Source organism: Pseudomonas sp. BNK-45 (assembly GCF_047456255.1).
Taxonomy (GTDB): domain Bacteria; phylum Pseudomonadota; class Gammaproteobacteria; order Pseudomonadales; family Pseudomonadaceae; genus Aquipseudomonas.
Genome location: NZ_CP179909.1, coordinates 4,496,308 through 4,611,650, shown reverse-complemented (window position 1 = coordinate 4,611,650; position 115,343 = coordinate 4,496,308). Strand labels below are relative to the sequence as shown.

General features: G+C 63.8%; 87 protein-coding genes (2 of these 87 only partly in view). 49 read left to right on the top strand and 38 right to left on the bottom strand.

The features are described 5' to 3' along the window. A protein-coding gene (gene pepN / locus ACMGG8_RS20610; protein WP_414158301.1) for an aminopeptidase N crosses the window boundary here: on the top strand, positions 1–1,673 show its 3' portion. Its footprint begins 985 nt before the window's first position; 1,673 of the gene's 2,658 nt are visible here — the last part of the coding sequence; its start codon lies beyond the left edge, outside the window; the stop codon is at positions 1,671–1,673. A gap of 162 nt (positions 1,674–1,835) precedes the next feature. Here the strand turns inward: pepN and ACMGG8_RS20605 are convergent, their stop codons facing one another. Beyond that, positions 1,836–3,467 (bottom strand): SulP family inorganic anion transporter, encoded by a 1,632-nt coding sequence (locus ACMGG8_RS20605; RefSeq protein WP_414158300.1) that lies wholly within the window; start codon positions 3,465–3,467, stop codon positions 1,836–1,838. Positions 3,468–3,890: 423 nt separating this feature from the next. On the opposite strand from ACMGG8_RS20605, the gene ACMGG8_RS20600 reads away from it, so the two are divergent. From ACMGG8_RS20600 to ACMGG8_RS20580, 5 genes are all read left to right on the top strand, one after another. Continuing rightward, positions 3,891–4,940 (top strand): WD40/YVTN/BNR-like repeat-containing protein, encoded by a 1,050-nt coding sequence (locus ACMGG8_RS20600; RefSeq protein WP_108543439.1) that lies wholly within the window; start codon positions 3,891–3,893, stop codon positions 4,938–4,940. Positions 4,941–4,972: 32 nt separating this feature from the next. Beyond that, positions 4,973–7,348: an efflux RND transporter permease subunit gene (locus ACMGG8_RS20595; protein ID WP_060839076.1), complete on the top strand. Its 2,376-nt coding sequence runs from the start codon at positions 4,973–4,975 to the stop codon at positions 7,346–7,348. A 215-nt stretch (positions 7,349–7,563) separates the two neighbouring features. After that, positions 7,564–7,857, top strand: coding sequence for a DUF5629 family protein (locus tag ACMGG8_RS20590; RefSeq protein ID WP_060839077.1), 294 nt, complete (start codon positions 7,564–7,566; stop codon positions 7,855–7,857). Then, on the top strand, positions 7,844–9,019 hold the full coding sequence (locus tag ACMGG8_RS20585; protein ID WP_060839078.1) for a lactonase family protein: 1,176 nt from the start codon (positions 7,844–7,846) through the stop codon (positions 9,017–9,019). The genes ACMGG8_RS20590 and ACMGG8_RS20585 overlap by 14 nt, the downstream gene beginning before the upstream one ends. Positions 9,020–9,174: 155 nt before the next feature. Further along, positions 9,175–9,354, top strand: a complete 180-nt coding sequence (locus ACMGG8_RS20580) for a hypothetical protein (protein WP_060839079.1) — start codon at positions 9,175–9,177, stop codon at positions 9,352–9,354. Positions 9,355–9,542: 188 nt separating this feature from the next. Here the strand turns inward: ACMGG8_RS20580 and ACMGG8_RS20575 are convergent, their stop codons facing one another. Together ACMGG8_RS20575 and ACMGG8_RS20570 are read right to left on the bottom strand one after the other, a co-directional pair. Then, positions 9,543–10,082, bottom strand: a complete 540-nt coding sequence (locus tag ACMGG8_RS20575; protein WP_414158299.1) for an AAA family ATPase — start codon at positions 10,080–10,082, stop codon at positions 9,543–9,545. 114 nt (positions 10,083–10,196) lie between these two features. After that, a complete protein-coding gene (locus ACMGG8_RS20570; RefSeq protein WP_060843455.1) occupies positions 10,197–11,105 on the bottom strand; it encodes a LysR family transcriptional regulator in 909 nt (302 codons plus the stop codon). A 124-nt stretch (positions 11,106–11,229) separates the two neighbouring features. Here ACMGG8_RS20570 and ACMGG8_RS20565 point away from each other — a divergent pair, with 124 nt between their 5' ends. Then, the gene (locus ACMGG8_RS20565) at positions 11,230–11,691 is read left to right on the top strand and encodes a DUF6196 family protein (RefSeq protein WP_414158298.1); all 462 of its coding nucleotides are present in this window, start codon (positions 11,230–11,232) and stop codon (positions 11,689–11,691) included. 258 nt (positions 11,692–11,949) lie between these two features. Then, entirely contained in the window at positions 11,950–12,075 is a 126-nt protein-coding gene (locus ACMGG8_RS20560) for a hypothetical protein (RefSeq protein ID WP_258230278.1), read from the top strand. A gap of 68 nt (positions 12,076–12,143) precedes the next feature. Here the strand turns inward: ACMGG8_RS20560 and ACMGG8_RS20555 are convergent, their stop codons facing one another. Together ACMGG8_RS20555 and ACMGG8_RS20550 are read right to left on the bottom strand one after the other, a co-directional pair. Further along, the gene (locus ACMGG8_RS20555) at positions 12,144–15,242 is read right to left on the bottom strand and encodes a multidrug efflux RND transporter permease subunit (protein WP_414158297.1); all 3,099 of its coding nucleotides are present in this window, start codon (positions 15,240–15,242) and stop codon (positions 12,144–12,146) included. A 10-nt stretch (positions 15,243–15,252) separates the two neighbouring features. After that, complete coding sequence (locus tag ACMGG8_RS20550; RefSeq protein WP_060839084.1) at positions 15,253–16,407, bottom strand: efflux RND transporter periplasmic adaptor subunit; 1,155 nt, start codon at positions 16,405–16,407, stop codon at positions 15,253–15,255. A 202-nt stretch (positions 16,408–16,609) separates the two neighbouring features. Here ACMGG8_RS20550 and ACMGG8_RS20545 point away from each other — a divergent pair, with 202 nt between their 5' ends. The 4 genes from ACMGG8_RS20545 (at position 16,610) to nudC (ending at position 20,543) form a co-directional block, all read left to right on the top strand. Continuing rightward, a complete protein-coding gene (locus ACMGG8_RS20545; RefSeq protein ID WP_060839085.1) occupies positions 16,610–17,311 on the top strand; it encodes a response regulator transcription factor in 702 nt (233 codons plus the stop codon). A gap of 4 nt (positions 17,312–17,315) precedes the next feature. After that, a complete protein-coding gene (locus tag ACMGG8_RS20540) occupies positions 17,316–18,620 on the top strand; it encodes an ATP-binding protein (protein ID WP_060843457.1) in 1,305 nt (434 codons plus the stop codon). A 273-nt stretch (positions 18,621–18,893) separates the two neighbouring features. Next, a complete protein-coding gene (locus ACMGG8_RS20535) occupies positions 18,894–19,706 on the top strand; it encodes a crotonase/enoyl-CoA hydratase family protein (protein WP_060839087.1) in 813 nt (270 codons plus the stop codon). Between the two features lie 6 nt (positions 19,707–19,712). Continuing rightward, entirely contained in the window at positions 19,713–20,543 is an 831-nt protein-coding gene (nudC, locus tag ACMGG8_RS20530; RefSeq protein WP_060843459.1) for an NAD(+) diphosphatase, read from the top strand. On the opposite strand, the gene ACMGG8_RS20525 is transcribed toward nudC, so the two are convergent. Next, positions 20,511–21,290 carry a TSUP family transporter gene (locus ACMGG8_RS20525; protein ID WP_060839089.1) on the bottom strand — a complete coding sequence of 260 codons (780 nt, stop codon included), beginning with the start codon at positions 21,288–21,290 and terminating at the stop codon, positions 20,511–20,513. The genes nudC and ACMGG8_RS20525 overlap by 33 nt on opposite strands. 529 nt (positions 21,291–21,819) lie before the next feature. Further along, positions 21,820–23,055, bottom strand: coding sequence for an acyl-CoA dehydrogenase family protein (locus tag ACMGG8_RS20520; RefSeq protein ID WP_235758331.1), 1,236 nt, complete (start codon positions 23,053–23,055; stop codon positions 21,820–21,822). 379 nt (positions 23,056–23,434) lie between these two features. Between ACMGG8_RS20520 and sfnG the strand changes: the two genes are divergently transcribed. Beyond that, entirely contained in the window at positions 23,435–24,529 is a 1,095-nt protein-coding gene (gene sfnG / locus ACMGG8_RS20515; protein ID WP_060839091.1) for a dimethylsulfone monooxygenase SfnG, read from the top strand. Between the two features lie 330 nt (positions 24,530–24,859). On the opposite strand, the gene ACMGG8_RS20510 is transcribed toward sfnG, so the two are convergent. Further along, complete coding sequence (locus ACMGG8_RS20510) at positions 24,860–25,339, bottom strand: DUF1348 family protein (protein ID WP_060839092.1); 480 nt, start codon at positions 25,337–25,339, stop codon at positions 24,860–24,862. Positions 25,340–25,397: 58 nt separating this feature from the next. After that, entirely contained in the window at positions 25,398–25,961 is a 564-nt protein-coding gene (locus tag ACMGG8_RS20505; protein WP_060839093.1) for a TetR/AcrR family transcriptional regulator, read from the bottom strand. Between the two features lie 322 nt (positions 25,962–26,283). Between ACMGG8_RS20505 and pssA the strand changes: the two genes are divergently transcribed. Beyond that, positions 26,284–27,627 carry a CDP-diacylglycerol--serine O-phosphatidyltransferase gene (gene pssA / locus ACMGG8_RS20500; protein WP_060843463.1) on the top strand — a complete coding sequence of 448 codons (1,344 nt, stop codon included), beginning with the start codon at positions 26,284–26,286 and terminating at the stop codon, positions 27,625–27,627. 120 nt (positions 27,628–27,747) lie between these two features. Here pssA and ACMGG8_RS20495 read toward each other — a convergent pair whose 3' ends face one another. The 8 genes from ACMGG8_RS20495 to ACMGG8_RS20460 form a co-directional block, all read right to left on the bottom strand. After that, on the bottom strand, positions 27,748–28,947 hold the full coding sequence (locus ACMGG8_RS20495) for an MFS transporter (protein ID WP_060839095.1): 1,200 nt from the start codon (positions 28,945–28,947) through the stop codon (positions 27,748–27,750). A gap of 214 nt (positions 28,948–29,161) precedes the next feature. After that, positions 29,162–29,986 carry an iron uptake system protein EfeO gene (gene efeO, locus ACMGG8_RS20490; RefSeq protein ID WP_060839096.1) on the bottom strand — a complete coding sequence of 275 codons (825 nt, stop codon included), beginning with the start codon at positions 29,984–29,986 and terminating at the stop codon, positions 29,162–29,164. A 34-nt stretch (positions 29,987–30,020) separates the two neighbouring features. Further along, positions 30,021–31,331 (bottom strand): iron uptake transporter deferrochelatase/peroxidase subunit, encoded by a 1,311-nt coding sequence (gene efeB, locus ACMGG8_RS20485; protein ID WP_414158296.1) that lies wholly within the window; start codon positions 31,329–31,331, stop codon positions 30,021–30,023. A 15-nt stretch (positions 31,332–31,346) separates the two neighbouring features. Beyond that, the gene (gene efeO / locus ACMGG8_RS20480; RefSeq protein WP_414158295.1) at positions 31,347–32,546 is read right to left on the bottom strand and encodes an iron uptake system protein EfeO; all 1,200 of its coding nucleotides are present in this window, start codon (positions 32,544–32,546) and stop codon (positions 31,347–31,349) included. A gap of 9 nt (positions 32,547–32,555) precedes the next feature. After that, positions 32,556–33,404, bottom strand: a complete 849-nt coding sequence (gene efeU / locus ACMGG8_RS20475) for an iron uptake transporter permease EfeU (protein WP_414158294.1) — start codon at positions 33,402–33,404, stop codon at positions 32,556–32,558. A 273-nt stretch (positions 33,405–33,677) separates the two neighbouring features. Then, positions 33,678–34,583 carry an AraC family transcriptional regulator gene (locus ACMGG8_RS20470; RefSeq protein ID WP_060841937.1) on the bottom strand — a complete coding sequence of 302 codons (906 nt, stop codon included), beginning with the start codon at positions 34,581–34,583 and terminating at the stop codon, positions 33,678–33,680. 165 nt (positions 34,584–34,748) lie between these two features. Beyond that, the gene (locus tag ACMGG8_RS20465) at positions 34,749–36,047 is read right to left on the bottom strand and encodes a glycosyltransferase (RefSeq protein WP_108543462.1); all 1,299 of its coding nucleotides are present in this window, start codon (positions 36,045–36,047) and stop codon (positions 34,749–34,751) included. A gap of 68 nt (positions 36,048–36,115) precedes the next feature. Beyond that, a complete protein-coding gene (locus ACMGG8_RS20460) occupies positions 36,116–36,475 on the bottom strand; it encodes a response regulator (RefSeq protein WP_060839101.1) in 360 nt (119 codons plus the stop codon). Between the two features lie 254 nt (positions 36,476–36,729). Here ACMGG8_RS20460 and ACMGG8_RS20455 point away from each other — a divergent pair, with 254 nt between their 5' ends. The 5 genes from ACMGG8_RS20455 to ACMGG8_RS20435 all read left to right on the top strand — a co-directional run bounded on the left by ACMGG8_RS20455 (position 36,730) and on the right by ACMGG8_RS20435 (position 43,438). Then, positions 36,730–40,224 carry a response regulator gene (locus tag ACMGG8_RS20455; RefSeq protein ID WP_060839102.1) on the top strand — a complete coding sequence of 1,165 codons (3,495 nt, stop codon included), beginning with the start codon at positions 36,730–36,732 and terminating at the stop codon, positions 40,222–40,224. Further along, entirely contained in the window at positions 40,224–41,039 is an 816-nt protein-coding gene (locus ACMGG8_RS20450; protein ID WP_016964143.1) for a CheR family methyltransferase, read from the top strand. The genes ACMGG8_RS20455 and ACMGG8_RS20450 overlap by 1 nt, the downstream gene beginning before the upstream one ends. Then, positions 41,036–41,641, top strand: a complete 606-nt coding sequence (locus ACMGG8_RS20445; protein ID WP_060839103.1) for a chemotaxis protein CheB — start codon at positions 41,036–41,038, stop codon at positions 41,639–41,641. Before ACMGG8_RS20450 ends, ACMGG8_RS20445 begins: the two co-directional genes overlap by 4 nt. Then, positions 41,635–42,816: a hybrid sensor histidine kinase/response regulator gene (locus ACMGG8_RS20440; RefSeq protein WP_060839104.1), complete on the top strand. Its 1,182-nt coding sequence runs from the start codon at positions 41,635–41,637 to the stop codon at positions 42,814–42,816. Before ACMGG8_RS20445 ends, ACMGG8_RS20440 begins: the two co-directional genes overlap by 7 nt. Positions 42,817–43,060: 244 nt before the next feature. Continuing rightward, on the top strand, positions 43,061–43,438 hold the full coding sequence (locus ACMGG8_RS20435; protein ID WP_060839105.1) for a response regulator: 378 nt from the start codon (positions 43,061–43,063) through the stop codon (positions 43,436–43,438). Between the two features lie 8 nt (positions 43,439–43,446). Here ACMGG8_RS20435 and ACMGG8_RS20430 read toward each other — a convergent pair whose 3' ends face one another. From ACMGG8_RS20430 to mexE, 7 genes are all read right to left on the bottom strand, one after another. Continuing rightward, complete coding sequence (locus ACMGG8_RS20430; RefSeq protein WP_414158293.1) at positions 43,447–45,117, bottom strand: ATP-binding protein; 1,671 nt, start codon at positions 45,115–45,117, stop codon at positions 43,447–43,449. Beyond that, positions 45,114–46,616, bottom strand: a complete 1,503-nt coding sequence (locus ACMGG8_RS20425; RefSeq protein WP_108543468.1) for an ATPase domain-containing protein — start codon at positions 46,614–46,616, stop codon at positions 45,114–45,116. Before ACMGG8_RS20425 ends, ACMGG8_RS20430 begins: the two co-directional genes overlap by 4 nt. A 253-nt stretch (positions 46,617–46,869) precedes the next feature. Further along, positions 46,870–47,925, bottom strand: a complete 1,056-nt coding sequence (locus ACMGG8_RS20420) for a HEAT repeat domain-containing protein (protein ID WP_060839108.1) — start codon at positions 47,923–47,925, stop codon at positions 46,870–46,872. A 74-nt stretch (positions 47,926–47,999) separates the two neighbouring features. Then, the gene (locus ACMGG8_RS20415; RefSeq protein ID WP_414159961.1) at positions 48,000–48,899 is read right to left on the bottom strand and encodes a bestrophin family protein; all 900 of its coding nucleotides are present in this window, start codon (positions 48,897–48,899) and stop codon (positions 48,000–48,002) included. A gap of 696 nt (positions 48,900–49,595) precedes the next feature. Continuing rightward, entirely contained in the window at positions 49,596–51,017 is a 1,422-nt protein-coding gene (locus ACMGG8_RS20410) for an efflux transporter outer membrane subunit (RefSeq protein WP_108543470.1), read from the bottom strand. Beyond that, positions 51,014–54,193, bottom strand: a complete 3,180-nt coding sequence (locus ACMGG8_RS20405; RefSeq protein ID WP_060839111.1) for an efflux RND transporter permease subunit — start codon at positions 54,191–54,193, stop codon at positions 51,014–51,016. Before ACMGG8_RS20405 ends, ACMGG8_RS20410 begins: the two co-directional genes overlap by 4 nt. A gap of 15 nt (positions 54,194–54,208) precedes the next feature. Beyond that, the gene (gene mexE / locus ACMGG8_RS20400; protein WP_060839112.1) at positions 54,209–55,456 is read right to left on the bottom strand and encodes a multidrug efflux RND transporter periplasmic adaptor subunit MexE; all 1,248 of its coding nucleotides are present in this window, start codon (positions 55,454–55,456) and stop codon (positions 54,209–54,211) included. Between the two features lie 377 nt (positions 55,457–55,833). Between mexE and ACMGG8_RS20395 the strand changes: the two genes are divergently transcribed. The 5 genes from ACMGG8_RS20395 to ACMGG8_RS20375 all read left to right on the top strand — a co-directional run bounded on the left by ACMGG8_RS20395 (position 55,834) and on the right by ACMGG8_RS20375 (position 61,182). Beyond that, positions 55,834–57,123 carry an MFS transporter gene (locus ACMGG8_RS20395; RefSeq protein WP_129406001.1) on the top strand — a complete coding sequence of 430 codons (1,290 nt, stop codon included), beginning with the start codon at positions 55,834–55,836 and terminating at the stop codon, positions 57,121–57,123. Between the two features lie 13 nt (positions 57,124–57,136). After that, on the top strand, positions 57,137–58,612 hold the full coding sequence (locus ACMGG8_RS20390) for a glycoside hydrolase family 32 protein (protein WP_060843472.1): 1,476 nt from the start codon (positions 57,137–57,139) through the stop codon (positions 58,610–58,612). Positions 58,613–58,713: 101 nt separating this feature from the next. Continuing rightward, complete coding sequence (locus tag ACMGG8_RS20385; RefSeq protein WP_060839115.1) at positions 58,714–59,712, top strand: LacI family DNA-binding transcriptional regulator; 999 nt, start codon at positions 58,714–58,716, stop codon at positions 59,710–59,712. A 209-nt stretch (positions 59,713–59,921) separates the two neighbouring features. After that, positions 59,922–60,293 carry a DUF4156 domain-containing protein gene (locus ACMGG8_RS20380; RefSeq protein ID WP_108543474.1) on the top strand — a complete coding sequence of 124 codons (372 nt, stop codon included), beginning with the start codon at positions 59,922–59,924 and terminating at the stop codon, positions 60,291–60,293. A 232-nt stretch (positions 60,294–60,525) separates the two neighbouring features. Further along, the gene (locus ACMGG8_RS20375) at positions 60,526–61,182 is read left to right on the top strand and encodes a VOC family protein (protein ID WP_414158292.1); all 657 of its coding nucleotides are present in this window, start codon (positions 60,526–60,528) and stop codon (positions 61,180–61,182) included. Between the two features lie 60 nt (positions 61,183–61,242). On the opposite strand, the gene ACMGG8_RS20370 is transcribed toward ACMGG8_RS20375, so the two are convergent. Then, positions 61,243–62,136 carry a LysR substrate-binding domain-containing protein gene (locus ACMGG8_RS20370; RefSeq protein WP_060839118.1) on the bottom strand — a complete coding sequence of 298 codons (894 nt, stop codon included), beginning with the start codon at positions 62,134–62,136 and terminating at the stop codon, positions 61,243–61,245. 159 nt (positions 62,137–62,295) lie between these two features. Here ACMGG8_RS20370 and ACMGG8_RS20365 point away from each other — a divergent pair, with 159 nt between their 5' ends. Next, positions 62,296–65,361, top strand: a complete 3,066-nt coding sequence (locus ACMGG8_RS20365; RefSeq protein WP_414158291.1) for an FAD-binding and (Fe-S)-binding domain-containing protein — start codon at positions 62,296–62,298, stop codon at positions 65,359–65,361. 90 nt (positions 65,362–65,451) lie between these two features. On the opposite strand, the gene ACMGG8_RS20360 is transcribed toward ACMGG8_RS20365, so the two are convergent. From ACMGG8_RS20360 to ACMGG8_RS20350, 3 genes are all read right to left on the bottom strand, one after another. Continuing rightward, positions 65,452–67,062 carry an amidohydrolase family protein gene (locus tag ACMGG8_RS20360; protein WP_414158290.1) on the bottom strand — a complete coding sequence of 537 codons (1,611 nt, stop codon included), beginning with the start codon at positions 67,060–67,062 and terminating at the stop codon, positions 65,452–65,454. A gap of 98 nt (positions 67,063–67,160) precedes the next feature. Then, complete coding sequence (locus tag ACMGG8_RS20355; RefSeq protein WP_060839121.1) at positions 67,161–68,390, bottom strand: MFS transporter; 1,230 nt, start codon at positions 68,388–68,390, stop codon at positions 67,161–67,163. 47 nt (positions 68,391–68,437) lie between these two features. Then, positions 68,438–69,328: an amidohydrolase family protein gene (locus ACMGG8_RS20350; RefSeq protein ID WP_414158289.1), complete on the bottom strand. Its 891-nt coding sequence runs from the start codon at positions 69,326–69,328 to the stop codon at positions 68,438–68,440. Positions 69,329–69,605: 277 nt separating this feature from the next. Here ACMGG8_RS20350 and ACMGG8_RS20345 point away from each other — a divergent pair, with 277 nt between their 5' ends. Continuing rightward, a complete protein-coding gene (locus ACMGG8_RS20345) occupies positions 69,606–71,732 on the top strand; it encodes a TonB-dependent siderophore receptor (RefSeq protein ID WP_414158288.1) in 2,127 nt (708 codons plus the stop codon). A 397-nt stretch (positions 71,733–72,129) separates the two neighbouring features. Here ACMGG8_RS20345 and ACMGG8_RS20340 read toward each other — a convergent pair whose 3' ends face one another. Beyond that, positions 72,130–73,044, bottom strand: a complete 915-nt coding sequence (locus ACMGG8_RS20340; RefSeq protein ID WP_060839124.1) for a LysR family transcriptional regulator — start codon at positions 73,042–73,044, stop codon at positions 72,130–72,132. Between the two features lie 270 nt (positions 73,045–73,314). Between ACMGG8_RS20340 and ACMGG8_RS20335 the strand changes: the two genes are divergently transcribed. Beyond that, positions 73,315–74,337, top strand: coding sequence for a zinc-dependent alcohol dehydrogenase family protein (locus ACMGG8_RS20335; RefSeq protein ID WP_060839125.1), 1,023 nt, complete (start codon positions 73,315–73,317; stop codon positions 74,335–74,337). A gap of 228 nt (positions 74,338–74,565) precedes the next feature. Continuing rightward, the gene (gene pgm / locus ACMGG8_RS20330; protein WP_129406002.1) at positions 74,566–76,212 is read left to right on the top strand and encodes a phosphoglucomutase (alpha-D-glucose-1,6-bisphosphate-dependent); all 1,647 of its coding nucleotides are present in this window, start codon (positions 74,566–74,568) and stop codon (positions 76,210–76,212) included. Positions 76,213–76,306: 94 nt separating this feature from the next. On the opposite strand, the gene ACMGG8_RS20325 is transcribed toward pgm, so the two are convergent. Next, the gene (locus tag ACMGG8_RS20325; RefSeq protein ID WP_060843481.1) at positions 76,307–77,002 is read right to left on the bottom strand and encodes a pirin family protein; all 696 of its coding nucleotides are present in this window, start codon (positions 77,000–77,002) and stop codon (positions 76,307–76,309) included. Between the two features lie 274 nt (positions 77,003–77,276). Here ACMGG8_RS20325 and ACMGG8_RS20320 point away from each other — a divergent pair, with 274 nt between their 5' ends. Beyond that, the gene (locus ACMGG8_RS20320) at positions 77,277–79,742 is read left to right on the top strand and encodes a UvrD-helicase domain-containing protein (RefSeq protein WP_414158287.1); all 2,466 of its coding nucleotides are present in this window, start codon (positions 77,277–77,279) and stop codon (positions 79,740–79,742) included. Positions 79,743–79,786: 44 nt separating this feature from the next. On the opposite strand, the gene ACMGG8_RS20315 is transcribed toward ACMGG8_RS20320, so the two are convergent. Next, positions 79,787–80,056 carry a DUF1652 domain-containing protein gene (locus tag ACMGG8_RS20315; protein WP_042941150.1) on the bottom strand — a complete coding sequence of 90 codons (270 nt, stop codon included), beginning with the start codon at positions 80,054–80,056 and terminating at the stop codon, positions 79,787–79,789. Between the two features lie 278 nt (positions 80,057–80,334). Between ACMGG8_RS20315 and ACMGG8_RS20310 the strand changes: the two genes are divergently transcribed. The 4 genes from ACMGG8_RS20310 to ACMGG8_RS20295 are packed head-to-tail and all read left to right on the top strand — an operon-like array spanning position 80,335 to position 84,149. Beyond that, the gene (locus ACMGG8_RS20310) at positions 80,335–81,150 is read left to right on the top strand and encodes a helix-turn-helix transcriptional regulator (RefSeq protein ID WP_060845123.1); all 816 of its coding nucleotides are present in this window, start codon (positions 80,335–80,337) and stop codon (positions 81,148–81,150) included. Between the two features lie 51 nt (positions 81,151–81,201). Further along, entirely contained in the window at positions 81,202–82,608 is a 1,407-nt protein-coding gene (locus tag ACMGG8_RS20305) for an NAD(P)/FAD-dependent oxidoreductase (RefSeq protein ID WP_414158286.1), read from the top strand. 56 nt (positions 82,609–82,664) lie between these two features. Further along, positions 82,665–83,006: a cupin domain-containing protein gene (locus ACMGG8_RS20300; RefSeq protein WP_129406006.1), complete on the top strand. Its 342-nt coding sequence runs from the start codon at positions 82,665–82,667 to the stop codon at positions 83,004–83,006. Positions 83,007–83,054: 48 nt separating this feature from the next. Beyond that, on the top strand, positions 83,055–84,149 hold the full coding sequence (locus ACMGG8_RS20295) for a polyamine ABC transporter substrate-binding protein (protein WP_414158285.1): 1,095 nt from the start codon (positions 83,055–83,057) through the stop codon (positions 84,147–84,149). Between the two features lie 708 nt (positions 84,150–84,857). On the opposite strand, the gene ACMGG8_RS20290 is transcribed toward ACMGG8_RS20295, so the two are convergent. From ACMGG8_RS20290 to ACMGG8_RS20270, 5 genes are all read right to left on the bottom strand, one after another. Then, a complete protein-coding gene (locus ACMGG8_RS20290) occupies positions 84,858–85,619 on the bottom strand; it encodes an SDR family oxidoreductase (RefSeq protein WP_060843485.1) in 762 nt (253 codons plus the stop codon). Further along, entirely contained in the window at positions 85,616–86,998 is a 1,383-nt protein-coding gene (locus ACMGG8_RS20285) for an aspartate aminotransferase family protein (protein WP_060839133.1), read from the bottom strand. Before ACMGG8_RS20285 ends, ACMGG8_RS20290 begins: the two co-directional genes overlap by 4 nt. A 75-nt stretch (positions 86,999–87,073) precedes the next feature. Next, a complete protein-coding gene (locus ACMGG8_RS20280; protein WP_414158284.1) occupies positions 87,074–87,889 on the bottom strand; it encodes a molybdenum cofactor biosynthesis F family protein in 816 nt (271 codons plus the stop codon). Positions 87,890–87,976: 87 nt separating this feature from the next. Continuing rightward, positions 87,977–88,651: a helix-turn-helix transcriptional regulator gene (locus ACMGG8_RS20275; RefSeq protein WP_414158283.1), complete on the bottom strand. Its 675-nt coding sequence runs from the start codon at positions 88,649–88,651 to the stop codon at positions 87,977–87,979. A gap of 168 nt (positions 88,652–88,819) precedes the next feature. After that, positions 88,820–90,154: an aspartate aminotransferase family protein gene (locus ACMGG8_RS20270; RefSeq protein ID WP_129406010.1), complete on the bottom strand. Its 1,335-nt coding sequence runs from the start codon at positions 90,152–90,154 to the stop codon at positions 88,820–88,822. A 225-nt stretch (positions 90,155–90,379) separates the two neighbouring features. Here ACMGG8_RS20270 and ACMGG8_RS20265 point away from each other — a divergent pair, with 225 nt between their 5' ends. The 4 genes from ACMGG8_RS20265 to feaR all read left to right on the top strand — a co-directional run bounded on the left by ACMGG8_RS20265 (position 90,380) and on the right by feaR (position 95,246). After that, positions 90,380–91,867, top strand: a complete 1,488-nt coding sequence (locus tag ACMGG8_RS20265; protein WP_108543499.1) for an aldehyde dehydrogenase family protein — start codon at positions 90,380–90,382, stop codon at positions 91,865–91,867. A 210-nt stretch (positions 91,868–92,077) separates the two neighbouring features. Further along, positions 92,078–93,598, top strand: coding sequence for an APC family permease (locus ACMGG8_RS20260; protein ID WP_060843491.1), 1,521 nt, complete (start codon positions 92,078–92,080; stop codon positions 93,596–93,598). Then, positions 93,564–94,157, top strand: coding sequence for a DUF3156 family protein (locus ACMGG8_RS20255; protein WP_414158282.1), 594 nt, complete (start codon positions 93,564–93,566; stop codon positions 94,155–94,157). The genes ACMGG8_RS20260 and ACMGG8_RS20255 overlap by 35 nt, the downstream gene beginning before the upstream one ends. Before the next feature lie 150 nt (positions 94,158–94,307). After that, positions 94,308–95,246 carry a transcriptional regulator FeaR gene (feaR, locus tag ACMGG8_RS20250; protein ID WP_060839140.1) on the top strand — a complete coding sequence of 313 codons (939 nt, stop codon included), beginning with the start codon at positions 94,308–94,310 and terminating at the stop codon, positions 95,244–95,246. Between the two features lie 179 nt (positions 95,247–95,425). Here feaR and ACMGG8_RS20245 read toward each other — a convergent pair whose 3' ends face one another. Further along, positions 95,426–96,229 (bottom strand): helix-turn-helix transcriptional regulator, encoded by an 804-nt coding sequence (locus ACMGG8_RS20245; protein ID WP_060839141.1) that lies wholly within the window; start codon positions 96,227–96,229, stop codon positions 95,426–95,428. A 205-nt stretch (positions 96,230–96,434) separates the two neighbouring features. Here ACMGG8_RS20245 and ACMGG8_RS20240 point away from each other — a divergent pair, with 205 nt between their 5' ends. The 11 genes from ACMGG8_RS20240 (at position 96,435) to ACMGG8_RS20190 (ending at position 113,680) form a co-directional block, all read left to right on the top strand. Then, positions 96,435–97,799: an APC family permease gene (locus ACMGG8_RS20240; RefSeq protein ID WP_060839142.1), complete on the top strand. Its 1,365-nt coding sequence runs from the start codon at positions 96,435–96,437 to the stop codon at positions 97,797–97,799. Between the two features lie 9 nt (positions 97,800–97,808). Further along, positions 97,809–98,909, top strand: a complete 1,101-nt coding sequence (locus ACMGG8_RS20235) for a P1 family peptidase (RefSeq protein ID WP_414158281.1) — start codon at positions 97,809–97,811, stop codon at positions 98,907–98,909. Between the two features lie 299 nt (positions 98,910–99,208). Then, positions 99,209–100,657 (top strand): serralysin family metalloprotease, encoded by a 1,449-nt coding sequence (locus ACMGG8_RS20230; protein ID WP_060839144.1) that lies wholly within the window; start codon positions 99,209–99,211, stop codon positions 100,655–100,657. Positions 100,658–100,751: 94 nt separating this feature from the next. Beyond that, complete coding sequence (locus ACMGG8_RS20225; RefSeq protein ID WP_060843493.1) at positions 100,752–101,135, top strand: AprI/Inh family metalloprotease inhibitor; 384 nt, start codon at positions 100,752–100,754, stop codon at positions 101,133–101,135. Between the two features lie 209 nt (positions 101,136–101,344). Further along, on the top strand, positions 101,345–103,126 hold the full coding sequence (locus ACMGG8_RS20220; protein ID WP_108543503.1) for a type I secretion system permease/ATPase: 1,782 nt from the start codon (positions 101,345–101,347) through the stop codon (positions 103,124–103,126). Between the two features lie 14 nt (positions 103,127–103,140). Then, positions 103,141–104,457, top strand: a complete 1,317-nt coding sequence (locus ACMGG8_RS20215) for an HlyD family type I secretion periplasmic adaptor subunit (RefSeq protein ID WP_375136244.1) — start codon at positions 103,141–103,143, stop codon at positions 104,455–104,457. Positions 104,458–104,459: 2 nt separating this feature from the next. Then, positions 104,460–105,821, top strand: coding sequence for a TolC family outer membrane protein (locus tag ACMGG8_RS20210; protein WP_060839148.1), 1,362 nt, complete (start codon positions 104,460–104,462; stop codon positions 105,819–105,821). Positions 105,822–105,851: 30 nt separating this feature from the next. Continuing rightward, positions 105,852–107,534 carry a polyurethanase gene (locus ACMGG8_RS20205; RefSeq protein ID WP_414158280.1) on the top strand — a complete coding sequence of 561 codons (1,683 nt, stop codon included), beginning with the start codon at positions 105,852–105,854 and terminating at the stop codon, positions 107,532–107,534. Positions 107,535–108,055: 521 nt separating this feature from the next. Beyond that, a complete protein-coding gene (locus ACMGG8_RS20200) occupies positions 108,056–111,148 on the top strand; it encodes an autotransporter domain-containing protein (RefSeq protein WP_414158279.1) in 3,093 nt (1,030 codons plus the stop codon). 108 nt (positions 111,149–111,256) lie between these two features. Next, positions 111,257–113,110: a polyurethanase gene (locus tag ACMGG8_RS20195; protein ID WP_060839150.1), complete on the top strand. Its 1,854-nt coding sequence runs from the start codon at positions 111,257–111,259 to the stop codon at positions 113,108–113,110. A gap of 186 nt (positions 113,111–113,296) precedes the next feature. Beyond that, positions 113,297–113,680 carry a hypothetical protein gene (locus tag ACMGG8_RS20190; protein WP_414158278.1) on the top strand — a complete coding sequence of 128 codons (384 nt, stop codon included), beginning with the start codon at positions 113,297–113,299 and terminating at the stop codon, positions 113,678–113,680. 15 nt (positions 113,681–113,695) lie between these two features. Here ACMGG8_RS20190 and ACMGG8_RS20185 read toward each other — a convergent pair whose 3' ends face one another. Beyond that, positions 113,696–113,920 carry a YgdI/YgdR family lipoprotein gene (locus ACMGG8_RS20185; RefSeq protein ID WP_060839152.1) on the bottom strand — a complete coding sequence of 75 codons (225 nt, stop codon included), beginning with the start codon at positions 113,918–113,920 and terminating at the stop codon, positions 113,696–113,698. Positions 113,921–114,122: 202 nt separating this feature from the next. Between ACMGG8_RS20185 and ACMGG8_RS20180 the strand changes: the two genes are divergently transcribed. Further along, on the top strand, positions 114,123–115,343 hold the 5' portion of the coding sequence (locus ACMGG8_RS20180) for a VRR-NUC domain-containing protein (RefSeq protein WP_414158277.1). Its footprint extends 432 nt past the window's final position; 1,221 of the gene's 1,653 nt are visible here — the first part of the coding sequence; the start codon lies at positions 114,123–114,125; the stop codon falls past the right edge of the window.

Here is a 115,343-nt window from a genome sequence, read left to right as displayed (position 1 = left end):
CCGTGTTCCGCGATGCCGGTTTCTCCGCCGACATGAACTCGCGCACCGTCAAGCGCATCCAGGACGTGGCCTACCTGCGTACTCACCAGTTCGCCGAAGACGCCGGCCCCATGGCCCATGCCGTGCGCCCGGAAAGCTTTATCGAGATTTCCAACTTCTACACCCTGACTGTGTACGAAAAGGGTTCGGAAGTGGTGGGCATGATCCACACCTTGCTCGGCGCCGAAGGCTTCCGTAAGGGCAGCGACCTGTACTTCGAGCGTCATGATGGCCAGGCGGTGACCTGCGACGACTTCGTCAAGGCCATGGAAGACGCCAACGGCGTCGACCTGAGCCAGTTCAAGCGCTGGTACAGCCAGGCCGGTACGCCACGGCTGGCGGTCAGCGAGGCCTACGACGCGGCGGCGAAAACCTACAGCCTGACCTTCCGCCAGAGCTGCCCGCAGACCCCGGACAAGGTAGAAAAACTGCCGTTCGTGATCCCGGTGGAGCTGGGCCTGCTGGATTCCAAAGGGGCGGGCATGGCCTTGCGCCTGTCCGGCGAAAGCGCGGCCCAGGGCACGTCCCGGGTGATTTCGGTGACCGAGGCCGAGCAGACCTTCACCTTCGTCGACATCACCGAACAGCCGCTGCCTTCGTTGCTGCGTGGCTTCTCGGCGCCAGTGAAGCTGAGCTTCCCCTACAACCGCGACCAGTTGATGTTCCTCATGCAGCACGACAGCGACGGTTTCAACCGTTGGGACGCCGGCCAGCAGTTGGCCGTGCAAGTGCTGCAAGAACTGATTGCCCAGCATCAGCAGGGCCAGGCGCTGGTGATGGACGAGCGTCTGGTGACCGCCCTGGGCACCGTGCTGGCGGATGACAGCCTGGACCAGGCCATGGTCGCGGAAATGCTGTCCCTGCCGGGCGAGGCCTACCTCACCGAAATCAGCGAAGTGGCGGATGTCGAGGCGATCCATGCGGCGCGCGAGTTTGCTCGCCAGCAACTGGCTGACAGCCTGTTCGATGCGCTGTGGAAGCGTTATCAGGCCAACCGGGCAGTGTCCAAGGCCACGGCCTACGTGGCCGAGTCCGAGCATTTCGCCCGTCGCGCGCTGCAGAACATTGCCCTGTCGTACCTGATGCTCACCCACAAGCCCGAAGTGCTGGCGGCGGCCATCGAACAGTTCGACAGCGCCGACAACATGACCGAGCGCCTGACCGCCCTGGCGGTGCTGGTCAACTCGCCATTCGAGGCCGAGAAGGCCAAGGCCCTGGCGGTGTTTGCCGAGCACTTCAAGGACAACGCCCTGGTCATGGACCAGTGGTTCAGCGTGCAGGCCGGCAGCCCGTTGCCGGGCGGCCTGGAGCGGGTCAAGGCGCTGATGCAGCACCCGGCGTTCAATCTCAAGAACCCGAACAAGGTGCGGGCGTTGGTGGGTGCCTTTGCCGGGCAGAACCTGATCAACTTCCACGCGGCCGACGGTTCCGGCTATCGCTTCCTCGCGGATCTGGTGATCCAGCTCAACGGCTTCAACCCGCAGATCGCCTCGCGGCAACTGGCGCCGCTGACCCGCTGGCGCAAGTACGACAGCGCCCGCCAGGCGCTGATGAAAGGCGAACTGGAGCGCATCCGCGCCTCCGGCGAGCTGTCCAGCGACGTGTTCGAAGTGGTCAGCAAAAGCCTCGCCTGACGGCGGCAGCGGCTACACCTGTAGCCGCTGCTGAGCCTGCGAAGCTGCGCAAAGGTCCGCAGGACCTTGCTTGGCGATCGCTGTCACACCTCTGTCGGTCTTGAGATCGATGCGTCCCTGCGACGCAGAGCCGTCCAGACCGTTCGCAGCCTGCGGCAGCGGCTACAGGGGGGGCAGTGCGCTGCTCAAGTCGCGGTGATAGTTCTGCGCGCCAATGGCGTGCAGGATGCCCACTCGCTCAAGCTTGGCATGCACCTTCAGGTTGGCTTCGCACAGTTTCACCACGATCCCGCGCTTGTGCAACTGACCTATCACTTCCTCCAGGGTCTGCAGCCCGGTGATATCCATGAACGGCACATGCTTGAGGCGGATGATCAGCAGCCTGGGATCGCTGTGGGTCTGGGCCAGGGCCCGTTCAAAGGTTTCGGCAGCGCCAAAGAACAGGGGGCCTTCGATGGTATAGATCAGCACCCCGGCAGGCAGCTGCCCGCGTCCTTTGCCGCGCAATTCGTTCTCCAGATCCTCTCCCACGACCTGCTGCACCTCCACCGAGGAGGCCATGCGCCGCAGGAAATGCAGCATCGCCAGGATCACCCCGATATTCACCGCGATCACCAGGTCGCTGAACACCGTGAGCACAAAGGTGCACAGCAGGATCGCCACGTCCGCTCGCGGCGCGCGTTGCAGCATGCGCTTGAAGTGGTGCAGTTCGCTCATGTTGTAGGCCACCACGAACAGGATGGCGGCCAGGGCGCACAGCGGGATATTGGCCGCCAGCGGGGCGAGAAACAGGATGATCAGCGTCAGCACCCCGGCATGGACGATACCGGCCAGGGGGCTGGTCGCACCGTTGCGGATGTTGGTGGCGGTGCGGGCGATGGCACCGGTGGCAGCAAAACCGCCAAACAACGGCGTGGCCAGGTTGGCAATGCCCTGGCCGATCAGTTCCTGGTTGGAATCGTGCCGGGTGCCGGCCATGCCGTCGGCCACCACCGCCGACAGCAGCGATTCGATGGCCCCGAGCATGGCGATGGCGAAAGCCGGGCCAATCAGGTCCAGCACCCGCGGCAGGCTGATCTGTGGCAGTTGCAGGCTCGGCAAGCCCTGGGGAATGCCGCCAAAGGCGCTGCCGATGGTGGCCACGCCGTCGAACTGGAACAGCGACTGCAGGGCGGTGGCCAGGGTCATGGCCACCAGCGGCGCGGGCAGGCGCTTGAGCCCGGGGATCTTCGGTACCCACAGCAACAGCCCGAGGCTGAGCAGGGCCAGCAGGGTGGTGGCCGGGTGCAGCCCGGGCAGGGACTGCAACAGGTGCCAGAGCTTTTGGTGAAAATGCTCGCCCTGGGCCGCGGGCAAGCCGAAGAAGTCCTTCCACTGGCTGACCCAGATGATCACCCCGATGCCGGCGGTGAAACCGAGAATCACCGGGTCGGGGATGAATTTGATCAGGGCGCCGAGGCGGCTGATGCCCAGCAGGAACAGGATGATGCCGGCCATCATGGTCGCCAGTTGCAGGCCGTCGACCCCGTACTGGGCGGTGACCCCGGCGAGAATCACGATAAAGGCCCCGGTGGGACCGGCGATCTGCAAGCGGCTGCCACCGAACAGCGACACCAGCAGGCCGCCGACGATGGCGGTGTAGATCCCCTGTTCGGGCTTGACCCCGGAGGCGATGGCGAAGGCCATGGCCAGGGGCAGGGCCACCACGCCGACAATCACCCCGGACACCAGGTTGCGGGCCCAGTGGGCGCGGCCCAGCAGCCCGGCTTTCCACGCCTCGCGTATGGCAATCATGCTGCACTCCTCAAGCTCGTCCGGCTGGCGCCCCATGCCGCTCATCATAGTCAACGGCGGGGGCGGGGGATGCATGTGCTGGATCAGTCTTTGGTCGAGTGACGGCAGGCCCGGGCCAAACCGTCAGTCGCAGCAGCGAAAGCTTCGTCGCGGTCCGTGGCCTCGATCCGTGGCCCCCAGCGGCATCGATCAGCCCAGCGAATGCCCGAGTATTCAGGGGCCTGACCAGGCGCGTTGATTAACAAAAGATAACGTGGCGTTGATTGTCAGACCTTTCCAAAGCCCGATAGGATAGCTCGCAGCCAAAGGGGCTCTAGATTGCAGGTTTCAGGACGATCGTCAGGGTCGATCCAGGCCAGGCAAACCCCGGAAGGCGCCCTGAGAGGTCAAGTGACCTGACAATAATAAATGGGGGAATGGTCTATGAGTGAGCCTGTCATGGGCGTGGTTGTTGGCCGCCCGCCGGCGCTGCGCACGTTCGCACTGCTGGCTACAGCGCTCTCGCTGTTGGGTGTCGTGACGCTGTCGACACCGGTCCTGGCCGCTGCCTCCGCAGCGGATACGGTCTTTTCCATCGAATCGCCCAAAGCGGCGAAAAGCCTGATGCTCGATGTGGTCCACGCCGGCAAGCGCCTGGTGGCCGTGGGGGATCGCGGGCACATTCTCTATTCCGACGATCAGGGGGCGTCCTGGGTCCAGGCCAAGGTGCCAACCCGGCAGTTGCTGACGGCGGTGTACTTCGTCGACGACCAGCATGGTTGGGCGGTGGGCCACGATGCCCAGGTCCTGGCCAGCACCGACGGCGGTGTCACCTGGACCCAGCAGTTCCAGGACCTCAAGCGTGAAGCGCCGTTGCTCGATGTCTGGTTCAAGGACACCCGCAACGGCTTTGCCGTGGGGGCCTACGGCGCCTTGCTGGAAACCACCGACGGCGGCCAGCACTGGGAGGACGCCAGCGATCGCCTGGACAACGAAGATCAGTACCACCTCAACGCCATCGCCGAGGTCAAGGACGCCGGCCTGTTCATCGTCGGCGAGCAGGGCAGCATGTTCCGCTCGGCCGATGGCGGGCAGACCTGGGAACGCCTCGAAGGCCCCTATGAAGGCTCGCTGTTCGGCGTGATCGGCACCGGCCAGCCGGCGACGCTGCTGGTCTATGGCCTGCGCGGCAATCTCTATCGCTCCACGGATTTCGGCGGCACCTGGGAGCAGGTGGAGCTGAAGGCGGCCCGTGGCGCCCTGGAGTTCGGTCTCTCGGGCGCCACCTTGCTGGACGACGGCTCGCTGGTGATCGTCGGCAACGGCGGCAGCGTGATCCGCAGCACCGATCACGGCCAGACGTTCAGCGTGTTCAACCGCCAGGACCGCCTCTCGTTGTCGGCGGTGACCGCCGCGGGCAATGGCAACCTGATCCTGGCCGGGCAGGGCGGGGTGCGGGTTTCTGCGGCAAGCGGCGCTGAACTCGGCAAGTAGGCCGGGCACATAATAAGAAGGTGGGGAATTCCATGAGCAGTCATCACCAGGACAAGGCGAACTTTCTCGAACGCCTGATTTTCAACAACCGCCCGGCAGTGATCTTTATCTGCCTCTTGGTCAGCGCTTTCCTGTTCTGGCAGGCGACCCTGATCCGCCCGTCCACCAGTTTCGAAAAGATGATCCCGCTCAAGCACCCGTTCATCGAACGGATGATGGAGCACCGCAACGACCTGGCCAACCTGGGCAACACCGTGCGCATCTCGGTGGAAGCCCGCGACGGCGACATCTTCACCAAGGACTACATGGAGACGCTGAGGCAGATCAACGACGAGGTGTTCTACATCTCCGGCGTCGACCGCTCCGGGCTCAAGTCGCTGTGGAGCCCCAGCGTGCGCTGGACCGAGGTGACCGAAGAGGGCTTTGCCGGCGGCGAGGTGATCCCCCAGAGCTACAACGGCTCGGCCGAGAGCCTCGACAAATTGCGCAACAACGTCCTCAAGTCCGGCCAGGTCGGGCGTTTGGTGGCCAACGATTTCAAATCCAGCATCGTCGACATCCCGTTGCTGGAGTCCTACCCGGACCCACAGGACCAGGGCAAGCTGCTGGCCCTGGACTATCAGAAGTTCTCCCACCAGCTGGAAGAAAAGATCCGCGACAAGTTCGAGGCGCAGAACCCCAATGTGAAGATCCACATTGTCGGCTTCGCCAAGAAGGTCGGCGACCTGATCGATGGCCTGATCATGGTGGTGATGTTCTTCGGCGTGGCCTTCATCATCACCCTGGTGCTGCTGTACTGGTTCACCTGGTGCATCCGCAGCACCATCGCGGTGTTGATCACCACCCTGGTGGCGGTGGTCTGGCAACTGGGGCTGATGCACGCCTTCGGCTTCGGTCTGGACCCTTACTCGATGCTGGTGCCGTTCCTGATCTTCGCCATCGGCATTTCCCACGGGGTGCAGAAGATCAACGGCATCGCCCTGCAGTCCAGTGATGCCGACAACGCCCTGACCGCGGCTCGGCGGACCTTCCGCCAACTGTTCCTGCCGGGGATGATCGCGATCCTCGCCGATGCCGTGGGCTTCATCACCCTGCTGATCATCGACATCGGGGTGATCCGCGAGCTGGCCATCGGTGCCTCCATCGGTGTGGCGGTGATCGTGTTCACCAACCTGATCCTGCTGCCAGTGGCGATTTCCTACGTCGGCATCAGCAAGCGCGCCATCGAGCGCAGCAAGAAGGACGCTTCTCGCGAGCATCCGTTCTGGCGCCTGCTGTCGAACTTCGCCAGCCCCAAGGTTGCGCCGATCTCCGTGGCCCTGGCCCTGGTGGCCTTTGGCGGCGGCCTCTGGTACAGCCAGAACCTGAAGATCGGCGACCTCGACCAAGGCGCTCCGGAGCTGCGTCCCGACTCGCGCTACAACAAGGACAACAACTTCATCATCAGCAACTACTCCACCAGTTCCGACGTGTTGGTGGTGATGGTCAAGACCGCGGCCGAAGGCTGTTCGCGCTATGAGGCCATGGCGCCGATCGACGAGCTGATGTGGAAGATGCAGAACACCGAGGGCGTGCAGTCGGCGATCTCCCTGGTGACCGTGTCCAAGCAGATGATCAAGGGCATGAACGAGGGCAACCTGAAATGGGAAACCCTGTCGCGCAACCCTGACGTGCTGAACAACTCCATTGCCCGGGCCGACGGCCTGTACAACAACAACTGTTCCCTGGCGCCGGTGCTGGTGTTCCTCAACGACCACAAGGCCGCGACCCTGGATCGCGCGGTGCATGCCGTGCAGGAGTTCGCCGCGCAGCACAACAGGGACGGCCTGGAGTTCATCCTCGCCGCCGGCAACGCCGGGATCGAGGCGGCCACCAACGAGGTGATCAAGGAGTCCGAGCTGACCATCCTGATCCTGGTGTACATCTGCGTGGCCGGCATGTGCATGATCACTTTCCGCTCCTGGGCGGCGACCCTGTGCATCGTCTTGCCGCTGGTGCTGACCTCGGTGCTGGGCAATGCGCTGATGGCCTTCATGGGCATCGGGGTCAAGGTGGCGACCTTGCCGGTGGTGGCGCTGGGGGTGGGCATCGGTGTCGACTACGGCATCTATATCTACAGTCGCCTGGAAAGCTTCCTGCGCGCCGGCCTGCCGTTGCAGGAGGCCTACTACCAGACCCTGCGCTCCACCGGCAAGGCGGTGCTGTTCACCGGTCTGTGCCTGGCCATAGGCGTGTGCACCTGGATCTTCTCGGCCATCAAGTTCCAGGCCGACATGGGCCTGATGCTGACCTTCATGCTGCTGTGGAACATGTTCGGTGCCCTGTGGCTGCTGCCGGCCCTGGCGCGGTTCCTGATCAAGCCGGAAAAGCTCGCCGGGCAGAAGGGCAACTCACTGTTCGCTCACTGATCCAGGCGTTTTGAACACCAAGCCGCGCCCTCGGGTGCGGCTTTTTCATGCCCGCTCCAGGGCATCGACAGGCTGGCGCCGCACAGCATTTTCAAGTCCTTGCGCCAGCGCCCGCTTGCCGCACCGACGGCAAGCGATGATTGCGCGCAATACGGGCCCGATCCCAGGGCGCCGATCAGCTATGATTGCGCCTTTCCAATTGATGATTGATCGCTATGACCGCTGCTACCGACACCTTGCTCACCGCCCTTGAAGCCTGCGACATGCTGGAAATCGACGGCCTGCACGCCTTCGACTTCACCCTCGACGAGCAGCGCCTGCTGATCGAGTGCATGGATGGTCGCGCCGCCAAGCGCTGGAGCTTCACCCTGGCCCAGGTGCAGGCCGCGACCTTCGACCAGGAACTGCAGAGCTGGACCCTGGCCGACGATGCCGGCGAGCACCGCCTGGTGTGCATGAGTGCGTTCAGTGCCCGCGACGAAGAGGAGGGTGAACATGAAGATGCGTAATTTCTGGCCGCTGCTGATGGCCGGCAGTGTTGGCGCCATGGCGGTCCAGGCGGCTCCCGCGGACAGCCAGGAGTTGCTCGTGGGCTCCTACACCCAGGGCCAGAGCCAGGGCCTGTATCGCCTGCATTTCAACGAGCGCACCGGGCAGATCGATGCCAAGCCGCTGCAAGTGGTGAAGAGCTCCAACCCGTCCTGGCTGACCCTGTCCAAGGACCTGAAATTCGTCTTCGCGGTGAATGAAAACAGCCCGGGACAGACCGACCCCATCGGCCGTGTCAGCAGCTACAGCCTGGCGCCCAAGACCCATCAACTGAGCCTGATCAACCAGGTGCAGAGCCAGGGCAACGAGCCTACGCACTCCAGCCTGAGCGCTGACGGCAACTACCTGTTCGTCAGCAACTACTCGGTGGACGTGGACCCGGGCGGCAGCCTGGCGGTGGTGCCGGTCAGTGCCGACGGTCATCTGTCGCCGGTGGTGCAACTCACCAGCCATCCGGCCAGCCGGGTCGACCCCGAACGCCAGCAGTCGGCCCACGTGCATTCCTCGGTGTCATCCCCGGATGGCCGGTTTGTGTTCGCCAACGACCTGGGCGCGGACAGGATCTTCGTCTACCGCTATGACCCCAAGGCCAACCCGGAACATCCGCTGACGCCCGCCGAACCGGCCTTTGTCCAGCTGCCCCCGGGCAGCGGCCCGCGCCATCTGCTGTTCAGTGCCGATGGCAAGCGTGCCTACCTGACCCTGGAGATGAGCGCCCAGGTGGCGGTCTTCGACTATCAGGACGGCAAGCTGACCCAGCGTCAGCTGGTCGACCTGGCGGCCAGTGGCAACAAGGAGAAAAAGTCCGCGGCGGCCTTGCACGCTTCCAAGGACGGTCAGTACCTCTATGTCAGCAACCGTGGCACCGCCAACCAGTTGCTGGTGTTCGCCATCGATCAGAGCAATGGCCAGCTCAAGGAGATCCAGCGCCGCTCCGTGGAAGGCGATCACCCACGTGAGTTCAGCCTCGATCCGAGCAACCGCTACGTGCTGATCGGCAACCAGAAGAGCAACGAAATCGTGGTGATCGAACGTGACGCCAAGACCGGTTTCCTCGGCAAGACCGTGCAGAAACTGCCTTTCGAAGCCCCCAGCGACATCAAGTTCCTGGTGCGTCAATAAGCCGCAGGCCCCGTGTTCCGGGGCCTGACTGCTTCTATCAATGACGCTGATAATCGCTACTGCTGCAAAGCATTTTTTCCCGCCAACCCTCGGGAGTAAGTTTGCTCCACGGCCCACCAGGGCCAGTCAGCCAACTGAATCCGAGGGTTAAACCGATGAACTTCAATCTCTTCTCCGTGATCGCCGCCTCCGCCATTTCCGCCAGCGTGGCCCTGCCAGCCAGCGCCAACGTGGAAATCAGCCAGAAGAAATCCGGCACCAACACCTACACCCAGAAGTACCTGCAACAAAGCGCCCACTTCTACGCCGCCCTGGACCACAAGAGCCACGGCTGATCGGGTCGCTTCACGCCTATGCGGGCGAGCCGGCTGGCAGGTCCAGCGTGCCCCGTAGCCACTGAGTTCCTCATAGCCTTTGCGCCCAAGCCTGACTGGTTGGCCGACCTTATGAGTGACAGGGTCTGCTCCAGGTCATAGGGGAGGGCGCAAGGGGAAAGGTTGGTCCGGTGTTGGTCAGCCGTCGATCAATCTTGCGGAGCCTGGACAGTCGAACGTCCAGTACGGGCGAGAAAAATGCCGATATCCCGATTGGACCGCAGACAAACCACGCGGCAAGCCGATGGCGCTGTTGCCACAAGTTGCTGCATTTTTTCTCGCGCCGATTTTTTCGTCTGCCACATGAATCTAAAAAACGCCGGCAGGTTCGCCAGCAGTTCGGGGCAGTTTTCTGGTAGGTCGGGCCGAGACTGACCGCGTTGCAGCAGCGTTCTGCGCAGTACGCGCAAGAATCGAAGCGTCGCCGAACGATCAATCCATATCAAAAGATCTGCACGGGCCACCCGGTTGTGCCAGGTGACCGAATGGCCACCTTCGAAAATCCAGCGATCTTGAGCCTCTACATCCAGACAAAGCCGCGTCTTTTCGTCCGGGCTGCGTTCGATCCACCCTGGCTGCCAGTGGATGGTGTCGATGTGCACGACCGGCAAGCCCGTGCGCCGACCCAGCTCTCGCGCCAAGGTGCTTTTGCCTGACCCAGGTTGACCAATAATCATCACCCGTTGCATCGAAGCTCCTTCTCGCTATGCACGCTGTTTTTGGGGCGGGCGATTCTACGTCAATGCTGACCTCGGTCAACCACGGACGGCCAGCACGACCGGCCGCAAGCGGCCCTTGCTCTATCAGGCCTGCGGTGCACCCAAGGCTTCGACGACTTCGTCTATGAAGTGCCTGAGCTTGGCGCAGGGGCGACGGTCGAAGGGGTAGATCAGATTGACGGGATACGTGGGCCCTTCGAACTCCTCGAAGAGTACGACCAGTTCACCCCGTTGCACGTAGGGCATCAGGACATCCTCGACGCAGAGCGTGATGCCGAAATCCGACAGTGCGGCGTTCACCTTGGCCTGGGTGTTATTGACCTTCAGTCGACTCGTGATGGGGATGGTGAACGTCTGCCTGTTTTTGGTGAATCGCCAGAGTTTGTCCGTCATTCGATCGGAGAAGAGATAGCCCAGGCAATCATGGTCCACGAGTTGTTCGGGATGGAGCGGGGTCCCTTTGCGCGACAGATAAGCGGGGGATGCGCAAGCAAACATCCTGAAAGGTCTCAAGCCGCGTTGAACCAAGGTCGCGCTGTCGGCCAGCTGGGGTTTGCCCAGCCGGAACACGACTTCGTATCCCTCTTCCACGATGTTCACGAACCTGTCCGTCAACTCCAGCTCGATTTCCGTTTCCGGGTAACGCGTCAGGTATTGGGTCAGGAACGGGATGAGTCTGTGGGAACCATAATTGTAGGGCGCGCTGATTCTGATTTTGCCGCGGGGAGTCGAGTTTGCTGACTGCGCCAGTTCATCGGCGTCTTCAACGTCACTGAGGATAGCCTTGCAGCGCGAGTAATATTCCCTGCCCACGGCGGTCAAGCTTTGGCGGCGGGTGGTTCGGGTGATCAGCTTGATTCCTAGCTGAGATTCCAGATTGCCGACCTGCTTGGCTATCAGCTGTGGCGTCACGCCTAACACCGCGGCCGCTGCGGAGAAGGAGTCTGCCTCCGCTGCTGCAACGAACGCCGCCATGCTTTTCAGCTTATCCATATCTACAACCTTTGGTTGTCAATGTTATTTGATATTGAACATTTATCTTCAAGATCTTCATGCTTAGCATTTCGTGGGTCAATAAAAAGAAGCGCAGAGCGCTTTACGCAATGGAGGGTATGCAATGGTGAACATTTCCCACGAAACGGCAGAGGATACGCAGCGCAGACTGTTGCACGTAATGACCGAGGCGCGTGTCCGGTTCTTCCCCGGCACTTACGCGTTTCTGGAGTTTCCTTTGTCGTCGTTTCCTGGTGCCGCACGCCCTGATGCACTGGCGCTCGTAAGAGATGACAAGGTATGGAGTCAGCTAGTCCCCTGTGCGGACGTCGAGCAAGAGCTGTTCGCGGTCTTCCGGTTCCATTTTCCCGACGGCGCCGACAACAGCGGGTTCGTTGGCTGGTTGGCAATGCGCCTGAAGCAGAGGTTTGGGACCGGTGTTTTTGTGACCTGTGGCCAGCATCGAGAGGAGGGCGGGATCTTTGATTATTGGGGCGTCCCGGCGAGCCTGGGGTCAGATGTCTTCGCAGAGATCCAGGCCTTGGTGGATGGCCAAGTGGACGGTGAGGAGGGCGTTTCCCTGTAGCGGCTCCGTTCGTCAGAGCCAGAGCCGGGGTCGACGACCTTCCGCTCGGGGCCTTCTCCCTTAGGGGGCTTGTTGGGCGGTGTTCCACTTGCCGGCAAACAGGCCCCCAAGGCATGTGCCGCCAGTGATGACGCAAATGGGTGGTGCGTTTGCGACGCAATCCGCATGCGTGGCAAATTTTGCTTGGTAGTATCACATAGCCATATGTTTAAATTTGACGCTGAATTATTGACTCTTTCCCGAGCAAGGATCGATAGCATGGTAATGCGTCTGGCTGTGGTGCTGCTGTTGCTCTATTCCACTCCCATCCTGTCTTCTGCGCAGCCTGTCGAAGGTGAGCCGGAAACTTCCCGCGAGCGCCTGGCCAGCCTGTTGCAGGACTGAAGCGCTTTTTAGCAGGGGCTCTCAGGGTAGAAGGTGCGGGCCCCGTCATGGGGCCCGCCGTGAGGGCTTCAGCCCTTGGTCGAGCCGCGCTTGACCAGCTTCATCACCACCACGAAGAACACCGGGACGAAGATCACCGCCAGGGTCGCGGTGATCATGCCGCCGATCACCCCGGTGCCGATGGCTTGCTGGCTGGCGGAACTGGCGCCGGTGGCGATGGCCAGGGGCACCACGCCGAGGATGAAGGCCAGGGAGGTCATGACGATCGGCCGCAGGCGTAGGCGCGCGGCCTGCACCGTGGCGTCGATCAGGTCGTGGCCTTCGTCGTACAGGCTCTTGGCGAACTCGATGATCAGGATCGCGTTCTTCGCCGACAGGCCGATGATGGTGATCAGGCCGACCTTGAAGAACACGTCGTTGGGCATCCCGCGCACGCTCACCGCCAGCACCGCGCCCAGCACCCCCAGGGGCACCACCAGCAGCACCGAGGTCGGAATCGACCAGCTTTCATACAGCGCCGCCAGGCACAGGAACACGATCAGCAGCGACAGCCCCAGCAACAGCGGCGCCTGGCTGCCCGAGAGGCGTTCCTGCAGCGACAGGCCGGTCCACTCCAGGCCCAGGCCGGCGGGCAACTGGCTCACCAGCCGCTCGATTTCCTGCATGGCTTCACCGGTGCTGTGGTCCGGAGCCGGCTCGCCGGAGATGGCGATGGCCGGGTAGCCGTTGTAGCGGGTCAGCTGGGCCGGACCCAGGGTCCAGCTGGCGCGGACGAAGGCTGACAGCGGCACCATCTTGCCGGCGCTGTTGCGCACCTGCATCCGCAGCAGGTCCTCGACCTGACTGCGCTGGTCGCCTTCGGCCTGGACCACCACCCGCTGCATCCGTCCCTGGTTGGGGAAGTCGTTGATGTAGGCCGAGCCCAAGGCGGTGGACAGCAGGTTGCCGATATCGGCGAAGGACACGCCCAGGGCATTGGCCTGCTTGCGGTCCACTTCCAGTTGCACCTGGGGCGCTTCGGACAGGGCGCTTTCGCGGACGTTGGCCAGGATCGGGCTCTTTTCCGTGGCCGCCAGAAGCTCGGTCCGGGCCTGCATCAGCGCGGCATGGCCGACGCCACCCCGATCCTGCAGACGGAACTCGAAGCCGCTGGAGGTGCCCAGGCCGTCGATCGGTGGCGGCAGCACGGCGTAGACCACGGCGTCCTTGATTGCGCTCAGCGCCGCGTTGGCCCGGTCGGCGATGGCCATGGCCGAGTCGTCGCTGCCCCGTTGCGACCAGTCCTTGAGGGTGGTGAAGGCCAACGCCGCGTTCTGTCCGCTACCGGAGAAGCTGAAGCCGAGGATAACGGTGCTGTCGCCCACGCCCGGCTCGCCGGCGTTGTGCGTTTCGATCTGCTCCACCACCTTGACCGTGCGGTTCTGGCTGGCGCCGGGCGGCAGCTGGATGTCGGTGATGGTGTAGCCCTGATCCTCCACCGGCAGGAAGGAGGAGGGCAGGCGACTGAACAGCAGCGCCATGATCGCCAGCAGCGCGACGTAGATCAGCAGGTAGCGGCCAGTGCGCTTGAGGGCGTAGCTCACGCCGCCCTCGTAGCTGTTGCTCAGGCGTTCGAAGCGCCGGTTGAACCAGCCGAAGAAGCCCTTGCGCTCATGGTGCTCGCCGGCGGCGATGGGCTTGAGCAGGGTGGCGCACAGGGCCGGAGTCAGGGTCAGGGCGAGGAACGCCGAGAACAGGATCGAGGTGGCCATGGACAGGGAGAACTGCTGATAGATCACCCCCACCGAGCCCGGCATGAAGGCCATGGGAATGAACACCGCCACCAGCACCAGGGTGATGCCGATGATGGCTCCGGTGATCTGCTTCATCGCCTTGCGCGTGGCGTCCTTGGGCGACAGGCCCTCGGTGGCCATGATCCGCTCGACGTTCTCCACCACCACGATGGCGTCGTCCACCAGGATGCCGATGGCCAGCACCATGCCGAACATGGTCAGCACGTTGATGGAGAACCCCAGGGCCAGCATGGTGGCGAAGGTGCCCATCAGCGCCACCGGCACCACCAGGGTCGGGATCAGGGTGTAGCGGATGTTCTGCAGGAACAGGAACATCACCAGGAACACCAGGGCCATGGCTTCGAGCAGGGTGTAGATCACCTTGGTGATCGAAACCTTGACGAACGGCGAGGTGTCGTAGGGGATCTTGTATTCCACTCCCGCCGGGAAGTAGCGCGACAGCTCGTCCATCTTGGCGCGGATCAGGGTCGCGGTGCTCAGGGCGTTGGCCCCGGGCGACAGCTGCACACCGACCGCGGTGGACGGCTTGCCGTTCAGGCGCGTGCCGAACTGGTATTCCTGGCTACCCACTTCCACCCGCGCCACATCGCCGATGCGCACCGTGGAACCGTCCGGGTTGGCCCGCAGCACGATGTCGGCGAACTCTTCGGGGGTGGTCAGCTGGCCCTTGACCAGAATGGTCGCGGTGATTTCCTGGCTGGACGGGTTGGGCAGGTCGCCGATGCTGCCGGCCGGGACCTGGGCGTTCTGCGCCGCGACCGCGGCATTGACGTCCGCCGGGGTGAGGTTGAAACCGACCAGTTTCTGCGGGTCGACCCAGATGCGCATGGCCCGTTCGGCGCCGTACAGCTGGGCCTTGCCGACGCCGTCCACGCGACGAATCTCGTTCATCACGTTGCGCGCCAGGTAGTCGCTGAGGCCGACGTTGCTCAGGCGCCCGTCGTTGGAGGTCAGGGTGATCAGCAGCAGGAAGCCGGCGGACACCTTCTCCACCTGCAGGCCTTGCTGGGTCACGGCCTGGGGCAGACGTGGCTCCACCGCCTTGAGGCGGTTCTGCACATCGACCTGGGCCAGCTCCGGATTGGTGCCGGGCTGGAAGGTCGCGGTGATGGTGGCGCTGCCCAGGCTGCTCTGGGAGGAGAAGTACAGCAGGTGATCGGCGCCGTTGAGCTCCTGCTCGATCAGGCTGACCACCGATTCGTCCAGGGTCTGCGCCGAGGCGCCGGGATAGACGGCGTAGATCTCGATCTGCGGCGGAGCCACGTTGGGGTACTGCGCCACCGGCAACTGGGGAATTGCTAGGGCGCCACCCAGGAGGATGAAAAAGGCGACCACCCAGGCAAAGACCGGGCGGTCAATAAAGAATTGCGGCATGTCGTACTACCTACTGGCCAGCGGGCTGGGCGAGTGCAAGGGGAGTGGTGTCGATCTGCACCGGCTCGCCGGGACGGGCGTGCTGCAAGCCTTCGACAATGACTCGGTCACCGGGCTTGAGGCCCTCGGTGACGATCCAGCGGTCTTTCTGCACCCCGCCCAGTTGCACCGGGTGCTGCACCACGCGGTTCTCGGCATCTACCAGCAGCACCTGGGCGATACCGGCACTGTCACGCTGGATGGCCCGTTGCGGCACGCTGATGCCTTGCTGGTTGACGGCCTGTTCCAGGCGCACGCGCACGAAGCTGCCCGGCAGCAGGTCGAGGTCCGGATTGGGGAACTCGCTGCGCAGGATGATCTGCCCGGTGCCCGGGTCGACGCTGATATCGGCGAACAGCAGCTTGCCCGGCAACGGGTAGAGGCTGCCGTCGTCCTGGATCAGGGTGGCCTTGGCCTGGTCCTTGCCAACCTGCTGCAACTGCCCGGCGCGCAAGGCCCGGCGCAGCTCGTTGAGCTCGCGGGTGGATTGGGTCAGGTCGGCGTGGATCGGGTTCAACTGCTGGATCAGCGCCATGGGGGTGGATTCGTTCTGGCCCACCAGGGCGCCCTCGGTGACCAGGGCCCGGCCGACCCGTCCGGAAATCGGTGCGGTGACGGTGGCGAAGTCCAGGTTGAGCTTGGCGCGCTTGACCGCGGCCTGATTGGCCGCCACTTCGGCGTCGGCCTGGCGCCGGGTCGCCCGGGCGTTGTCGTATTCCTGGCCGCTGATGGCCTGGTCGGCGATCAGCTTGGCAAAGCGCTGTTCCTGCAGGCGCGCCTGGAAGGCACTGGCCTCGGCCTTGCGCAGGTTGGCCCGGGCGCTGTCCAGGTCGGCCTGGAAGGGCGCCGGATCGATGCGGAACAGCACATCGCCCTGCTTGACGTCCGAGCCCTCGCGGAAGGTCTGCTGCAACACCACGCCGGCCACCCGGGCGCGCACTTCGGCGCTGCGCGGCGCAGCGATGCGTCCGCTCAGTTCGCTGGTGATGGACAGGGCCTGGCTCTGCACCGTCTCGATCCGCACGGTGGCGGTTGGCGGTGCCTGTTCGCCTTCGGTCTTGCTGCAGGCGCTCAACGCCGTCGCCAGAACCAGCAGGCAGAGTGGCGCGAGGAGTTTATTCGACATGCTGATACCCCAATAATGACCTCGGCATGCTAAGGGCATGGGTCAAGGCCCGCTGTGAAGCTGTGTAGGTGCTGTGTGAAAAAGTGTGAAGCGGGCGCGCTTGCGCGATGAGTGTTGTATATCCTTGGCGCCTTGCTGCGGTGGCCCGGTGCTCTATAAGGAACACCGCTACTCTGTATTTCTTCAATAAAGACCTCTTGTCATGCCCAATATTCTTCTTGTCGAAGACGACACCGCGCTCTCGGAGCTGATTGCCAGCTACCTGGAGCGCAATGGCTATCAGGTCAGTGTGATCAGTCGCGGCGATCAGGTGCGCGAACGGGCCAAGGCCAGCCCGCCGGATCTGGTGATCCTCGACCTGATGCTGCCGGGCCTGGATGGCCTGCAGGTCTGTCGCTTGTTGCGTGCCGACTCGGCCACCTTGCCGATCCTGATGCTGACCGCCCGCGATGATAGCCATGATCAGGTGTTGGGTCTGGAAATGGGCGCCGACGACTATGTGACAAAACCTTGCGAACCGCGAGTGCTTCTGGCCCGGGTGCGCACCTTGCTGCGCCGCAGCAGCCTCGGCGAGCCGCAGGCGGCCAGCGACCAGATCCTCATGGGCAACCTGTGCATCGACCTGTGCGAGCGCACCGTGACCTGGCGCGAGCAGTTGGTGGAGCTGTCCAGTGGCGAGTACAACCTGCTGGTGGTGCTGGCCCGGCATGCCGGCGAAGTGCTGAGCCGCGACCAGATCCTCCAGCGGCTGCGGGGCATCGAGTTCAACGGCACCGACCGCTCGGTGGACGTGGCCATTTCCAAGCTGCGGCGCAAGTTCGACGACCACGCCGGCGAAGCGCGCAAGATCAAGACCGTGTGGGGCAAGGGCTACCTGTTCAGCCGTTCCGAGTGGGAATGCTGATTCCATGCTGCGCATCCTGGTCCGGCTGTACCTGATTACCATCGTCGCCTTCAGCGCGGCGATCTACCTGATTCCGGACCTGGTGATCAAGGTCTTCCACGAGCGCTTCGTGGATTACAACCTGGAACAGTCCCGAGGCCTGCAAGGCCTGATCGTCAAGCAGTTCCGCGCGGTTCCCGCCGCGCAGTGGCCGGATCTGGTCAAGGAAATGGACCAGGAATTCCATCCGCTGCAAGTGGCCCTGGTGCGCATCGACGACCCGGACTTCAGCCTGTATGAGCGCGAACGCCTGGCCCGCGGTGAAAAGGTGGTCCGCCTGGGGGACTGGGGCTGGCGCACCCTGGCGGTGTCGCCGCTGGACGAGCAACTGGCGGTCAAGCTGGTGGTGCCGCCGGATCCGCTGGACGTCAACCTGCTGTACTGGAGCATCAACGTACTGATCGTCGCGGTGCTGCTGGCTTGCCTGCTGCTCTGGGTCAGGCCGCACTGGCGCGACCTGGAGCGCCTGAAACGCACCGCCGAGCGTTTCGGCAAGGGGCACCTGAGCGAGCGCACGCAGCTGCCCGGCAGTTCCAACATCGGCAGCCTGGCCCATGTCTTCGACACCATGGCCGGGGACATCGAGCAGTTGCTCAATCAGCAGCGGGACCTGCTCAACGCTGTGTCCCATGAGCTGCGCACCCCCTTGACCCGACTGGATTTCGGCCTGGCCCTGGTGCTCTCCGACGATCTGCCCGCGGCCAGCCGCGAGCGCCTGCAGGGGCTGGTGGCGCATATTCGCGAGCTGGATGAACTGGTGCTGGAACTGCTGTCCTACAGCCGCCTGCAGAACCCGGCCTGCCTGCCGGAGCAGGTCGAGGTGTCCCTGGACGAGTTCATTGACAGCATCCTCGGCAGCGTCGATGACGAGCTGGAGTCGGAGCTGGTCATCGATGTGCTGCTGCACGGCACCCTGGAGCGCTTCACCCTGGACCCGCGGCTCACCGCCCGGGCCCTGCAGAACCTGCTGCGCAACGCCACCCGCTACTGTGAAAAACGCATCCAGGTCGGGGTGCTGGTGAGCGACGAGCGCTGCGAAATCTGGGTCGACGATGACGGCATTGGCATTCCCGACGATGAGCGCGAACGAGTGTTCGAGCCGTTCTATCGCCTGGATCGCAGCCGCGACCGCTCCACCGGCGGTTTTGGCCTGGGGCTGGCCATCAGCCGCCGCGCCCTGGAAGCCCAGGACGGCACCCTGACCGTCGAGGCCTCGCCCCTGGGGGGCGCGCGTTTTCGCCTGAGCCTGCCGCCCCCGACCACTCGCTGAACGGCGCCCACCGCCTTGTAGCCGCTGCCGAACCTGCGCGGCTGCGATCGCCGACGCAGTCGGCGCAAAGCTGCAACAACGCGGCGTCTGCTCCAGCGTGCCCTTAGGGCCCGTTCGCAGCCTGCGGCAGCGGCTACACAAACCGGTGTGCCTTCAAGGGCGCGCGCCAGCCTGCGGCCAGTCCCGCTTTTGGCCAATGCGCTGCCTTACGGCTCGTCACCGTCGCTTGCTATAGTTCGGGCCTCATTTTCCGCCCAGTAAAGGATCACTGCCATGTCCGAATACCAAGCCTTTCGCGTCGAACTCGCTGACAACATCGCCCATGTGCAGATCAATCGCCCGGAGAAGATCAACGCGATGAACGCCGCGTTCTGGAGCGAAATCGTCGAGATCTTCCGCTGGATCGACGACACCGACGCGGTGCGGGTGGTGGTGCTCAGCGGCGCCGGCAAGCATTTTTCCTCGGGCATCGATCTGATGATGCTGGCCGGGGTGGCCAACGAACTGGGCAAGGACGTGGGCCGCAATGCGCGCCTGCTGCGGCGCAAGATTCTCCAGCTGCAATCCTCCTTCAATGCCGTGGACAACTGCCGCAAGCCGGTGCTGGCAGCGATCCAGGGCTACTGCCTGGGCGGCGCCATCGACCTGATCAGCGCCTGCGACATGCGGTATGCCGCCGATGACGCGCAGTTCTCGATCAAGGAAATCGACATCGGCATGGCGGCGGATGTCGGCACACTGCAACGTTTGCCGCGTATCATCGGCGACGGCATGCTGCGCGAGCTGGCCTACACTGGGCGCACCTTCGGTGCCGAGGAGGCGCGCCGCATCGGCCTGGTCAATCGCACCTACAGCGATGCCTCAAGCCTGCTGGACGGGGTCATGGAGATTGCCCGGGAGATTGCCGCCAAGTCGCCGATCGCCGTCAGCGGCACCAAGGAAATGCTCAGCTACATGCGTGACCACCGGATCGACGACGGCCTGGAATATGTCGCCACCTGGAACGCCGCCATGTTGCAATCCACCGACTTGCGTGTGGCCATTGCCGCCCACATGAGCAAACAGAAACCCGAATTTCTGGATTGATAGACGATGATTGAACGCTGGACCACCGCAGTACTGGATACCGAACTTCCCGGCGGCTGGGCCGTGGCCCGTGGCCCGGACGGCTTTCTCTATGACGACAACGGCGCGCTGTTTCCCCGGCACTGGCTCAAGGGCCAGGACCTGCCGCTGCTGGCCGAGCACGGCATCGGCCACCTCGATGGCGAGCCGGTGTACCTGCTGGAGCTCAGTGGACGCGCCGAGGTGCCCGGCTGCGGCTGGAAAGGCCTACGGGCCTTCATGCTGGAGGGCGATCACACCCTGTACAAGGTCCTGGGCTACGCCGCCCAGATTGGCACCTGGGCCCGGGAACATCGTTTCTGCGGCAGTTGCGGCCGGCCCAATGTGCAGGTGCCCGGGGAGCGGGCGATGTACTGCGAGTCCTGCGATCTGCGGGCCTACCCGCGCATTTCACCGAGCATGATCGTGCTGGTCACCCGTGGCGATGAAGTGCTGCTGGCCCGTTCGCCGCGTTTCGTTACCGGGGTCTACAGCACCCTGGCCGGCTTTGCCGAGCCCGGCGAGTCGGCGGAGGACTGCCTGATTCGCGAGGTGCGCGAGGAGGTGAGCATCGAGGTCAAGAACATCCAGTACGTGGGCAGCCAGTGCTGGCCGTTCCCGCACTCGATGATGCTGGGCTTCCATGCCGAATACGCCGGCGGCGAGATCGTGCCCCAGGAAGACGAGATCGAGGACGCCCAGTGGTTCAACGTCCATGCGCTACCGCCGTTGCCGGCCTCGCGCTCGATTGCCCGCTACCTGATCGATCTCTACGTGGCGCGTCGCCTAGGCCACGCTGAACCAGTGCTGCCAGGCTAGGCGCACGGTCAACCCGAGAACCACGGTGATGAACACCGGGCGAATGAACTTGGCACCACCGCTGATCGCGGTGCGTGCCCCGAAGAAGGCCCCGACCATCACCGACAGGCCCATGCACAGGCCGATGATCCAGTCCACCTGCCCGGAGAACACGAACACCGACAGCGCCGCGATGTTGCTGACGAAGTTCATGCTGCGGGCCACACCGCTGGCCTTGACCAGATCGATGGGGTAGAGCAGCAGGCTGCTCACGGTCCAGAACGCCCCGGTGCCGGGTCCGGCCACGCCGTCATAGAAGCCCAGGCTGAAGCCCTGGCTCGACTGCCACTTCTTCTTGATCGGTGCATCGCTGTCCAGCGGCGCCTTGGGCGTGCCGCCGAACAGCAGGTACAGGCCACAGGCGAAGACGATCACCGGCAGCATCTTGTTCAGCCACTCGGCCGGCAGGTAATGGGCGACGATGGCTCCGGTCAGCGCCCCCACCAGGGTGCCGATGATGGCGTGCATCCACTGCCGCGGGTGGAACAGCTTGCGCCGATAGAAGGTGAAACTGGCGGTGGCCGAGCCGAAGGTCGAGCTGAGCTTGTTGGTGCCCAGTACCAGATGCGGCGGCAAGCCCGCGGTCAGCAGGGCGGGCGTGGTCAGCAGGCCACCACCGCCGGCAATGGCGTCGATGAAACCGGCGATGAAGGCCACGAGGGCAAGGATGGCGAGGGTGGTCAGGTCTACGCTGAGTTCGAAGGGCATGGATTCGGCTTATTGTTCGGCGGGAAGCGCAAAGGGGGCTGCGCGAAAGATCGCCATCTTACCTGCAACCCCGCCCGCTGCGCGACCGCCTCGACCTTGGTCTGGTACCCCTATCGTAGGAGCCGGCTTGCCGGCGAATGGGTCCTTGAGCCTTGCGCACGATCGGAGGACGCCCTCACTGGCAAGCCAGCTCCTACGGACGGCGCAGGGCCCGGAAAGCGTAGGAGCCGGCTTGCCGGCGAATGGGCCTTTGAGCCTTGCGCACGATCGGAGGACGCCCTCGCTGGCAAGCCAGCTCCTACGGACGGCGCAGGCCCGGAAAGCGTAGGAGCCGGCTTGCCGGCGAATGGGCCTTTGAGCCTTGCGCACGATCGGAGGACGCCCTCGCTGGCAAGCCAGCTCCTAAGGACGGCGCAGGGCCCGGAAAGCGTAGGAGCCGGCTTGCCGGCGAATGGGCCTTTGAGCCTTGCGCATGATCAGAGGACGCCCTCGCTGGCAAGCCAGCTCCTACGGACGGTGCAGGGAAGGGTCAGCGTTGCGGGCCGTTGCCGATCTGCCAGACAAAGGGCGGCTCGGTGCCGTTGATCTGCCAGTCACCGATAATCCGCGCCTTGTAGATCACCGGGTTGTGCGAAGACACGGTCCGCGCGTTGCGCCAGTGCCGGTCCAGGGCCTTGCCCTGGCGAATGTCCGAGGCCCCGAGGGCGTTGAACAGTTCGCTGGTGGCGCGCTGGATCAGTTCGGTGACCACCACCTGGGCCGTGGCCGATTCGATTTCCGCCGCCACATTGGCCGCTCGTTCCTTCACCTCATCCCCGGCAAAGCGCGCCAGGTAGGCCTGCTGGGCCGGTGCCGCCGCGCGGACCGCCGCGGCCTCGGCCGCATACACCAGGGCGGCAATCTCGCCCACCACTTGCTGCACCTGGGCGTCGGCGCTGACCTGAGGCGCGTTACCGTGGCTGTAGATGCGCTTGCGCACCCGCACTTCGTGGGCCACATCGCGCAGCGCGGCGCGGCCGATCCCGGCCAGGGTCGCCAGCAGCACCAGTTGGTAGAAGGCCGTCTGGTATTTGAAGCGGGTGGCGAAGTCGATGATGTTCTCGGCCTCGACTTCGGCGTCGTTGAAGCGCGAGGTGCCACTGCCGGTGGTGCGCTGGCCGAAACCGTCCCAGTCATCGCTCTGCTGGATGCCCGGCTGGCGGGTGCGCACCGCCGCGATCACATCGCCGCCGGTGTCGCTGCGCTGGGCATAGACGTCGATCCAGTCGGAGAAAATGCTTCCGGTGCTGTAGAACTTCTCGCCGTTGAGGCGCCATTTTTCGCCGTCCGGCGTCACCTTGGTTATCACCTGGCCAATCTCCACCGCGCCGATTTCGGTCCAGGCGCAGCCGACGATATCGCCCTCGACAAAGCGCTTGAACCACAGGTCCCGACCCGGCCCGGGCGGAGCATTGAGGCGGTCCTCGGCAAAGGCGAAGTGGCCGCGCAGGGCCTGGGGCACATTGGCGTCGGCTTCGGCCAGCTCGATCAGCAGCTGGAACAGCTGGGGCAGGGAGGCACCGCCGCCGCCATATTCCACGGGCACTCGCAGGGCACCGAAGCCGGCCTCCTTGAGCCATTGGATGGGTTCATAAGGCAAGGTGCGACTGTGCTCGCGCTCCACGGCTCCGGCGGCGATGCGCTGGAAGATCGGTCGGAAGCGCTCGGCCAGAGGCTCGTAATCGACCCCCAAGGACAATGGATTGATTACCTGGTGTTCAGTCATGGCGTAGCTCCTGGGTTCGGCAGAAAAAACAATGGGTGTCTGGGCGGGTCTTTGCACACAGCATGCCGACATCCCGCAGCCCGGTCTGCCTGGGGATGGGCCCAGGGGAGGGTCAGTCAACTGTTGCCGGGACAACACTTGATCAACAAATCGTCTGTTTGCGCGGTGTTTCGACGGCCCGCTCGCCGCGGGCAGGGGCTTTGGCCGACCCGCTGCAGCCAGGGCGCCGGCGTCGCCTGCCAGGGGACCGGAGCCCGGCCCGGCGCGCTTTGGTCGGGGGCCGCGAAGCGTCTTGGGCCGGTCGAGCCTGGGCCCCGACGGTGACTGGCACGCTTGCTGCTCTGGTCCTTGCACCTTTACCTGTCCCGAGGACCGAGCCATGAGTCAGCAAGCCGTCAAATTTGCCTATTGGGTGCCCAACGTCAGCGGTGGTCTGGTGGTGAGCAAGATCGAGCAGCGCACCCACTGGGGCATCGACTACAACCGCAAACTGGCACAGATCGCCGAGGAGGCCGGCTTCGAATACGCCCTGACCCAGATCCGCTTCACTGCCGGGTACGGCGCCGAGTACCAGCACGAGTCGGTGGCCTTCAGCCACGCGCTGCTGGCCGCCACCAGCAAGCTCAAGGTGATCGCGGCGATTCTGCCCGGGCCCTGGCAACCGGCGCTGGCGGCCAAGCAGCTGGCCACCATCGATCAACTGACCAACGGCCGGATCGCGGTGAACATCGTCAGCGGCTGGTTCAAGGGCGAGTTCCAGGCCATCGGCGAACACTGGCTGGAGCACGACGAGCGCTATCGCCGGTCCGAGGAATTCATCCGTTCCCTGCGGGGCATCTGGAGCCAGGACCACTTCACCTTCAAAGGCGACTTCTATCGCTTTGACAACTACAGCCTCAAGCCCAAGCCCCTGGGCCGGCCGGAGATCTTCCAGGGCGGCAGCTCGCGGGCGGCGCGGGACATGGCGGCCAGGGTGTCGGACTGGTACTTCACCAATGGCAACAGCGTTGAAGGCATCAAGGCCCAGGTGGACGACATCCGCAGCAAGGCGGCGGCCAACCAGCACTCGGTGAAAGTCGGGGTGAATGCCTTTGTGATCGCCCGGGACACCGAGGAAGAAGCCCGGGCGGTGCTGGCGGAGATTATCGACAAGGCCGATCCGGAGGCGGTGAACGCCTTTGGTGACGCCGCCAGGCAGGCCGGCAAGGCCTCGCCCGAAGGCGAGGGTAACTGGGCCAAGTCCAGTTTCGAGGACCTGGTGCAATACAACGACGGCTTCAAGACCAACCTGATCGGCACCCCGCAACAGATTGCCCAGCGCATCGTCGACCTGAAGGCGGTGGGGGTGGACCTGGTGCTGGCGGGTTTCCTGCATTTCCAGGAAGAGGTCGAATACTTCGGCAAGCGGGTATTGCCCCTGGTGCGGGAGCTGGAAGCCCAGGCCCGGCTCAAGGAACAAGAAGCGGCGGCGTGAACGGTGCCTTGCTTGCCGGCGAAGCGGTTCACCAGCCTGATGCAAGGCTTGCGGACGCTTTCGCTGGCAAGCCAGCTCCTACGGGAAGGTGTTGTGCGAGGTTGCTGTGTAGGAGCCGGCTTGCCGGCGAAAGGGCCTCTGGGTCTGGTGCAAGGCTTGAGGACGCCTTCGCTGGCAAGCCAGCTCCTACGGGAAGGTGTTGCGCGAGGTTGCTGTGTAGGAGCCGGCTTGCCGGCGAAAGGGCCTTTGGCCTCGGTGCAGGGCTTGAGGATGCCTTCGCTGGCAAGCCAGCTCCTACGGGTGCGCTAGGTAAAAGAACCTTGGGCCGGGTTACAGGCCCAGGTCGCTAAGGCCTGGATGGTCATCCGGGCGCCGGCCCAGGGGCCAGTGGAACTTACGCTCGGTTGACTTGATCGGCAGGTCGTTGACGCAGGCGAAACGCCGGGCCATCAGGCCTTGTTCGTCGAACTCCCAGTTCTCGTTGCCGTAGGAGCGGAACCAGTTGCCGGAATCGTCGTGCCATTCATAGGCGTAACGCACGGCGATGCGGTTGTCGGTAAAGGCCCAGAGTTCCTTGATCAGACGGTAATCCAGCTCCTTGGCCCATTTGCGGGTGAGGAAGGCCTTGGCCTCTTCGCGGTTGTGGGCGAACTCGGCGCGGTTGCGCCATTGGGTATCCAGGGTGTAGGCCAGGGATACCCGCTCCGGGTCCCGGGAGTTCCAGCCATCTTCGGCCAGACGGACCTTTTCAATCGCCGACTCGCGAGTGAAAGGCGGAAGGGGCGGGCGCACTTGAGCGTTAGACGACATGATCTGTCTCCAATGAAAGTTGCTGTTCAAACAAAGAAGTTGCTCTTGTTTAAAACAATCAGAGGTCCAATAACTTTCGCGCCATGCATTGCGCATTATCAGCAGCACTGTGATCGCCCATGACAAGGGCAACGGTAATGGCGCCATCGATCAGGATCAGCAGTTGCGCTGCCAGTCCCTCGGGATGTTGCACGCCATGTTCCTGGCAAAGCTCGGTCACGTAATCGAGCAGTTTCTGTTTATGTTGTTTCGCCACCTGGCGCACCGGGTCTTGTGGATCGCCAGTCTCACCGCTGGTGTTGATAAAGGCGCAGCCGCGAAAACCTTCGGATTCGAACCAGCCCTTGAGCACGCTGAACAGCGCCAGCAGCCGCTGCGCAGAGCCTTCGGCCCGGTTCACTTCGGTCCTGTACCAGTGCATCCAGCGCTGGTCGCGACGCTCCAGGGCGGCCACCACCAGTTCGTCCTTGTTGCTGAAATAGCGATAGACGCTCTTTCTCGACACCCCGGCGGTCTTCACCAACAGATCCATGCCAGTGGCGGCAATGCCGCTCTTGTAGATCAGCTTCTCGGTGACGTCGAGGATAATGTCGCGTGTTTCAGAGGGAGTGATTTCGTTCATGGAGCAAAGAGTAGAACGATCGTTCTCCTTGGTCAAATAATTATTTCGTTGGCCATCAAAGTTCCCCTGCCATGTAGGAGCTGGCTTGCCAGCGAAGGCGTCATCGGGTCTTGCGCAGCATCCGCAGGCCTCTTCGCCGGCAAGCCGGCTCCTACCGAATCAGGGGCTGCGGTTGCCTATGCAGGCGCTGGCTGCCAGTGAAGGCTGCGCAGTATCTCGCCGTTCAGGGCGGGGAATGGTCTTGTACAGGTCGGGCAGGGGACTCAGCCTGTTCCATGGTGTAAGCTCTTGCGCTCTTTGGATTTGAGCCACTGCGAGCCCTATGCCGTCGCTTTTCAAACGTTCCCTGCTGCCCAAGCTGCGCAGCTTTCCGCTGGCTGCCGAGGCCTTCACCACGCTGACCGGTGCTGCACAATTTCGCCGCACGCTGCTGGAGCAAATCGCCCAGGCCACCCGGCGTATCTACATCGTTGCCCTGTACCTGCAACAGGACGAAGCCGGCCAGGAGATCCTTGATGCCCTGCACGCCGCCAAGGCCGCCCGCCCGGAGCTGGACGTGGTGGTCGTGGTCGACTGGTTGCGCGCTCAGCGCGGCCTGATCGGTGCCGGCAAGCAGCCGGGCAATTCGGCCTGGTACCAGCACATGACCCGCACCCACGCTAGCGAAGTGCCGATCTACGGCGTGCCGGTGCAGACCCGGGAGCTGTTCGGGGTGCTGCACCTCAAGGGGTTCGTCATCGACGACTGCGTGCTCTACAGCGGCGCCAGCCTGAATAACGTCTACCTGCACAAGTTCGACAAATACCGCTTCGACCGTTACCACCTGCTGCACAACCAGGCCCTGGCCGATTCCATGCAGCACCTGGTGCAGCACGGCCTGGTGGCCTCGCGGGCGGTGCATCGCCTGGACCTGCCGAACCTGCCCAGCACCCGCAGCTTGCGCAACGACATCGGCGATCTGCGCAGCCGTCTCAAGCACGCCACCTACGACACCACCGCCGGCAGCCTGGACAAGAGCGAGCTCTCGGTCAGTCCATTGCTCGGGGTCGGCAAGGGCAACCCGCTGAACCGGGTGATCTGCGAGCTGATCGCCGGCGCCCAGCGCCAGCTGACCATCTGCACCCCGTATTTCAACCTGCCGCTGCCGGTGACCCGGGAAATCAACCGGGCCCTGGAGCGTGGGGTGAAGATCGACATCATCGTCGGCGACAAGACCGCCAACGACTTCTATATCCCCCCCAGCGAGCCATTCAAGGTGATCGCGGCGCTGCCGTACCTGTACGAGATCAGCCTGCGGCGCTTCGCCAAGCGGCATCAGAAGGTGATCGACAGCGGCCAGTTGAACCTGCACCTGTGGCGTGACGGCGACAACACCTATCACCTCAAGGGCATGTGGGTCGATGAGCGCTACACCTTGCTCACCGGCAACAACCTCAACCCCCGGGCGTTTCGCCTGGACCTGGAAAACGCCCTGTTGCTGGACGACCCCAAGGGCCAGTTGCTGCCAGCGCGCAGCGCCGAGCAGGCGTTGATCTATCGCCACACCCGGCGCATCGAGCACTTCCAGTATCTGGAAAGCCTGGTGGACTACCCCGAGGCCGTGAGCAAGTTCCTGCGTCGGGTCAGTCGCGTGCGTATCGAGCGTCTGCTTTACCGCATGCTGTAACTCGGCGTCGCTGCCGAGCCTGCGGGGCTGCGCAAGGGCCCGCAGGACCTGCAGCGATCAGAGGGGCGCCATTGCCTGCGTTGGCATGCCGCCCAAGCCGTTCGCAGCCTGCGGCCGCGGTTACAGGGATCGGGGCTGTGGCCAGATGGCGATCAGTACCAGCAGGATCGCTGCCAGCAGGTAGGGCAGGCGCGGTTCGATGGCGTAGATCAGGCTGGCGGCCATGGGGCCGATGACCACGCCCAGGCCCTGAGCGGCGCCGATGCTGCCGGCGGCCGCGCCTTGTTCCGAGGCTTCCACGGCATTCGCCGCCAGGGCCGAGAACGACGGAAACACCCCGCCCATGCCCGCCGCCGAAACAAAGAACGCCAGCCACAGGCCCCAGGCGCTGTCCACCAGCATGCTGCCGGCATACCCCAGGGCCGAGAGCAGCGCGCCGTAGCGGATCATCCGCAAGGGCGGCCATTCCAGCTTGCGCACCAGCAGTTGGGCGCAGATCAACGCCACGCCGACCATGGCCAGGGCCACCCCGGCGGTCTGTGCCGCGGCGGCCGGGTCCAGTTGCAGGCGATCCAGGGCATAAAAGCTGACGGTGATCTGGGCGATGGACACACACAGCATGGCGACAAAGGCCACCGTCATCGCGCGCACCAACCGTGGGTCGTTCAAGCGGACCTGGCTGGGGGTGTGCCTGAGGTGCAGTTCCTGGCGCGGCAGCTTGTAGCGCAGCACCAGGAGCGCCAGCAACGGCAGCACCGCCATGGCGTAGAACGGCAGGCTCAGGCTGTAGCGGGCCAGCAGCGCGGCAATCGCCGGACCGACCACCAGGCCCACGGCGTTGGCCGCGCCGAGGGTGGCCATGGCCCGGGCGCGATGCTCGGGTTCGACGTTGTCGGCGATCAGGGCGAAGCCGCCCACCGGAATCGCCGCATAAAAGGCACCGATCAGGCCGCGGCCGAGCATCAGGCCGAAAAAGGCCATGGCAACGCTGGGCACGCTTTGCAGCGACAGATCGATGAACAGGCACAGGGCCCAGTAGGCGAGGGTGAAGCCGGCGGTGCCCAGCAGCAGTACCCGGCGCCGGCCGAAGCGGTCGCTGGCCTGGCCCCAGGGGCGCGCCAGGAGCATCCAGATCACGCCGGAAACGGTCACCGCGGCGCCGGCGTGCCAGGTCTCCAGGCCCAGCGCCCGGGTGATTGGACCGATCAGCGAGACGAACGCCATCATCGCCATGGTGCAGGCCATGTAGGCGGCCATCAGCGGCAGCAGCGAGAAGGGCGTGGCAGTCAGCGGCGCGCCGGCAGCTAAGGGGCGAGACATGCGGGGTCTTCCATGAAAGCGATTGGGCCGTGAACGTTAGCGGGATAACGCGTCACAGCCCAGCCTTATCTGCACAGCGATGCTGTGGTTGGCCCGGGATCGGCTGGCGAAGAGGGCCTTGAGACGGGGGTTGGACTCAAGGTCGCTTTCGCCGGCAAGCCCACTGCTACGAGTGTTGCGATGAGCCACCGGTGTTGGCGCCTGGGCGTCGAGCTCAGTTCAGGCCCAGTTTGCCGCGCAGGGTCGAGAGGTCTTCGGCCAGGGTGTTGACCGGGCCCACCAGGGCCTTGCGGTCGCTTTCCTTGACCTTGTCGTAGGTCATGAAGCCGCCGTCGGCGGTTTTGTACTTGGCCAGGATGCTGTTCACCGTGGCGAAGTTCTTGTCCACCTTGGCGACAAAGGCCTGGTCCTGCCTGGCGATCTGGCCGCGGAACAGATCGACGATTTTCTTCGCGCCGTCGATGTTGCCCTGGAAGTCGTAGAGGTCGGTGTGGCTGTAGCGGTCTTCCTCGCCGGAGATCTTGGTCGCGGCCACTTCTTCCAGCAGCGCGGCGGCGCCTCCCACGACCTTTTCCGGCGGGAAGGTCAGGCCGGCGACGCGGGTCTGCAGGTCCTTGACGTCCTTGTTCAGGCGCTCGGCCAGCGCGCCCAGGCCGGCGGTGCTGTTTTCCGCGAACAGCGAGTATTCCAGGCGGTGGAAGCCGGTGAAGTCTTCGGCCTTGACGCCTTGCTCGTGGTCGTCGACCCGGGAGTCGATGGCGGCGTCGAGGTCACTGAAGAGTTCGGCGATCGGTTCGATCGATTCGTAGTAGACCCGGGTCGGCGCGTAGAGCTTGCGGGCGGTGGCCAGGTCGCCCTGTTTCACCGCGTCGGTGAACTGCTGAGTATGGCTGGCCAGCTCGTCGAGCTGTGCGGTGACGTAGATCTTGTAGTCGGAGATTGGCCCCACCAGTTCCAGGGGCGCGGTGGCGGCGAACGCCGACAGGGGAGCGTGGAGCAAGCCAAGGGTCAGCAACACAGCGAGAGGCGACTTTTTCATGGGACGTTTCCGTGGGGGTGGTGGTGTTGGGGTGTCAGGCCGTGGCTGTCGTTCGGGTGGCATCGAGCAGCGAGCGGCCGATGAAATCCTCGGCGCCGGTGACCCCCGGCAGGGTGAAGAAGTAACCGCCGCCGGTGGGCTTGAGGTACTCCTCCAGAGGTTCGCCGTTGAGGCGGGTCTGTACCGCGATGAAGCCTTTCTCCAGGTCGGCCTGGTAGCAGATGAACAGCAGGCCCATGTCCAGCTGACCGTTCTTGTTGACGCCGTTGGAGTAGTTGAACGGCCGGCGCAGGATCAGGTTCTGCCGGGTCTGCGCGGTACGCGGGTTGGCCAGGCGGATGTGGGCGTCGAGCTTGGTGAGCTTGCCGTGGGGATCCTTGTCGTAGTCAGGCACCTGGCTTTCCTTCTGGCCGTCCATGGGCGCGCCCGTGGTCTTGACCCGGCCGATGATGCTTTGCTGCTCTTGCAGCGGGGTGCGGTCCCAGCGCTCGACGAAGTTGCGGATGATCCGCACCGCCTGGTAGCTGCCATGGGCCGCCCAGGCCGGTTCGTCGCTGCCGGGCTGAACCCAGACGATCTGCTGCATGGCCTGTGGGTCATTGGAATCGGGGTTGGCCGAACCATCGCGAAAGCCCAGGAAATTGCGCGCGCTCTGCGCCGGCTCGCCGGGTTTGGCCGGGGCCTGGGGCGGCACGCTGCCTTCCTGTTTCCAGCGCACCAGCAGCAGGTCGGGCAGGTTCTTCACGATGTCGCGCAGGGCGTGGATGTTGGTGTCGGCGGTGTTGGCGCAGAACTGCAGGCTCAGGTCGCCGTGGCAGCAGGCCGGCTCCAGGGCGTCGTTGGGGAATCCCGCCATGCGTATCAGGCGCTTGGGCTTGGCGGCGGCCAGGCCGAAGCGCTCGTCGAACAGCGAGGCACCCACCGAGACGGTGATGGTCAGGTTGTCCGGGGTCACCACCGGGCCGAGGATGCCGGAGTCCAGGGGCGGCAGTTTCGGGTCGACCTGGGTCACCGGGCCGCCGCTCATGAGAAAGGCGATGCGCTCATTGAGGGTGCGGAACAGCCGCTCCAGCTCGTCGCGGTCGCGGGCCAGGACATCGAAGGACACCAGCATGCCGGCTGCCGGACGTGGGGTGACGATGCCGCTCTGGTGCCGGCCGTGGAAATCGTGACGGTCCAGGGTCCGGTCGCTGCTCGGGGCTTCGGCGACCTGGGCCGGCGCGGCGGCCATGGCCGGGCAGCTCAGGCTGCTGCCGGCCAGGGCCACGCCGGCGGCGCCCATGCCCAGCAGTACGCGCCGGCGTTGGGGACTGAAGGAGGGGGTGGCTTGATCTGAATCGTTCATGGAAGGCTCGTCTGGTTACAGGCCGGAAAGGCCGAGTGCGGGGTCGATGGCGTCGAGGGCGTCGGCCAGGGCCTTGGCCTTGTCGGCGATCTCTTGGCGTTGTGCAGCGCTGACCTGGTCGTAGTCCACATAGCCAAACCCTTGGCGCAGGCTGTCGAGGCGGGCCGCCAGGGCCTGGGTGGCGCCGTCCACCTGGTTCAACAAGGGGGCGGCCGACTTGCTCAGCAAGGGGCGCAGCAGGTCGACGACCTTGCGCGTGGTGTCCAGGTTGGCGGCAAAACCGTTGAGGTCGCTGTGGCTGTAGCGCTCCTCTTCACCGCTGCCGGCTCGCTGCGCGGCCAGGCTGCGGATGTTGCGCGCCACCACGCCGACCAGCTGTTGCGGCGCCAGGGTCTGGGCCAGCAACTGTTCCTTGAGACGGGCCACATCGCTGGACAGGCCTTGCGCCACCGGGGCCAGGCCGGCCAGGTCGCGTTGCTCGAACAGGCCGTATTCCAGGCGATGGAAGCCGCGAAAGCCCGGGTCCTGTTCGCGCTGCTCGAAGTAGTCGGCGCGGGCATTGATGGCGTTGTCCAGCTCGGCCAGGCGCTGGGCCGCCGGCGCCAGACGCTGATAGGCGGCACGGGCCGGCAGGTACAGGGCCTGGGCCTGCTTCAGGTCGCCGGCGTCGATGGCTTGCTGCAAGGCGCTCACCGCCTTGACCAGGGCGCTGCCGGAAACACTGAGGTAGACCCGGAACTCCGACAGCGGCCCGACAAAGGCCAGCAGCGAGGGGCCGGCCTTGGCCTGGGCGTCGGACTCGGCGGTGGCCGTCACGTGCAAGGTGCCCCGCGGGTTGCTCAACAGTCCGCAGGTCATGGCGTAGTCACCCGGTTGCAGGTTGGCGTTGATCACCTGGCTCAGGCCCGGAGCGATGTTCTCCCGCTCCTCGACCACCAGCACGCCGTCGAGGATTTCCCATTCCACGGCGCGCTCGGAGCGGTTGACGATGCGAAAGCTGGCACGCCCGGCCGCAACGGTCAGGGCGTTGGGCTCACAGCCCTTGGGGTGGATGGTCAGGGTGATTTCGCCCTGGTGCGCCTGACGCTTGTCGGCGGCCAGTTGCGCGGCGTAATAGAACAGCCCGCCGGCGGCGATCATCACGATCACCGAGCCGGCAACCGCCCAGCGCAAGGCGCGGGGGGGCGAGGCCTGGGGAGAGGCTTGCTGGGTCATGGGGGAGCCTTACTGACGGGAAACGGAAGAGGTCGGGGCGGGTGCCTTGGCCGCGCTGCCGGCGGGCAGGAAGAACAGCACCAGGGTCACCGCCAGGTACAGCCCATAGGCGCCGAGGGTGCTGAGGGTGGGCGCGTCCTGGTAGCCGAACATGCCGGCCAGCACCGAGCCCAGCGGGCTGTCCATGGGCAGGCTGGCGCTGAAGTCGAAGAGCACGGTCTGCCAGTGGTTCCAGATTCCGGCTTCGTGCAGGGCCTGTACCGAGTTGGCGAGGATGCCGGCGGCCACCACCAGGATGAACAGCCCGGTCCAGCGGAAGAACGCCCCGAGGTTCAGGCGCATGCTGCCGGTGTAGATCAGCCAACCGACGATGATTGCCCCGATCAGGCCCAGCAGGGCGCCGGTGGGCGCGCCGGGTCCTTCGCTCTGCTGGAACACCGCCAGTAGGAAGAACACGGTTTCCAGGCCTTCCCGGGCAACGGCGAAGAACACCATGGCGATCAGGGCCATGACCTGATGCCGGGAGCCGGCCAGGGCCTGGTCCAGGGACGCCTGCAGGGAGTGCTTGATGGAGCGGGCCACCTTGCGCATCCAGAACACCATGGAGCTGAGGATGCCCACGGCCACCAGGCCGACGATGCCTTCGAACAGTTCCTGCTGTTTCTGCGGGAACTCGGCGCTCATCAGCTCCAGGCCGCCGCCCACCAGCAGGGCCAGGGCCGCGGCGAGAAACACCCCGATCCATACCGCGGGCATCCACTGACCGCGGCCGGTCTGTTTCAGGTAACTGGCGATGATGCCAACGATAAGCGCGGCTTCAATCCCTTCGCGCAGCATGATCAGAAATGGAACGAGCATTCAGCACCGGCGGGGCAATGGGTAGGGAGCTAATTTGTAACATAATGATACTCATTGCTAAATGAAGATGATTGGCATCCGCTGAACCTGAGCTGAACGAGATTTGTTTACTTCTACGGCGGGGTTTGGCGCCCATCCCCCACCCGGCATGGGCCGGCTGGCCGGCGCAGAGAGGCGCGAGAGAGGCGCGAGAGAGAGGTTGAAGGGGCTGGCGCAGTCGCTGGTCAGCCCGCGCCTACGGGGGAGGGAGATGCAGGTTTTGGCGCGGGCGGTTCAGCCGCGGTTCTGTTCGGTCAGGCGTTGCACCGCCAGGCGCCGGTAATGGGAAGGGGTCATGCCCTTGAGCTGCTGGAAGCGTCGGTTGAAGTTGGAGATGTTGTTGAAGCCCGATTCGAAGCACACGTCGGTCACCGGTTTGTCGCCAGCGGCCAGCAGTTCGCAGGACTTGCTGATGCGCAGGCGATTGACGAACTCGATGAAGCAGCGGCCGGTGGCTTGCTTGAACACTCGGGAGAAGTAGCTGGCTTTCATCCCCAGGTACTCGGCGACTTCCTCCAGGGGCAGTTCCCGGGCGTAGTGGGCAAAGATGTAGTCCACCGCGCGGTTGGTGCGGTCGACGCTGTGTTCATCCGCCAGTTGCCCGCGGGTGGCGCTGGACAGTAACTGGTAGTCGTCGCAGGCCGCCAGCAGTTCCATGAGGATGAAGAAGTGGCCGAGCCGGGTGATGCCGCTGGAGTCGGCGATACGCTGCATCAGCGGCATGGCCTGGGCGATGGTCTGCGGGCAGCGGAACTCGATGCCGTACTGGGCCCGCTCCAGCAGGGGACTGAGGTTCTTCAGTTCGCTGAAGATCTGGCTGCCGCTGTCGAAGAGTTCGTCGGTGAAGTTCACCAGCATGTCGCGCTTGGGCACCACTTCGTCCTCGGCCACCTGGCTGATCCAGTTGTGGGGCAGGTTGGGGCCGGTGAGGAACAGGGTGTGCGGATAGAAGTTGCCGATGTAGTCACCGATGAACACCTTGCCGGCGCTGGCGACGATCAGGTGCAGCTCGTACTCCTTGTGGAAATGCCAGCGCACCAGTGGGCTGGGGAAGCCGTGCTGGCGATAGATGATCGACAGGCCGTTGTGGTCGTCCATCAATTCATAGGAAGGGTCGGTGATCTTGCCGGGTCGGCTCATGGTGGGAGACAGTTCTTGTTGTTGGCCCGCCCGATAATGCCTCGCGGCCTTCCCGTGCACCAGCAGGAACTGGCTGGCCAGCGAAGGCGCCCACCCATTCAACGCCTTTGCGACCCTATTCGCCGGCCCCTGCAACCACCCGCGGCTCCTGCGAGGGCGCCGGGGTCAGGAGGCGGGGCGGTTCTTCGCCTCGATCCACTGCGCCATGTATTGGGTGCTCTTGTGATGATGGTGGCGCAGCATGGCGCCGGTGAAGTTGTCGCGGCGCAGCTGTTCCAGGTGCTGGCGGCACTGCTGCAGGCGCTGGATCAGCGCCGGGCCGTGAATCTGCCGGCGGTAGCGCGCCTCCAGCAGGCGCGCGCCCGCGGCCTGGGCCTGGTTCCACAAGGCCTGATCCTGATACAGGCGCACCGCCGCCGAGGCCAGGGCGCTGGCGGATTCGGCCACCGCCCCGGGCCACGGCAGGTCGTCCTGGGACATGGATTCGCTGCCCACCGGGGTGGTCACGCTGGGGGTGCCGCAGAGCATGGCGTCCAGCAGCTTGCCCTTGATCCCGGCGCCGAAACGCAGGGGCGCCAGGCAGATCCGCGCCGCGCTCATCACCTGCAGCGCGTCTTCGGCCCAGTTCATGATGTGAAAGCCCTGGGCCGGGTTGTGCAGAGCCGCGGCCTTGGGCGGGGTGTAGGCGCCATACAGGTGCAGTTGCGCGCCGGGCAGTTGCTGGCGGATCAGCGGCCACACGCGGTTCTTCATCCACAGCACGGCGTCCCAGTTCGGCGCGTGACGGAAATTGCCGATGCTGAGGAAGTGCGCCCGCTGTTCAAAGGGCGGGAACTGGTCCGGCAACCGGTCCAGCATCAGTGGGCACCAGTGCAGCAAGGCCGGGGGCAGGCGGAACTGCTGCACCAGCAGGTCGATCTCCACTTCGGAGATCATCAGGCTCAGGTCGCAGCGGTAGATGGCGGCGATCTCGCGCTTGGCCAGGTCGGTGTCGGCCATGTGGCGGAATTCTTCCAGCGGCGCCCGGCGGAACAGGGCGCTGAAGTCATCCTCGTCGGCGCCGGCCTTGAGCTGATCCTTGAGTCGCTGGTGGCGGGCGTGGCGCAGGCATTGCAGGTCCGAGGTTTCCAGGACCCGCAGGGCATTCGGGCAGTGCTGCTCGACGCGCCAGCCGAACTGCTCTTCCATCATGAACTGGTCGAACAGCACGATATCCGGCGCCAGTTCGGCGACGAAACGGTCGAAACTGCTGTTGTTGAGTTCGATCGGGCACTCGCGGATGCCCAGCGCCGCCAGGTCCTCCTTGTGCTCGCCCTCGTTGGCCGGGCTGCTGAAGGTCAGCTCCCAACCCTGATCGAGAAAGCTCTGGAGGATCTGCATCATGTGCCCGCCGGCAGCGGAGGAGCGGGGTTCTGGCCAGACGTAACCAATGATCAGGACTTTGGTTGCGGCGGTGGGACTCATGAGCGGGCATTCCTGGCAGGCGGGGGCAAAAAAAGGTCGCCATTAAACCACAGCCGGCCGCCACCGGATCAGCCGAGGATGCTGCGCACCTTGTCCCGCAACTGATCGATGGAGAAGGGCTTGCCGATCACCGCCATGCCGGCCGGCACCTCGATGGATTCGGCGTAACCGCTGGCGAACAGTACCGGCAATTGCGGGCGCAACTGCCGGGCTCGCTCGGCCAGTTCGCGGCCGTTCATGCCAGGCAGGCCGACATCGGTCATCAGCAGGTCGATGCCTTGCCCCGTCTCTTCCAGCAGGTGCAGCGCGGCGTCGCTGCCATCGGCTTCCAGGACATTGAATTCGAGCTCTTCGAGAACATCGACAATCAACATGCGCACGATGGCATCGTCTTCGACGACTAGGATGGTGGTAGCGCTGGCGGGCATAGGGACACTCTCAAGAAATGAATTCGGTGGGGCGGCGTGACAGGCGGCCCTGTGCATCAGTAAGTGGCAGCTGGCCACAAGTTCCCGAAGCTGTACAAAAAAATGCTCTTGTACAAGCGTCGGCAAGAATAACCGCTTCCTTTGTCCCAGCGCAGCTTCAATTGCAGTTGTGAACCCACAGGTTATAAAAAATAGCTGCAATGGCCGAATGTGGGGCAAACTTCGTTTTTTTTACCGGCGTCCAGGTCCATCAAATGATTCGTCCGACTTCGATTGATGAACAGAGTTTTCGCAAGCTGCTGACCCGCAACATCAGCCTGCCCCTGGGTGTGGGCGTGCTCAGCGCGGTTTTTTTCGTGTCCCTGATCACCTACCTGCTCTCGGTGATCCAGTGGGTGCAGCACACTGACCGGGTGATCAATAACATCAACGAGGCGGCGCGCCTGACCATAGACCTGGAAACCGGCATGCGCGGTTTTCTGATCACCGGCGACGAGCACTTTCTCGATCCCTATGAAGTGGCCAAGCCGCGCATCGTCAGCGAGCTGCGCAGCCTCCAGGAACTGGTGAAGGACAACCCGCAGCAGGTGGATCGGCTCAAGCGCCTGGAAGCCCTGCAGACCGAGTGGAACAACTTCGCCCAGGGCATGATCGAGCTGCGTCGGCAGAACGGCGACTACCGTGGCGCGGTACAGGCCGGCCGCGGCAAGCGCCTGACCGACGAGATCCGCAAGGAATACGACGACGCGGTGACCATGGAGCAGCAACTGCGCCTGGAGCGCAATGAAGACGTCAGTCGCACGACCATTTTCAGCGTGATCCTGTACCTGCTGTTCGTGGTGGGCATCAGTGGCCTGCTGGCCTACATCGGCCGCCGCGACCTGCTGGCGCTGTCGAAAAGCTACAGCGACAACCTCGAGGCCCAGGACCAGAGCGCGCGTCGCCTGGAGCAGCAAGCCTGGCTGCGCAACGGCCAGACCGAGCTGGCCGAACAGATGCTCGGGCAACTGAGCCTGAACCTGTTGGGGCGCAACATCCTGCACTTCTGTGCCCAGTACCTGGGGACGCCGGTGGCGGCGCTGTATGTGCGCGAAGACCACGGCGGCCTCAAGCGCGTGGCGTCCTACGGCTTCTCCCGGGAGCAGGAGCAGCAGGAGCAGTCGCTGTATGGCGATGAAGGCCTGGTGGGGCAGGCCGCGCAGCACAAGCGCCTGATCCGCCTGGACAACGTGCCGGCGGATTATTTCAAGGTCAGTTCCGGCCTGGGCGAAGGCGCGCCGCACAGCGTGCTGGTGGTGCCGACCCGGGATGACGATCGGGTCAACGGGGTGATCGAGCTGGGCTTCCTGCGGGCCTTGAGCGAACGCGATGTCGAGTTGCTGGAGCTGATTGCCGGCAATATCGGCACTTCCATCGAGGCCGCGCGCTATCGCCAGCGCCTGCAGGAAGTGCTGGCCGAAACCCAGCAGCTCAACGAAGAGCTGCAGGTACAGCAGGAAGAGTTGAAGACCGCCAACGAAGAGCTGGAGGAGCAGTCGCGGATTCTCAAGGAATCCCAGGTGCACCTGGAAACCCAGCAGGTGGAGCTGGAGCAGACCAACGAACGCCTGGCCGAACAGGCGCAGATCCTCGCCGAGCAGCGCGACGCCATGGACCGCAAGAACAACGAGTTGAACGAGGCGCAGACCCAGCTCGAAGAGCGCGCCGAGGAGTTGCAGCGTTCCAGCCGCTACAAGTCCGAATTCCTCGCCAACATGTCCCACGAGTTGCGCACGCCCCTCAACAGCTCGTTGATCCTGGCCAAGCTGCTGGCGGAAAACCCCCAGGAGAACCTCAGTGCCGAGCAGGTCAAGTTCGCCGAATCGATCTACTCCGCCGGCAATGACCTGCTGAACCTGATCAACGACATCCTCGACATTTCCAAGGTCGAGGCCGGTAAGCTGGAAGTGCGTCCGGAAAACGCCAGCGTGCCGCGCCTGGTGGACGGTTTGCGCAACCTGTTCCAGCCGTTGACCGTGGACAAGGGCCTGGAATTCCGGGTGCAACTGCAGCCCGGGGTGCCGCAGATGCTGTTCACCGACCGCCAGCGGGTCGAGCAGATTCTCAAGAACCTGCTGTCCAATGCGATCAAGTTCACCGAGCAGGGCCAGGTCAGCCTGAGCGTTTACGCACAGCCCGGCACGGGCATCGCCTTTGCCGTGCAGGATTCCGGCATCGGCATTGCCCGGGACCAGCAGGAGAGCATCTTCGAAGCCTTCCGCCAGGCCGACGGCACCACTAGCCGGCGCTATGGCGGCACCGGCCTGGGGCTGTCGATCTCCCGGGATCTGGCCACCTTGCTGGGCGGCTCCATCAGCGTCAGCAGCGAGCCGGGGCGTGGCAGCATCTTCACCCTGGTGCTGCCGGAGCACTACAACGAGGCGGCGCAGCCGTTGATCGTGGCTCCACCGGCGCTGTTGCCGGCCGCACCGGTGCAGCCGGCGAGCATGGCGCCGACGCCGGTAGAGGCACCGGCGGCCGAGATCCCGCGGTTCGCCGATGATCGGGACAAGGCACCGTTCAGCGGCCGCTGCATCCTGGTGGTGGAGGACGAGCTCGAATTCGCGCACATCCTCTTCGATCTGGCTCACGAGCTGGGGTATCACTGCCTGGTGGCCCACGGCGCCGACGAAGGCTTCAGCCTGGCGGAGCAGTTCGTCCCCGATGCGATCCTGCTGGACATGCGCCTGCCCGACCATTCCGGGCTCACGGTGCTGCAGCGGCTCAAGGAGCACCCCCAGACCCGGCACATCCCGGTGCACGTGATTTCGGTGGAAGACCGGGTGGAAGCGGCCATGCACATGGGCGCCGTGGGCTACGCGGTGAAACCCACCACCCGCGAGGAGCTCAAGGACGTGTTCGCCCGCCTCGAAGCCAAGCTGACCCAGAAGGTCAAGCGCGTGCTGCTGGTGGAGGACGACGATCTGCAGCGCGACAGCATTGCCCGCCTGATCGGTGACGACGACATCGAGATCACCGCCGTGGGCCTGGCCCAGGATGCCCTGGACCTGCTGCGCGAGAACGTCTACGACTGCATGGTCATCGACCTCAAGTTGCCGGACATGCTCGGCAACGACCTGCTCAAGCGCATGTCCACCGAGGACATCTGCTCCTTCCCGCCGGTGATCGTCTATACCGGGCGCAACCTGACCCGGGACGAAGAGGCCGAGCTGCGCAAGTATTCGCGCTCGATCATCATCAAGGGCGCCCGCTCGCCGGAGCGCCTGCTGGATGAAGTGACGCTTTTTCTGCACAAAGTCGAATCCCAGTTGTCCCATGAGCGGCAAAAGATGCTCAAGACCGCCCGCAGCCGCGACAAGGTGTTCGAGGGGCGCAAGATTCTTCTGGTGGACGATGACGTGCGCAACATCTTCGCCCTGACCAGCGCCCTGGAACACAAGGGCGCGGTGGTGGTGATTGGGCGCAACGGCCATGAAGCCATTGCCCGCCTCAACGAGGTGGAGGATATCGACCTGGTGCTGATGGACGTGATGATGCCGGAGATGGACGGTTTTGAAGCCACGGTGCAGATCCGCAAGGACCCGCGCTGGCGCAAGCTGCCGATCATCGCCGTGACCGCCAAGGCCATGAAGGACGACCAGGAGCGCTGCCTGCAGGCCGGTTCCAACGATTACCTGGCCAAGCCCATCGACCTTGACCGGCTGTTTTCCCTTATCCGCGTGTGGCTACCGAAGATGGAAAGAATTTAGTGGAGCGTAATACCGAGATCGAACTGCGTTTGCTGATCGAAGCTATCTACCTGAAATACAGCTACGACTTCCGCGACTATTCCGGCGCTTCGATCAAGCGCCGGGTCAACCATGCCCTGCGTCAGTTCGAGTGCAAGACCATTTCCGCGTTGCAGGAACGGGTGCTGCACGACCCGACGGCGTTCATGCAACTGCTGCAGTTCCTGACCATTCCGGTGAGCGAGATGTTTCGCGATCCGTCGCACTTCCTGGCGATCCGCCAGGAGGTGGTGCCGCTGCTCAAGACCTACCCGTCGATCAAGATCTGGATCGCTGGCTGCAGCACCGGGGAAGAGGTCTACTCCATGGCCATCCTGCTGCGCGAAGAGGGGCTGTTGGAACGCACCATCATCTACGCCACCGACATCAACCCCAGCTCCCTGGAGAAGGCCAAGCAGGGCATCTTCTCCCTGGAGAACGTGCGGGCCTACACCCACAACTACCAGCAGGCCGGTGGCCAGCGCTCCTTTGCCGACTACTACACCGCCGCCTACGACTACGCGATCTTCGACAAGACCCTGCGCGAGAACGTGACCTTTGCCGATCACAGCCTGGCGACCGACAGCGTCTTCTCCGAAACTCAATTGATTTCGTGTCGTAACGTATTGATTTATTTCAATAAAAAGTTGCAGGATCGGGCCTTTGGGCTGTTCCATGAGTCGCTCTGCCACCGTGGTTTCCTGGTGCTGGGCAGCAAGGAAACCCTGGAATTTTCCGCCTATGGCAAGCATTTCGAACCCTTGGTCAAACAAGAACGGATCTACCGCAAGACATGAGCCAGGAAAGTGTCGCGCCGCATCGCCGGCCTCGGATCGAGGCTGTCGTGGTAGGCGCCTCCGCGGGGGGCGTCGAGGCCTTGTTGAGCCTGTTCAATGAGTTCAGCGCCAGCTTCAGCCTGCCGGTGATCGTGGTCCTGCACCTGCCCGACGAGCGTCGCAGCCAATTGGCCGACGTCTTCGACCGGCGCCTGGCGCTGAGGGTGAAGGAGGCCGACGACAAGGAAGCGATCGTTGCGGGCACCCTGTACTTCGCCGCCCCCGGTTATCACCTGTCGGTGGAGCAGGACCGCACCCTGTCCCTGAGCCAGGAGGAGCGCCTGCATCACTCGCGGCCGGCCATCGATTACCTGTTCGAGTCCGCCGCCGACGCCTACGGCGAGCACCTCGTGGCGGTGCTGCTGACCGGGGCCAACCAGGACGGCGCCCAGGGCCTGGTCGAGGTCAAGCGCCAGGGCGGGCTGACCATCGTCCAGGACCCCGGCGAAGCCCGTGTCCCCACCATGCCGGAAGCAGCCCTGGCCCTGCAGCAACCGGACCACATCCTCCCTTTGCGCGGCATCAGCCATCTGCTCGCCGAGCTGGAACGAATCGCATGTTAAGTAATATTCAAGCCAAGCTGCTGATCGTCGACGATCTGCCGGAGAACCTGCTGGCCCTGGAAGCGCTGATCAAGCGCGAGGACCGCACGGTGTACAAGGCGCTGTCGGCCGACGAAGCCTTGTCATTGCTGCTCCAGCACGAATTCGCCATGGCCATTCTCGATGTGCAGATGCCCGGCATGAATGGCTTCGAGCTGGCCGAACTGATGCGCGGCACCGAGAAGACCAAGAACATTCCCATCGTTTTCGTCAGCGCCGCCGGGCGTGAACTCAACTATGCGTTCAAGGGGTACGAGAGCGGGGCGGTGGACTTCCTGCACAAGCCCCTGGACATCCATGCGGTCAAGAGCAAGGTCAATGTCTTCGTCGACCTGTACCGCCAGAGCAAGGCCATGAAGCAGCAGGTCGAGGCCCTGGAGCAGAGCCGGCGCGAACAGGAGGCGCTGCTCAACAAGCTCCAGGCCACCCAGAACGAGCTGGAGCAAGCGGTGCGCATGCGCGATGACTTCATGTCCATCGTCGCCCACGAGGTGCGCACGCCCCTCAATGGCCTGATCCTGGAAACCCAGCTGCGCAAGATGCACCTGGCCCGGGAGAACGCCGCGGCCTTCAGCCTGGACAAGATGCACGCCATGGTCGATCGCGACGAGCGGCAGATCAAAAGCCTGATCCGCCTGATCGAGGACATGCTGGACATTTCGCGGATTCGTACCGGCAAGCTGTCGATCCGGCCATCCCGGTTCGACCTGGCGCAACTGGTGCGCGGGCTGGTGGAGAATTTCGCGCCTCAGGTGGAAGCGGCGCAGTCGTCCCTGACGCTGCAGGCCGAGCAGCCCCTGGAAGGCCAATGGGACGAGTTCCGTATCGAGCAGGTGATCTCCAACCTGCTGACCAACGCCCTGCGTTACGGGGCCAAGAGCCCCATCGAAGTCAGGGTCTATGCCGAGGACGGCGAGGCCCGGGTCGAGGTGCGGGACCATGGCATCGGCATCAGCGAGGACAACCAGAAACGCATTTTTCAGCAGTTCGAGCGGGTCAGCGCCAGCCATGTGGCGGCGGGCCTCGGGCTTGGGCTGTTTATTTCCGAACAGATCGTCACCGCCCACGGCGGCACCATCACGGTCGAGAGTCGCTTGGGCCAGGGCGCGCGGTTTCGCGTCAGCCTGCCCTTGTAGACGGTCGGACGAGCGGCGAGTGACTAAAAGCGTAATGCTTACGCAACCTCTGTGTGACCCAATGGTCGAAGGGGCTGCTGACGTTTGGTGACCTGCCACGACGGTGACCCACTGAGCACAGGGCAGGGCGCGAGGAGCGCGGTTTGGTTGTTCCAGATACGCTCCGAGAAACGCGGCCCGGCAACGCAGTCGGTCACCAAACATCAACAGCCCCTTGCAGCAATTGACCCAGCAAAGGTTTTCCATGAGTGAAGATGCACAAGACGTCGTACTGATCGTCGAAGATGAACCGGTGATCCTGATGCTTCTGGCCGACTACCTGTCGGGCCTGGGCTACCGGGTTCTGCAGGCCGAGAATGGCGAGCAGGCGTTCGAGATCCTCGCCAGCAAGCCGCACCTGGACGTGATGATCACCGATTACCGTCTGCCGGGCGGGATTACCGGGGTGATGATCGCCGAGCCGGCGGTGAAGCTGCGCCCGGACCTCAAGGTGATTTTCATCAGCGGCTACCCCAACGAAATCCTTGAATGCGCCAGCCCCATCACCCGCAAGGCGCCGATTCTGGCCAAGCCGTTCGACCTCAACAGCCTGCAGGAACAGATCCAGCAACTGCTGGCCTGAACCGGGCCTCAGTCGCCGATCATTTCCCGCACCTTGGCGGTCAGCAGGTCGAAGGTGAATGGCTTGGTGATCAGTTGCATGCCGGGATCGAGGAAGCCGCCACGGGCGGCGGCGTGCTCGGCGTAGCCGGTGATGAACAGCACCTTCAATTGCGGGCGGATCTGCCGCCCGATCTCCGCCAGTTGCCGGCCGTTCATGCCCGGCAGGCCCACGTCGCTGATCAGCAGGTCGATACGTTGCGCCGAATCGAGAATCGGCATGGCGCTGCGGGCATCGCCGGCTTCGAGATAGGCGTAGCCCAGTTCGCCAAGCACCGCGCTGACCAGCACGCGCACCGCCGGATCATCCTCGACGATGAGCACCGTCTCGCCCTGTTGCGCGCTCGCCGATTGTTGCGCCGGCAGCGGTTCGTCCTGCGCCAGGCCGCCCCGAAAGCGCGGCAGGTAAAGGCTGACCTCGGTGCCGCGGCCCAGGGTGCTGTTGAGGGTGACGTGGCCGCCTGACTGCTTGCTGAAGCCATAGATCATCGACAGCCCGAGCCCGGTGCCCTGGCCGATGGGCTTGGTGGTGAAGAAGGGGTCGAACACCCGGTTGATGATGGCCTCGGGCATGCCACAGCCATTGTCACTGACCCGCAGCAGCACATATTCCCCGGGCGCCAGGTTGTCGTGGGCCTGGGTAAAGTCCGCTTCCAGGCGCTGGTTGAGGGTTTCCACCAGCAGCCGGCCGCCGTTGGGCATGGCGTCCCGGGCATTGAGCACCAGGTTGAGCAGGGCGCTTTCCAGTTGATTGGGGTCGGCTTCGGCCACCCACAGCTGCGGGTCCAGGCGCATGTCCAGCTGGATGCTTTCGCTCAGGCTGCGTTGCAGCAGTTCGCCCATGGAGGTCACCAGGGCGTTCATCTCCACCGGCTTGGAATCCAGCGACTGGCGCCGGGAAAAGGCCAGTAGGCGATGGGTCAGGCCGGCAGCGCGGTTGGCCGAAGTCACCCCGAGGTCGATCAGGCTGTCCAGGTCCTCGGTGCGACCCCGGGCCAGGCGCCGGCGCAGCAGCTCCAGGCTGCCGATGATGCCGGTGAGCATGTTGTTGAAGTCATGGGCGATGCCGCCGGTGAGCTGGCCCACGGCTTCCATTTTCTGCGACTGACGCAGGGCCTCTTCGTTGTGCCGCAGTTGCGCGGTGCGTTCTTGCACCTGCTGCTCCAGGGTTTCCAGGGTGCGCTGCAGGCGCAGTTCGCTCTGGCTCAGGTCGATCAGACGGTCCCGGGCTTCGTATTGCCGGCGGCGTCCGCGCAGGGCGGCGCTGACCAGGCTGATCAGGGTCGCCGGATGGAAGGGCCGTTCGAGAAAGCTGACATTGCCCAGGGGCGCGCCCAGGCGCGAGGCCGGGTTCTGCTCCGGGCCACCGTGCTGGGTCAGCAGCACGATGGGCAGGTCGGACCAGGCCGGTTGCTGCTCCAGATAACGCAGCAAGGGCTGCAGATCGGCCCCGCGCAAGGCTTCGGCGGCGATGATCGCCAGCCCGGCACCCTGATCCAGCTCGTCGCACAGGGCCGCCAGGTGCGGGGTGATCAGGCTGCTGAATCCGGCTTCGTTGAGCATCATCTGCGCCAGCTGGCCGTCGCGGCCGTAGGGCGTCAGCACCAGGGCGCGCTCGGAAAATGCCGGAGGCCGGCTCATGTGTCCTCATCCTGCAGCAGCGGTGCGCTCTCGCCCTGATAGCTGGGCACGCCGCGCAACACGCCCTGGAAGGCTTCCAGAGGGGCGCCGATGGTCAGGCCACGCTCGCCGATGCGGTATTCGCGGATGGTCGACTCGTGGCGGCCGGTGCGTTTCTTGATGATGGAAATGGCCCGGCGCACCTTGCCCAAGGCCTCGAAGTAGCGCAGCAGGACCACGGTATCGGCCAGGTAGGTGATGTCCACCGGGGTCTGCATGTCGCCCACCAGGCCATGCTGGGCCACGGTCATGAAGGTCGCCGCTCCCTGGCGGTTGAGGTACAGCAGCAACTCGTGCATGTGCAGCACCAGGGCGTTTTCCTCGGGCATTGCCGCCTGATAGCCGTTGATGCTGTCGATCACCACGGTCTTGATCCGTTGCTGATCCACGCAGCGCCGGACCCGGTGGGACAGCTCGCCCGGCGACAGTTCGGCGGCGTCCACCTGTTCGATCACCAGATCGCCTCCGGCCTGCAGGGCCTGCAGGTCGATGCCCATGTTGCGCATGCGCTCAAACAGCAGCCCCAGCTCTTCGTCGAAGATGAACAGCGCGGCCTTTTCCCCCCGGGCCACCGCGGCGGCGGCGAAGATCAGCGAGATCAGCGATTTGCCGGTGCCGGCCGGACCGAGGATCAGGGTGCTGGAGCCGGTTTCGATGCCGCCCCCCAGCAGCGCGTCCATCTCGTCGATGCCGCTGGACAGGGTCTGGCGCGGGTAGCGGGCGCGGTGCTCGGCGGCCACCAGGCGCGGGAACACATGCACGCCGTCGCCCATGATGGTGAAGTCGTGGAAGCCGCCGCGGTACTTCTGGCCGCGGTACTTCACCACCCGGATGCGCCGGCGTTCGGCGCCGTAGCTGGGGGTCAGTTCCTCCAGGCGGACCACCCCGTGGGCCACGCTGTGCACGGTCTTGTCCAGGGCTTCGGTGGTCAGGTCGTCCAGGAGCAGCACGGTGGCGTCATAGCGGACGAAGTAGTGCTTGATCGCCAGGATCTGCCGCCGGTAGCGCAGCGAGCTCTGGGCCAGCAGGCGGATTTCCGAGAGGCTGTCGAGCACCACTCGGGTCGGCTTGACCCGTTCCACCACTTCGAAGATCTGCCGGGTGGCTTCCCCCAGCTCCAGGTCCGAGGCGTACAGCAGGCTTTGCTGGTGCTCGGCATTGAGCAGGCTTTCCGGCGGGATCAGCTCGAAGATGTGAATGTGCTCGTCGAGCTGCCAGCCATGGGAGGCTGCGCCCTGGCGCAATTCACGTTCGGTTTCCGAGAGGGTGATGTAGAGGCAGCGCTCACCGGCTGCGGCGCCGGCGCGCAGGAAATGCAAGGCCACGGTGGTCTTGCCGGTGCCGGGTTGGCCTTCCAGGAGAAACACATGGCCGCGTGACAATCCGCCGTTGAGGATGTCATCCAGGCCTTCGATGCCGGTGGCGGCTTTTTCGCTGAGCAACGCACATGAGGTCGACAAACAATGCCCTCGCACAATGGGTCCAGGTGATCGGCGATGGCGTCGAACGCCTTGATATCGCCGATAAATCACTTGACCGCCTGCCGTCGGCACGGTTCAACCTTTTGTTGTGTAGCCGCTGCCGCAGGCTGCGAACGGCTTGGGCGGCATTCCGACGCAGCAGACGCTGGGGGCTCAAGGGCGGCAAAGGTTCGGCTGGGGATCGCCAGAAGGCCCTGCGGGGCTTTTCGCAGCCTCGCAGGCTCGGCAGCGGCTACAGGCCCTGTTGCAGGGCCGGGTCGTCGGGGTTCTGCTGCTCCAGCTGGGCCAGCAGCACCTGGACGTTCTGCAACTGGCCGCTTTCTTTCCAGTAGTTGATCAGGAGCACCCGCGCCTTGCGGTTGTAAGGCTGGCGCTGGACGATTTCTTCCAGCTGCTTTTGCGCCGCCTCCTGCTCCTGCTGGCCGTGCAGGGTGGTGGCCAGGTCGTAGCGATAGGCGGCGTTGTTGGGCTCCAGTTCCACGGCCCGGGACAGGCCCAGCAGGGCGAATTCGCCTTGGCCATGGTGCAGCAGCCAGAGGCCCAGGGCGTGTTGCAGGTAGGCCGAGTCCTGCTGGGCCTGCAATTGCTTGGCCAGCAACTGGCGGGCGGCGTCGCTCTGGCCCTGCTTGTCCAGCACCTCGATCTGCAGCACCACCGCCTGCAGGTTGTCCGGCGCCAGGCGCAGGGCCTGTTCCAGGGTCTGCTGGGCCTTGACCAGATCGGCGTTGTGCAGGTACAGGCGCGCCAGCTGGTACTGGGCTTCGACATTGTCCCCCTGGGTCTTGAGCACCTGGGTGTATTCGTCGATCACCTGCTGCAGCGGGCCGAAGTACAGGCCCTGATCATCCGGGGACAGGCCCAGCAGAGCGTCCACCGCGGCAAAGCGCACGCTTTGCTCGTGATCATCCAGCAGCGGCCCCAGCAACAGGCTGCGCTGGCCACTGGGCACCAGGCCCAGCACGCTGTTGATCGCGGCCTTGCGCACGGGCGGCGAGGGGTGGTGCAGATCGGCGTCCGCCAGTTTCAGGGCTTGCGGGCTGGGGTAGTTGGGCAGCACCGCCAGCAGACGGATGCGCTGCGAGTCGCTGAGGTCGGGGCGCGCCAATTGCTGGTACAGCACCCGGGCCGCGCCGGGCTGGCCGTTGCGGGCTTTTTCCAGGGCCGGGCCATAGCCGTGCTTGATGGCCTCGGGGATCACCGGCGGACTGCTACGCAGGAAGTTCCAGGCCAGGGCCAGGGCAATGACGAGCGACAGGCTGATCAGCAGGTAGCGACGGGGCAGTGACATGGGGGAATCCGGAAGCTGGCGACTTTTGCAAGGCGCAAGCTTCGGTCAGGAGTCGGCCCGAGTCAAACCCGCAATCAGCTGAGCACGTATTCCACCGGTTCCATCGGCGGTGGCAGTTCGCGCTGCCCCAGGGCTGCCAGGACTTCGCGCTCCAGGCCGCGCAATAGAGCGTTGCAGGGCAAATCGTTGTCGTCGTAGCCGAAGGGGTCTTCCAGGTCGTTGCCGATCTCGTCGAGGCCCAGGAAGGTGTAGCTGACGATGGCGGTGAAGATCGGCGTCAGCCAGCCCAGGGGCTCGGCCATGGCGAACGGCAGGAGGATGCAGAACAGGTAGATGGTGCGGTGCAGCAGCAAGGTGTAGGGGAAGGGCAGTGGGGTGTTCTGGATCCGCTCGCAGGCGGCCTGGACCAGGCTCAGGCTGACCAGCCGGGTTTCCATCTGGGTGTAGCGCCATTCGCTGATCAGTCCCTGCTGCGCCCACTGCGAGCAGCGCTGGCCGATGCGTTGCAACTGCGCATCGGTGAGGTTCGGGTGCTGCGGGTCGAGGCCGGCCTGGGCCCAGGGTTGCAGGGCGCGGGCTTCGTCTTCATGGCGCAGGCGGGCAATCAGGCTGTGGGCGAAGCCGCACAGGTCGCGCAGCAGGCCCTCGCGTTCGGGGTGGCCGTCGATGACCAGGCTTTCACGGATCAGCGAGCGCACCTCGATGATCAGTTGGCCCAACTGCTTGCGGCCTTCCCACCAGCGGTCGTAGCAGGCGTTGTTGCGAAAGCTCATGAAGATCGACAGCGACAGCCCCAGCAGGGTGAAGGGCGTGGCGTTGACCTTGGAAAAATATGTGGGTTGCAGGGTTTCCACCAGCACGATGACCGAGGCCAGCAGGGTGATCAGCACGCAGCGCAAGGCAATGCGCTTGGCGATCGAGCCCTTGAGGGCGAAGAGGATGCTGATCAGGTTCGGCTTGGGGCGGACGATCATGAGGGCTGAGGCCAGGGCGATTACGCGGCGAGTCAAGAGTAGGAGCGCGCCGTAGGGCTGTCCAATCGCAACGATCGACCGAATGATCGACTGCCTCTATCGACCAACGACCCTGTAGCCGCTGTCGAGCCTGCGGCGAGGCTGCGCGAAGGTCCGCAGGACCTTGCCTGACGATTGCCGTCTGAACCTTCAGTGGCCTTCCGATCCTGGCGTCCCTTCGGGCCGTTCGCAGCCTGCGGCAGCGGCTACAGGGAGTTGTGTAGCCGCTGTCGAGCCTGCGGCGAGGCTGCGAAAAGGTCCGCAGGACCTTGCCTGACGATTGCCGTCCGAACCTTCAGTGGCCTTCCGATCCTGGCGTCCCTGCGGGCCGTTCGCAGCCTGCGGCAGCGGCTACAGGGTGTTGTGTAGCCGCTGTCGAGCCTGCGGCGAGGCTGCGCGAAGGTCCGCAGGACCTTGCCTGATGATTGCCGTCCGAACCTTCAGTGGCCTTCCGATCCTGGCGTCCCTGCGGGCCGTTCGCAGCCTGCGGCAGCGGCTACAGGGCTGTAGCCGCTGTCGAGCCTGCGGCGAGGCTGCGAAAAGGTCCGCAGGACCTTGCTTGCCGATGTCGTGGCAAAAAAAAGCCCCGCGACCGAATGCGTCGCGGGGCCAAACATTGGTTGGTTGCGGCCAACCAAAGGAGCTCGTTGCTATGCCTTAGCGGCTGGCCACCGTCGCTGGCTGCCAGCCACCGCCCAGGGCCTTGTAGATGGCGACGATGCCGCGGTACAGGTCGACTTCGGCCTGGGCCTGGGCGTCTTCGGCCGCCAGGCGTTCACGCTGGGCGTCCAGCAGCACCAGGAAGTCCACGGTGCCTTCGCGGTAGCGGATCTCGGCCAGGTCTGCCGCGGCGCGGCTGGACTCGCTCTGGCGAATCAGCGAGATCAGCCGTTGCTGGCGCTTGCCGTAGTCGCTGAAGGCGTTTTCCGACTCTTCCAGGGCCAGCAGCACCTGCTGCTCATAGTTGGCCAGGGCGCCGTCGGCGTTGGCGTCGGCGCCGCGCAGGCGGGCCCGCACGCTGCCCAGGTCAAAGGCCGCCCAGGTGATGCTCGGGCCCAGGGCCCAGGCATTGGCCGCCGAGGAGCCGATCTGCGAGCCGCGCCCGGCGGTGAAGCCAAGGAAGCCGCTGAGGCTGACCCGCGGGAACAGGTCGGCCTTGGCCACGCCGATGCGCGCGGTGGCGGCGGCCAGTTTGCGCTCGGCGCTGAGAATGTCCGGACGGCGCTGCAGCAGCTCGCCCGGGTCGCCGATCGGCAGGGCCTTGGCAATCGCTGGCAGTTGCGCCGGGGACAGGTCGACGCTGAGCTTGTCCGGCCGTTCCCCCAGCAGGGTGGCGATGCGGTTGCGCTGGCGGGTCTGCTCGGCCTGCAGCTGCGGCACGCTGGCTTCCACCGAAGCCAGGCGGGCGTCGGCACGCACCACGTCGAGCTGGTCGCCGACCCCGGCATCGCGCAGGCTTTCGGTGATCTTGCGCGAGGCCTGCTGGTTGTCCAGGTTGGCCAGGGCGATCTTTTCCCGCAGTTGCGCGCCGCGCAGCTGGCCGTAGGCGTCCACCAGCTCGGCGATCATGGTCACCTGCAGTTGGTAGAGGTCGGCCTCGGCGGCCTGCTGGTCGGCGTCGGTGGCTTCCAGGTTGCGCTGGATGCGCCCGAACAAGTCCAGTTCCCAGGCCATGTCCAGGCCCAGGTCGTAGCGCTCGCTGTTGACCCGTTTGCTGGTCTGGCCGGGGATCTGGCCCTTGGCCAGGTCGCTGCTGGCGCGGCTGGTGATGGTGGGCATGGCGTCATTGCTGGCGTCATCGCGAATTGCCCGGGCGGCCCGCAGGCGGGCGAAGGCCACCCGCAGTTCGCGGTTGCCCTGCAAGGACTGGCTCACCAGCTGGTTGAGGGTCGGGTCATCGAATTGCTGCCACCAGATGCCTTCGAAACGCGCGCGGTCGAAGTTCTTCTGGCCTGCGGCGCCGTCGGTGGCGGCGCTGATGTGCGCCGCCTCGGTGGTCGGGGCCTGGTAGTCCGGGCCGACGGCGCAGGCGCCGAGGGCCAGTACCAGCAGGCTGGGCAGGAAGACTTTGGCACTCATTGTTGCGCCTCCAGTTGCAGGGCGCGGGCGGCCTTGCGGGCCTCGCTGCGCTCCACGTAATTGCGGATCAGGACATAGAACACCGGGGTCAGCAGCAGGCCGAAGAAGGTCACCCCGAGCATCCCGGAGAACACCGCGACGCCCATGGCATGACGCATTTCCGCGCCGGCACCGCTGGAGATCACCAGGGGCACCACCCCCATGATGAAGGCGAAGGAGGTCATCAGGATCGGCCGCAGACGCAGGCGGCAGGCTTCCAGCACCGCAGCCAGCGGATCGAGGCCTTCCTCTTGCTTGTCCTTGGCGAACTCGACGATCAGGATCGCGTTCTTGCAGGCCAGGCCCACCAGTACGATCAGGCCGATCTGGGTGAAGATGTTGTTGTCGCCACCGGAAACGATCACCCCGGTAATCGCCGACAGCAGGGTCATCGGCACGATCAGGATCACCGCCAGGGGCAGGCTCCAGCTCTCGTATTGCGCGGCCAGTACCAGGAAGGCCAGCAGCACGCAGAGCGGGAAGACGAACAGGGCGGTGTTACCGGCCAGGATCTGCTGGTAGGTCAACTCGGTCCATTCGTAGGTCATGCCGTTGGGCAGTTCTTCCTTGAGCAGTTTCTCGATCGCCGCTTCTGCCTGCCCGGAGCTGTAGCCCGGGGCCGCCGCGCCGTTGATTTCCGCGGTGACGAAGCCGTTGTAGTGCATCACGCGGTCGGGACCGGCGGTGTCGCTGACCTTGATGAAGGTCGCCAGGGGGATCATCTCGCCCTTGTTGTTGCGCACTTTCAGCTGGCCGATCTGCTCGGGTTCGAGACGGAACTGCTGCTCGGCCTGGACGTTGACCTGGTAGGTGCGGCCAAAGCGGTTGAAGTCGTTGGCATACAGCGAGCCCAGGTAGACCTGCAGGGTGTCGAAGATGTCGGAGATCGCCACGCCGTGGGTCTTGGCCTTTTCCCGGTCGATGGCGGCATCGACCTGGGGCACGTTGACCTGGTAGCTGGTGAACAGCCCGGCCAGTTCCGGCACGCTGCGGCTCTTGGTGATGACGTTCTGCACTTCTTTATACAGCTCGTCGTAACCCAGACCGCTGCGGTCCTCCACTTGCAGGCGGAAGCCGCCAATGGTCCCCAGGCCCTGTACCGGCGGCGGTGGGAAGATCGCCATGTAGGCGTCCTGGATGTCCGCGTACTTGCCGTTCAGGGCACCGGCGATGGCGCCGGCGGACATGCTCGGGTCCTTGCGCTCATCGAAGGGCTTCAAGGTGACGAAGACGATGCCGTTGTTCGGGCTGTTGGTGAAGCCGTTGATCGACAGGCCTGGGAAGGCCACCGCGCTTTCCACGCCGGGTTGCTTGAGGGCGATGTCGGACATGCGCTTGATCACGTCTTCGGTGCGGTCCAGGCTGGCAGCGTCCGGCAGTTGGGCGAAGGCCACCAGGTATTGCTTGTCCTGGGCCGGCACGAAACCGGTCGGGGTGTGGGCGAAGCCGAACCAGGTCAGCACCATCAGCCCGGCATAGAGGAACAGGGCGATGCCGCTGCCGCGGATGACCCGGCGCACGGTGCCGACGTAGCCATGGCTGGCCCGGTCGAAGAAGCGGTTGAACGGCTTGAACAGCCAGCCCCCCAGCAGCGTGTCGAGGATCTTCGAGAAGCGGTCCTTGGGCGCATGGTGTTCCTTGAGCAGTACCGCGGCCAGGGCCGGCGACAGGGTCAGGGAGTTGAAGGCCGAGATCACCGTGGAGATGGCGATGGTCAGGGCGAACTGCTTGTAGAACTGCCCGGTCAGGCCGCTGATGAAGGCTGCCGGTACGAACACCGCGCACAGCACCAGGGCGGTGGCGATGATCGGGCCGGTCACTTCACGCATGGCGCGTTTGGTGGCCTCTACCGGGTTGAGGCCCAGGCCGATGTTCCGTTCGACGTTCTCCACCACCACGATGGCGTCGTCCACCACGATGCCGATGGCCAGCACCAGGCCGAACAGCGACAGGGCATTGAGGGAGAAACCGAACAGGTGCATGACCGCGAAGGTACCGATCAGCGACACCGGTACGGCCACCAGCGGGATGATCGAGGCGCGCCAGGTCTGCAGGAACAGGATCACCACCAGTACCACCAGGATCAGCGCTTCGAACAGGGTGTGCACCACCGCTTCGATGGAGCCGCGGACGAAGATGGTCGGGTCGTAGACGATGCTGAAGTCCATGCCCTGCGGGAAGCTCTGCTTGAGTTCGGCCATCTTGGCCCGCACTTCGTTGGAGATCTCGATGGCGTTGGAGCCCGGGCGCTGGAAGATCGGGATCGCCACCGCCGGCTGGTTGTTGAGCAGCGAACGCAGGGCGTACTGGCTCGATCCCAGCTCGATGCGGGCGATGTCTTTCAGGCGAGTGATCTCACCGTCTTCGCCTGAGCGAATGATGATGTTCTCGAACTCTTCCTCGGTGACCAGGCGGCCCTGGGTGTTGACCGACAGCTGGAAGCTGGTGGCGCTGGGCGCAGGCGGCGCGCCCAGGGCACCGGCGGCGACCTGACGGTTCTGTTCGCGGATGGCGGTGACCACGTCGGTGGCGGTCAGGTTGCGCGAGGCGGTCTTGTTCGGATCGAGCCAGACCCGCAGTGAGTAGTCGCCCATGCCGAACAGCTGCACATCCCCCACGCCGCCCAGGCGCGCCAGCTCATCCTTGATGTTGAGCAGGGCGTAGTTGGACAGGTAGAGCATGTCGTAGCGTTTGTCCGGCGAGGTCAGGTGGACCACCATGGTCAGGTCCGGAGAGGCCTTGTCCACGGTGATGCCGATGCGCGTCACTTCTTCCGGCAGCTTGGGCTGGGTGCGGGTCACGCGGTTCTGCACCTGCACCTGGGCGTTGTCCAGGTCGGTGCCCAGGGCGAAGGTGATGGTCAGGGTGATCTTGCCGTCGGCGGTGGATTGCGAGGACATGTAGAGCATGTTCTCGACCCCGGTGATCGCCTGTTCCAGGGGCGCGGCCACGGTTTCACCGATGACCTTCGGGTTGGCCCCGGGGAAGTTGGCGCGTACCACCACGGTGGGCGGCACCACTTCCGGGTATTCGCTGATGGGCAGCTGGAACAGCGAGATGGCGCCGGCGATCAGGATCAGCAGCGACAGCACCGCGGCGAAGATCGGCCTTGAAATGAAGAACTGGGAAAAATTCATCTTGAGAGTCGTCCCTTAACCGCGCGGAGTCGCAGCGGCGAGTTTCACAGCCGGAGCCGCCTTGGCAGGGGTGACCTGCGGCAGGTTGCTGGCTTCCAGTGCTTGGCGTTGTTGGGCCAGGGCGGCGAGGGTTTCCTGGCTGGCCATGGGGATCACCTCAGGCGTCACCGGGGCGCCGGGACGTGCCCGTTGCAGACCCTTGACGATGATGGTGTCGTCCTTGCTCAGGCCGCTGCGCACGATGCGCAGGCCTTCGATCTTCGGCCCCAGTTCCACGGCGCGGTAGGCCGGCTTGTTGTCGGCGTCCATCACCAGCACGAACTTCTTGCCCAGGTCGGTGCCCACGGCCTCGTCGTTGATCAGCATCGCCGAGTAGGTGCCGCTGCCCACCAGTTTCAGGCGCGCATACAGGCCCGGGGTGTAGCTGCCGTCACGGTTGTCGAACACCGCACGGCCGCGGATGGTGCCGGTCTTGGGGTTGACCTGGTTGTCGACGAAGTTCATCTGGCCCAGGTGCGGGTGGCCTTCTTCATTGGACAGGCCCAGGTACACCGGGGTGGTCTGGCCGCGCTGGCCCTGGCGGGCGAGCTGGGTGTACTTGAGGTACACGCGCTCGTCGGCGTCGAAGTAGGCGTAGACCTTGTCGGTGGACACCAGGCTGGTGAGCGGGGTGACATCGGCGGTCACCAGGTTGCCGGCAGTGATCTGCGCACGGCTGACGCGACCGCTGATGGGCGCCACCACCCGGGTGAAGCTCAGGTTGAGCTTGGCCAGGTCGAGCTGGGCCTGGATCGCATCGACCCCGGCCCGGGCTTCCTGGGCGGCGCTGCTGCGGGTGTCGGCCAACTCGGCGGAAATCGCGTTGCTGGTCAGCAGGCGCTGGCCGCGCTGGGCTTCGTTGGCGCTGCGGGTGGCGGTGGCCCGGGCTTGCTGCAGTTGGGCTTCGAGACGGCGGACTTCAGCCTGGAACGGGCGCGGGTCGATCTGGAACAGCAGGTCGCCTTTCTTCACCAGGGCGCCTTCGGTGAAGGCCACCTGATCGATCTGGCCCGATACCCGTGGACGGACTTCCACGGTTTCCGGGGCTTCCAGGCGCCCGGTGAACTCGTCCCATTCGTTGACCGGCTGCTCCAGTACCTTGGCCACGCTGACTTTGGCGGCGGGCGGAGCGGAGGCGGTTTCCGGGGCCTTGCCGCAGGCACTCATGACCAGAACGGCGAGGGCGGCTAAGGGGTAACGCAAGAATTTGACTGACTGGTCCATGGTTCATCCGCCAAGGTAATTTGAGATGGGCGGATGATGCTCGGCAGGTCTGTATCTCACGAATCGAATGAAGCGAAGGTAACTATCATTCGGAATGATATAAGCCCCGAGCGAGCCCTCTAGCCTGCGCCTGTCGTTAGGCTGCTATCAATCCCCTCGCGCGCAATTCATTGTTGCTCGCCACGCAACATTGGTCGGCGTAGGTCGCCATCGGCAGCGAGGTAGTTGAACTGCGCTCGGGGAGGAACCTTGAGCGGGCCAGGCAGGGCGCTTCGGAGACTTTTTGCAGCGGCTCCCACTTGACAGCAAAGCCTTTGAAGACGCGTAATGCGTTGCTATGTTAACGTTAACCTAAATAAGAACAAAAGGATCGTCACATGCAGCTTGCCGCCAAACGCGAGTACTGGCTTATCAGTGGTCTGTTGTTTTTCTTCTTCTTTTCGTGGTCGTCCAGCTATTCGCTGTTCTCTATCTGGCTGCATCGAGTCATCGGCCTGAATGGCACGGAAACCGGCTTCATCTTTGCCGCCAACGCCATTGCGGCGTTGCTGGTCCAGCCATTTTATGGCGCGCTCCAGGACCGCCTCGGGCTGTCCAAAAAGCTCCTGGTGTGGATTGGCATCCTGCTGTGTGCCGCCGCGCCCTTTGCGATTCATGTCTATGCCGGCCTGTTGGCGCAGAACGTGGTGCTCGGGGCGCTGGTCGGTGCCGCGTTCCTGGCACTGGCGATGCTGGCCGGCGTGGGGGTGATCGAGTCGTACACCGAGCGCCTGTCGCGGCATGCCGGTTTCGAGTTTGGAACCACCCGGATGTGGGGATCGCTGGGCTGGGCCAGTGCAACGGGCGCGGTCGGCGTGGTGTTCAACATCGATCCGGACATCACGTTCTACATGAGCAGCGCCGCTGGCATCGTGTTCCTGCTGATCCTGTCGCGCCTGGACCTGAGCCGCTTGAACCAACCGGCGGCGCAGGCGGGCATGGCGGCCCGGCCGGTGCAGTTGAACGATCTCGGGAAGTTGCTGGTCCTCCCGCGATTCTGGGCCTTCAGCCTTTACCTGACGGGGGTGTGCGGGATCTACATGATCTACGAGCAACAGTTCCCGGTGTATTTCTCCTCGTTTTTCCCGACCCCGGAGGAGGGCACCCGCGCCTATGGCTACCTGAACTCGTCCCAGGTGCTGGTCGAGGCGGTCTTGATGCTGTTTGCCCCCTGGGTGGTCAGCCGCACAGGCGCCAAATACGGGCTGATCCTGGCGGGCGGCATCATGTTCGTGCGCATCCTCGGTTCCGGGCTGGCAACGCAGGCCTGGACCATCGCCACCTGCAAGATGTTGCACGCCCTGGAAGTGCCCCTCTTGCTGGTCTCGATATTCAAATACATTTCCCTCAATTTCGACTCCCGGCTGTCTGCCTCGATCTACCTGGTGGGCTTTCAGTTCGCCCAGCAATTGACCGCCATGCTGCTGTCGCCGCTGGTGGGCTACGGCTACGACCGCTTCGGCTTCGCCAACGTCTACGTGCTCATGGCAGCCCTGGTCGGCGCTTGCCTGCTGCTGTCATGGACCTTGTTGCGCAAGGACCCCGCGCGCGGCACCTCCCAAGACGGGCCCGGCGATTCGCCGGAGCTGCCCGCCATCTCTCAATCCGCCCTTCGTTATGAACCCTAGACAGGAACCAGCCATGCACGCGGCACTGTTGGACCAAGCGCACCGCGCTATCGAAAAAACCTTGGCGGAGCGGGGCAACGACTTTCGCCCCGCCTATCATCTTGCGCCGCCGGCGGGATGGATGAACGACCCCAACGGCCTGGTGTTTTTTCGCGGTGAATATCACGTGTTCTACCAGCATCATCCCTATTCGGCGCAATGGGGGCCGATGCACTGGGGACATGCCAGGAGCCGTGACCTGGTGCATTGGGAGCATCTGCCCATCGCGCTGGCGCCTGGCGCTGCCTATGACCGCGACGGCTGCTTCTCGGGGTCTGCAGTGGTCGCGGACGACAGGCTGTACCTGATCTACACCGGGCATGTGTGGCTGGGCGCGCCGGGCGACGACCAGAACATCCGTCAGGTGCAGTGCCTGGCCAGCAGCACCGATGGCGTGTCGTTTCACAAGCACGGGGTGGTGATCGAGACGGCGCCGGAGCCGGGCATCATGCATTTTCGCGATCCCAAGGTGTGGCGACGGGCAGGGCAGTGGTGGATGGCCCTTGGCGCGCGTTGCGGCGACGACCCGCAGCTGCTGCTCTATCGTTCGCACGATCTTCAGCACTGGGAGTACCTGAGCTGTGCCCTGCAAGGGCAGCGTCAGCCGGACGGCTACATGTGGGAGTGTCCGGACCTGTTCGAGCTCGATGGCTGCGACGTGTTTCTCTATTCGCCCCAGGGCCTGAAACCCAGCGGCTATGACAACTGGAACAAGTTCCAGAACAGTTACCGAATGGGCCTGCTGGACGACCGGGGTTTTTTCAGCGAGTGCGGCACGCTGCGCGAGCTGGATCACGGTCATGACTTTTATGCTGCGCAGACCCTGCTGGCGCCGGACGGGCGCCGCCTGCTGTGGGCCTGGATGGACATGTGGGACAGTCCGATGCCGAGTCAGGCGCATCACTGGTGTGGAGCGCTGTCGCTGCCTCGGGAGTTGAGCCGCGACGGCGAGCGGCTGCGCATGCGGCCGGCCCGCGAGTTGACGGCCTTGCGCCGGTCGCTGCGGACCTTGCCGATTGGCGCGGTGGAATCCGCCGATTGCCTGCTCGATGAGCGAGGCACGCTGCTGGAGTTCGAACTGACCCTGGACCTGGCTGGCAGTACCGCCGAGCGCTTCGGTCTGGCCCTGCGTTGCAGCGAGGACCGGCAGGAGCGGACCCTGGTGTATTTCGATGCCATGGCGCGCCGTCTGGTGCTTGACCGGCAGCATTCGGGCGCCGGTGTGAGCGGGGTACGCAGCGTGCCGATTGCCTGGGGGCAAACCCGGATCGCCCTGCGGATTTTTCTGGATCGTTCCTCTATCGAGGTGTTTGTCGACGATGGCGCCTACAGCTTGAGCAGCCGTATCTATCCTGGTCCCGACAGCCAGGCGGTCACGGCGTTTGCCATCAATGGGCGCGGTGCTTTCGGCGACGTTTCGCTCTGGCACCTGGCCGATCTGCGCCTCTGAGGCGCGGGCGGGACGCGCCTGGCACGACTTGCGGCGGCGTGTTGTCATGCTTTTGCCAGGCATGACATGATGCCCGGCCCTATCAGCATTGGCACCTGCGAATGGCTTCAGTTAAAGATGTCGCGCGCCTGGCAGGGGTTTCCTTCATGACGGTGTCCAGGGCGCTCAATACCCCGGAAAAGGTCAATCAGGAAACCCTGGCGAAAGTTCTGCAAGCGGTGGAGACCCTGGGGTATGTCCCCAGCCTTTCTGCGCGAAAGATCCGCGGCGGCTCCTCGGGTGGCAAGACGATCGGCGTCTTCGCCCTGGATACCGCCACCACGCCCTTCGCTGTGGAAATGCTCCTGTCCATGGAGCGCACCGCCCGCGAAAGCGGCTGGAACCTGTTCATCGTCAACGTCTTTGAAGTGCCGCCGAACCAGCAGACCATCGATCTGATGCTGTCCCATCAGCCTGATGGGATCATCTTCAGCGCTATGCAGCTGCGCACCGTCGAGATCCCCCCGGTACTGCGCAGCCTGCCGCTGGTACTGAGCAATTGCGTGAGCCTGGAGCCCGGCGTGGCCTGCTACGTGCCGGATGACGCAGACGGTCAGTATCAGGCAGTGCGCTACGCCCTCAAGCGGGGCTACCGCAGTCCGCTGTGCATCAACCTGCCGCAGAGCAGCCTGGCCTGGGAGCAGCGACAGCTGGGATTGGCTCGCGCTTTCGCCGAAGCCGGGATAGCGGTAGCCGATGTGCCTCAATACCACCTGTCCCAGGACGACGCCTATCAGGAAACCATTGCCGTGCTGGAGAGCCGGTTGCGCGAGCTGCAAGGCCGGCCGGCGTTCGATCTCCTGGTGTGCGGTAACGATCGGATCGCTTTGGTCGCCTACCAGTACTTGCTCAGTCGCGGCCTGCGCATTCCGGATCAGGTGGCGGTCCTGGGGTACGACAACATGATCGGTGTTGCCGAGCTGTTCTATCCGCCGCTCAGTACCGTGCAATTGCCGTATTACGAGATGGGGCGGCGGGCTGCTCAATACCTCATTGAACGCAGGGAACAGCCGATGATTCACCGGGTGGCATGCCCGCTGGTGGAACGCGAGTCCTGCTGAACGCCATGGCTGGCGGGACAATGCGCCAGCCAGCGGGCGCCCATGATCCTGGGGCTGGTCAATCGTCGGCCAGCCTTTACATTTTTTGACTGTAAATTCACTGATTAATACAACTCCGGCTTTGGCAAAGTTCGATACTGCGCGCTCTACCGCCCTGGAGGATTTTCCGCTCGGGGTATCGCTCCAAATGCACGAAAGGAATCATCCGGATGTATCTCTCTCATAGGCTCACGGGGATCGGTCTGTGTGCCGCGTTGTTTGTCCTGGCAGGTTGCGCGCCCACTTCAATCGCCGGACCCGGGGCCAACAATGTGCGCATCACCCACAATGAACCGGGACGTGAATGCAAGTTTCTTGGCGATGTCACCGGCAGCCAGGGTGACTTTCTATTGGGCAGTATCACGGGCAACGCCAACCTCGAAACCGGCGCCCGCAACGACCTGAAAAACAAGGCCGCGGCGATGGGGGGCAACCGGGTTTATCTGCTCACTCAGCGCGCCGGACAGACCGGTTCGGACAATCGCTTGGAGCAAACCAACGTGACGCTTTCGGGCAATGTCTATCATTGCCCTGAGCCCTGAACCGACGCCCTCCCTTTGATCGCGGAAGATCTTTCCCCCGCCAAGAGCTGACCTGTCGGCGCTATCGAAGTCGGCCTCGGTTGGGGGCATCTGCGTGCCACGGATCGCTGGCCAACGTGCGTTCGAGCATGGCTGGTGGATGGCCGCAAGGGGCCATGTCAGACTGCTTGCCGGCTTTTTTGCCCGAGGCAAAAGGGCCGCTACTGGCGATTGGGATCAAAGGGAATTGACGATGCAAACAGACCACATCTTTATTGGCGTGAATGATCACCGGCAAGGCGCTGAGGCATTGAAAGCCCTCGGATTGGTTGAAGGGACGCCGAACACCCACCCGGGCCAAGGCACTGCCAACAGACGGTTCTTCTTGCGCAATGCGTTCATCGAGCTTTTGTATCTCACCGATGAGGCCGAGGCGCAAAGTCAGTTGACCGCGCCGACACGACTCTATGACCGCCTCAAGGGTGATGATGCACACGCCGCGCCCTTTGGCGTTTGCTTCAGGCCCTCCAGCGAGGGCGAGGCGCCGCTGTTTCCGGTCTGGGAATATCGCCCCCAGTATTTGCCCGCGGCCCTGAAAGTCGACGTGGGGCATGCGCCGGTCAGCGAGCCGATGTGGTTTTTTCTGGCGTTTGCCAACAGACCCGATGAGGCGCCGATTGAGCGCGCCCAGCCGTTTGAACATCCCAATGGTTTTCGCGAGATGACCGCGGTGCGCATCACCACGCCCGCCCGCGACGCTTTTTCAGCTGCTGCCCACTGCGCAAACCAGCTGCAGGGCTTTGCGATGGTCCAGGGCGATGAGCACCTGATCGAAGTGGAAATCGATCATGGAGCCAGCGGCCAGCGCCGGGATTTTCGTCCGCTGCTGCCGATGATCATGCGCTGGTGATGCGTTGCGCCGATCGCTCGGTCATTGCTGCCGCTGAGCCCGCTGCTTGCGGCGGGCGCTTCAGGAGGGCAGGGACAGCAGCCAGGCGCTGAATGTCTTGAATGCCGGAAAATGCTGATAGCGTGCGGCGCAGGTCAGGTAATAGTTGCGGCCGCTTTCCATGGGGCCGAACAGCTTGACCACGGCCCCAGACTCGATTTCATCCTGCACCAGAATATCCGGAACCAGCCCGATACCTATGCCTGCGGCCACCGCCTGGATCAGGTGGGCGGTGAGCTCGAAGCTGGGGCCCGTGCGCATCTTCTGGTGATCCAGGTTGTTGCAGTCGAACCAGTCAGACCAGCCGTTGGGCCGCGAAACCACATTGAGCAGCAAATGATGGGTGATGTCGTCGAGGGACAGCTCGGGGGTGTCTGCCAGGGCTTTGGGGCTGGCGATCACGATCAGCTTTTCTCGCAGCAACAGGTGCGACACGTAGCCCGGCCAATCCCCTTTCCCCGCGCAGATGATGGCTTGCATGTCGCCCACGCTGGAGGGGTTGTCGGCATGAATGATCCTTGAGTGGATATGCACCAGGTTCCTGGGATGACGGGCATAAAACTCATGCATTTTCGGCAGCAGCCATTTTGAGCCGAACGTTGGAAGCACCGCCAGGTTCAACGGGCCATCGTCTTCCTTGAAGGCGATGGTCTGCAGGGTGGCGCTGCGAATGCGGCCCAATGCGGCTGTGAGCTCATGCTGGTAAAGGGCGCCGGCGGCGGTGAGCTCGATTTTTCTTCCCTCGCGCTTGAACAGCGAGATCTCCAGTTGCGACTCCAGGGCCTGCACTTGCCGGCTGACTGCGCTTTGCGTCAGGGCAAGTTCGTCCGCGGCTTTGGTGAAGCTGCAATGGCGGGCGGCGGCCTCGAAAGCGACCAGCAGGGACATCGAGGGGGTCAGTCGGCGTGGGTTCATTCATAAAGCTCATGCAAATGCTGCAGGTTTTACGTTTGTGTGAAACGTCTTGGCCCCACAGAATCTGGGGTGTGCCCCTCGCCATGAAGCAGCTGTCGGGGGGTAAGCATACATAACGAGAATGCTCAGATTAGCGGTATCGCCAGTAGGAATTCCAGCATGATTGCCCGGTTGTCTCCCCATGAAGTCAAAAACCCAGCCTGTGAGTTGTTCCTGGCTCGCCTGGAACAGGAGGGTTTCCAGGGCGAAATCGCTCGCGATCATGGACTCAGGACCGTGCTGGCAACCGACAACTCGATCTATCAGCGCCTGCCGCAAGCCGCGGTGTTTCCGCGCAATGTGCAGGATGTCGAGCTGTTGGCCCGTCTCGTGGCGCTGGCGCCATTCAGCTCGGTGGTGCTCACGCCGCGGGGCGGCGGAACAGGCACCAATGGTCAATCGTTGACCAGTGGGGTTGTGGTCGACCTGTCACGGCATATGAACGGCATCCTCGAGATCAACGTCGAGGAACGCTGGGTGCGGGTGCAAAGCGGTGTGGTCAAAGACCAGCTCAACGCGGCGTTGAAAGCCCACGGGCTGTTTTTCGCGCCCGAGCTGTCGACCTCGAATCGGGCCACCATCGGCGGCATGATCAACACCGACGCAAGCGGTCAGGGAAGCTGCACCTATGGGAAAACCCGTGATCATGTCCTGGCGCTGTCCACCATTCTCATCGGTGGCGAGCGGCTCGACAGTGCGCCCCTGGAGCCTGAACAGTGGCAGGCGCAGGCCCGTCGCGAAGACAGGGTTGGCGCGGTCTATCGATGCGCGTCGCAGATCGTGCAGCAGTATGCCGAGCTCATCGAACACACGTTTCCCAAGCTGAACCGGTGCCTCACGGGGTACGACCTGGCGCATCTGCAGGAGCCCGATGAGCGCCTCAATCTGAGCAGCGTCCTGTGCGGCTCCGAAGGCTCGCTGGGTTTCATTGTCGAAGCCACGCTGAATGTGCTGCCCATTCCCCAGTATTCGATCCTGGTCAATGTGCGTTATGCCGGCTTCATGGACGCACTGCGTGACGCCAAGGCGTTGATGGAGCTCAAGCCCCTGTCCATCGAGACGGTGGACTCCAAGGTCCTCGGACTGGCCATGAACGACATCGTCTGGCACGGCGTCGCCGAATACTTTCCCCAAGACCTCGATGTGCCGACCCTGGGCATCAACCTGATTGAATTCAGTGGCGACGACGAGGCGGCCCTGCTGCAACGGGTGCATGAATTTGTCCTGCACCTGCAGCGTGACACCCGCGTGGTGCGATTGGGGCACACCCTGGCCGTCGGCGCCGAGGCAGTGAAGCGGGTCTACGCGATGCGCAAGCGGGCGGTGGGGCTGCTGGGCAACGTCAAGGGTTCCGCCAGGCCCCAGCCGTTCGTTGAAGATACCGCTGTTCCTCCCGAGCACCTGGCCGATTTCATCGGGCAATTTCGCGAGCTGCTCGATAGCCATGGCCTGGAATATGGCATGTTCGGCCACGTGGACGCCGGGGTCCTGCATGTGCGGCCGATCCTGGACATGAAAGACCCGGCTCAGGCGGCGCTGATCCGGCCCATTTCGGACGCCGTCGCCGAGCTGACGCAACGGCACGGCGGCTTGCTCTGGGGCGAGCACGGCAAAGGACTGCGCTCGCAATACGTGCCCGACTACTTCGGCGAACTCTATCCGGCCCTGCAGGAACTCAAGGCGGCTTTTGACCCGAACAACCAGCTCAACCCGGGCAAGATCGCCACGCCAAAGACGCTGCCCGGCGCCCGGTTGACCCGGGTGGATGAAGTCCGGTTGCGGGGCGAGCTGGATCGCACCATTGATGAGCGGGTCTGGTCGCACTATGACGCCGCCGTGCATTGCAATGGCAACGGCGCCTGCTACAACTTCGATCCCGATGACGCCATGTGTCCTTCCTGGAAAGGCACCCGCAACCGAGTGCACTCGCCCAAGGGGCGGGCTTCCCTGGTGCGTGAATGGCTGCGCTTGCAGGGGCAGCAAGGTGTCGATGTGCTGGCTTGCCAAGGGGATCTCTCGTCCGGGGCCGCGCTTCTCGGCCTGCCGCGACGTGCGGTCAATACGCTTGCGCAGAAGATGGGCCAGAAAGACTTTTCCCATGAGGTCTACGATGCAATGGCCGGGTGCCTGGCCTGCAAGTCCTGTGCGGGGCAGTGCCCGGTGAAAGTCAATGTGCCGGACTTTCGTTCGCGATTCCTGGAGCTGTACCACAGCCGCTATCTGCGCCCGCTGAAGGATTACCTCATCGGCTCCCTGGAGTACACGATTCCCTACTTCGCCCGCGTGCCGCGCTTGTACAACGGCATCCTCGGCTCGCGGATGGTGGGGGCGTTGCTGCGGCGGGTGGCCGGGATGATCGACAGTCCGCTGCTGAGCTTGCTGAATTTCGATGAGGTTTGCCGCCGGTGGAACGTGCGCGTGGCGTCGCCCGCACGGCTTGAGGGGCTGGACGAGGCGCAACGTGCTCGCAGCGTGATTCTCGTGCAGGACGCCTTTACCCGTTACTTCGAAACACCGCTGCTGGCTGACTGGATCGAATTGATTTCCAGGCTGGGGTTCGAGGTGTACATCGCGCCGTTCGCGGCCAACGGCAAGCCGCTGCAGGTCCAGGGATTCTTGAAAGCCTTCGAAAAGGCCGCGCATTTCAACGGCCGGTCCCTTCGCCAGCTGCACCGATATCAGATTCCCCTGGTGGGGCTGGATCCGGCGATGACCCTGGTGTATCGGCAGGAGTACGCCAAGACCCTGGGGCAGGATCAAGCGCCGACGGTGCTGCTGCCGCAGGAGTGGCTGGCGCAGGTACTGGCGCCATCGGCGCTGGGCGCCGATCAGGGGACTTACTACTTTCTGCCGCACTGCACCGAAAAAACCAACGAACCGGGCAGCGTGGCCCTGTGGCAGACGATCTTCGCGCGAGTCGGCCTGACGTTGCAGGTGCAAGCCAGCGGCTGCTGCGGGATGTCCGGAACCTACGGCCACGAAGCCCGGAACGCCGAGACTTCCGACGTCATTTACAGTCAGTCCTGGGGGCCGCTGGTGGCCCGTCTCAATGGGGCAGGGCGCCTGCTGGCGGATGGCTATTCGTGTCGAAGCCAGGTCAAGCGCAAGGACGGACAGACGGTTGAGCATCCGCTGCAGGCGTTGCTGAAGCTGATGCGCGGCGCCGCCCAATCTTCAGGAGCTTGAGTGGCACGGGCCCGAGGCGCTGTGACGGCCTCGGGTGTCTGTCGCTGTGGACTGGCGTGTATCGGTGGGTGGCCGGCGCGTCAGGGGGCATCAGAAGCCGTAGAGCTGTGCCGGGTTATCCACCAGGATCTGCTTGATCAGCGCGTCATCGTTTTCAACCCAGTCGAACAGCATCTCCAGCAGGCTGGCGTCGTTGGGCATCGGCACCGGTATGCACGGATGTGGCCAATCGCTTGCCCATAGCAGGCGGTTCGGGTTGGCCTCGATCAGCGCCCGGGCGTAGGGCGTTACGTCGTCGTAAGGGAAGTCCTTCGACGCGGTAAAGCGATAGGCGCCGGAAAGCTTGACCCATGCACGACCTTCTTTCAGCAGCCGCAGCAGGTCGATGAAGCCCGGGTGGTTCAGTCCGCAACTGGTGGGCATGTGCCCCATATGGTCGATGACGACCGGCACGGGCAGGCTGGCCACGGTTTCATACAAGTCGGCGAATTCGGTGATATCGATCAGCAACTGAAGGTGCCAGCCAAGGGGGGCGACTTTGTCCGCCAGGGCCGCAACATCCGATACCTCGACGCCACTTTTGAAGATCAGGTTGACGCGCACGCCGCGGACCCCGAGGCGATGCATCGCCGACAGGGTGTGTGGATCGGTGTCGGTATCGATCACCACCACGCCGCGCAATGCACTGCCCCCTTCTTTCAGCGCCGCCAGGGTGGTGCTGTTATCGGCCCCATAGACACTGGGTTGGACGATGACTGCGCGACTCAACCCGAGGGTTTTCTGGACACGCTGAAAGGCCTCCAGGGGAGCGGGTGGCGGCGTGTAGGAGCGGTGAGGGGAGAACGGTTGCCCATGCTCGTCACCAAAGACGTGGAAGTGGCAGTCGCATGCGCCCTCCGGCAAGGTGCGTTGCAGTTGGCGAGGCTCGGGATCCGGGCCTGCGCATTGCGGCGCATAGGTTTCGCCCAGCGAACTCATCCGCGTGATTTCCCAGCCTTGCAATCCGCGCAATCCATTGCGCTCGGCGGAGTTGATGATTTGTTGCCAGGTGGCGCGTCTGGCGAGGTCGGGGTCGCCGAGTTTGATGGCGTCAAAGATCGCCTGGTGTTCGGCCAGCAGCGTTTCGCCGAGGTCGCTCGAACGAACCAGGCGGTTCTCCAGCAAGGCCGCTTCGTAGACGTGGCTGCAGAGAAAGATGATGAAGTTGCGAAAGTAGTCATTGCCTGTGGCGTCGGCAATTGCCCGCTTGAACTGCAGGCTGTGCTCCAGCATGTCCTGACGGTTTTGTAGGCCGGTGCGCAGGGTGTCCAGGGCCGCTGCGATCTTGTTCAACTGATTGCGCGAGCGGCGTCGGGCGGCCATGGCGGCGGCGGCGACTTCGAGGTCCAGGCGCAGTTCGTACAGCTGACGCAGCTTGTTGCTGTCGGTCAGTTCCTCTTGAGTGATGCGGAAGCTGCTCTGATTGGCTTCGGTGGCAACAAACACCCCAAGCCCTTGGCGACTGATGACGAGACCGGCCGAATTGAGCCGGGCCACGGCTTCACGCACTACATTTCGGCTGACAGCGAAGGCTTCGGCCAAGCGACTTTCGGTGGGGATGCGATCACCGGGACGGAGTCGGCCTTCACGTATTTCACTTTCCAGATAACGAAAGATTTCAACCGAGAAGTGATCACGTCGGCCAATTGCTTTTATAGTCATTTTACTCAGTCATCGAATGTCAGTTTCAAAAGCTTGAAACGTAGAACGCCCGCGTAACGAACGATACGCGGGCGTTACTCTAACAAATGATGGCTCGCTCAGTGCAATTGCTTGCCCTTGGTTTCCGGGAGGAAGCAGGTCACCACCAGGACAAGGCAGTAGGCACCTCCGGCGAACATCGCGATCGCGGTGCCCAGGCTGTATTGGGCACTTATGAAACCGACGAGCCCTGGAAACAGAGCACCCACCGCCCGCCCGAAGTTATAGGAGAACGCCTGGCCGTTGGCCCTCACTGCCGAAGGGTAGAGCTCTGTCAGAAAGGCCCCCATGCCGCTGTAGATACCGGAAGCGGCGAAACCCAAGGGAAAGCCGAGAATCAGCATCTGGGTATTGGTCAGGTTCAGTTGCATGTAGCAGATCACGCTGACGGCCGACAGAACGGCGAAGATGATGAAGTTGGCGCGGCGTCCCAGCCGGTCGGACAGGAAGGCGCCGCAGACGTAACCGAAGAACGACCCCATGATGACGACCAGCAGATAGCTCCCGGTGCCGAAGACCGACAGGCCCTTCTCCAGCTTCAGATAGGCCGGCAGCCATGTGGTGATCGCGTAGTAGCCACCTTGCACACCCATGCACAGCAGAGCCGACAACAGGGTGGTGCGCAGCAGCGAAGGGGAGAAAATGTGCCAGAAAGCCACCGTGTCGCCTGTTTCGCTCTGGTGCTTTTTGGTCTGCAGGAAGACCTCGGGCTCTGGCACGTATTTACGAATGTAGAGGACCAGGAGTGCAGGTGCGATGCCGATCCAAAATAGCGAGCGCCAGGCAAGGTCTTCCGGAAGGTAGCTGAAGGCCACTGTGTAAAGCAGCGCGGCCGCGCCCCAGCCGACCGCCCATCCACTCTGCACGATGCCCACAGCCTTGCCGCGATGCTCCGCTCGGACCATTTCGCCGATCAACACCGAGCCCACGGCCCACTCGCCTCCAAACCCGAGGCCCTGCAGCGCGCGAAGAACAAACAGCTGTTCGAAGTTTTGCGCGAAGCCGATCAGCACCGTGCAGATCGAGAACCACAGAATGCTGATCTGCAGCAGCCGCACCCGACCGTAGCGGTCCGCCAGAATCCCCGCTCCCCATCCGCCAATGGACGAAAAAAGCAGTGTCACGGTGCTCAGCAGTCCCACTGATCCCTTATCGATGTGCCAGAGGGTCATCAGCGAGGCGATGACAAAGGTGAACACCATGAAGTCCAGGGCGTCCAAAGCCCAACCGCCAAATGCCGAATAGAAGGTGCGTTTTTCAACGGTATTAAGTTCGCTAAACCAACTCATTATTGTTCTCCGTGCAGCACCTCGGTGCTGCTGGGTTATTGTTTTTGTTATTTGAAGTCGTACAGAACGGCTGGGTTATCGACCAGGATGCTCTGTCGTTGGCGTTCACCGGGCGCCCATGAGTGCAAGCGATTCAGTAATGAACCGGTGTCGGGCGTGCTTTGGAGGGCGACGTGAGGCCAGTCGCTGCCCCAAACCATGCGTTCGGGTGCGGCGCCCAGCAAGGCATGGGCCAGGGCATCCGTATCGGCATAGTCCGGAGGCTGCTCACTCAGGCGATAAGCGCCCGACAATTTGACCCACCAACCCTGTTCCGCCACGTTTCTCAGCAGCAGCTCGAAGCCCGGCTCCTTGACGCCCAGGTGGGCCGGGAAGTGCCCGAAGTGATCGATCACTACAGGGCAGGGCAGCTTGGCTATCCGCGCCTGCAGCTCGCTTAAAAGCCGGACATCAATCAAAAACTGCATGTGCCAGCCAAGGTCGGCAACTCGATGGGCCAGACGCTCCATCAAGTCCAGATTCACTCCGCCGCGAAACAGAACGTTGATGCGCACTCCACGCACACCCAAGGCGTGCATGTGCGCCAGTTCGTCATCGCAGATTCGTTCGTCGACGACCGCGACCCCCCTCAGTTGATCGGGATGGCGTTGCAACACCTCGAGCATGTAGCGGTTGTCGGTGCCATAGACGCTGGGCTGCACCAACACCCCTCGCTGCATTCCCGTCGCCCGCAACATGTCCAGATACAACGCCTCAGGTGCGGGAGGCGGGGTGTAACTGCGGTCGGATACCAGGGGATAGCGCGCGAAATCGGCGCAGATCACATGCGCATGGGTGTCGCACGCACCTGCCGGCAGCACGAAGCTGGGCGCTCGGATCTTTTCTCTCGGGGCGGCACAGGAGGGCGGCCATGCTGTGGCGGATTTGGGGTGAGACATGGATTTCATCTCCTCGACAGCTCTTCGCACGCCTTGGCGGCTGAAAAGCGGTACTTGTTGGTTGTTGGTTGTAGGTTGTCCAACAAGTGCTGGCATGTTGAATTTTTGCCATGGCCTTGTCAATGCGCGCAGGTGCGGATTTCGCACGGCGGAGAAATGGCGATTTGTGAGCTAATGGGAATTTGTATTAATTGCGAATAGTTTTGTATAGCATTCGCGGGCGTTTTTTGGCGGTTTCACCGCTTGTATTGGCCTATTCGTAAAGGTTTTCCTCTCCATGCGTCGAACCCTGCTTTCCATTTGTGTGCTGCAAGCGTTGTCGTCTACTTCATGGGCTGAACAAGCGCAGGTAAAACCTTCAAGCCTTGAGTTGGACACGGCCGATGTCATCGGCACCGCGACTTATGAACGGGCGGACGGCCCGGTGCAGGGTTACCGCGCGACGCGCTCGGCCAGCGCCACGCGTACCGATACCTCGATCCATGAAACCCCGCAGTCGATCAGCGTGGTCGCGAAGGATGCGGTCGAGGATCTCGGAGCCACTCGTTTGCAGGACGCGCTGGACTACGCCGGGGGCGTGGGGCGGGCGAACAACTTTGGCGGACAGGGGCTGACCACCTTTACCGTTCGTGGCTTCACCACGGGCGAGTTTTACCGCAACGGTTTTCCGATCAACCGCGGCTATCCGAACATGCCGGATGCCAACACCATTGAGCGCCTTGAAGTGCTGCGCGGCCCGGCAACCATGCTTTACGGCCGGGGTGATCCTGGCGGTACTTTCAACGTGGTTTCCAAACAGCCGTTGCCCGAGCGCACGGTCACCCTGGGCAGTCAATTCAACGACCAGGGCATGAAGCGCGGCACGCTGGATGCTTCCGGGCCGCTCGACGAAGAAGGGCGCCTGGCCTATCGACTGAACGTGGTGGGCGAGGGCGGCGACACCTTCCGCGATCATGTCGACACCGAGCGCTACGGCATTGCGCCGGTGCTCACCTGGCAGGTCAGCGATGCGACCCGGCTGATGTTCGAAGGTGATTTCATGCGTAACAACGCGCCTCTGGATCGAGGCATGACCCGTTACGCGAAGCAGGTTGGCAGCGCATCTCGTGACAGTTTTTTCGGTGAAAAAGACGTGGGCAAGTTGCACAACGACAACAACATGGCGCAACTGCGTTTCGACCACCTGCTCAACGACGACTGGACCCTGGGCGGTGGCGTGCAGTGGCTTGATGGTTCGCTCAAGGGCAACGCGGTCGAGGCCAACGGTATTGCCGCCGACGGCCGCACCTTGGGGCGCAATTTCAACTATCGCAAGCTGGAGTGGACCGACCAGGATGTTCAGCTCAACCTGACCGGCCGTTTCGATACCGCCGGTGTGCAGCACACGTTGCTGACCGGCATCGAGTACGAAGACTACGACTACCAGTCGATCATTCACCGCTCCAGCGGCGCTGTCGGTGCGTACCCCATCGACCTCTTCGATCCGGTGTACGGCCAGCCGCGTCCGGCCCTGACCCGCACGCCGACTCATGACCAGGAAAACCTCAAGACTTATGCCGCGTTCGTGCAGGATCAAGTGGCACTGACCGACAAACTGAAAGTGCTGGCCGGGGCGCGTTTCGAACGCTTCGAACATGACTACGAAACCTATGTACCCGGCGGCAGGAGTTGGCAGGCCAGTGACAATGCCGTCACACCGCGCATGGGGGTGAGCTACGACTTGACCGAAACCTTTGCGATCTACGCCGACACCGCTCGCTCGTTCAAGCCCAACACCGGCGCCAGCCGCCTCGGCGGCGGGTTTGCGCCGGAGAAGGGCAAGTCTTATGAAATGGGTATCAAGTGGGAAGCACTGGACCAGCAGTTGAGTGTCGACGCCGCGATCTATCAGATCGAAAAGCGCAACGTCTTGACCACCGACCCAGTTGATTCGACCTTCAGCGTTGCGGCCGGTGAAGTGCGAAGTCGTGGTTTCGATGTCAACGTTGCCGGCAACCTCAGTCCCGAATGGCGCGTGATCGGCGGCTACGCCTATGTCGATGCCGAGGTCACCAAGGACAACGTGCTGCGCTCTGGCACACGGCTGTTGAACATCCCGAAAAACAGCTTCAGCCTGCTGAACATGTACGAGTTCCAGGACGGCATCCTCAAGGACCTGGGCCTGGGTGGCGGACTCAAGTACGTCGACGAGCGCGCCGGGCAAACCGCCAACACCGGGTTTTCGATGGGCAGCTACACCGTTGTCGACTTGCTCAGTTTCTACAAGGTCAATGACAAGGTGCGGCTCAATCTTGACCTGAAAAACCTGTTTGATCGTGAATATGAAGAGGGCGCGTTCGGCAACGTTTACGCCTACCCAGGGGCCCCGCGGACGCTGCAATTGGGCATTGCCTACACCTTGTAGCGAGTGTGTTTTGCCGGCGGGGGCCGAGCTTGGCCTGATGTTACGGCGACCTGCACAGCCACCTCGAAAAAACCAGGGATAGGGCGCTGACCCGGCGCCCGCTCGCTGACGGCGCGTGGGCCTGGCAGTCGAACACCAGGGCACCGGGCAGGCGGTGGCAGATACCCGCGCAATACATAGCGACACTGCTTGGCATGGGCCTGTCAGCGGGACTTGCCGGGTTGCTCGCGGACTCTGACGCCGCAGCCAAAGGTGATCTGCTGGATGATTCGCGCCAACTGAGTCGGTTGCCGGGGCGTCCGACGGCGCCGATTGCTCAATCCGTCGGCGCGGCGCTCAGGCACCCATATCGCCTTGGCCCGCCATAGCGTTGCTTGATGCGCTCAAGCCGCTTCGATCAAAGACTGTCCGGATCGCCAAAGAACATCTGAATCCGCGAACGCAACCAGCGCTCCCCTGGATCGTTATCCTGTGAACCGCGCCAGGCCATGTGCAGTTCAAAACTGCGCACCGGCAGGGGCGGATCTTCAGCACGTACTCCGCCGGCGGCGGTCAGGGCTTCGGCGGTGTAGTCCGGAACGGTGGCGAGGATGTCGGTGCCGGCCAGCAGGGTGCTCAGGCCGTTGAACTGCGGCACGGCGAGCACCACGTGGCGCTTGCGTCCGAGTTTCTCCAGTTCTTCATCGATAAAGCCGCTCAGGTCCCCGGCGAACGACACCAGGGCGTGGGGGCGGGCGCAGAAATCGTCCAGGCTGAGGGCGCCGGGCACGGTGTCGGCCCGCAGCAGTTTGGGCAGGCTGCGGCGCAAGACCTTGCGCTTGGCGTTGGCCGGCAGGTCGGCGGTGTAGCTGACGCCGATGGAGATTTCGCCGGAGGCCAGCAGCGACGGCATCAGCAGGTAGTTGGCCCGACGCACCACCAGGACGATGCCCGGGGCTTCGGCGCGCAAGCGCTTGAGCAGCATCGGCAGCAGGGCAAATTCCACGTCGTCGGAAAGACCGATGCGAAATACGGTGGTGCTGGTGGCGGGATCGAACTCGGCGGCGCGGCTGACGGCGGTGGAAATCGAATCCAGGGCCGGCGAGAGCAGGGCGAAGATTTCCACTGCCCGGGCCGAAGGCTCCATGCTGCGGCCAGTGCGCACGAACAGGGGGTCGTCGAACAGATTGCGCAGGCGCGACAAGGCGGCGCTGATGGCCGGCTGGCCAAGAAACAGCTTCTCGGCGGCGCGGGTCACGCTGCGTTCGTGCATCAGGGTTTCGAACACGATCAACAGGTTCAGGTCGACACGACGCAGGTCATTACGATTCATCTGGAGTCCTGGCAGAGTCAGCGAACTTGACGGAAGCGACCCTCGGGGTAAAAAGGTCGGCGTGAATCTTACGGGTAAAGGCTGGTACTCTGCACCGGCTAAATGTTGTTTGTTTGTAGTCAGGCCGCGCACGGGAAGCGCTGTCCGCCCCGCTTATCAAGGGCACGGAATCAATGACAGACATGTCGACTATTAATAGGCACTGATAGTCTTGCTTTCAAAGCCCGGATAAAGTTCGCGGCATTAGAGGTTAATTTGACGAGGTTTGCGATGTCCCGCACGATTCGTTTTCACAAGTTTGGACCGGCCGAGGTGCTCAAATGCGAAGAGCATGCGGCCTCGTTGCCTGCGCCAGGCGAAGTGCAGGTACGAGTCGAAGCCATTGGTATCAGTTGGTACGACGTGCTCTGGCGGCAGAACCTGGCGTCGTCCCATGCCCGCCTGCCATCGGGCCTGGGGCATGAAATGGCCGGCGTGGTCACCGCAGTGGGCGAGGGCGTCGACGACCTCGCGGTCGGTGACAAGGTTGCCAGCTTTCCTGCCGAAAGTCCCAATGATTATCCGGTCTACGGCGAGCTGATCGTCCTGCCGCGCTCGGCCCTGACCCGCTACCCGGATGTGCTGAGCCCCATCGAGGCGGCCGTGCATTACACGCCGCTGTTGATCGCCTATTTCGCCTACGTTGATCTAGCGCGGGTCAAGCCCGGGCAGTTTGCCCTGGTGACCGACGCCAGTCACTGCGCCGGTCCGTCCTTCGTTCAGTTGGGCAAGGCCCTGGGTGTGCGGGTGATTGCCGCCACCAAGACCGCAGAAGAGCGTGAGTACCTGTTGTCCCTGGGAGCCGAAAAAGTCATCGTCACCGAGGAGCAGGACCTGCTGATGCAGATCAACAAGCTCACCGACAACCGTGGGGTCGACGTGGTGTTCGATGGTCTGGGCGGTCCACAGATGTCGATGCTTGGTGACGTCCTGGCGCCCCGAGGCAGCCTGGTGCTGTACGGCTTGCAAGGCGGCAACCAGACGCCGTTCCCGGCCTGTGCGGCGTTCCAGAAGAACATTCAGTTCTTCGTCCACTGCATCGGCAACTTCACCGGCAAGCCGGAGCTGGGGATCATTCAGGATCAGGTGGCGTTGCAGCGTGCGCTGCGCGACATCAACCAGTTGACCGCGGACCGGGTGCTGTTGCCCTTGAAGACCCGGGTCTTTCCTTTCAGCGAGTTTGTCGAAGCGCACCGTTACATGGACGAGTGTCCATGCCGCGAACGGGTGGCGCTTCAGGTCGAACCGGCCTGATGACTCCAACGCCAGGCCTAGCCTGGCGTTTTTGTTTCTCTGCGCCCTGGGCTCGCGGCCGGTTGGCGAAGACCCTCTGGAAAACTGCACGGGGCTCACGGCCCCTTTTGCCAGCCAGCCGACACTTGCAGAAAAGCGCGGCGCTGCGGGATAGATTCCGTCGCGCTGCGGTCAAACTGCCAGTAAACTGCGCTCCATTCCCGAACCATCCTTTTCCAGAGGTTTTGCATGACTCTCAGTCCTTTTGCGGGTAAACCGGCACCGGTTGAATTGCTGGTCGACATCCCGCGACTGGTTACGGCGTATTACACCGGTCAACCCGATGCCTCGGTGCCTACCCAGCGCGTGGCTTTCGGCACCTCCGGGCATCGCGGCAGTTCGTTCGATCTGAGTTTCAATGAATGGCACGTCCTGGCCATCAGTCAGGCCATTTGCCTGTACCGTGAATCCCAGGGCATCAATGGCCCGTTGTTCGTGGGCATCGACACCCACGCCCTGTCGACCCCGGCCGGGGCCAGCGCTCTGGAAGTCCTGGCGGCCAACGGCGTGACCGTGATGATCGCTGCCGGTGACGAGTACACCCCGACCCCGGCGGTGTCCCATGCCATTCTCTGCTACAACCGCGGCCGGACCTCGGGCCTGGCGGACGGGATCGTCATCACGCCTTCCCACAACCCGCCACAAAGCGGTGGCTACAAGTACAACCCCACCAATGGCGGCCCGGCCGACACCCATATCACCAAGTGGATCGAGGCCAAGGCCAACGAACTGCTGGCGGCCAAGCTCGCCGGAGTCAAGCGCATCAGCTACGAGCAAGCGCTGAAGGCTGATACCACACATCGCCATGACTACCTCAATACCTACGTCGCCGACCTGATCAACGTCATCGACTTCGACGCCATCCGCAACGCCAAGCTGCGCCTGGGCGTGGATCCGCTGGGTGGAGCAGGGGTGCGCTACTGGTCGGCCATCGCCGAGCACTACCGTCTTGATCTGGACGTGGTGAACCAGCAAGTGGATGCCACCTTCCGCTTCATGTCGGTGGACTGGGACGGACAGATCCGCATGGACCCATCCTCCAGCTACGCCATGCAAGGATTGATCGGCCTGAAAGAGCGCTTCGACGTGGCTTTTGCCTGTGACCCCGATCACGACCGCCACGGCATCGTCACCCCTAGCGGCGGCCTGCTGGCACCGAACAACTACCTGGCGGTGTCCATCGATTACCTGTTCCAGAACCGTCCGCAATGGCGCGCCGACGCCGCCGTGGGCAAGACCGTGGTCAGCAGTGGCCTGATCGATCGGGTGGCGGCGCGTCTGGGCCGTCGCCTGTACGAAGTGCCCGTGGGCTTCAAGTGGTTTGCCGACGGCCTGTTCGACGGCTCCCTGGGCTTTGGCGGGGAAGAAAGTGCCGGTGCCTCGTTCCTGCGCAAGGACGGTGGCGTCTGGTGCACCGACAAGGACGGCCTGATCCCGTCGCTGCTGGCCGCTGAAATGACCGCTCGTACCGGTCGTGATCCGAGTCAGGCCTACCGCGCCCTGTGCGACGAGCTGGGCGAACCTTTCTCGGTACGGGTCGATGCCAAGGCCAACCCGCAGCAAAAGGCCTTGCTCAGCAAGCTTTCGCCGCAACAGGTGACCTCGACCCAGCTCGCCGGCGAACCGATCCAGCAGATCCTCAGTCAGGCCCCGGGCAACGATCAGGCCATTGGTGGCCTGAAAGTCATGACCGAGAACGGCTGGTTCGCCGCCCGGCCATCGGGCACCGAGGACATCTACAAGATCTACGCCGAGAGCTTCATCGGTGACGATCACCTCAAGCAGCTGGTGCAGGAAGCCCAGGCCCTGGTGGACGCCGCCATCAGCGGCAACTGATTCACGCCAAAGCCGGCTCGCCGGCCAATAAAAAGGGGCGACCTTCATGGTCGCCCCTTTTTTTTGCCACAGCGCTTTTATTGGTCGCAGCGCTTCACGCCAGATCCACCAGCACGATCTCACTGTCCTGCAGCGCGCTCACTCGCAGCACTCGTTCGTCCTCGACCGCAACCCCATCTCGAGCTTCGGCGCGCAAGCCGTTGATCTCGATCGCTCCGGTAGCCGGCACCAGGTAGGCCCGGCGTCCAGCGTCCAGATGGTACTCGGCGGTTTCCCCAGCCTTCAGGTTGGCCGCCACCAGCCGTGCGTCGGCTCGAATGCGCAAGCTTTCCTCGTCGCCGTCCTTGCCGCTGGCCAGGGTCACAAAACCCTCGCGCAGCCCCTTGGGAAAAGGCTTGGCGCCCCAGGACGGCGCAGAACCGGCCTGGTTGGGAACGATCCAGATCTGGAAGATCTTGGTCGGCGTGGCTTCCAGGTTGTATTCGCTGTGGGCGATCCCGGTCCCGGCGCTCATGACCTGCACATCGCCGGCCTCGGTGCGGCCCTTGTTGCCCAGGTTGTCCTGATGGCTGATGGCGCCTTCGCGGACGTAGGTAATGATTTCCATGTCCCGGTGCGGGTGCTGGGGAAAACCGGTGCCGGGAGCGATCACGTCATCGTTCCAGACCCGCAGGTTGCCCCAGTGCATGCGCTTGGGGTCGTAGTACTCGGCGAAGGAAAAGTGGTGATGAGCATCCAGCCAGCCGTGGTGTGCGCCGCCCAGGGAGCTGAAGGGTCTGAGTTCAAGCATGATCGTCTCCTCATGAGGCTTCGCCATGGCGCCTTGTACCCGGGCCAAAAACGATAACCGTTGGTTGATGGCGTGCATCTTCTATCAGTCATAGATCGATAAAAAGCGCAAAAAATGCCGTAATCCAATCGTAAAATTAGATGATTATTTTGTCGGAATCTTGGTGTTAAACCTTCGGTTCATCGCTTAAGTTAATGACCTGCAAGCAATTCGCTGGATACCAGGAATAAATCCGGCGACCATTACCGCTCAGTCTCACCCCCTTGGAGTCCGCGTGTCGCAACACAATCCCGATCTGCCCCCCGAGCTTTTGCCCCTGGCCCAGATGCCCCTGTTGAAGCGCCTGGCTGCGCGCTTCTTCGGTCATGGCCTGAACCGCCTGCGGGCCCAGCATCGGGCCTCCTGGCTGCACGGTCAGGCCGACGGCTTTCGCAGCGGTCACACGGCGGGAGTGGAGTACGGCTACAAGGAGGGCCGGCTTGAGGGGCTGGAAGAAGGCCGTCAGGTGTTGTTGATCCGCGACAGCCGCAACACCGAGCACCGGCCGCCAGGGGTGGATGACCGGTTGTTCGACGACTGGCGCCTGCCGCTGAGTGCCGAGCTGAAGAAGCGCTTCAAGGCCGATGTCGCCCGCTTGTTGCCGGCCCGGGCCCAGCCCAGTGCCGCTCAGTGGAAGATGATCTTCAGCGACACACCGGCCACGGCGGTGATTGCCGGGGCCGGGGCCGGCAAGTCGACGTCGCTGGTGCTGCGTCTGTTGCTGCTCAGCCACTACCTGGGATTCGAGCTGGATTCGATGACCGTGGTGACCTTCACCCGGGAGTCGCGCAAGGACTTCATCGGCAAGCTGGTGGAAGTCTTCGCCCTGTGGGGACGGGTACTGGCTCCCCGCGAAGCCCGGGACCTGGTGCGCACCTTCCATTCGCGGATCCTGCCCATGGTGCGCAGCCTGCCGGGGCTGGAGCGCTTGCAGGCCTTCGAGAACCTCAGCGAGCGCCAGCCAGGTGCCGAGGACGAGGTGGACAGCAACCCCTTCGATCTGCGCATCAACGATGCCCAGCGCCAGCACCTCAATGCCTGCTATCAGGCGCTGTATCGCAGTGACGAGCGCTTCCGCCGGGCTTTGCAACCCTTGGCGCGCCACGCCCTGCAGCTCAGGGAGCTGGAGCGCGATCACCCCGATGTGCAAAAGCGCGTGGCGGTCACCGAGTTGGCGGCCAAGCGTGACGAAGAGCTGTGCGACACCGTGGAAGACCTATGGCTGCGTGCCGGTGCCTGGCCGATTCAGGGGATCGAGCCTCGGCGCCAGAGTTTCTTGATCAACGGTTCGACCTTCTATTGCCATGGTTATGCCGCCGAGCTGGATGCCTGGGTCGTACTCGGCTTCGATCCTCGGGAGAGCCCGCAGATCACCCGGCCCGGGGCCAAGCTGACGGTGCGCGCCGAGTGCGCTGTAAAGCGCACCCTGTTTCAAGCTTTCTACCGTAAGCCTTTGATTTGGCTCGATAGTTATGAAGGAGCAAAGCGCGTCTCAGGGGCCTTTTCTGCCCAGGTCAGTGCGGGGCCGGGTTTCGATTATCGGGTCAAGGGCGAGCTGGCCTCGGCCCCCTTGCTGGACTGCTTTGTAGCGGCGGCCGGCTTTATCGAGAACCTGGGACTGGAGGTCGGGGACGCCGTAGCCGGCATGAGCTTTGCCCAGGACGACCCGGATCGTTTCTTCTTCGAGGCCTTGAGCCTGTTCTGGCGGGCCCTGGAGGACCACCTGCTGGACCAGTCGCCGCCCATCATGAGCTACAACCGGATGTTCGCCCTGTTCAGCGAGCGCTCGCCGGAAAACTTCAAGCTGCTCAGCGATGCCTGCCTGCGGCCGATGTCGCACCTGATGATCGACGAATTTCAGGATGTGTCGCCGCAGATCGTCTCCTGGATCAAGGCCAGCCTTGGCGAGATCCGCCGCCGTGGCGCGGCCTTGAACCTGGGGCGCGGGGCCCAGAATTCATCCTTGCTCTGTGTCGGTGACGACTGGCAGTCGATCTACGGCTGGCGCGGCAGCTCGCCGAAGTACTTCATCGAATTCAACAAGGAGTTCCCGTCGCCGGGCACCACGCGGGTGATGCTCAGCGAGAACTACCGCAGTCACCAGCACGTGATCGACGCTGCCGAGCACATTGTCCGCGCTGCCCCGGCCATTGCCGGCAAGAAGGCCAAGGCTGTTGGCCAGGACAGGGAGCTGTGGCCGGTGCAGGTGCTGGATCGGGACGACCAGGACTTGGCTCGGCGCCTGGCAGAGCATTACCGTCAGGGTGATTCAATCTTGATGCTGTTTCGAAAAACAAGCGATAAGTTGTTGATTGAGCAGCATATTTCTCAAATAGTTAATGTTGATTCTAGCTTGCCGCCGGCGGCCCGCCGGCTCAAGCAACTGACCTATCACAGCGCCAAAGGCCTGCAGGCGGATGCCGTGTTCCTGCTGGGCGATTGCCAGCACCTGAGCAGTTCACCCTACAAGAACCAGGTCTATCGGCAGGCCGGGCTGGGCAAGGATGGCGACGCGGAGCCTTACGACAATGCGCAGAAGGACGAGATCCTGCGCCTGGCCTACGTGGGCATCACCCGCGCGGTCAAGCATTGCTACTGGTACGTCGATCCCCAGGAGTCGACGGCGGGCAATGCGCCCAAGGCTTCGGACCGGGTGCCGGGCGACAAGCCATATTTTTCCGACCTGCGGCAGCGAGCATGAAAAAGCCCGCCGGTCAGGCGGGCTTCAGTCGAGGCGGCCGCGTATCAGGCCTTGAGCGCCAGAGAGGGGGCAAAGGCCTCCAGTTCGTCCTCCACAGCCTCGATTATTCGTTCGACATCCGCTGCGCTCATCACCGTGGCACAGGGAATGCCGGCGATGGCAATCATGGTTTCGCCGCTGGCACGGTCGAACAGCCGGGCGATCATGCTGCCGGGTGCATCCATGCTGGCTTCGAAGCCCAAGGGATGGAAATGCCAGCGCATCAGCTGGCAGGCGTTGGGAAAGGTGACTTTACTGGCCCAGACTCTGTTCATCGGTGGCCCACCCTGATTCATTGAGCGCTTCCTTGTGCTCGCGGTAGGGACGAGCGGATCGTCATTGATCTGCTCGCTTGAGGCTATAAAAGTAGCACCGGCTGATGACAGCTCGGCGTTTTTTTGCCCACCGTCCGGCAGTTGTCTGTCGGATTCATGATGCAGGTCATGTCTTGGCGGGCAGTGCCATCGTCGTGCCACGATCCGCATCGCGCGGGTGGTCGTTGAAGCCGCTGCGCAAGTTCGGCAAGCTGCGCCTTTTCCTGTTCGAGAAACCTATGTCTGTCCCTGATGACGGGCCGCTGCTGACCCAGGCCACCGGTGAAACCGTGATGCGTTATCACCTGTGCTGGAAGCACCGCGACCTTGATGGCGTGATGGCGCTGTATCACCCCGAGATTCAGTACAACGACTTTTTCCAGAATCGCACCCTGGGCCTCGACGAGCTGCGCGAGTATGTGCAGGCCAGCATGCCCCGGGCCCCGGACGAGGCCCTGGAGCATTGCGACCGGATTCGCCTGGATGGCGACACGGCCTTCATCCAGTACCAGGTGACCTTGCGTGGCGGCCAGGGGCTGGTGTCGTTCCGCTCCAGCGAAGCCATCACCGTGCGTGACGGGCTGATCTGGCGGGTCAATGAGTACGCCTCCCTGGTGCATGCGCCCGGGGCGGGCAAGGCTTCCGGCAGCCAGCGACCGGCCGTCAGCCGCCTGGGCCTGTCGCCGCGCCAGTTGGGGTTCATGGCCGAGGACCTGCAGCAGTATTTTCAGCGTCAGCAGCCGTACCTCGACCCGGAACTGGACCTGCAGCGGGTGGCCCGCGAATGCGGCTATAGCCGCAATCAGATTTCCTATCTGCTCAATCAGGTGCTGGGGCAGAGTTTCTACCGCTATGTCAATCAGGCGCGCCTGCAGCATGTGCTGAGCGCCCTCGACCAGGCGACACCGCCGCTGCGGGTCGACGAGTTGGCCTTTGCTGCCGGGTTCAATTCACTCTCAGCGTTCTACAGCTGTTTCCGCCAGCACACCGGGCAGTCGCCCAAGGCCTACGTCAGGCAAATTTCTTTGCGTGCCCGCGCGCAAGACAACCCCTGAATACAGGCACTAGGATCGCCGCATTCGAAATTCGGGTTGCGGAGTGCTTGCATGCCAGCGTGGCGCAGTATCAGTTTGTGGATGGACCAGCTCGACGAGCCGCTGTTGCCGCGGCCAGCGCTCGAGCAGGACCTGGACCTGGACGTGGCGATCATCGGTGCCGGTTACACCGGCCTGTGGACAGCCTACTACCTCAAGCGCCAGGCACCGCAGCTCAAGATCGCAGTGATCGAGGCCCAGACCGCAGGTTTTGGCGCCTCGGGCCGCAATGGCGGCTGGCTGATGGGCAATCTGCTGGGGGAGGACCGGTTGCTGGCCGGGCTGTCGCCGCAGCAGCGCCGGGCTTCCTACGAGCTGCTGCATGGCATTCCCGATGAAGTGGCCAGCGTCCTCCAGCGCGAAGGCATCGATTGTGACTATCGCAAGGGCGGAGTGCTGTACTGCGCGGCCCGCTATCCCGAGCAGGAAACCAGCCTGCGCCAGTACCTGGACAAGCTCTACGCCCAGGGCCTGGAGCCGGACGACTACCACTGGCTGGACCCGCAACAACTGGCCCAGCAGATCCGCGTGGCCAAGCCCTATGGCGGCATCTACGCCAAGCATTGCGCGACCATCCAGCCGGCCAGGCTGGTGCGAGGCCTGGCCCGGGCGGTGGAACGCCTGGGGGTGAGCATCTACGAGAACAGTCCGGTGAGCCACTGGCAGTCCGGCAGCCTCAAGACCGCCAGGGCCGCCGTGCGCAGTCACTGGATAGTGCCGGCGGTGGAGGGTTATTCGGTGACCCTGCCACCCCTGGGTCGGTATCAACTGCCGGTGCAAAGCCTGCTGGTGGCCACCGAGCCGCTGGCGGAGTCGGTCTGGGACGAGATCGGCCTGAGCCAGGGCCAGGCCTTCAGCGAGAGCAGTCGCCAGGTCACCTACGGCCAGCGGTCCCGGGACAATCGCCTGGTGTTCGGCGCCCGTGGTGGCTATCAGTTCGCCGGCAAGCTGCGCCATGACTTCGACCTGACCCGGGACGAAGTGGAGCTGCGCCGCTACCTGTTCGGTGAACTGTTCCCGCAACTCAAGAACGTGCGCATCACCCATTCCTGGGGCGGCAACCTGGGCATGTCCCGGCACTTCAAGCCGCACATGCTGTGCGACCGGCACAAGGGCATCGCGCTGTCCGGCGGCTACGGCGGAGAGGGGGTCGGTGCCAGCAACCTGGGGGGGCGGACCCTGGCCGACCTGATTCTCGAGCGCGACAGCGCGCTGGTCCGCCAACCCTGGGTGCTGCCGCAAAGCCGCCTGGAAGCCCTGCGTGCCTGGGAGCCGGAGCCCTGTCGGTGGCTGGGTTACAACGCAATCATTCGCAGCTTCGTTCATGAAGACCAGACCCTGGCCAACCCCGCGTCGGCCCCGTGGCGGCGGCGCATGGCCAGCCGGGTCGCCGGGTTCATGGAAGGCTTGATGCACTGAATCGGTTTTTTGTAGCGAACGATGTCCGTTTGAATGTCCAGTGAAAGGTAGAGCCCATGAGCATCACGCAATTCAAGAACACCGCCAGTGTCACCCTGGAGCCCTCGACGCCGGTCGCCGTGCCCCTGGGCACCCCGGTGGCGATGACCTCAGTGACCGCCGTCGAGCGCGACGACGGGGTCGAGACCGGGATCTGGGAGTGCACTCCGGGGCGCTGGCGGCGACAGATCGTCGCCCAGGAGTTCTGTCACTTCATCCAGGGGCGTTGCACCTTCACCCCCGACGATGGCGAGCCACTGCACATAGAAGCCGGCGATGCACTGATGTTGCCGGCCAACAGCACCGGGATCTGGGACATCCAGGAAACGGTGCGCAAGACCTACGTCCTGATTTACTGATCCCCTTGATTGCCTGCCAATAACAAAACCAGCCACAGGTAACGATCCATGATCCGCAAGAACTCCGCTTTGCTGTTATTCAATGCACTGTTGTTCGGCGCCTCCCTGGCCCAGGCCGCCGACACGGTGAAGATCTACAACTGGTCGGACTACATCGCCCCCGACACCACCAAGGCTTTCCAGAAGGAAACCGGGACAGGTTTCACCTATGACGTCTACGACAGCAACGAGACCCTGGACGGCAAGCTGATGACCGGTAAATCCGGTTACGACGTGGTGTTCCCCTCCAACCATTTCATGGCGCGGCAGATCCAGGGCGGGGCGTTGAAGAAGCTCGACAAGAGCCAGTTGCCCAACTGGAAAAACCTTAACCCGGCGCTGCTCAAAGCGCTGGAGGTCAATGACCCGGGCAACCAGCACGGTTTTCCGTACCTGTGGGGCAGCACCGGGATTGGCTACAACGTGGCCAAGATCAAGGAAGTGCTGGGGGATGACGCACCGCTGGACTCCTGGGACCTGATCTTCAAGCCCGAGTACATGCAGAAGCTGCAGAAGTGCGGCGTGGCGATTCTCGACAACGGCCCCGAACTGATTCCCACAGCCTTGAATTACCTGGGGCTGCCACACCACAGCAAGAACCCGGCGGACTACAAGAAAGCCGAGGCGCTGCTGATGACGGTCCGGCCTTATGTCAGCTACTTCCATTCGTCGAAGTACACCAGCGACCTGGCCAACGGCAATATTTGCGTGGCGGTGGGGTTCTCCGGGGACATCCTGCAAGCGGAGAGCCGGGCCAGGGAAGCGAAGAACGGGGTGGAGATCGGCTATTCGATTCCCAAGGAAGGCTCGCCGATCTGGTTCGACATGGTGGCCATGCCTGTGGACGCACCGGATGAGAAGGCCGGGTATGCCTTTATGAACTACCTGCTGCGTCCGGACGTAATGGCCAACATCAGCAACTACGTGCATTACGCCAATGGCAACCAGCAAGCCGATGCTCTGGTCGATCCAGCGATCAAGAACGACACCAAGGTTTACCCGAGCCCGGCCATGATGGGCACATTGTTCGCCCTGCAAGCCATGCCGCTGGACATCGACCGTATCCGCACCCGCTTGTGGAACAAGATCCGCAGCGGCAACTGATCCCCATACCCACAAGCTGCGTAGGAGCCGGCTTGCCGGCGAAGAGGCCTCAGAGACAAGCACCGCCCTTGAGGACGCCTTCGCTGGCAAGCCAGCTCCTACGAGAACGGAATGTATCAACGAATCAGCCCCGCCGATTTTTGTAGGAGCCGGCTTGCCGGCGAAGAGGCCTCAGAGACAAGCACCGCCCTTGAGGACGCCTTCGCTGGCAAGCCAGCTCCTACGAGAACGGGATGTATCAACGAATCAGCCCCGCCGATTTTTGTAGGAGCCGGCTTGCCGGCGAAGAGGCCTTAGAGACAAGCACCGCCCTTGAGGACGCCTTCGCTGGCAAGCCAGCTCCTACGAGAACGGGATGTATCAACGAATCAGCCCCGCCGATTTTTGTAGGAGCCGGCTTGCCGGCGAAGAGGCCTCAGAGACAAGCACCGCCCTTGAGGACGCCTTCGCTGGCAAGCCAGCTCCTACGAGAACGGGATGTATCAACGAATCAGCCCCGCCGATTTTTGTAGGAGCCGGCTTGCCGGCGAAGAGGCCTCAGAGACAAGCACCGCCCTTGAGGACGCCTTCGCTGGCAAGCCAGCTCCTACGAGAACGGGATGTATCAACGAATCAGCCCCGCCGATTTTTGTAGGAGCCGGCTTGCCGGCGAAGAGGCCTCAGAGACAAGCACTGCCCTTGAGGACGCCTTCGCTGGCAGGGCTACGCCTACAATTGGCTGTTTTCCGGGAGCAGGGCGCCGCCGTCCACTATCAGGGTTTGGCCGGTGATGTAGCCGGCCTGTGGCGAGGCCAGGAACAACATGGCGTAGGCAATGTCCTCAGGCATTCCCAGGCGCCCTAGGGGAATGCCCTTGGCCAGGGTCGCGGCGTCGCCGAGGTTGTCCATGGCTTGGGTGGCGATAAGCCCCGGCTCAACGCCGTTGACGGTGATTCCATACTCCGCCAGTTCCAGTGCCGCTGCGCGAATGAAGCCATTGACCCCCGCCTTGGACGCCGCGTAGTGGGCCAGTCCGGGAATTGCCGTGCGTGGGCCGGTCACCGATGAGGTGACGACGATCCGCGGTGCTCGGGCCCGGCGTAGCGCCGGCAAGGCTGCCTGGGTCAGCCAGAAGCAGCTTTTCAGATTCACCGCCAAGGTGCTGTCGAGGGTCTGCTCCTCAAGCTCGGCCAGCTTCTGCATCGGAAAGATCCCGGCGTTGTGCAGCAGCAGGTCCAGGCCGCCAAAGGCGTCCAAGGTCGCCGCTACCGCCTGTTCGGCGGCTGCCCGGGTGCCGAGGTCCAGGGTCAGCAGCTCCGCTGTTCCGCCAGCCTGACGAATCAGGCGTTGGGTTTCGGCGCCTGACGCAGCGCTGCGGGTGGCCAGCATGACCTTGGCGCCCCCGGCGGCGAACACCTGGGCGATCGCCCGGCCAATACCCTGGCCCGAGCCGGTGACCAGGGCAATGCGTCCGCGCTGTTCCAGGCTCATGACGGCAGGCCTTGCAGGACCTGGCTCAGGCATTGATCCAGCAGCCGATTATGCAGGTCGACCTGCTCTTCGCTGGCGTCCGGGCAGAGCAGGGCCATGTTGTGGAACGGGGTCAGCAAGACCCCGCGATTGAGCAGGTACAGATGCAGATAGGCCTCGATCAGCCCGTGGCGGGCGTGGTGGGCTTCGCCGCCGTTGCGCGGGGCCTGCTGCATGAACAGGTACTCGACCCGGGCGCCGATGCGGGTCACGTGCCAGGGCAGGCGATGCTTGCTGATGATGGCTTCGACCCCAGCCCGCAGGCGTTCGGCCAGCCGGAACATGCGCGCGTAGTTCTCCGGGGTCATCACCTCGCTGAAGGTGGCGCGCATGGCGGCCATCTGCAGGGCGTTGCCGGCCAGGGTGCCGCCGAAGCCGAAGTGATTGATGGCCTGACCCGGCTGAAAATGTGGCAGCACCTGCCAGATCCGCTCGGCCATGGCCCGGCTGCTGCCCCACACGGCCGTGGGAATGCCCCCGGCGATGGATTTGCCGAGGACGAAGAAGTCCGGCTCCAACCCCTGTTCGCCGCAATAGCCTCCCGGTCCGCAGGACAGGGTATGGGTTTCGTCGATGATCAGCGGCACGTCGAAGCGCCGGGTCAGTTCCCGCAGGCCCTGATGAAAGCCCGCTGCCGGCGGCACCATGCCGACGTTGGTCATGAAGGGTTCGGTGAGGACCGCGGCCACGTCGCCGTGGGCCAGGGCCGCCTCCAGGGCCGGCAGGTCGTTGAACTCCACCAGCCGGGTGGTGGCCTGGTGCTGCAGGCCGTTGGCGTGCACGCCGTCGCGGGGAATCATCCGACCCTGGGCGTCGAATTCCACCTGGGATTCGTCGACGCTGCCGTGGTAGTTGCAGTTGAACACCAGGACCTTCTGCCGCCCGGTGATCATCCGGCACAGGCGCAGGACAAAGCGGTTGGCGTCGGTGGCCGAGGTGGTGACCTGCCAGTAAGGTAGGCCAAAGCGCCGGCTCAGCTCCTTGCCGACCCACAGGCTGTCGGCAGTGGGCAGCATCAGGGTCGAGCCATGCAGCGCCTGTTCGGCGATGGCTGCGGCCACGGCCGGCTGGGCGTGACCGAACATGGCGCCGGTGTCGCCCAGGGCAAAGTCCACGTATTCATGGCCGTCGCAGTCGGTAAGGGTGGCGCCCCGGGCATCGGCCACCATGATCGGGTAGGCGCCGGGCCATTGCTGCATCCAGTGCAATGGCGCGCCGTACAGCCAATGCTGGAGGTTTTGCTGGTAGAAGGCGCCGGAGCGCGGGTGTTGTTCGGCGAACCGTTGCAGTTCGCCCTGGTAGCTGTTGGCGACGCGTTGCAGATCGAGACCCAGAGTCATGAGTGTGTCCTGTGCGATAGGTGGGCGGGCCGTTGCTGGCGGTGGAGCCGGCGCTGGGCCTGCATGGCGCTGGAATCAGCCGTGATGGGTGCGATTGAGCACCCGAGCCAGAGCCCCCACCGGGAAGTTGGCGGCATGGCTGAAGTCCGTGCCCTGATAGCCGAAGATCTTGCCGTCGCTGCGTCCGGCCTGCAGGTCGATCAGCACCAGGCCCAGGGTCGGGACGATCTTCTCGCGCCAGACGAACAGGTACAGCTGCTCGGCGACCTTGTAGTAATGACAGCGATCGGTGTCCGCCAGGCCTTGTTCCACGCCCTTGAGGCATTGCCAGCTGTAGAAGTTGGCGTTGAGGTAGACATGCTCATAGGCCTCGCTGGTGCTGTAGATGTACTGGTTGCGCAGGCCGATCAGTTCATCGCTGGGCGAGTGCCGCGGCGTCTCGGCTCGGGCGGGCACATCAACGCTGCCATGCAGGAATTGGGCTTTGACCGAGGTCAACTCGCCACCGGACAGGGCGCGGCTGAACAGGTCCACGCTGCACTCGGCCTGCGTCGGCATCTGGCCGATGACGGCGGTGAAGCACTGTTGTTGCAGGTCCAGGACCAGGCTCACCGAGTGGGTCCGGCCTTGCTCCTGCTTGAGGAAGTCCACCAGGTAGATGCCCGGGCGCACCGAGGTGGCGCGATAGGGCCGTGCGGCGCTCGCCGGTTCGCCAGGGGCGTTCCAGCTGAGGGTCTGGGTGTCGAACCGGTGTTCGATCTGCCAGCCATTATCGAAGTACAGGGTCAGGGTGCGACCGGCCAGATCATCGATCGCGGGAAGGATGTGGTTGTCGCTGGCAAAACCGTCCGCCAGGGCGCCGACGGTGATCCATTCAGGTTGCTGATTCATGGCAAGGCTCTTGTCTGCCGAAGGAGAGCCCCATGTTCGATCCGTGCAGCGGCGCTGCCCATCAACCACATGGTTGAGGTGTGGCGCTCAAAGGAACAGCGAACTCACCAGTTCGGTGCGATTGCCGACGCCGACCTTGCGGAACAGGTTGATCAGGTGGGTCTTGACCGTGGGCAGGCCCAGCTCCAGGCGCCTGGCGATGGTCTTGTTGTCGGCGCCGTCCCGGAGCAGCCAGGCGATTTCCCGCTCCCGGGGCGTGAGGGCGGACAGGCGCTGGTCGACCTGGGAGTAGGGCGCCAGGGCGGCGATTTCCAGCAGCCCCTGCAAGGCATGCAGGGTCTGCAGTTCGTCAACGCGGAAATGCCCCAGGGCGTGGTTCCGCAGCAGTGACAGGCCGGCGATGGGGCGCTCGCCGTCGCAGGCCAGGATTTCCACCACGTCGAGCACGCCGTGGCGTTGCAGAAACCCCTGGTAGACCTCGGAAGCGTGGCGGCCCTGGTGGGCCATGCCCATGTGCAGCGACAGCACCGGGCGCCCCGCGGCGGCGCAGTGGCGCGGTTGCAGCGGGTCATAGTGGCGGTAGCGTTGCAGGTAGGCCTGGTGCATCGGCTCGGGCATGCAGTACAGCGAAAAGTCCCGGGCCTGCAATTGCGGGTCGATGCGGTAGAAGGCGCAGAGGGTGGCGGGCACCACCCGGGTGAAGGCGGCAATGCAACGCTGTCCCAGCTCATGGACCCCGGGCAGTGAAGCGGACGCGGTCATGGATGTCTCCTGGCTGCCCGTGGAGGCAGCGGCTTCGGGAATGGGGCTGGTTATCTGTGCCTGTGCTTTATGCACGCCACCGATGAAAAACGGAAGTGGTCTCCCTGGCAGGTATTCGGTCCATTCAGGCTGCGATCCGTGCTTCATGGATCGCAGCCTGCGGTGGGGTTAGCGGCGAGCCCGGCTCAGCCCCTCGGCCAGGGCGTCGACTATGGCGTCCACCTGGGCCTGCTGGATCACCAAAGGCGGCGAGAGAATGATCTTGGTGCCCACCGGGCGCACCATGACGCCGTTGTCCCGGGCAATCTGCGCCACCTGATTGGCGTAGCCGCTCATGGGGTCGATGGGCTCGCGGGTGGTCTTGTCCGCCACCAGGTCCAGGGCCAGCATCAGACCCTGACCGCGCACTTCGCCGACGCTTTCGAAGCGATCAACGAAGGGCCGCAGCTTGCCGAGCATGTAGTCGCCCATTTTCGCCGCGTTGGCCGGCAGGTCTTCCTTGACCACGATGTCCAGGCAGGCCAGGGCGGCGGCGCAGGCCACGGGGTGCCCGGAGTAGGTGTAGCCATGCATGATGGCGCCCGTGAAGTTGGTGTTCTTTTCGAAGGCCGCCTCGATCCGGCGATTGACCACGGTGGCGCCCAGGGGGATGTAGCCCGAGGTGATGCCCTTGGCCAGGCACATGATGTCGGGTTTGACGCCCCACAGGCGGCTGCCGAACATCGAGCCGCTGCGCCCGAAGCCGGTGACCACCTCATCGGCGATCAGCAGGACCCCGTACTTGTCGCAGACTTCGCGGATCAATGGCCAGTAGTTGGCCGGAGGCACTATGACGCCGCCAGCGCCCTGGATCGGCTCGGCAATGAACGCCGCCACGGTGTCCGGGCTCTGGAACTGGATTTCCCGCTCCAGCAGGTCGGCGCAGATCTTGCCCAGTTCCTCTGGATCCTGGCTGTAGGGGTTGCGGTACAGCCAGGGCGTGTCGATGTGGTAGCAACCGGGCAGCAAAGGCTCGTAGTTGCGCCGGAACACGGTGTTGCCGTTGACCGAGGCCCCCCCGAAATGGGTGCCGTGATAGCCCTGGCGCAGGGAAATGAACTTGGTGCGATCGGCCTGGCCTTCGAGCTTCCAGTACTGGCGGGCCAGTTTCAGCGCGCTCTCGATGGCGTCCGAGCCGCCGGAACTGAAGGACACCCGGGTCATGTCCTCGGGCTCCAGCAGGTTCATCACCACCCGGGACAGTTCCTCGGCCCGTGGGTGGCTGACCCCGTCGAACAGCTGGAAGTACTCCAGCTCATCGAGCTGCGCGGTGATGGCGGCTTTCACTTCCTTGCGGTTGTGGCCGACGTTGACGTTCCACAGCCCGGCAACGCCATCCACCAGCTGGTGGCCCTGGTCGTCATAGACATAGCAGCCATCACCGCGAACGATGCGGATCGGCTCGCGTTGCTTCATTTCGTTGGGGTGCAGCATGGGGTGCCAGAAACGGCTTGCTTCGCTCACGTTGAGTCTCCTGAAATCGCACGGACAGCGTGGAGCTATTAGTGCGTCATTTGCCGGCGGCTGGCTTGCCTCTGTGTGCCAGGGCATTTGACCCAGGCTGCCAGCGGCGCTGCAGCCGGCGCGACTGGCAGCCAGGGCCAAGTTTTGCGGCAGCCAGGATCAAGACGGCACGCGGCTTTGGGCTCAAAGTCCAGGTCGAACAAGGTCCAACTGCGAGGATTGAAGATGAGCGTTGCCATCGACCCACGTGTCGCTGCATTCATAGACAGTCAGCACGGTCTGCTGATTGACGGTCACAGCCAGCCGGCGCTCTCCGGGGCGCGGATGCCGGTGTACAACCCCGCCAGCGGCGAGCAGTTGACCCAGGTTGCCGCCGCCGACCAGGCCGACATCGATCTGGCGGTGGGTGCCGCGCGCCGGGCGTTCGAGGGCAGCTGGAAGGCGCTGCGCCCGGCGGATCGCGAACGCCTGCTGTTGAAGCTGGCGGACCTGCTGGAGAGCCATGGCGAGGAACTGGCCCAGCTGGAAACCCTCAACAACGGTCAGTCGATTCACCTGGCTCGGGCCCTGGAGGTAGGGGCCGCTGCGGAGTTCACCCGCTACATGGCCGGGTGGGCCACCAAGATCGAAGGCAAGAGCCTGGACGTTTCCATCGCTGCGGTGCCGGGGGCGCAGTACCGCGCCTACACGGTGCCGGAACCGGTGGGGGTGGTCGGTGCCATAGTGCCGTGGAATTTTCCGTTGCTGATGGCCATCTGGAAAATCGTTCCCGCCCTGGCCTGCGGTTGCACCGTGGTGCTCAAGCCTGCGGACGAAACCCCGCTGACCGCGCTGCGTCTGGGCCAGCTGTGCCTGGAGGCGGGGATCGCGCCCGGCGTGGTCAATGTGGTGACCGGCAGCGGCGCCCAGGCCGGAGCGGCGCTGGCCGCCCATCCGGGTATCGACAAGCTGGCGTTCACCGGCTCGACCCAGGTCGGCAAGCTGATCGGCCATGCCGCGGTGGACAACATGACACGCTTCTCCCTGGAGCTGGGGGGCAAGTCGCCGGTGATCGTCCTCGACGACTGCGATCCGCAGACCGCCGCCGCCGGTGCTGCCGCGGCGATCTTCTTCAATCAGGGCCAGGTCTGCACCGCGGGGTCGCGCCTGTACATCCAGCGCGGGATCTATCACGAGGTGCTGGAGCGGCTGGTGGGCATCGCCGACTCCCTGAGCATCGGGCCGGGGCTCGACGAGCAGGCGCAGATCAACCCGCTGATCTCCGCCAAGCAGCAGAAGCGCGTGCTGCAGATGGTCCGGCGCGGAGTCGAAGAGGGGGCCCGGCTGCTGTGTGGCGGTGTCGCCCATGGCGAGCAGGGTTTCTATGTCCGTCCCACGGTGGTCGCCGATGTGCGTGCCGACCAGCAACTGGTGCGCGAGGAGATCTTCGGCCCGGTGGTGGTGGCCACGCCGTTCGACACCCTGGATGACGTGGTGGGGCTGGCCAACGACAACCAGTACGGGCTGGGGGCGAGCATCTGGTCCAACGATCTGGGGCGGGTCATGCAACTGATTCCACAGATCAAGGCCGGCACGGTGTGGGTCAACACCCACAACATGCTGGACCCGTCGATGCCTTTCGGTGGCTACAAGCAGTCGGGCATCGGCCGTGAGATGGGCCATGCGGCCATCGAGGCCTACACCGAGAACAAGTCGGTGTGCATCGCCTATTGAAATCGCCCCCGCAGGAGCCGGCTTGCCGGCGAGCAGGCCCTCGAGTTTTGCGTTGCCCTTGAGGACACCTTCGCTGACAAGCCCGCTCCTGCGGACCAGGCCGAACATGTGCCGACAGCTGCGTCAGACAGCCAAGCACTGCGCCATCAGGCGTGCCCTTGAAATGCCTAGAACAACAATCATCAACCCATGCTTTCGAGGTTTACCATCATGTCGCTCAACGACAGACTCAAGCGCCACCTGGACCAGGGGGTAGTCGGTTTTCCCACGGCACTGGCCAGCGCCGTGGGGCTGATCATGGCCAGCCCGGTGATCCTCACGGCCACCACCGGATTCGGGATCGGCGGCGGCGCGTTTGCCGCGGCGATGCTGATCGCCTTGCTGATGATGCTGGCGCAGTCCACCACCTTCGCCGAAGCGGCCTGCCTGCTGCCCACCAACGGTTCGGTCTATGACTACCTGGCCTGCGGACTGGGGCGTTTCTTCGCCATCACCGGCACCTTGTCCGCCTACCTGATCGTGCATGTGTTCGCCGGCACGGCGGAAACCATTCTCAGCGGCATCATGGCCCTGGTGAACTTCGAATCCCTCAACACCCTGCTGGAGCAGAGTGGCAGCGCCTGGCTGGTGGGCGTGGGGCTGGTGCTGTTCTTCGGCCTGCTCAACGCGGTAGGGATCACCGCCTTCAGTCGTGCCGAAGTGATCCTGACCTTCGGCATGTGGACCACCCTCATGGTCTTTGGCGTGCTGGGGGTGATCAAGGCGCCAGCGGTGGCGCTCGACGGCTGGTTCGGCGCGTCCATGGTGGGGACCGACCTGCCAACCATCCTGTCCCTGGTGGGCATGGCCATGTTCATGTTCGTCGGTTGCGAGTTCGTCACGCCCCTGACCCCGGATGTCCGCAAGGCCGCCAGGACCATTCCCCGGGCCATGGCCCTGGGGCTGGTGGGGGTGGCGCTGTGCATGTTCATCTATGGCGCGGCCATGAAGCGCCAGGTGGAGAACATCGCCCTGAGCGAGGACGGCAGCGTGCACCTGCTGGACACGCCCATGGCCATTCCGCATTTCGCCGAACAGATCATGGGGCCGTTCGGCCGTATCTGGCTGGGCATTGGCCTGTTGTTTGCCGGCGCCGCCACCATCAACACCCTGATGGCCGGCCTGCCGCGAATCCTCTACGGCATGGCGCTGGACGGTGCCTTGCCCAAGGTCTTCACCTACCTGCACCCGCGTTTCAAGACTCCCTTGCTGTGCATCGCCGTGGCAGTGCTGATTCCCTGCCTGCATGCCTGGTGGCTGGGCGGCAGCACGGACAGCATCATGCACCTGGTGCTGGCGGCGGTCTGTGCCTGGAGCACCGCCTACCTGCTGGTGACCCTGTCGGTGGTGGTGCTGCGCATTCGCCGGCCGGATCTGCCCCGTGCCTACAAATCGCCCTGGTTCCCCCTGCCGCAGGTCCTGTCTTCAGTGGGGATCCTGCTGGGCATGTGGTTCATCACGCCACCGGGGATGAACCCACGGGACATCTATGTACCCTTCGGCAGCATGCTCGGCCTGACCGCCCTCTATGCCCTGGTCTGGACCCTGCTGGTGCAGAAGGTCAATCCGTTCCGGCCCGTGCCGGTGGAGGAGGTGCTGGAGCAGGCCCTGGGCCTTGCAGCGGATACCGACAACCGTCCTCGGGAGCATCTGGCCGATGAGTCTTTCAAGCTGGCGACAAAACCTCTTTGACTGGTGGCGCCAGGCGCCTTCGGGCTATTGCCCCGGGGTGACCCTGGGGCACTTGCGAAGGGATCTGGCGGGGTTCGACTGCACCCCTTGCGGCGCAGCCGGGGCTGTCTTTCGCTGTCCGCAAACAGGGCTGGAGTTCACGGTGCATGAGCGTCCGCTGGCGCAGTTTCTGATGCATATCGTGGTCTGTGAATGGCGCTTGCGAATACCCGCCGCGGGGGCGGGGCAGGTGCGAATCAATTTGCACCACACCGGGGCGATCCGCCGTCGGGGTGTCGCCGCCCGTTTGCTGGCCGCAGAGACTGGGCCATGGACGCCCTTGCTGCAGCGGCTGAGCAGCGACCGCAAGTTACTCGAGAGCTTGCTGCCGTTGGACTTCAAGCGCCTGGAACTGTGGCGGGATGACCAGGGGTGGCAAGTGCGCCTGGAGCATTTCGCCGCCAGTGAGGTGGTCAATCGTCTGCCCGGGTTCCGGCGCTATATTCGCTTGAGCGCCGAACAGCGGCAGGCGCTGTTGGGCAGCTTCACCGAGTTGTACAAGCTTCTGCGAGAATTCTGACCGACATAACCGCAAGTACTGGCATACACCCTGCTTAAGCCATAACAGACTATCCATGCTGTCAGGCGCCTTGCCTGGCAAATAGATAACATGTTAATGATATCGCCATAACAACAAAGGCGGTCTGAAACCGGCTTATGGAGGTGCACAGTGCTTGCTTCGCATAGTTTCAGTTCCTGGGTAGGCGCCTTGCAGGGTGTCTGCGGCCGATTCGAGGCCCGCCCGGCACGCAACCCCGCTCTGTTCATCGGTGAAGTGGGTCTGCAGGATTACGCCGGCCTAGAAGTGGCGCAGATCCGCACCAACGCCGGGCTGATTTCCCGGCAGAGCACCAAGGTCGACCAGGAGGACGACCGTCATTGTTTCCTGATCATCCAGCGCAGTGGTCACGCCCGCCTGAGCCAGGGCGGCGAGAGTGTCGAGCTGGGCCCCGGCGACATGGCCCTGCTGGATTCCGCCGGTGCCTGCGAGATCGTGCCCCACGGTTTGATCGAACACGCTTCGTTCCACCTGTGCCGGGAAGAGGTCTACCGGCATCTGCCGCAGCAGCAACGCAAGTTCGGCAAGCTGTCACAGAACTGCGCCAGTGGTCGCTTGATGCGCTTGCTGGTGGAGCAGATCTGCGCCGGTGATCTGCAGGGGTGTGCCGCGCAACAGGAGGGGCAGGCCTTGCAGGAAGCCCTGATTGCCTTGCTCGGGCCGACCTTGCGCCAGACCGCCAGCACCCTGGATGGCTTTGACCACGGCCTGCATGGCCACTGCCTGCGTGACCAGGCCCGGCAACTGATCAATCAATCCCTCAACGAGCCGGGGCTGACCCCGGTCTCCCTGGCGGCGCAGTTGAACATCTCGGTGCGCCAGCTGTACCGACTGTTTGAAGAGCAGGGCGACAGCGTATGCCGATTCATCCAGCGCTCGCGACTCAAGCGCAGCGCCGCCGATCTGAGCAATCCGCAATTGCGCAATGAGTCGATCACCGACATTGCCTTCAAGTGGGGCTTCACCGATTCGGCGCATTTCAGTCGGACCTTCAAGAAGCATTTCGAACAATCGCCCCGTGACTTCCGCGCCCGCTCCCTCAACGCGTAGCAACCTGAGTCTGACGCCTGCGCCGGCCATGGAGGAGCCGGCTTGCCGGCGAAGGGGCCCTTGGATGTTGCGTTGCCCGGCGGACGCCTTCGCTGGCAAGCCAGCTCCTACGGAAGGCAAGCAAGCAGGCAGCAATACAGCCCCCGAGAACACTGGCGACAGTATCCCCTGAACGGGCTTCAGGGATTTTCCAGGTCGTGGCCCAGGGACTGGATGAACAGGGAAAACAGTTCCGGCTGGCTGGAGATGTCCAGCTTGGCGTACAGGTGGCGGCGGTGGACCTTGATGGTGTCCGGCGAAATCTTCAGGCGCTCGGCCATGGCCTTGGAGGAAAACCCGCGCAGGATCAGGCGGGCGATCTCCAGTTCGCGATCCGACAGCACGGCGCTGCCGAAATGACTCAGGGCGTCACGAATCTGGCTGGCCATTTCTTCGGCGACCGGAAGCTGAGGGCGGAGCTGGCTGTGCTGCCAATGCTGCTGCATCAGCGGCAGCACCCAGGCGGCAAAGGTGGTGAGCTGGCCGATTTCCTCGCTGTTGAACACGCGCTGACTGCCCAGTGACAGGGACAGGGTGCCGGTATCGGGCAGTTGCAGGATGAACTGCACTTCGTCTTCCAGAACGTTGTCGTGGAAGTAGCTGAGAAAGTACTCGCTCTGGCGAAAGTGGTCCGGGGCCACTTCCTCCAGGCGATACAGGCCGCTGGGATAGCCCTCGCGGCAGGCCTGGAAGAACGGGTCGAGCAGGTACAGGCCGTTCAGGTAGGTGAGCATCGAGGCCGGCTTGCTGCTGGGTTCGGCGTCATATTCCTCCAGCGCCTGGGGCGGGCCTTCGCGCGGGTAGAAGATCGCCAGGGCGTTGTCGAACGGCGTGGCCTGGTGCAGCAGCAACACCAGCTGTTTCCAGAAGCGCGGGTTGCCGATCAACGTGAGGGTGCGACCCAGGCCGGCATGCAGGCCGACTTCCCTGAACAGATTACTCAAAGGCCTTGCTCCACTGATTCGGCGAAAGTGTCGTGGCACGGTTTCGTCGATTTGCCGGTCGCCGTCAAGGGGAGTACTCCAATAGGGGAATTGGGCAAGATGCTGCAACTGCCTAGAGTAGCTCCCACCAAGCGCGTCCCAGAATGCGCCCGCCCGATGGATTTCGTTTCTGCCTCAGACCAACAATAAACACGAGGATAACGATATGAGCTCTCCCGCAGCGCCTGACGGCGCGCTGAAACCAACCTTGAGTGTGTTCGATGTGGTGGCCATCACCGTGTCCGGTGTGACGCCCGCCAGTTCAGTGTTCGTGATTGCGCCCTTTGCCATCCATCAGGCCGGCAGCGGGGTGTTCCTGGCGTTCGTCATGGCCGGGTTGCTGGCGCTGATGTTTGCCTTCTGCTACGCCGAGCTGGGCCGCGCCCATAACAGCGCGGGGGGCGAGTACGTGTATGCCAAGCGGGTGTTTGGCGGCATGGCCGGCTATGCCACCTTCCTCACGGTGCTGGTGATGCTGCTGTTCATCCCGCCGGTACTGGCCACGGGGGCCGCCACGTACCTGAACAACGCCCTGGGCACGAACTTCGATTCCCAGACCGTGGCCCTGGTGATCGTGGTCTGCAGTTATCTGCTGGGCATTCTCAACATCAAGCTCAATGCCTGGATTACCGGCACGTGCCTGCTGCTGGAAGTGGCGGCCTTGCTGGTCATCGTCTGGCTGGGCTTTGGCAACGCCTCGCAGCCCCTCGGCATCCTCCTGCAACCGCAGATCGTCGACCATGGCGTGTTGCAGATGGCGCCCTGGGCCCTGGTGATCGGGGCGGTGGGCATCGGCCTGTTTTCCTACAACGGCTATGGACCGGCGGTGCTGCTGGCCGAAGACATGAAATGCAAGGGCCGCGGCGTGCACAAGGCGGTGCTCTGGTCCCTGGTGCTGGTGGTGATCATCGAGCTGGTGCCGCTCACCGCCTTGCTGATTGGCGCGCCGTCCCTGAGCACTTTGCTGGCCAGCCCCGATCCCATCGGCTACCTACTCACCAGCCATGGCAACGAAACCCTCGCCAGGGTCGTCAGTGGCGGGATCTTCCTGTCGGTGTTCAACGCCATCGTCGCCATCGTTATCCAGATCGGCCGCGTGGTGTTCAGCAGCGGCCGGGACGCCTTGTGGACGCCCGGCATCAACCGCCTGTTCACACGGATCCACCCGCGCTGGGACTCGCCATGGCTGGCTACGCTGTTCCTGGCGATTCCTTCGGCAGTACTCAGTTTTAGCTCGAATCTGGCGGACCTCACGTCCTTCAGCGTGCTGTTGATCATGCTGGTGTACCTGATCGTCGCCCTCAGCGCATTGGTAAGCCGGGTGCGGCTGCGCGATCGCGAGCATCCCTACCGCATGCCGTTGTGGCCGCTGCCGGCGCTGCTGGCGGTGCTCGGTGCCGGGTACTTGCTGATCACACTGTTGCTTGAGGCTTCTGTGCGGGACCTCATGGTGATCATCGGGCTGCTGGCGCTGTCGGTGATTCTCTATGGCACTAATGGCCGGTACAGCCCGGCGTTCCAGAAATTGTAAGGAGTGGATATGCGAGCACGTGAGTTGGGCATCAAGCTGGGGTTGGGGGCGCCGGGCCCGTTCAATGCGATCACCGACGTACCCGGGGTACGGGTAGGGCACAGCACCCTGAAAACCACCGTGGGCGGCAAGCAGGTGCGCACCGGGGTGACCCTGGTCCAGCCCCGGGACGGGCATGCGCGGTTGCAGCCCTGTTTCGCCGGCTGCCATGTGCTCAACGGCAACGGCGATGCCACGGGCCTGGAGTGGATTCGCGAAGCGGGCACCCTGACCACGCCGCTGGCCATCACCAATACCCACAGCGTCGGCGTGGTCCGCGACACCCTGATCGCCCTGGAGCGCGAAGCCCTGGCAGACCCGGCGGTGTACTGGTGCATGCCGGTGGTGATGGAAACCTACGACGGTCTGCTCAACGACATCTGGGGGCAGCATGTGGGGTCGCAACAGGTGCGCCAGGCCCTGGCCAGCGCCGAATCCGGGCCGGTGGCCGAGGGCGCGGTGGGCGGCGGCACCGGGATGATCTGCCACGAGTTCAAGGGCGGTATCGGCACGGCGTCGCGGCGGCTGACGGCGGAGCAGGGCGGCTATACCGTCGGCGCCCTGGTCCAGGCCAACCACGGCAAGCGTGAAGAGTTGCGGGTGGACGGTTACCCGGTGGGGCGTCGGCTGGGGGGCATCGTCTCGCCCTTTGCCGAACGCGGGACTCCGGGCATGGGCTCGATCGTGGTGATCCTGGCCACCGATGCGCCCCTCTTGCCTCATCAATGCCAGCGCCTGGCGCAACGGGCCTCGATTGGCATCGCCCGCACCGGTGGCGGCACCGAGGATTCCAGTGGCGATATCTTCCTGGCCTTTGCCACGGGAAACCGGGACCTGCCCACTGCGGATTACGCGCGCAAGGACCTGGGACTGACCTCGCCGCTGGCGATGCTCAACAACGATCACATCTCGCCGCTGTTCAGCGCGGCCGCCGAGGCCGTGGAGGAAGCCATCATCAACGCCCTGCTGGCAGGTGAACCGATGACCGGTGACGACGGCGCGCAGGTGCCGGCGCTGACCCCGCAAGTATTGCTGCAAGCATTGGAACTAACTGGTTGGAACATAAGTTAACCGACTTGAAAGTGCGACCTGGTCGGCATATTGAGTCCAATGGATATTTAATAATTAAATTGTAGATTGTCTGACAATATCAGCCGTTAATCGGTTTAAAAATAATCTTTCGACTGCGCGGTCATTGTTTGCTGGAGTTTCTCGGAACAGTGGAATTTGACGCCAAAAAAATAGTGGACGTCTGATTTCAAATTGTGTCAGCTTTCTTTCGCCTGCTTAGGGCGAGTGATAGGACGATCTCGCCAGGGATTGTCGCTATCTGACAAAAACTGTTCCATTGATTACAAGGAAGTGTGTTTATGTCGAAAGTAACAGAGAACGCTATTGCATCTGCTGAACAGCAACTGGTGCCTTTGGCCGCAGCAAGTTCGGCGTATAACCAGATCAATAGCTTCAGTCATCAATACGATCGTGGCGGCAATCTCACGCTCAATGGCAAAGCGTCGTTTTCGGTCGATCAGGCCGCCACGCAACTGCTGCGTGACGGCGCTGCCTACAAGGACCTGAACGGTAACGGCAAGATCGACCTGACCTATACCTTCCTGACCTCGGCCTCCTCGAGCACCATGAACAAGCATGGCATCACCGGGTTCAGCCAGTTCAGCGCTCAACAGAAGGCCCAGGCGGTGCTGGCCATGCAGTCGTGGGCCGATGTGGCCAACGTGGTGTTTACCGAAAAAGCCTCGGGTGGCGATGGTCACATGACCTTCGGCAACTACAGCGGCGGCCAGGACGGCGCGGCGGCCTTCGCCTACCTGCCGGGCACCGGTGCCGGCTACGACGGCACCTCGTGGTACCTGATCAACAGTGGCTACACCCAGAACAAGAACCCCGACCTGAACAACTATGGCCGTCAGACCCTGACTCATGAGATCGGTCACACCCTGGGCCTGGCTCACCCTGGCGACTACAACGCCGGCGAAGGCAACCCCAGCTATAAAGACGCCAGCTACGGCCAGGACACCCGTGGCTACAGCGTCATGAGCTACTGGAGTGAAAGCAACACCGGCCAGAACTTCAGCAAGGGCGGGGTCGAAGCCTATTCGTCCGGTCCGCTGATGGACGATATCGCCGCCATCCAGAAACTCTACGGGGCCAACTACAGCACCCGTGCCGGTGATACCACCTACGGTTTCAACTCCAATACCGGGCGCGATTTCTACAGCGCCAGTTCCTCCGCCGACAAGCTGGTGTTCTCGGTGTGGGACGGTGGCGGCAACGACACCCTGGATTTCTCCGGCTTCACCCAGAACCAGAAGATCAACCTCAATGCCGGTTCGTTCTCCGACGTTGGCGGCATGGTGGGCAACGTTTCCATCGCCCAGGGCGTGACCGTGGAAAACGCCTTCGGTGGCTCGGGCAACGATCTGCTGATCGGTAACGAGGCGGCCAACGTGCTCAAGGGCGGTGCCGGCAACGACATCATCTACGGCGCCGGTGGTGCGGACCAGCTGTGGGGCGGTGCGGGCGCGGACACCTTCGTGTTCGGTGCCAGCAGCGATTCCAAGCCGGGCGCGGCCGATCAGATCATGGATTTTGTCAGCGGCCTGGACAAGATCGACCTGACCGGGATCACCAAGGGCGCGGGCCTGCACTTCGTCAATGCCTTCACCGGCGCGGCGGGTGACGCGATCCTCAGCACTTCCGGTGGGGTCAGCACCTTGTCCGTGGACTTCTCCGGGCATGGCGTGGCGGACTTCCTGGTCAGCACCGTGGGCCAGGCAGCGGTCAGCGACATCATTGCCTGATTGAAACAGGCGCAAGGCAGCGTCCAGGCGCTGCCTTGCGCTGTTGCATTGGCCCCGGGGCTGAGCCAGTCTACCGGGCGGACGGAGCACCCCCATGACCCCACACACCTTGCATCGCAAGGCGGCCACCTGGCTGCTGGCGACGCTGATGATCTTCTACGGAGCAATAACCATGGCAAGCAGCCTGCGCTTGGCGGACCCCTCGGAACTGGTTGGACACTGGCAGTTGCAGCAACAGAGCGAACCTGGCGCCGCCTGTGCCCTGGACCTGTTGCAAAACGCAGCCCTGGGAGACGGCGCCGAGTGCCTGTCGACGTGGATCGGCGAGGCGGCGGTGGGCTGGTTTCCGGAGCCCGACGGTATTGCCATCACCGGACGCGAAGGTTCAAGAATTATCTTTTTCAGTCGACAGAGAGAAGGCCTGTACGAAGCGCGCCTCAAAGGCGACGGTTTGATCATATTGCAGCGTGCTGACTAATTAATGCGGCAGGTTGTTCGTTTATTCTTGGATGGCTTTAACTTGCCACTCTTTTAATCGACAGGTTTATAACCGGATAGCTATTAACCCAGTTGTCCGGTTCGGGTGTGTCCGCAGACTTCGAGACTAAGGGGCGCACATCTTTAGTTGCGCCGTATATGAGGTACTCGCGTTCGGCGCGCAGGGTCGACTCAGGGAAAATGTTGAAGATGCTGAACAATAGTCATCCTGCACCACTGTTTAAGGCATTGGGCGAATACAAGGGCATTCTGATCAGTGTTGGCTGTTTCACCGCCTTGATTAATGTGCTGATGCTGGTGCCTTCCATTTATATGTTGCAGGTCTACGACCGGGTGCTGTCTTCGCAGAATGAAACCACCCTGGTGATGCTGTCGCTGATGGTGGTGGGCTTCTTCGTGTTTATCGGGCTGCTGGAAGTGGTGCGCAGCTTTATCGTCATTCGCATCGGCAGCCAGCTGGAGCGGCGTTTCAACCTGCGGGTCTATCAGGCCGCCTTCGAACGCAACCTGGCCCGTGGCGAAGGCCATGCCGGGCAGTCCCTGGGGGACCTGACCCATATTCGCCAGTTCCTCACCGGACCGGCACTGTTCGCCTTCTTCGATGCTCCCTGGTTTCCCATCTATCTCTTGGTGATCTACGCCTTCAACGTCTGGCTCGGCGTGTTCGCCACCGCCGGTGCCTTGTTGCTGATCGGGCTGGCCTGCTTCAACGAGGCCATGACCAAAAAGCCCCTAGCCGAGGCCAGCGGGTTTTCGCAGAAATCCACCCAACTGGCCACCAGTCATCTGCACAACGCAGAAACCATCCAGGCCATGGGCATGCTCGGGGCCCTGCGCAAGCGCTGGTTCGTGGTGCATTCGCGGTTTCTCGGCATGCAGAACCAGGCCAGCGACACCGGCTCGGTGATCAGCTCCCTGAGCAAGACCCTGCGCCTGTGCCTGCAATCGCTGGTGCTGGGCCTGGGCGCCTTGCTGGTGATCAAGGGCGACATGACCGCCGGGATGATGATCGCCGGGTCGATCCTCATGGGCCGGGTGCTGAGCCCCATCGACCAGTTGATCGCGGTGTGGAAGCAGTGGAGTTCGGCCAAGCTGGCCTACCGCCGCCTGGATGCGCTGCTGCGCGAGTTCGCCCCGGGCGACAGCGCCATGTCGCTGCCAGCGCCCAAGGGCCAGGTGAGCTTCGAGCAAGTCAGCGCCGGGCCGCCCGGGCGGCGGATGGCCACCCTGCAGCAAGTGACCTTCAACCTCAATGCCGGTGAAGTGCTGGGTGTACTGGGGGCTTCCGGTTCCGGCAAGTCGACCCTGGCCCGGGTACTGGTGGGGGTCTGGCCGACCCTGGGTGGCACGGTGCGCCTGGACGGTGCCGACATTCACCGCTGGAATCGCGATGAGCTGGGGCCCTACATCGGTTACTTGCCCCAGGACATCGAACTGTTCAGCGGCAGCATCGCCGAGAACATCGCGCGTTTCCGCGAGGCCGACCCGGAGCGGGTGGTCCAGGCCGCCCAACTGGCCGGGGTGCACGAACTGATCCTGCGCCTGCCCCAGGGCTACGACACCGTGCTCGGGGACGACGGCAGCGGCCTGTCCGGCGGGCAGAAACAGCGGGTGGCCCTGGCCCGGGCGCTGTACGGCAACCCGAGTCTGGTGGTGCTCGACGAACCCAACTCCAACCTCGACACCGTGGGCGAAAGCGCCCTGGCGGCGGCCATTGCCCAGCTCAAGGCCCGGGGCGCCAGCGTGGTGCTGGTGACCCATCGCTCATCGGTGCTGGCCCTGGCCGACAAGCTGCTGGTGCTCAACGAAGGGCGCTTGCAGGCCTTCGGCCCCAGCCAGGAGGTGCTCAAGGCGCTGTCCGGCGGTCAGTCGCCAGCCGCCCAGGAAAGCCCCAAGCCGGTGGCGGCTGCTCCCGGCGGCTTGAGCATGAGCCGCCAGTATCAGGCTCCGACACGGAATAAAGGCGCATGAGCAAGGACCGCGAGATGATGATCGAACAGGATTACGCGCCCGAACGCGTGGAGCGCGACGCTGGCTTTTTCGCTCGCCTGGGCTGGATTCTGGCCCTGGTGGGGGCCGGCAGTTTCTTTGTCTGGGCCGCGCTGGCGCCCCTGGACCAGGGTATCCCGGTGCAAGGCACGGTGGTGGTGTCCGGCAAGCGCAAGGCGGTGCAGTCCATGAGCAGTGGGGTGGTCAGCCGCATCCTGGTGCGCGAGGGCGAAAGCGTGAAGCAGGGCCAGCCGCTGTTTCGCCTGGACCAGACCCAGGTCGCCGCGGATGTGCAATCCCTGCAGGCCCAGTACCGCATGGCGGTGGCCAGTCTGGCGCGCTGGCGTAGCGAGCGCGACAACCTCAAGCAGGTGGACTTTCCAGCGCAACTGAGCAGCAGTGACGACCCGCGCCTGGCCCTGGTGCTGGAAGGCCAGCGTCAGCTGTTCAGCAGTCGGCGCGAGGCATTCCTGCGCGAGCAGGCGGGCATCCGCGCCAACATCGAAGGCGCCACCGCGCAACTGGCGGGCATGCGTCGCGCACGCACCGACCTGGGCAATCAGGCCGAGTCCCTGCGCCAGCAACTGAGCAACCTGCAGCCCTTGGCGGACAACGGCTATATCCCGCGCAACCGCCTGCTGGAATACCAGCGCCAACTGTCCCAGGTGCAGCAGGAACTGGCGCAGAACACCGGCGAAAGCGGCCGTATCGAGCAGGGCATTCTCGAATCCCGGCTCAAGCTGCAGCAGCACAGCGAGGAATATCAGAAAGAGGTGCGCAGCCAGCTGGCCGAGGCCCAGCTCAAGACCCAGACCCTGGAGCAGCAACTGACCTCGGCCGGTTTCGACTTGCAGCACAGCGAGATCATCGCCACCGCCGACGGCATCGCGGTCAACCTCGGGGTGCACACCGAAGGCGCGGTGGTGCGCCAGGGCGAAACCCTGCTGGAGATCGTGCCCCAGGGCACGCACCTGGAAGTGGAAGGGCGGCTGCCGGTGAACCTGGTGGACAAGGTCGGCCCCCATCTGCCGGTGGACATCCTCTTCACGGCCTTCAACCAGAGCCGCACGCCAAGGGTGTCCGGTGAGGTCAGCCTGGTTTCCGCCGACCAGATGGTCGACGAGAAAACCGGCATGCCGTACTACGTGCTGCGCAGCAGCGTCAGCGACCAGGCCATGGAGAAGCTCAACGGACTGGTGATCAAGCCCGGGATGCCGGCGGAGATGTTCGTGCGCACCGGCGAGCGCTCACTGCTCAATTACCTGTTCAAGCCACTGCTCGACCGGGCCGGCTCCGCACTGACCGAAGAATAAGGATGTCGCGTCGTATGAGTAAGCTTTCCATCCTCGCCGCCGCCTTGTCCTTGCTGGTGTGCCAGGGGGCCCGGGCCATGGGCCCGTTCCAGATCTACGAACAAGCGCTGCGCAACGACCCGGTGTTCCTCGGCGCCATCAAGGAGCGCGACGCCGGCCTGGAGAACCGCGCCATCGGCCGCGCCGGTCTGCTGCCCAAGGTGGGCTACAGCTACAACAAGGGCCACAACAACTCCAAGGTCACCTACCTGGACACCGTGCGCGGCAGCGTCAGCGAAAAACGCAACTACGACAGCTACGGCTCGTCCCTGACCCTGCAGCAGCCGCTGATCGACTACGAGGCCTACGCCAACTACCGCAAGGGCGTGGCCCAGGCCCTGTTCGCCGACGAGAACTTTCGCGGCAAGAGCCAGGAGTTGCTGGTGCGGGTGCTCAGTTACTACACCAAGGCCCTGTTCGCCCAGGATCAGATCGAGATCGCCCAGGCCAAGAAGAAGGCCTTCGAGCAACAGTTCCAGCAGAACCGGCACATGTTCCAGCAGGGCGAGGGCACCCGCACCGACATCCTCGAGGCCGAGTCGCGCTACGAGCTGGCCACCGCCGAAGAGATCGAGGCCCGGGACGAACAGGACGCGGCCTTGCGTGAGCTGGGGGCGTTGATCGGCGTGCCCGACATCGACGTGCGCGACCTCGATCCGCTGCAGGAAAACTTCCAGTCCTTCGCCCTGAGCCCGGCCAATTACGACACCTGGCACGAGATGGCCCTGAGCAACAACCCGGTGCTGGCGTCCCAGCGGCAGCGGGTCGAGGTGGCGCGCTATGAAGTGGAGCGCAACCGTGCCGGGCACCTGCCCAAGCTCAGCGCCTACGCCAGCGTGCGGCAGAACGAATCGGAAAGCGGCAACACCTACAACCAGCGCTACGACACCAACACCATCGGCATCGAAGTCAGCTTGCCGCTGTACGCCGGTGGCGGGGTGTCGGCCTCCACTCGCCAGGCCAGCCGCGCCATGGAGCAGGCCGAATACGAACTGGACGGCAAGACCCGGGAAACCCTGATTGAACTGCGGCGGCAATTCAGTGCCTGTCTATCGGGGGTGAGCAAATTGCGCGCCTACCAGAAAGCCCTGACGTCGGCCGAGGCCCTGGTGGTGTCCACCAGGCAGAGCATTCTTGGCGGTGAACGGGTCAACCTGGATGCGCTCAATGCCGAGCAGCAGCTCTACACCACCCGGCGGGACCTGGCCCAGGCCCGTTATGACTACCTGATGGCCTGGACCAAGTTGCACTACTACGCGGGAACCTTGCGTGAAGAAGATCTGGCCCGGGTCGATGAGGCCTTCGGTCAGCGCACCGGGCCCTGACGGGCCGCAGGATAAAAAGGAGCAACGCACATGAGCATCTTCGACTACAAAAGTGCGCTGGGCAGTGCCGGCAAGGCCCAGTACAGCGAGGCCATCACCCTGGCCCTGTATGCATCGAACCCCACTGGCGAGGCCTTGCCGGGCACGTCCTGGCGGCCCATCAGCGCCTCGCAGCTGGGCTATCAGGGCCATGTCAGCGCCCAGGGCACCATTTCCGGCGAACAGGCCGTGGTCAGCGATGCCCAGGTCGAGATCCTGGGCAAGTACGACGGCGCCGGGCAGTTGCTGTCCATCGGCATCAGTTTTCGCGGCACCGACAGCCTCAAGGACGGCCTCAACGACCTGCAGGCGGCCTTCGTCTCGGGGTTTGCCGACAACTACAGTCGACTGGCCTTCGACAACCTGCTGGGCAAGGTCGCCGCCTTCGCCACGGCCCAGGGCCTGAGCGGCAGCGACGTGCTGGTCACCGGCCACAGCCTGGGCGGGCTGGGGGTCAACAGCCTGGCGAGCCTGAGCACCGATCACTGGGGCAGCTTCTACCAGGACGCCAGCTACCTGGCCTTCGCCTCGCCGACCCAGAGCGCCGGCGACAAGGTGCTGAACATCGGCTATGAAAACGACCCGGTGTTCCGCGTTCTGGACGGCACCCACTTCAACGCGTCGTCCCTGGGCACCCACGACAAGCCCCAGGAGTCGGCGACCAACAACCTCGTCAGTTTCACCGATCACTACTCATCGTTCCTTGGCCAGTGGATTCCCCAGAGCATCCTCAACCCCAAGTCCTGGTCGGCCCACAGCGCGGTGGATTACGCCGCGGGCCTCAACCGCCTGATCGGCTCGGACTTCTATGACCTGACCAGCCGCGACTCGACGGTGGTGATCTCCAACCTGTCCGAGGGCCAGCGTGATCAGGTGTGGGTCAAGGACCTCAATCTGAACGCGCAGAAACACACCGGCAGTACCCTGATCATCGGCACCCAGAGCAACGACCTGCTGCACGGCGGCAAGGGCAATGACTACCTGGACGGCGGTGCCGGGGATGACCGTTTTCGTGACGACGGCGGCTACAACATCATCCATGGCGGCCAGGGGCACAACGTCCTGGAGCTGCAACAGCCGCTGCAGAACTTCTCCATCGCCAACGACGGCGACGGCACCCTGTATATCCGCGATGCCTATGGCGGCATCAGCATGACCCGCGACGTGAGGGCCCTGGTCAGCCACGAGGCCGGGAGCTGGTGGCAACTGTTCGGCAAGGATGTCAGCTACAGCGTGACCGCCGACGGCCTGCAGCACGGCAACCAGTGGACCGCCTATAACCACTCCCTCAACGGCGATGCCTATGGCAACGCGCTGGTGGCCAGCGTCGACGGCGATTGGCTGTTCGGCCATGGCGGCGACGACCTGCTCAGCAGCGACAAGGCCAACGTGACCTTCGTCGGCGGTGCCGGCAACGACGTCATGCATTCCACCGGGGGCGGGGCCAACACCTTTCTGTTCAGTGGTCACTTCGGGCTCGACCTGATCCAGGGCTACCAGTACAGCGACAAGCTGGTGTTCATGGGCGTGCCGGGCATCGACAGCCAGTACGACTATCGCCAGCACCTGTCCCAGAGCGGTAACGACACCTTGCTCAAGGTGGGCGAGCACTCGGTGACCCTGGTGGGGGTCGGTATTGAGGGGCTCAACGGTTCAGGCATCGTGTTCGCCTGATTCAGCCTCGGCCGGGGGAGCGCAGGATTCGCTCCCCCGGATTTGCGGACCTTGAACCCAGAGAGAGTCGGGGTGGCGCCCCTGAAGTCGCCGGCAACATCCTGATCCGTCCTGGATGGACGATCGAACAACAACAAAAAACGAGAAGTCATCAACATGGATGTCAGATGTCATCAGTTCAACAGGCTGGCGGGCACGGTGTGCCTGGCGTTTACCGCAGGCCTGCCGTTGACGGCCGCCCAACGCCGTTCGGAACACCGGCCAGCGGGGCGTTCCCGCTCCCCATGCCATCGGCGCTCTGGCGCTGGCCATGGAACCTTCCCCTTATTCGAACAACCAGCAAGCCCAGCAGGTGCTGCCCAGTCCCGTGCGCCTGTGCTGCGGCATTGGCGCGCCTGGGGTGTTGGTGAGCGACACAAGGGTGTCGGAGTCAATCTGCAATGGCGTTTCCACGACGTCATTCGAGCGGCGGGCAGGGAGCCTGCCAGGGCCATTTCGCAACACAACTAAGGAAGGTCGAAGTGAAGCAAGTCAAACGCAAGGATGGCGCTGTGCTTGGGCAGGAACGGGGATGGTTGACCCTGGCTCCGGCACTGTTGGGTTGGGTGGCGCTGCTGGGCACGGCCCAGGCGGCGCCCTATGTGGAGAACGGCCGTCGGGGCGACGCTGGCAGCTGGCGCAGCGCCGAGTTCAAGGCCGATTGGGGCCTGGGGGCGATTCATGCCGACAGTGCCTATGCCGCCGGTTACAGCGGCAAGGGCGTCAAGCTGGGGATCTTCGACCAGCCGGTGTATGCCCAGCATCCGGAGTTCGCCAGCCCGGGCAAGGTGCTGACCCTGATCACCAGCGGCATTCGCCAGTACACCGATCCCTATATTCCGGTGCGGGCCGGCGATGCCTTCGTCTATGACGGTCGCCCCTCGGTGGGCTCGGACGGCAAGCTGGGTTCTCACGGTACTCACGTCGGCGGGATTGCCGCCGGTAACCGCGACGGTGGGGCGATGCACGGGGTGGCCTTCGACGCCCAGATCATCAGTGCCGACAACGGCGACCCCGGCCCCGAGGACGGCATCATCCTCGGCAACGATGGCGCGGTGTACAAGGCCGGCTGGGACGGCCTGGTGGCCATCGGCGCGCGGATCATCAACAACAGCTGGGGCATCGGCATCACCGATCGCTTCAGCAAAGGCGGGCGCGATCCGGCGTTCCCGCACTTCACCCTGGATGACGCCCGGGCACAGTTCGCGCAGATCCAGCCGCTGCTGGGCAGCTTGCCGGGCGGCGCCTACGACGGGGCCATCGCCGCAGCCCGCAGCGGGGTGCTGACGATTTTCGCCGCCGGCAACGATTACAACCTGAACAACCCCGACGCTATTGCCGGGCTGGCCTACTTTGTACCGGAGATCGCCCCCAACTGGCTGACCGTGGCGGCCTTGCAGCAGAACCCCGACACCAGCAGCGCCGATCCCTACGTCATCAGCACCTTTTCCTCGCGTTGCGGCTACACCGCGAGCTTTTGCGTGTCGGCCCCCGGCACGCGGATCTACAGCTCGGTGATCGGTGGCACCAGCCTTGCGAACATGACCCTGGGCTATGCCAACAAGAACGGCACCTCCATGGCCGCGCCCCATGCGGCCGGTGCCGCGGCGGTGTTGATGGAGCGTTTCCCCTACATGAGCGCGGCCCAGGTCGCCAGTGTCCTGCGCACCACGGCCACTGACCTCGGCGCCCCGGGCGTCGATGAGCTGTACGGCTGGGGGATGATCAATCTGGACAAGGGCATTCGCGGGCCGGGGATGCTGGTGACCGAGGCGGACATCCCCGAGGCGCTGCGGGTCCAGGGCGGCTACGGCTCGTCCCAGTTCGTCGCTGACCTGCCGGGCTATGGCGCGTTGCTGGATGCCGGCAAGCCGACCCAGCGGCGCTGCAATGACATCAGCTGTGTGCTGGATATCTGGAGCAACGACATCAGTGGCCACGGTGGCCTGACCAAGCAAGGCGTCGGCACCCTGGTGCTCAGCGGCGCCAACACCTACGCCGGGCCGACCCTGGTCAACCAGGGGCGGCTGGCGGTCAACGGCTCGCTGCTGTCGGCGGTGACGGTGAACGCTGGTGGCATCCTCGGCGGCACGGGCCGCGTGGGCGCACTGACCGCCAACCCGGGCGCGATTGTGGCCCCGGGCAACTCCATCGGCACCTTGCATGTCAGCGCCGATGTGAACTTCCTCCCGGGTTCGACCTACGCGGTGGAGGTGTCCCCCAGCGGCAGCGACCGGATTGTCAGCGACGGCCAGGCAACCCTCGGCGGGGCCAGCCTGGCTCTGGAACTGGAAAACCCGGGATTGTCCCTCAATGCACAGCGGGTCCCGAGCCTGGTGGGGCGGCAGCTGGATATCCTCCAGGCCGCCAATGGCGTGCAGGGCAGCTTTGGCCCGGTGCGGTCCAACTCGCTGTTTCTGGGGGGCAACCTCAATTACAGCGCCGGCGGTGTGCAGCTGGCGGTGGCGCGCAATGCCACCTCGTTCAGCAGCATCGGCCTGAGCCCCAACCAGCGTTCGGTGGCCGATGCTGCCGAGCAACTGGGGGCGGGCAACCCGGTGTATGAAAGCCTGCTGCTGGCCGCCAGCGCGGCCAGTGCACAACAGGCCTTCGAGCAACTGTCCGGGGAAATTCATCCGGCCGTTGGCAGCCAGTTGCTCAATGACAGCCGCTACCTGCGTGACGCGATGGGTGAGCGGCTGCGCCAGCAGGGCGGGGACGCGGTGCCTACCGTCAAGGGCGGCGAGCAGGGGCTGTGGCTCAAGACCCTCGGCGCCTGGGGCAAGGCCGACGGCGGCCAGGATCGAGCCGGCTACACCCGCTCCATCGGCGGCCTGCTGGCCGGTGTCGACGGGCAAGTGGACCCGAGCACCCGTCTGGGCGTGTTCACCGGCTACAGCGACAGCTCGCTGAGCATGGGCGATGGCCGGCATTCTTCGGCCAGCATCGACAGCTACCACCTGGGTGCCTACGCCGGACGCGAGCTTGCACAACTGCGCCTGAGCCTGGGCGGTTCCTACAGCTGGCACCGCATCGCGACCCGGCGCGAGCTGCAATACGACGAGGTTGCCGATCGCCAGAAGAGCAAGCGTGATGCCCGCAGCCTGCAGTTGTTCGGCGAGGCGGCGTGGCACCTGGATCTGCAGCCCATGGCCCTGGAACCCTTTGCCAGCCTGGCCTATGTGCAGGTGGACAGCGAGCGTTTCAAGGAACACGGCGGCGCCACGACACTCAAGGGCGATAGCGACAATCGCGAGGCCTGGCTCTCGACCCTGGGCATGCGTGCCGGCAAGCAGTTGCAGTTGTCTTCCGGGCAGACTGTGGAACTGTCCGCTACCCTCGGCTGGCAGCACAATCTGAGCGCCACCGGCGCCGATCAGCATCTGGCGTTTGCCGACGGTGGACAAAGCTACAAGGTGCAGAGCCTGTCACTGGACCGGGATGCAGCGGTCGTCGGTGCACGGGCGGGCATTGCCCTGGGTCGACAGACCCGGGTCAATCTGGATTACAACGGGTTGCTGGGCAGCCGTGACCGGAACCATGGGGTCGGCTTGACCCTGGACTGGACTTTCTAAGACCCAGGCAACGGATGTGCAAGGTGTTGTACAGGTCCTGCGGACCCGGAAACGGGCTTGGAGGGCCTGAGCTTTCTCTGACAATTCCAACAAAAGAGAGGCAATACCATGGGTGTCTTTGACTACAAGAACTTCACCGCAGCCGATTCCAAGGCGCTGTTTTCCGATGCGCTGGCGATCACGCTGTACTCCTATCACAACCTCGACAACGGCTTCGCCGTGGGTTACCAGCACAACGGCTTCGGCCTGGGCCTGCCGGCAACCCTGGTCAGCGCATTGATCGGCAGCAGCGATTCCCAGGGCGTCATCCCTGGCATTCCCTGGAACCCGGATTCGGAACAGGCCGCCAAGGACGCGTTGCACCAGGCCGGGTGGTCCACCCTCAGTGCCCAGCAACTGGGCTACAGCGGCAAGGTGGATGCCCGGGGCACCTTCTTCGGCGAGAAGGACGGCTATGGCACGGCCCAGGTGGAGATCCTCGGCAAGTACGATGCCCAGGGTCACCTGAGTTCCATCGGCATCGCCTTTCGCGGCACCAGCGGGCCACGGGAGTCGGTGATCGGCGACACCATCGGTGATGTCATCAGTGACCTGCTGGCCGCTCTGGGACCCAAGGACTATGCGAAGAACTACGCCGGTGAGGCCTTCGGCAAACTGTTCGCCGATGTGGCGGCTTTTGCCCAGGCCAATGGCCTCTCGGGCAAGGACATCCTGGTCAGCGGTCACAGCCTGGGCGGGCTGGGGGTCAACAGCCTGGCGGACCTGAGCGGCGAACGCTGGTCCGGGTTCTACAAGGATGCCAACTACATCGCCTATGCCTCGCCGACCCAGAGCGCCAGCGACAAGGTGCTGAACATCGGCTATGAGAACGACCCGGTGTTCCGCGCCCTGGACGGCTCCAGTTTCAACCTGTCGTCCCTTGGCGTGCACGACGCCCATCAGGATTCGGCCACCAACAACATCGTCAACTTCAACGACCACTACGCCTCGTCGCTGTGGAACGTGCTGCCGTTCTCGATCCTCAACATCCCCACCTGGATCTCCCACCTGCCCACCGGCTACGGCGATGGCCTGACCCGGGTCCTGCAATCGAAGTTCTACGACTTCACCAGCAAGGACTCGACCATTGTCGTGGCCAACCTGTCGGACCCGGCCCGGGGCAGCACCTGGGTCCAGGACCTGAACCGCAACGCCGAAACCCACAAGGGCAGCACCTTCATCATCGGCAGCGACGGCAACGACCTGATTCAGGGTGGCCGCGGCAACGACTACCTGGAGGGCCGCGACGGCAATGACACCTTCCGCGACGATGGCGGCTACAACATCATCCTCGGGGGCAAGGGCAGCAACACCCTGGACCTGCAGCACTCCATCGGCGACTACAGCTTTGCCAGCGACGGCGCCGGCACCCTGTACGTGCGCGATGCCAACGGCGGGATCAGCATCACCCGTGACATCGGCGCGATCCAGAGCAAGGAGCCGGGGTTTCTCTGGGGCCTGTTCAAGGACGACGTGCTGCATCAGGTGACCGACCAGGGCTTGCAGGTGGGCGCTCAACTGACCCACTACGCCTCGTCGGTAAAAGGCGATGCCGGGGACAACCTGCTCAAGGCCGGTGCCGGCGGCGACTGGCTGTTCGGCCTGGACGGCAACGATCACCTGATCGGTGGCCGGGGCAATGACGTGTTTGTCGGTGGCGCCGGCAATGACCTGATGGAGTCGGGAGGGGGCAACGACACCTTCCTGTTCACCGGTCATTTCGGCCAGGACCGCATCCTCGGCTACCAGAGCGGCGACAAACTGGTGTTCATGGGGGTGAGCGGGGTGCTGCCCGGCCAGGACTACCGGGCCCACGCCAGCAGCAGCGGCCATGACACGCTGCTGACCTTTGGCCAGGACACGGTGACCCTGGTGGGAGTCAGTCTTGAGCAGCTCAACGGCTCGGGCATCACCATCGCCTGATGCATCCGCGGCGCGGGGGCCGGCACGGGCCCCGCGCTGTCCGGACGGGAAAAAGTGACCTGCTGGTCAAGCGACGACTCCAATATCCTTAAAGCCGCCGCCGGTTGACCCGTTATTACAGCAACCCAGGGTTCTGTGGGGGCCGGACAGCAACGGATTCAAGGTAATGGCAGGAGAGTTTTGACTGTGAGCAACACCAAGAGATGGGCGAGTGCCGGGGTGCTGATGGCCCTGTGGACGGGGCTGGTCGCCGCCGAGGAGTTGCCTCGCAGCTCGATTCTGCAACGTTACGGGGTGAGCGTGGATCAGTTGCCGGCCGGTCAGCCGGCGCCTGCCCAGTCGCAGCCGGCGCCTGCCAGCCGCTTCAACCTGCAGCCCGAGCCACCGCTGGTCGATCTGCGCCTGGGGGACGGCACGGCGCCGCCGAGCACCGGCAACATCAGCATCGACAACGCCGAGGCGCGCGAGCGCGAGCGCTGCCAGCAAGTGCGTGACCAGTTGTCCAAGCGAGGCAAGCCTCTGGGGATTTCCTGCACGCCAGGGCAGGGCCCGTTGCCCTGGTCGCCCTGAAGCGCGGGAGCTGCATCATTTTTCCTGGCGGACCGTGGCCACATCGTCCGCCTTGACCCGTACGGTCTTGCCGGAAATGTCCTGGAATTCATAGAAACCATCCGCGGTCCTGGTCTTGGGCTGGTCCCGGGTCAAATACTGGGTGCCGTTCTGCAAGGTCACCACCGTGGGCGAGGCGCAGCCGGCCAGGGTCAGGGCGCCGAAGGCGGTCAACAGCAGTCCCAGGTTCTTCACATTCATACAGACCTCTCATCAGGGGGTGTCCCCGTTGCGGCGGACACTATAGTCATGGCCCCTTGGTGTAGTGAAGACGACGAAAGTTCGCCGGGTCATTGGAAAAATCTTCGTCCCGCCATTTATCCAATAGTGTTTGCCAGAGCGGGGCGCCGGCTGTTATCTGTACGCATAACCAGTATCGATCCAGCCGTGGCGTGTTTGTTCAGTGACTTCCAACCCCCTCGAAAACCCCCTCTATTACCTGTGCAACTTCCAGCAAGTGCTGAACTGGCTGGAGCAGCGCTATGCCGATGTGCTGACCCCCGAGGAGCAGCGCTTCATCACGGATTTCGCTGCCTTGGCCGAGCCGTCCCAGGCCTTGCTGGTGCGCATGGTGATGCGCAAGGGCCGGCATTTTCGCCTGAGCAAGCTGAGCTACCCGGAAATCGCCGACAGCGCCGGGGCCCTGTTGCCGTTGCTGGCGCTGGGCTGGGTCGACGAGCAAGCGCCGCTGACCCTGGATGAGCTGTTCGGCCTGTTGCAAAAGGCCGAGATCCTGCAGTGCTTCAGCGACCGGGGATTGTCGGCCAAGGCCAAGAAGAGCCAGTGGCTGGAAGCGCTGCAGGCGCTGTCTCCGCAGCCTCGGGCTTTCGGCCAATGGTGTTCTGCACTGGCCGACCGGCTGCTGAGCCTGACGGTCATGCCCTTGTGCGATCGGTTGCGGCTGATGTTCTTCGGCAACCTCTATCAGGACTGGTCGGAGTTCGTGCTCGCGGACCTGGGGATCTACAGCTACGAGAAAGTCGAGATCAGCGCCGATGCCCGGGGCCTGCGCAGTCGCGACGATGTCGACGGTTTCATCTACCTGCAGCAATGCCAGGAGGCCTTCGAGGCCGGCGAGCCGCTGCCGGCGGTGCTGCCGCGTATCGTTGCGTTCAGCAGCGCCAACGCCTGGCTGGAGAAGCGTCGCGCCAAGCTGCTGTTCCTGCTGGGGCAGCATTGCGAACGCCAGGCCGACTGGCCGCTGGCCCGGCAGATCTATCAGCAGTGCAGCTACCCCGGGGCGCGCTTGCGGCTGATCCGGGTTCTGGAGCTCAGCGCCGAGTATCGAGCGGCCCTGACCCTGGCCGAACAGGCCGCGGCAGCGCCCCAGAGCGCCGCCGAGGCCCAGCAGTTGCTGCGGGTGACGCCGCGCTTGCGGCGCAAGCTGGGCGGGCCACCGGCGTCCCGGGCGGTCAGCCGCGAGGTGGCGCGACTGGACCTGAGCCTGCCTCGGGACGCCAGCGGGTTGTCGGTGGAGCTGCAGGTCCAGGCTCATCTGCATCAGCCCCAGGCACCGGTGCATTACGTGGAGAACAGCCTGATCAACTCGCTGTTCGGGCTGCTGTGCTGGCCGGCGATCTTCGCGCCCTTGCCGGGGGCGTTCTTCCACCCGTTCCAGCGCGGG

What these genes read in the sequence shown, in the direction of transcription:
- ACMGG8_RS20235 (WP_414158281.1), top strand. Translation starts at nt 97,809, where the DNA reads ATGCGAGCACGTGAGTTGGGCATCAAGCTGGGGTTGGGGGCGCCGGGC.
- ACMGG8_RS20255 (WP_414158282.1), top strand. Translation starts at nt 93,564, where the DNA reads ATGAGTCTTTCAAGCTGGCGACAAAACCTCTTTGACTGGTGGCGCCAG.
- ACMGG8_RS20420 (WP_060839108.1), bottom strand. Translation starts at nt 47,925, where the DNA reads ATGTCACTGCCCCGTCGCTACCTGCTGATCAGCCTGTCGCTCGTCATT.
- ACMGG8_RS20305 (WP_414158286.1), top strand. Translation starts at nt 81,202, where the DNA reads ATGCCAGCGTGGCGCAGTATCAGTTTGTGGATGGACCAGCTCGACGAG.
- ACMGG8_RS20460 (WP_060839101.1), bottom strand. Translation starts at nt 36,475, where the DNA reads ATGCCCGCCAGCGCTACCACCATCCTAGTCGTCGAAGACGATGCCATC.
- ACMGG8_RS20325 (WP_060843481.1), bottom strand. Translation starts at nt 77,002, where the DNA reads ATGCTTGAACTCAGACCCTTCAGCTCCCTGGGCGGCGCACACCACGGC.
- ACMGG8_RS20275 (WP_414158283.1), bottom strand. Translation starts at nt 88,651, where the DNA reads ATGACCGCGTCCGCTTCACTGCCCGGGGTCCATGAGCTGGGACAGCGT.
- ACMGG8_RS20590 (WP_060839077.1), top strand. Translation starts at nt 7,564, where the DNA reads ATGACCGCTGCTACCGACACCTTGCTCACCGCCCTTGAAGCCTGCGAC.
- ACMGG8_RS20430 (WP_414158293.1), bottom strand. Translation starts at nt 45,117, where the DNA reads ATGAGCCGGCCTCCGGCATTTTCCGAGCGCGCCCTGGTGCTGACGCCC.
- ACMGG8_RS20435 (WP_060839105.1), top strand. Translation starts at nt 43,061, where the DNA reads ATGAGTGAAGATGCACAAGACGTCGTACTGATCGTCGAAGATGAACCG.
- ACMGG8_RS20385 (WP_060839115.1), top strand. Translation starts at nt 58,714, where the DNA reads ATGGCTTCAGTTAAAGATGTCGCGCGCCTGGCAGGGGTTTCCTTCATG.
- ACMGG8_RS20365 (WP_414158291.1), top strand. Translation starts at nt 62,296, where the DNA reads ATGATTGCCCGGTTGTCTCCCCATGAAGTCAAAAACCCAGCCTGTGAG.
- ACMGG8_RS20580 (WP_060839079.1), top strand. Translation starts at nt 9,175, where the DNA reads ATGAACTTCAATCTCTTCTCCGTGATCGCCGCCTCCGCCATTTCCGCC.
- ACMGG8_RS20585 (WP_060839078.1), top strand. Translation starts at nt 7,844, where the DNA reads ATGAAGATGCGTAATTTCTGGCCGCTGCTGATGGCCGGCAGTGTTGGC.
- ACMGG8_RS20565 (WP_414158298.1), top strand. Translation starts at nt 11,230, where the DNA reads ATGGTGAACATTTCCCACGAAACGGCAGAGGATACGCAGCGCAGACTG.
- ACMGG8_RS20445 (WP_060839103.1), top strand. Translation starts at nt 41,036, where the DNA reads ATGAGCCAGGAAAGTGTCGCGCCGCATCGCCGGCCTCGGATCGAGGCT.
- ACMGG8_RS20560 (WP_258230278.1), top strand. Translation starts at nt 11,950, where the DNA reads ATGGTAATGCGTCTGGCTGTGGTGCTGCTGTTGCTCTATTCCACTCCC.
- ACMGG8_RS20410 (WP_108543470.1), bottom strand. Translation starts at nt 51,017, where the DNA reads ATGAGTGCCAAAGTCTTCCTGCCCAGCCTGCTGGTACTGGCCCTCGGC.
- ACMGG8_RS20335 (WP_060839125.1), top strand. Translation starts at nt 73,315, where the DNA reads ATGTCCCGCACGATTCGTTTTCACAAGTTTGGACCGGCCGAGGTGCTC.
- ACMGG8_RS20225 (WP_060843493.1), top strand. Translation starts at nt 100,752, where the DNA reads ATGACCCCACACACCTTGCATCGCAAGGCGGCCACCTGGCTGCTGGCG.
- ACMGG8_RS20440 (WP_060839104.1), top strand. Translation starts at nt 41,635, where the DNA reads ATGTTAAGTAATATTCAAGCCAAGCTGCTGATCGTCGACGATCTGCCG.
- efeO (WP_060839096.1), bottom strand. Translation starts at nt 29,986, where the DNA reads ATGAAAAAGTCGCCTCTCGCTGTGTTGCTGACCCTTGGCTTGCTCCAC.
- ACMGG8_RS20470 (WP_060841937.1), bottom strand. Translation starts at nt 34,583, where the DNA reads ATGAGCCGACCCGGCAAGATCACCGACCCTTCCTATGAATTGATGGAC.
- ACMGG8_RS20505 (WP_060839093.1), bottom strand. Translation starts at nt 25,961, where the DNA reads ATGAACGAAATCACTCCCTCTGAAACACGCGACATTATCCTCGACGTC.
- ACMGG8_RS20570 (WP_060843455.1), bottom strand. Translation starts at nt 11,105, where the DNA reads ATGGATAAGCTGAAAAGCATGGCGGCGTTCGTTGCAGCAGCGGAGGCA.
- efeU (WP_414158294.1), bottom strand. Translation starts at nt 33,404, where the DNA reads ATGCTCGTTCCATTTCTGATCATGCTGCGCGAAGGGATTGAAGCCGCG.
- ACMGG8_RS20260 (WP_060843491.1), top strand. Translation starts at nt 92,078, where the DNA reads ATGTCGCTCAACGACAGACTCAAGCGCCACCTGGACCAGGGGGTAGTC.
- ACMGG8_RS20535 (WP_060839087.1), top strand. Translation starts at nt 18,894, where the DNA reads ATGTCCGAATACCAAGCCTTTCGCGTCGAACTCGCTGACAACATCGCC.
- sfnG (WP_060839091.1), top strand. Translation starts at nt 23,435, where the DNA reads ATGAGTCAGCAAGCCGTCAAATTTGCCTATTGGGTGCCCAACGTCAGC.
- ACMGG8_RS20340 (WP_060839124.1), bottom strand. Translation starts at nt 73,044, where the DNA reads ATGAATCGTAATGACCTGCGTCGTGTCGACCTGAACCTGTTGATCGTG.
- ACMGG8_RS20375 (WP_414158292.1), top strand. Translation starts at nt 60,526, where the DNA reads ATGCAAACAGACCACATCTTTATTGGCGTGAATGATCACCGGCAAGGC.
- pgm (WP_129406002.1), top strand. Translation starts at nt 74,566, where the DNA reads ATGACTCTCAGTCCTTTTGCGGGTAAACCGGCACCGGTTGAATTGCTG.
- ACMGG8_RS20405 (WP_060839111.1), bottom strand. Translation starts at nt 54,193, where the DNA reads ATGAATTTTTCCCAGTTCTTCATTTCAAGGCCGATCTTCGCCGCGGTG.
- ACMGG8_RS20285 (WP_060839133.1), bottom strand. Translation starts at nt 86,998, where the DNA reads ATGACTCTGGGTCTCGATCTGCAACGCGTCGCCAACAGCTACCAGGGC.
- ACMGG8_RS20220 (WP_108543503.1), top strand. Translation starts at nt 101,345, where the DNA reads ATGCTGAACAATAGTCATCCTGCACCACTGTTTAAGGCATTGGGCGAA.
- ACMGG8_RS20465 (WP_108543462.1), bottom strand. Translation starts at nt 36,047, where the DNA reads ATGAGTCCCACCGCCGCAACCAAAGTCCTGATCATTGGTTACGTCTGG.
- ACMGG8_RS20510 (WP_060839092.1), bottom strand. Translation starts at nt 25,339, where the DNA reads ATGTCGTCTAACGCTCAAGTGCGCCCGCCCCTTCCGCCTTTCACTCGC.
- ACMGG8_RS20195 (WP_060839150.1), top strand. Translation starts at nt 111,257, where the DNA reads ATGGGTGTCTTTGACTACAAGAACTTCACCGCAGCCGATTCCAAGGCG.
- ACMGG8_RS20550 (WP_060839084.1), bottom strand. Translation starts at nt 16,407, where the DNA reads ATGTCGAATAAACTCCTCGCGCCACTCTGCCTGCTGGTTCTGGCGACG.
- ACMGG8_RS20205 (WP_414158280.1), top strand. Translation starts at nt 105,852, where the DNA reads ATGAGCATCTTCGACTACAAAAGTGCGCTGGGCAGTGCCGGCAAGGCC.
- ACMGG8_RS20600 (WP_108543439.1), top strand. Translation starts at nt 3,891, where the DNA reads ATGAGTGAGCCTGTCATGGGCGTGGTTGTTGGCCGCCCGCCGGCGCTG.
- ACMGG8_RS20575 (WP_414158299.1), bottom strand. Translation starts at nt 10,082, where the DNA reads ATGCAACGGGTGATGATTATTGGTCAACCTGGGTCAGGCAAAAGCACC.
- ACMGG8_RS20395 (WP_129406001.1), top strand. Translation starts at nt 55,834, where the DNA reads ATGCAGCTTGCCGCCAAACGCGAGTACTGGCTTATCAGTGGTCTGTTG.
- ACMGG8_RS20210 (WP_060839148.1), top strand. Translation starts at nt 104,460, where the DNA reads ATGTCGCGTCGTATGAGTAAGCTTTCCATCCTCGCCGCCGCCTTGTCC.
- efeO (WP_414158295.1), bottom strand. Translation starts at nt 32,546, where the DNA reads ATGACCCAGCAAGCCTCTCCCCAGGCCTCGCCCCCCCGCGCCTTGCGC.
- ACMGG8_RS20350 (WP_414158289.1), bottom strand. Translation starts at nt 69,328, where the DNA reads ATGTCTCACCCCAAATCCGCCACAGCATGGCCGCCCTCCTGTGCCGCC.
- ACMGG8_RS20525 (WP_060839089.1), bottom strand. Translation starts at nt 21,290, where the DNA reads ATGCCCTTCGAACTCAGCGTAGACCTGACCACCCTCGCCATCCTTGCC.
- ACMGG8_RS20215 (WP_375136244.1), top strand. Translation starts at nt 103,141, where the DNA reads ATGATGATCGAACAGGATTACGCGCCCGAACGCGTGGAGCGCGACGCT.
- ACMGG8_RS20415 (WP_414159961.1), bottom strand. Translation starts at nt 48,899, where the DNA reads ATGATCGTCCGCCCCAAGCCGAACCTGATCAGCATCCTCTTCGCCCTC.
- nudC (WP_060843459.1), top strand. Translation starts at nt 19,713, where the DNA reads ATGATTGAACGCTGGACCACCGCAGTACTGGATACCGAACTTCCCGGC.
- ACMGG8_RS20300 (WP_129406006.1), top strand. Translation starts at nt 82,665, where the DNA reads ATGAGCATCACGCAATTCAAGAACACCGCCAGTGTCACCCTGGAGCCC.
- ACMGG8_RS20230 (WP_060839144.1), top strand. Translation starts at nt 99,209, where the DNA reads ATGTCGAAAGTAACAGAGAACGCTATTGCATCTGCTGAACAGCAACTG.
- ACMGG8_RS20310 (WP_060845123.1), top strand. Translation starts at nt 80,335, where the DNA reads ATGTCTGTCCCTGATGACGGGCCGCTGCTGACCCAGGCCACCGGTGAA.
- ACMGG8_RS20390 (WP_060843472.1), top strand. Translation starts at nt 57,137, where the DNA reads ATGCACGCGGCACTGTTGGACCAAGCGCACCGCGCTATCGAAAAAACC.
- ACMGG8_RS20290 (WP_060843485.1), bottom strand. Translation starts at nt 85,619, where the DNA reads ATGAGCCTGGAACAGCGCGGACGCATTGCCCTGGTCACCGGCTCGGGC.
- mexE (WP_060839112.1), bottom strand. Translation starts at nt 55,456, where the DNA reads ATGGACCAGTCAGTCAAATTCTTGCGTTACCCCTTAGCCGCCCTCGCC.
- ACMGG8_RS20265 (WP_108543499.1), top strand. Translation starts at nt 90,380, where the DNA reads ATGAGCGTTGCCATCGACCCACGTGTCGCTGCATTCATAGACAGTCAG.
- ACMGG8_RS20240 (WP_060839142.1), top strand. Translation starts at nt 96,435, where the DNA reads ATGAGCTCTCCCGCAGCGCCTGACGGCGCGCTGAAACCAACCTTGAGT.
- ACMGG8_RS20520 (WP_235758331.1), bottom strand. Translation starts at nt 23,055, where the DNA reads ATGACTGAACACCAGGTAATCAATCCATTGTCCTTGGGGGTCGATTAC.
- ACMGG8_RS20360 (WP_414158290.1), bottom strand. Translation starts at nt 67,062, where the DNA reads ATGACTATAAAAGCAATTGGCCGACGTGATCACTTCTCGGTTGAAATC.
- ACMGG8_RS20280 (WP_414158284.1), bottom strand. Translation starts at nt 87,889, where the DNA reads ATGAATCAGCAACCTGAATGGATCACCGTCGGCGCCCTGGCGGACGGT.
- ACMGG8_RS20380 (WP_108543474.1), top strand. Translation starts at nt 59,922, where the DNA reads ATGTATCTCTCTCATAGGCTCACGGGGATCGGTCTGTGTGCCGCGTTG.
- ACMGG8_RS20555 (WP_414158297.1), bottom strand. Translation starts at nt 15,242, where the DNA reads ATGCCGCAATTCTTTATTGACCGCCCGGTCTTTGCCTGGGTGGTCGCC.
- pssA (WP_060843463.1), top strand. Translation starts at nt 26,284, where the DNA reads ATGCCGTCGCTTTTCAAACGTTCCCTGCTGCCCAAGCTGCGCAGCTTT.
- ACMGG8_RS20315 (WP_042941150.1), bottom strand. Translation starts at nt 80,056, where the DNA reads ATGAACAGAGTCTGGGCCAGTAAAGTCACCTTTCCCAACGCCTGCCAG.
- ACMGG8_RS20605 (WP_414158300.1), bottom strand. Translation starts at nt 3,467, where the DNA reads ATGATTGCCATACGCGAGGCGTGGAAAGCCGGGCTGCTGGGCCGCGCC.
- ACMGG8_RS20595 (WP_060839076.1), top strand. Translation starts at nt 4,973, where the DNA reads ATGAGCAGTCATCACCAGGACAAGGCGAACTTTCTCGAACGCCTGATT.
- efeB (WP_414158296.1), bottom strand. Translation starts at nt 31,331, where the DNA reads ATGAACGATTCAGATCAAGCCACCCCCTCCTTCAGTCCCCAACGCCGG.
- ACMGG8_RS20495 (WP_060839095.1), bottom strand. Translation starts at nt 28,947, where the DNA reads ATGTCTCGCCCCTTAGCTGCCGGCGCGCCGCTGACTGCCACGCCCTTC.
- ACMGG8_RS20545 (WP_060839085.1), top strand. Translation starts at nt 16,610, where the DNA reads ATGCCCAATATTCTTCTTGTCGAAGACGACACCGCGCTCTCGGAGCTG.
- ACMGG8_RS20345 (WP_414158288.1), top strand. Translation starts at nt 69,606, where the DNA reads ATGCGTCGAACCCTGCTTTCCATTTGTGTGCTGCAAGCGTTGTCGTCT.
- ACMGG8_RS20455 (WP_060839102.1), top strand. Translation starts at nt 36,730, where the DNA reads ATGATTCGTCCGACTTCGATTGATGAACAGAGTTTTCGCAAGCTGCTG.
- ACMGG8_RS20540 (WP_060843457.1), top strand. Translation starts at nt 17,316, where the DNA reads ATGCTGCGCATCCTGGTCCGGCTGTACCTGATTACCATCGTCGCCTTC.
- ACMGG8_RS20370 (WP_060839118.1), bottom strand. Translation starts at nt 62,136, where the DNA reads ATGAACCCACGCCGACTGACCCCCTCGATGTCCCTGCTGGTCGCTTTC.
- ACMGG8_RS20295 (WP_414158285.1), top strand. Translation starts at nt 83,055, where the DNA reads ATGATCCGCAAGAACTCCGCTTTGCTGTTATTCAATGCACTGTTGTTC.
- ACMGG8_RS20355 (WP_060839121.1), bottom strand. Translation starts at nt 68,390, where the DNA reads ATGAGTTGGTTTAGCGAACTTAATACCGTTGAAAAACGCACCTTCTAT.
- ACMGG8_RS20185 (WP_060839152.1), bottom strand. Translation starts at nt 113,920, where the DNA reads ATGAATGTGAAGAACCTGGGACTGCTGTTGACCGCCTTCGGCGCCCTG.